Here is a 115,343-nt window from a genome sequence, read left to right on the forward strand (position 1 = left end):
CCGCCGAGGGCGATGGGCTTCTGTTCTCGGGCTCTTGCTAGCGGGGGGTGCGCTCGGCGTCGCCTGCACGCCGGACTCCGCCATCGATCGGCCGACGACCGCCTCCAGCAGCGGCACGGGCGGCGCGGGCGGTGATGCTGGCGCGGGGGGGGATGCGGGCGCCTCCTCCAGCATGAGCTCGTCGAGCAGCCCGTCTTCGGCCTCGTCCAGCGGGAGCGGCGGCGCAGGCGGCGTCGGTGGCGCCGGCGGCCAGGGTGGCGCAGGTGCCGCAGGCGGCGCCGGTGGTTCCGGCGGCGTGGGCGGAAACCCCGTGAGCAACTGCCCGCCCGACGCGGACTTCGACGGCATCTCCGACGACGTCGAGGGCAAGGATCAAGGCGTCGACACGGACGGCGACGGCACGCCCGACTACCTCGACACGGACAGCGACAACGACTCACTCCCCGACGCGTTCGAAGGCCAGACGGCCACGGTCGGCTGCGCGCACCCGCAAAACTCCGACGGCACCGGGCCGCCCGACTTCCGCGACACGGACAGCGACGACAACGGCCTGCCCGACGCGCTCGAGGTCTACCCCGACCAGACGCCCTACGACCCGCAGAAGCCCGGGCCCAACCCCGCGGACACCGACGGCGACGGCATCCCCGACTACGCCGATCCCGACAACGACGACGACTCGTTGCCGGACACCGTCGAGCTCACGATGGGCGTCGCCGTCAACACGGACGGCGACGCGCTCCCCGATCTGTGTGACGCCGACAGCGACAACGACACGCTCGGCGACGCGTTCGAAGGGTTCGCCGATCCCGACGGCGACGGCGTGCCGGCGTTCCGCGACGCCGACAGCGACAACGACGGGCTCTCCGATTTCTGCGAGGCCGGACCGCTGCACATGGTCGCGGATCCGCCGCCCGACGCCGACAACGACGGCAAGTACGACTTCCTCGATCTCGACGCCGACGCCGACGGCATCCTCGACAAAGACGAAGACGTCAATCTCAACTGCTTCCTCGACACGCTCGAGACCGATCGCACGAAGGCCGACACGGACGGCGACGGCACCTCCGATCTCATCGAACGCGAGCTCGGCTCGAACCCGCGAGATCCCTTCGTCACGCCCGGCACGCTCGGCAAGTTCTACTTCGTGTTGCCCTACCTCGGCGCGCCCTCGCCGGCCGAGAACATCGTTCCGCTTCGTACGAACTTGAACCAGGGCGACGTCGCCTTCCTCGTCGACACGACCGCGACGATGAGCGGCGAGATCCAGAACCTCAAGAGCAACCTCAGCGCGATCATCACCAAGCTGAAGGCGTCGATCCCCGATCTCGCCGTCGGCATCGCTGGCTTCGACGACTTCCCGACGGGCACGTACGGCACCCCGGGCGTCGACCAACCGTTCTACGTCGCGGGCAGCACGGGTTATGTGAGCACCGTCCTCGCGGACAACCTCGCCGCCGTCCTCTCGCTCAACGTGCACGACGGCGGCGACAACCCCGAGTCGCACATCGCCGCGATGCAACGCGCACTCACGGACGCCTTCCTGCTGTGGCCCGGCGGTCAGCTCACGCCGGCGGGCGCGCCCGCCGGCCGTTATGGAACGCTTCGCTTCCGCGACGGCGCGCTGCCGATCCTCGTGCCGATCACCGACGCTCCGTTCCACAACGGCCGGCGCGCCCTCAACGCGGCCAGCCTCCACGACGCCTACGACTTCAACGGCCAGGCCCCCTTCCCCACGCCCACGGTCGACACGCTCATCACCGCGATGAAGCAGCGCGGCGCGCGGCTCATCGGCATCTCCTCGTCGAACGGCGTCCGCGCGGGCGGTGATCCGTACGAGGATCTCGCGTACATCGCCGATCAGACGAGCTCGCTCGTCCCGCCCTCCGCGTTCGGCGGCATGCAGTGCGGCACGGGCCCGAACGGCGCGTTCCTCGTCCCCGACGGGCCCGCGACCTCGGACAACCCCGGCGGCACCTGCCGCCTCATCTTCGACATCAGCACCGACGGCACCGGGCTCAACGACGTCACGCTCGACAACGGCATCAAGGCTCTCCTCAAGTCGATCCGCTTCGACATCCGCTCCCTCGCCACCGCGAGCCTCGCCGATCCCATCGACGCGGTGGACACGTTCGTCGCGCAGATCTCGGTCAACGCGTCGGGCGGCGAGGACGCAGCCGAGCCGGGCGTCCCGTGCTTCTCGCTGAACGCCGTCCAGCAGCTCAAGGACATCTGGTCGGGCGCGAAGGGCCTCGTCAAGGCGCAGGACGGCGTGAACGAGACCGCCCTCGCGATCGTTCCTGGTCAGAAGATCTGCTTCAAGATCGTGCCCACCCCGAACACGACGATCCCGCAAAACCAGACCGCGCAGATCTTCAAGGCCACGCTCACGATCAAGGCACAGAACGGCATCGCGCCCTCGGAGCTGCTGCTCGGCGCGCCCAAGGAGATCCTCTTCCTCGTCCCGCCCGCGCCGCAGTGACGCTCACCAGGTGGGCTCCTTCTTGCCCTTGCGCTTCTTCTTGCGCTCCTTGTTGCTGATCCCGATCTTCCCCCACTCGTACGACACGCGCCGGCGGAACGCGCCGTTGTCGTCGCCCCCGTAGACGAAGAGCTCGCGCGGCGTCTCCGTCTCGCCCACCGTCGGCTGCCAGAGCTCCGTCGGCACGAAGGCCATCGAGACCGGCGCGTCGAAGCGCATGCGCGCCACGACGACCCCGCATCGCGCGTGCCCTGCGGCCTTCGCGCAGCCGCCGCCGAGCACGAGCTCCTCGTTGCCGAGGGGATGCCACGTCCAGATCCGTTCGACCTCGAACGGATGATCGGCCTTCCGCTTCTTCACCACCTCGCGGATCTCCTCCGGCACGAGCGGCGCGAGCGCGCGCGCGAGCTCGGCCTTCGTGTCCGCGGGGTGGAATGTGAGCGCCGCGCCTCGGCTCACGTTGAGCACCACCTCGAAGCTGTTGGGCTCCCCCGCGCAGCAGCGGAAGCCCACGTCGGCGCGGCGCAGATCGGACCGTACGCCGCGGCCGTTCGCGCATCGGCCCACGAGCTCGCCCTGCGGCGCGTTTCCTCCGCGCGTGGTCCCGAGGTTCGTCTTGCTCCCGTCGCGCCGCCACTGGCTCGACGTCCACTGCCACACGCCGCCGTGCAGATCGTGGACGCCGAACGCGCTCTTGCACCCCGCGTTCACGCCGTTCGGCACGAGGTTCCGCATCGAGCCCGTCATGCACGTCGCCGGCTTGTACGTATCGCCGTACGGGTACGCCGCGTTCTGCGGCCCCTTGCACGCGCGCTCCCACTCGAGCTCCGTGCAGAGCCGCTTCTGCTGACCCTCGCAGAGCTCGGCCGCCTCGGCCTGCGACACGTTCGTCGTGGGGATCGCGCCGGGCTCGTTCGGGTACGGGAACAGATCGATGTAGAAGCCGCTCATCACGACTTGCTCGCCCGCCATCTCCTCGTCGGGGACACGCGGCAGCTTCTCGGGCGGCGTGCCCGCGATGAGCGATCCGGGCGGGATCCAGGCCATGCCCGGCCGCGGCTCGGGCTCTCGATCCGCCGTCACCCACGGCGGATCGGCCTCTTCCCCTGCGTCGGTCGGCTCGGGCGCGAGCCGCTTGCCTTCACAGCCGATCGCGAACAGGGCCGCGGCGACGAGGGCCCTCTTCACGTCGGCTCGTGCTCGCGCTCCCGGAGCCCGAGCTCCTTCATCTTGAGCTGCAGGCCCTTGCGCGAGATCTTGAGCAGCCGCGCCGCGTGCGTCACGTTGCCCTGCGTCTGCTTGAGCGCGTGCACGATCAAGTCTCGTTCGAGCTTGCTCATCGCGGCCTTGACCTGCTCCTTCAGGCCGTCGGCGATCGACGCCGACTCGCCTTGTTGCGGATCGGGCGACGACGGCGACGGCGGCCGCGCGCCTTCCGCGGAGGCGGGCGCGCTCGCGGCTACGGAGGACGACGGCCCCGCGTTCGATCGCACCTCCTCCGAGAGATCTTCGAGCCGGATGCGAGCGCCGTCCGCGAACAGCACCGCGCGCTCGATCACGTTCTCGAGCTCGCGGATGTTCCCAGGCCAGCCGTAGGACGCGAGCCGCTCGAGCGCGTCCGGCTCGACGCCCTCGATGCTCTTGCGCAGCCGCGCGTTGAACTTCGCGATGAAGTACGACACGAGCGGCGGGATGTCGGTCCGGCGCTCGCGCAGCGCGGGCAGCGCGATGGACACCACGTTGAGCCGGTAGAACAGATCCTCGCGGAACGACCCCGCGCCGATCTCGCGCTTCAGATCGCGGTTCGTCGCAGCCACGAGCCGCACGTCGACGCGGATCGTCTTGATGCCGCCCACGCGCTCGAACTCGCTCTCCTGGAGCACGCGCAGGAGCTTCACCTGCATCTCGTTCGGGATCTCGCCGATCTCATCGAGGAAGAGCGTCCCGCCCGAGGCGAGCTCGAAGCGCCCTGGCTTCGACGCGACCGCGCCCGTGAACGCGCCTCGCTCGTAGCCGAAGAGCTCCGACTCCATCAGGTCCTTCGGGATCGCGGCGCAGTTCACCTTGATGAAGGGCCGATCGCGCCGGCCCGAATTCTCGTGCAGCGCCCGCGCCACGAGCTCCTTGCCCGTCCCGCTCTCGCCCGTGATGAGCACCGTCGTGGGCGTGTCCGAGACACGCTCGATGATCGCGTAGAGGTCGTGGATCGGCTGGCTCTCGCCGATGATGCCGAAGCGCGCGGAGCCCTCGCGCGGGGACGCGGACACGGCGACGTCGCGCGACGCGTCGGCGCTCGCGAGGTCGCGCGTCCGCAGCGCCTTGCGCACCACGAGGCGCACCTCGTGCTGATCGAAGGGCTTCGTGATGTAGTCGAAGGCGCCGGTCTTCAGGGCCTCGACGGCGTTGTCGACCGTCCCGTGCGCCGTCAACATGACCACGGGGCGCGTCGGATCGTCCCGCATGGCGGCGCGGAGCAGATCCATCCCGTCCACCTTGGGCATCCGGAGATCGGTGATCACGAGGTCGATGTGGTGCTCTTTGAGGAAAGCGAGGGCTTCCTCGCCGTCCTCGGCGGTGTGCACCTCGTAGCCGTCCCGGCCGAGCTGCGCGCTGAGCACGCGGCGCAGGTTGGCCTCGTCGTCCACGACCAGGATCTGCTTCTTTTCAGGTAGCACGCGGCGAGGTTACCAGAGCCCGGGGCCCGGGGGGACCAGCGGCAGGGCCCCGGGATCGGACGGGCCGGGACCCGGACGTTGGCTGGGGGTCGGGGGGGGCCAGGACGGGGAAAGAAGCGGGATCGCCGGCATCTTGCTCACCGTGTGCGCGCTTTTTTTCGCGGACGGCAGCACATGCCATTATGCTCGGTACGAAGGACGAATACCGCATGTGGGGAACGCGCGCGCAGGGGGTATCTCTGGTCGGGCTTGTCGTCGGGGTGACCCTGGCGACGGGCATGGCCATGGCCGATGGCTCGCAGAACCCGTTCGCCGGCAAGTGCAACCGAACGGCGACGGATGAGGATGTCGAAGGCGCCAAGGGCGCCCACAAGGCCGCACGGCAGTTTTACGAGCGTGGTGAGTACGCTCGGGCGATCCAGTACTGGCGCGATGTCTTCAACCTCGACTGCAACGCGGTCGGCACGCTGCTGAACATCGCCAACGCATACGAGAAGCTCGGCGATCGGCAGAACGCGATCTTCGCGCTGGAGGCGTACCTCGAACGCGCGCCGGACGCGCCGGACGCGTCGAAGATCCAGACGCGCGTGAAGAACCTGAAGGACCTGCAACAGAGCCAGGTGCCGACGGCCTCCGCATCGGCGACGGTCTCTGCGCCGCCCACGAGCTCGGCAATCCGCCCCGAGCTCCCGCCGCCTCCCCCCGTCAAACCCTTCGGCATCGCGCCGTGGATCACGGTCGGCGTCGGCGGCGCGGCGCTCATCGCGGGCGCGATCCTCTTGCCGATCGGCCTCGGCAACGTGTCGGGCGTGCAGAAGGGCAAGGACAACGTCGGGGACCCGTCGGGGTGCTTCCGGGTGAGCGACCCCGCGACCGCGACGAACCCGCTCGCGCCGGGCCAGGTCCTGACCTCGGGCGGCCAGTGGTTCTGTTACGACAAGGCTTCGTACGACCAGGCCGTCCTCGGACAGACGCAGACCCTCGTCGGCAAGATCGCGCTCGGCGTCGGCGGCGCGGCCGTCGCGGGCGGCCTCGTGTGGGAGCTGCTCTTCAACAAGCCCGTGCCGCAGGACGAGCAGAAGTCGGGCCGCGTGCACGTCACGCCGAGCGTTGGTCCCGGCATGAGCGGCGTCCTCGTCCACGGTTCGTTCTAACGAACCGCTTGGCCCTCAAACGGGCTCTCGATTCCCCCAAGGCATCTCGCGCTCCAGGATCGGCGGCGGCAACGTCGCCCCGATCCCGGCCGCGATCCGCTCGACGAGGTCGTGGAAGATGACCGCGCTCGCGCCGTAGAGCACGCACGCGTCGAGCCGGAAGTGCGGCATCAGGATCTCCGCGCCCCGCCAGTTCAGCATCACCCCGTACCGCGGCGCCTCCCCGCGCAGATACGCGCCCAGCGGCAGCTCGAGCACCTGCGCGATCTCGCCCGAGCACGCCACCGGCGCGAGCCCCTCGCCCACGGCCACGACGTACGGGTGGATCAAGTACCGACCGTTGTACGTCGGCGTCGGCGTGAGCTCGCCGAGATGCGTGATCCCCTCCCCGGCGAGCCCCACCTCCTCGTCCATCTCGCGCAGCGCGGTCGCGTAGAGATCCACGTCGCTCGGCTCTCGTTTGCCGCCGGGGAACGCCACCTGGCTCGCGTGCTCGCGTAGCTCCGCCGATCGCAGGATCGCGATCACCACCGGATCACGCGTGAAGCGGATCGGGATCGCGACGGCCGCGGGGCGCGCGTTCGTCTGGAGCATCGAGATCCACGGGCTCTCCTCCGCCGGCAGACCGGCGAGGGAGCGGCGAACGTCGTCGGGGGAGATCCGCATGCTTCGAGGAGCCTGCCTCAAAGGAGCAGACCACGCCCGCGGCGGTCAATCCTTCTTGGCCTCGTCGCCCGTCACGAGGCCCGGCAGCACCACGCCGCGCGCGCGGGCCACGTCCATCACCTGATCGAGGCCCGCCGACAGGAACGAGAACAAACTCCCGTCGGTCGTCGTCACGTTGACGCGATCGAACGAGGCGCGGAACGCGTTCGCGATCGAGGGCAGCGTCTCGGTCAGCATGATCTCCTGCAGCCGCGCCTCGCCGAGCTCCGGCACGCTGCGCTTCTTCGCCTCGATCTCGGCCTCGAGCTCGGCCGCCGCGCGGCGCGTTTCCAGCGCGATCCGCGCCTCGGCTTGCTCGGCCTCTGCGCGCTCGCGGGCGCGCGCGAGCTCCTCCTCGTGGGCCCTCCGCGCGAGGGCCTGCTTGTGCTCGAGCGCTTCCATCTCGCGCTTGCGCTCGGCCGTGATGCGCGCCTCCTCCTCGGCCATGATCGCGCGCCGCGCGTCCTCGGCCGCTCGCTTGCGCTCGAATGCGAGCCGGTTCTCCTCCACCGCGACCTCCTCCTTCGCGCGCAGCGCATCGAGCGCGAGCTTCTCGCGGTAGGGCGCCTGCAGCCTCGTAAACACCTCCTGCGAGAGCACCTTCACGTCCTGGATCTCGATCGTGTCGATCACCACGCCCCAGCCCGTGCTCGTTCCATCCTGCAAACTCCCCTCGCCTGCGAGCACCGGCGCGATCTCGGCCATCAGCGCGGCCGCGACGCGCTCCTTGCGGTGCGTGAGGCACTCTTCGAGGCGCAGGCCCGCGACGATGCGCCGCGTGGCGCCGACGAACATCTCGCGCAGGATGTCGGTGAGCCCGTGGTGATCCCGATCGATCATCCGGTAGGCGAGCAGCGGCTCGACGATGCGGTAGACCGCGAGGCCCGTCACCTCCACGCCGGCCTTCTCCAGCGTCACCTGATCGGCGCGGAACTGGAGCTTTTGGATCGTGGTCGGGATCAACGTGACGCTGTCCGACGGCCACTTGAAGACGCTCACGCCTTGGCCCGAGCGCTTCACCTTCCCGTCGCGGATCAGGATCAGAAACTCGTGCGGCTCTGCGGTGACACGGCCGAAGTTCGGGATCGTTCGCATGCCGGCGCGAGGGAGCAACCTCCGCGCCAGCGCTGAAATCACGCGCAGCCAGCACGTTTGCGAGGCAAAGGGCCCGCCTCCCGCCTCGCGGCGCGCTCCATTCCGACGCGCGCCGATCCGTTTCGAAGCTCAGGCCGGATCCACGACCGCGTACACCACGATCGGCTCGGCCTTGCCGCGCACCGCCACCGGCGGCATCGGCCGCGCCGTCACGATGTCCTTCACCCGCTCGTGGGCCGCCTCGCTGAGGAGGATGTCCGTCCCGAGCTCCTTCGTGAGCCCCTGGATCCGCGCCGCCACGTTCACGACGTCGCCGATCACCGTGTACTCCATCCGATCGGGGCTCCCCACGCTCCCGGCCACCATCTCGCCCGTGTGCAGGCCGATCCCGATCCGCAGCGCCGCGCGTCCCTCGGCCACCTCGCCCTCGTTGAAACGGGCGAGCGCCGCGCGCACCCCGAGCGCCGCGCGGGCCGCGCATTCGGCGTGATCGGGCGCTGGCACGGGCGCGCCGAACACCGCGAGCAAGCTGTCGCCGCCGAACTTGTTGATGAACCCGCCCTCGGCGCGGATCGGCGGGCTCACCGCGGCGAAGTACCGGTTGAGCAGGCTCACGACCTCCACGGGCGGCATCGCCTCCGAGAGCGACGTGAAGCCGCGGATGTCGGCGAAGATCACGGTCGCGCGCACGAGGCTCCCGCCCATCGACACGCCGTGCTTCATCACCTGCTCGGCGAGCTCGGGCGCCACGTACCGGCCGAACGCGTCGCGCAGCCGCTCGCGCTCCACGAGCCCGCGCGTCATCCGGTTGAAGCCGCGGTACGCCTCGGCGAACTCGTCCGTCGAGGCCACCACGAGCTCCGCGGACACCTCGCCTCGCTCGACGCGCCGCATGGCCTCGACGAGATCCTCGGCCGACGACGCGATGTCGCGCGAGAGCATCGTCGCGAGGAAAAACGCCAGGCTCGATCCGCCGATCACGAGCAGCAGCACCCACACTTCGAGCGGATCCTCGATCCACGCGAACTCGAACATCTGGGCCTTCACGAGCAGACGATCGAGCTTGAGCAGCACCGTGTACCCGAGCGCCGCGAGGGGCACGCACGCGACGAACGCGAACACGAAGAGGAGCTGCGAGCGCATCTTGAGCGGCAGCACCTTGGGCACCGCGTCGCGCGAAGCCTCGTCCACGTGCGCGCGGATGTGCGGGAGCACGGGCTTCACGGCCGACTTCACCGCGAGGTACTCGTAGATCGCGTGGCCCGAGGCGAAGACCCCGACCGTCGCGTAGACGAGGGCGAACTGCCACGGCGCGAGGCCGAGCCCGAGCCACGCGTTCGCGAGCGAGCAGGCCACCGTCAGGCTCACCGCGAGGATCGGCGCGTGCAGGAAGAGCACACGCGCCGCCGTGTACAGCGGCAGGTTCAAGGCGCGCGCGAGCGCCGGCGTCGCGAGCGCTTTCGCCGAAGGCCCTGGCAGCGCCGCGAAGAACGCGCGGATCGGCGCGACGTGCCGCCCGATCACCAGGATGTCGACGACCACCTGCGGCAGCGAGGCCAGCGGCGCGAGCAACCCGAGGACGAGCTGCTTCTGGTAGACGCTGAAGTCGAGGCCGAACAGGAAGAAGAGCGCGCCGATGCCCGTCGCGGCGAGGGCGGCGGTGAGGTAGATCAGGATCAACCGCCGATGCAGCAGCCGCCCCAGCTCGCCCCAGGCGCGCTCTCCGGCCGTCTTCTCGGGCGTCGCCGCCAGCGCCTCCGTCATCGCTCCTCCCTATTCCTCGACGGGATCCCTCGGGCGCTCCGCCAGCACCGGCGCCGCGAGCGCGGCGAGAGATGTCGCGAGCGCGGCCGCCAGGGGCAAGAAGGTTCGTAAGGCCGGCCCCCCATCGATGCGTACCACGCGCGGCCGCGGATCTGCGACCGGTGTGGTCGGCGAAAACGTCGCGAGGAGCCGCTCCCGCTCGAAGTCGAAGGAGAGCGCTCGGAGGACGACGCCTGGCTCGAACGACACGAGCGCCTCGAAGAGCGGCCCCGCCGCGGCGAAGGCCTGCGCGGCTCGCTCCCCGCGCAGATCGACCCCGGGCCCCGCGAAGGGGCACCCCGCGGCATCCGTCGTCGGCACCACGCGCACGTGGTGATCCGCGACGCGCAGCTTGAACGAACGGATCTGCAAGGGGCCCCCTCGTGCTCTTAGCGCCGCACCTCGTGCGGCTTGCGCCCCTTGTTGGTGCACTTGCCACGTTCGGCCCGGGCGCGCTTCATCGCGATGGGCATCGAGCCCTTCCCCGACGCGGGCGGCACCAGGCAATGCGGCTTCGACCCGATGAGATCCGCGCGCCCGGCCTTGATCAAGGCCTCGCGCGCCTCGTCGTGGTGGGCCTGGTCCCAGTAGAGCAAGAGCGCCTTCTGGAGCCGCTTTTCGTGCATCTCCTTGGCCGTATACACCGGCGCCTTCGTGAAGGGATCGATGCCCGTGTAATACATGCACGTCGCCATCGACATCGGCGTCGGAATGAAATCCTGCACCTGCCGCGGCCGCATTCCCTTTTTCTTGAGCCAGAGCGCGAGGTCCACCATGTCCTTGAGCGCCGATCCCGGGTGGCCCGAGATGAAGTACGGCACGAGGAACTGGTTTTTCCCCGCGTCCTCGCTCGCGCACTGGAACTGCTCGGCGAAGCGCTCGTAGCTCTCGATGCCCGGCTTCTTCATCTTGTCGAGCACGTCCTTCTTCGAGTGCTCGGGCGCGACCGAGAGCTGGCCGCCCACGTGCCATTTCGCGAGCTCCTCGATGAATTCGGGCGAGCGCTCGGCGAGGTCGTAGCGAATGCCCGAGGCGATGAAGACCTTCTTCACGCCCTCGCTCTCGCGCACGGCCCGCATCAGATCGAGCAGCGGCTCGTGATCCGTCTCCAGGTTCTCGCAGACCCCGGGGTGCACGCACGAGAGCCTGCGGCATTTGCTCTCGATCGCGGGGTCTTTGCATTTCATCATGTACATGTTGGCCGTGGGGCCGCCGAGGTCCGAGATGGAGCCGCGGAAATCATCCATTCGGCGAAGCGCGCGGATCTCCTTCAGGATGCTCTCGGCCGAGCGCGACTGGATGACCCGGCCCTCGTGCTCCGTGATCGAGCAAAACGTGCAGCCCCCGAAGCAGCCGCGCATCGTCACGATCGAATGCTTCACCGTCTCGAACGCCGGGATCGGCTCCGAATACGTGTAGTGGGCCGCGCGCGCGAAGGGCAGGTCGTAGAGCTCGTCCATGTCCTTCGTTTCGAGCGGGATGGCGGGCGGATTGAAATACACCGCCTCCTCGCCGTGCGCCTGCACGAGCGGCCGCCCGTTGCCCGGGTTCGTCTCGTACTGGAAGCGCCGGCTCATCTCGGCGAACGCCTCCTTGTCCCGGACGACCTCCTCGTAGCTCGGCAGGATCACGGCCTTGCCGTCGCTGACGAACCGGCTCGGCTCGATCTCCTCCCATTCGCCCTTGCGCAGCACGAGGGCCGTACCCCGCACGTCGCGGAGGTCGCGGATCGTCTGGCCCCGCCGCAGCCGCTCGGCGACCTCCCAGACCGGCCGCTCGCCCATCCCGAAAATGAGCAGATCCGCCTTGGCGTCGAGCAACACGCTGCGGCGCACCTGGTCCGACCAGTAGTCGTAGTGCGCGATCCGCCGCAGCGACGCCTCGATCCCGCCGAGCACGAGCGGCACGCCCGGGAAGGCGCGGCGGCAGAGGTTGCCGTACACGATCGTCGCGCGGTTCGGCCGGAGGCCCGTGCGTCCGCCCGGCGAGTACTGGTCCTCGCTCCGGATCTTCTTCTGCGCCGTGAGCTTGTTCAACATGCTGTCCATGTTGCCGGCCGTGATGCCCACGAAGAGCCGCGGCGGCCCCATACGCAGGAGGTCGTCCGTCGTGCGCCAGTCCGGCTGCGAGATGACCCCGACGCGGAAGCCGCGGGCTTCAAGGAAGCGGCCGATCAGGGCGGCGCCGAACGCGGGGTGATCAACGTAGGCGTCGCCGTTCACGAGGAGCACGTCGAGCTCGTCCCAGCCGCGCGCCTCCATCTCGGCGCGGGTCGTGGGCAGGAAACGGCGGAGATCACGCCCCGACGCGTGGGCGCTTTTGCGGATCTGGACGATGGTCACGGCGCTGTGACCCTAGCTTGCCGGGAGCCGCGCGTCAGCGACGGCGGCGACGTAGGCGCGTTTTTCCACGCCCGCCCCCCGCGCCCGGTCCCGCGGATGGGATCCCATGGCCCCTCCGAAGCGCGGTCAGCGTGAGGATCCGGGGCGCTGCTCGGCGGGTGGTTCTCGGAGAGAAGCCGCGAGCGCACTGGCCCAGACAGGGGAGAAGGGCACGTGGGTGGGAGGCGGAAAGACGAAGGAACCCGAGGGGCGATGAAAAGCCGGCGCTGTGGGCAGCCCGAGGTACGGGCTCCTCGCCGCGGCCATCCAACGCGCGAACAGCGTCGTCTGCATCTGCGCGAGAGGCGATCTCGTCGCGAGGAGGGCCGGGGTCGGCGTCATGCCCGCGAGGGCCGGTTGGGCCCACGGGACCATTTGCATGAACAGGTCCTTGTGAACAGAGTTCATGAAAAAGCCACCCATGGGATGGCGAGGAACTCCAAAAAACGCGCGGAGGTCCGTGGTCTTGTTCGTCCGCTCGGGCGTGCGATCCGTCGTGAAGACGCCTTCGCGGCGAAACATCTTGCTGCCGAGGGGACCATTGCCCTTGGTGTAGCGCGACACGTTCTGTTGAATGTTCCCGTAGTGGATCAGGAGCTCACTGGGCGAGAGCAGGGCCGCTCTGACATGCGTCCTGGACTCCTCGTTGATGAACCTCACGGCCCTGTCCGTGACCAGCCTGGTCATGACGCTCTCGGTGCTTCCGCCGATGTCCCCATGGACGCCGGGAAGAACCGCGGCCTGGACGTCCCTGACGCCGGGGTCAATGCGGACGCGCATATTCTCGAAGCCAGGACGCGCTTCGTCCTGGGCCTGCATGAGCATGACTCTGTTGACGAATGCCGGCACGGTGCTCTCCCGGCTTCGACCGGGACCCGGGACGGGATCGAGGAGCACCTGGGTGATGTGGAGATCGGTGACGGGAACGTCGACTCGCTTTCCCCCGATGCTGGACGTCACGCGACCGCCGTTCGCCTTCACGAAGTCGTTCCAATGGAGGACGCCCACGGCGCCGCGGCTGAACCCCACGACGACGACCTCGCGACCGCCGCGGGCAACGTGCTCGGCCACGGCGTCGTTCACGCTTCTGACGTTCTCCTTGAGACCGTACCCGAACGCGGTGCCGGCGACCAACCGGAAGATGCCTCGCATGGCCACGGCGCCGACCGCCTCAGGGCTCATCTCGTGCGGGTCCAGCGTCGGATCGATATGGCGCCCCGCGGCTTCCATGGATCCGGGGCCTCCCACATGCGCCACCCGCCAATCCCCCGCCCCGCCGACCACACTCGCGAGGCGGTTCGTCACCTCGGACTTGGACGATTCGTCCATGGACGTTCCATGACAGACGACCAGAAGCTTTTCGCCGGGCATTGTATACCTTTACAGGCGAAAAAACGCTGGGTCAACGGCTCTGGACGCCGGCAGGGCTCTCCGCGTGGTGCTGGCCCTCGGCCTGTCAGGGTTTCGCCGGCGCCTCTGTCGGCCCGTCTTGCTCGATCTCGCCCGTCTCCGGGTTCACGTCCTCGATGGGCTTGCGCTCGCGCAGGTACCGGCGGATGGCTTCGTTTTGCACGAGAATGGGCTCGAGCAGCGCGCCGCGCGCTGTCCGATCGGCCTCGCTGTCGGAGGGGTACTTGCCGAGGATCATCGCCACGGCTTGCAGCAAGAGGGACTGCCCTTTGGCGCGCGCGTCCTTCACCTTGGCGAACGTCAACGCGCCGCCCGGCCCCTCGATGGCCGCGCGATATTGCCCTTCGAGGTCCTTGAGCCGCCCCACCTGCCGCGTGAGGCCGAGCTCCGTCACGAGCGGCTTGTAATCGGGCTCGTCGACGCGCGACAGGATTCGCTGCACCTCCGCCAGCTCCTCCACGAAGGGGAGCGAGGTGATCGCGCCCGCGCCCTTCGGGAGCAGGACCGCGATCATCTTTTGCGCCGCGTCCGCGAGCGGATCGCCCGGCGCGGAGGCCCGGATCTGCGCGTCGGCGCCGTCGCGGAATGCGGTGATCGCGGCGTCCACGTAAATGTCGATCTGCCTCGCCTCCGGTGAATAGGTCGTGAGCTTGCGTCCCGCCCACTTCGCCTCCAGCGCGCGCGTCTCGGTGTCGTGCGCGATCGCGTGGGCCGCGTGCGCGGCGAGAGCCGCGTGCGACGCGGCCACAGCGGCCTTCCGCACCTGGAAGAGGGCGAAGAGGCGTCGGCCGGTCGAGAACGTATAGAAGCTGAAGAGGGACGCGAGGAGGGGATCCATGCGAGCGGTCCTTTCGGAGATTGAGCCTCAACCTGGGTGGTAGTGAAGCAGCTCGCATGCTGCACGAGGCGCGGCGAGAAAGGCAAGGGAGTTCCGTAGGCGGGACCCCGGCGCGAGCGCGGGAGGGGGTGGGGCTCGTGGATCGCGACGTCGACCCCGAGGAAGGAGGGCGCGGGGGTCCTCGTTTGGAACACGCGCGCGGACCGAAGGGGAGCGCGAGGTCTTCACGTCTTGCCCGGCCCGCGCGCGAGGAGGCCCGTGCCGTCCTGCCTTGCCGCTCGGGTCCCGAGGAAAGCGCCCTTCGCCCTCCTGAGCTCACATCGAAGCACGAGGGGAAGAGGGGCACGGGCGCGTCGATCGGGGTCCGGGGTGGAAGGTTCGAGCGTGGCGGGCGGCGGTCGTCGGGTTCGGATCGGCGCTTTCGAGGGGGGAGCGCTTCCTAGTTCGCGCGTAAGGACGAGGCGGTGAAGGGCGGGTCCGGTTGGGTCCGCGATCGAGAAAGAAGAGAGGAGGCCGAGGGGGTCCCGGGGCGGCATGCGGGAGGCATGCGAGGAGGGCGCGGGGGTCTCGGCGGGGGGTCGAATCGGGGTCCCGGAGCGGAAGCGTCCGTGGGGGCGTCGAGCGCGAGGCGGTTTCGGGAGAGCTGCAGGCGGGCGTAGGCGGTCTTCAAGCTGTTCGTGAACGGTGCCTTCGAGCCGAAGCGCGGATCACCCCTCGGCGCCCGCGCGCCCGCTATTTTTTCGCGCAAAGCTCGGCCCAGTTGGCCTGGTGAAGCGCGACCGGCCTCGGAACCGCGGTCCTCGTGGCGCGCGCCGGCGGAACGAGCACCTTGCCGGTCGGATCGAGGACGGCCACGTACACCTCGCTCACGCAATTGCCCGAGGGAGCGCATGGGCGCGGATCGTCATCGCGGGTATCGGTCCAGGTGGCGAGCAGCCGGCTCTTGTCCGCGGTCGCCCAGAGCCCGTGTGTCCCGCCGGCCGCTTGGCTCAGGAGGACCTGCGGCGCCTGCGCTCCAGGTTCCGACGCAAAGAGCAATCTTCGATCCTCGCTCCACACACGCGTGAGCCGGCTGTCCACCCACGCCGCGGCGCCGAAACGCGCCGTCTGCTGGTCCCAAGGACTCGCCGGCGCGTCGGAGAGCAAGCGGAAGTCGGCGGCCGAAAGCTCGATCGCGTGCAGACCCATGGTATCCCCCGCGATGGCATGATTCACGCCGTTATCGCCAACCACGATGCCCACCCGATCGCCACGCGTGCCGAGCGCGACGAGTGTCCCCATGTCCGCGGGCTTGACCGTGCCGGCGCTCCCCATGAGCGCACCATCGGCAGCAACGCGCTGGAGCCGAAGCTCGGGCCCCCCTTGGTGCCAGGCCAGCAAATAATCGCTGCCGACGGGCTCGAACAACACCTTTCCGCCCGCGAGACCGGCGCTCGATGAAATCGATACCGCGCTCCCCGTGGGCTCGCCCTTCAACCCGAGCGGCCTGAACCTCAAGACCTCGTCCCCGCCCACGCGGCCTTGCCAAACGATACCCGCGCGGGCTCCGGCGCGCGCCAGCGCGAGAAAAACGGGCCGCCCGGGCTCCGTCGAGATCGTCTTGATCGGCCCCGGCCTCGGCGCTCCCTGGCTCGTGTCCACGTACACCAGACGAACGTCGCGGTTCTCCTCGCCACGGGCCGTCGTGAAGGCCACGAGCAGCCCGCCCGGAACGTCCAGCGTCTCGACGAGCCCCAGCCAATCGTTATCGCTCCGCGCGAGCTCGACGGGCGCCCCGACCGGCTCGCCCCGAGGCCCGAGCGGCTGGACGAACACGGCCCCGATGGAGCGCGTCTCCCCAGGCCGCACGTGTGTCTCGGTCCGTCGATACACGAGGAGATAGCCGTCCTCGCGTGCGACGAGCCGAGAGGGCGAGTTCTCCGCATACACGTGCTGCTTGGCCCGCTCGGCCTGCGCGTTGCGGCAGGCCCAGAGCGCCTCCTTGCCGCCGCGAAGGGTGAGCTCGACAGGGTTCGAGACGAGCGCGAGCGGCGTGGCCCCGGGCAGGCCATCCGCCCGGTAGCGCACGCGGAGCGACACCACGCCGGGCCGGGCGTGCGCGAGGACGCGGAACGAAGGCGCCCAGGCGTGCGCGTCCTCGATCTGGAGCTTGCTCCGCGCGCCGAGGACACGTCGATCCTTCGGCTCGATCGGGCTCGTGAGGCCACACCGCGCGTTGGGGGTGAAGCCCAGCGCGTGCGGCAGCGGCTGGCCTTTGGCATCCTCGAAGACGAGCTCATAGGCGGGCTGCCGCATGCCGTCCCAGGAGCCGTCGAGGGGCGGGACGACGACAGCCGCGTCCCCCGAGGCGTTGCGGAACGCGAGGTGAAAGCGGAGCTCATCGCCGACGGCGAGGTCGGTATCGTCGACCGTCAGGACGAGCGAGACGCCCCGCTGCACCTCTTGCGCGGCGACATTTGCAGGGGAAGCGGAGGTGGAGGTGGGCTCGGCGAGCGCCTGGTCCGCGCCGCAAGCGCCGAGCACGAGCAGGGAGAGGAACACGAAGCACCGGTGAGCGACGGGGCTTTGGCCTTGCACGCGTGCATGATGCGAGCATCACGTGCGCCTTGGCAACGGCCGCGTACCGTCCGGAGGGCGATATCCGCCTTCGAGGCGCATGGTTATCTGCGGACGAGTTGTCCCGCGCGGTAGGTCGCCCACGCCCACGCGAGCACGAGCGTGGAGAACACGCCGACGCCATACGCGAGGACGAGCGGCCACACGCCGAGCGACTCACGAATCCCCGCGGCGACGCCGGCGGCGCTGGCGCGGCTGACGCGCTCGACGGAAAGATCCAGGCACTTCGCCGCGTCCTCGCCTTCACACGCGGGGAAAAACGCGCCGAGCTCGCCCCGCACGCCGCGCGCCATCGACGCGGCCATCTGCTCGGTCGTCGCGGAGAGGCTCGTCGCGAGCGGCCCCTGGCCCGTGCGGCCCAGATCGGCCGAGATCCCCTGCGAAAATGCGCGCGCCGCCTGGCCCGCGATCAACTCGACCGGCGTCGCGCGTCGTCCCTCGCGAAAGCCGCCCTCGCTCATAGGCTCGACGTCGTGCGGCATCCCCGACGCCGCGCTCGACGCGCCGAAGACGGCGCCTGCCCCGAGCGCCGCCGCGATCCGCTCGATGTCGCCGAGCCGCTGCGGCTGGCCGAGCTCCTCCGTCACGCTGCCAATGGCGCGCCGTTTCACGCCCTCTGCCAGCTCCTTGATGCGCTCGGGATCGCCGATCTTGCCGGCCAGCTTGCCCATCGCCCCCTCGGCTGCGCCCCGGCCCGCGCGCTGCGCGACGCCACACCCTGCTTGCCACGTAAAAAGGAGCATCAGAGCAGGTCTGCACAAGGAGGCGACGAGATGTGGAATCCTCTTCATAAAGCCTCTCCCGCTTTCTCCCGCGCTCGTCCCTATCGGAGAGGCGCCGCCGAGGCGGGGCCGCCGGGTCGCGGCGGGACGAACGCCCGGATGAGCGCGGCCTTCTTCGGCAATCTTTGCCCGAAGACGCCGGCCAGCATCTCCCCTAGACCGTAATAACAGAGGTATCCGGCAAGCACGAATTTGACCAGCGGCGCCGAGGGCGGCCACAAGAGCAGGAGGAGGCCGGCGATCATCAACCCGACGCCCACGATGGAGAGCCAACGCGAGTCGACCATTCCCTTGAACACGACCGACGCCGCGGCGCGCAGCGCCCCCGAAATGAACGCCCAGATGCCGATCAAGACGACGAAGATCTCAGCGGCATAACCGCGGCGGAGCACCACGAGCCCGAGCAGGATGCCGGCCGCGCCGCGCAGGCGGGAGAAGAGGCGCTTGAGGGGTACCTCGGACCGCGCGGCCCAAAGCGAGATGACGCCGTCGACGAGGGCATAAAGGCCAAAGGTCGTCACGAGCACGCGCCACCCCGCGCTCGCCCCATGACCGATGGAGACGCTCAAGGTGCCGATACCCAAGGCGAACGCCAGCGCGCCCTGCGCGAGGAGGATCCACCGCGCCCGCTCCGGCTTCTTCGGCCTGGGAAAGAGCGTCTTGACGGCGGACTTGGCCGATTGAAACGGATTCTGCACCGCGGAGGGCTCGGCGCGGCGCGGCTCGTCGGGCGCCACGACGGGCATCTCGTGCTCGATGGCGCGGCCGCTCTTCCACGCGAGATGACGAACGTGGCCGTCCGGCGAGATACGCAGGAAGTGGTTGAGCGGGCCCGTCCACGATCCGCTGTTGAAATACCAATCTCCGATCCGGCCCACTTTGTGGGTGTGCCCGAGCACCACCACGTCGTACCCGTCCTTCTGCCGCTCGGCGCGGACGCCGGCCACGTGCTCGCCGAGCCGGTCCGGGTTCTGCGCCGGCGTCAGGGCCGCGTCGGGGCGCAGATCCTCGCGCGTCGCGTGTTTCTTCATCGCTCCGAGGGCGCACCTCCAGATCGTCAACATCGAATCGCCGAACTGCTCGAGCACGTCCTCCGCGGCCTCGCCGCTCCGCAGCAGCGGAGAGCCGTTCTCGTCCTCGAAGACGCCGCCGAAGATGGCGAGCATGCGGCCGAAACCGGGCTGGTCCCCTGCATTGAAGGGATCGGTCTCGTGCCCGTGGCAGAAGCGGAATCGCTTGCCCCCGATCACCCGCTCGAACGGCGCGCGCATGTGGGCGAACAAGGGATGCGCGAGGAGGTCCGTCCCGGCGAAGTGGACGAGGTCGACGTCGTGATTGCCTGGCACGTAGAGGGTCTCCACGGCGGCCAGGTGGTCGAGCAGCTCCCGTCGCTTCACGAAGAGGAGGCTCATGTTCATCTGCCAGAGTTCAAAAAGATCGCCGAGGATGAAGAGCTCGCCTCCCTCGGCGCCGACGTGATCGAGGAACGCGCGCAGCTCTCCCGTCTTCTTGCCTGCCTCGAAGTTGTCGCGCGCGCCGCCGTCACCGAGATGAAGATCGCTGATGACGAAGATGTCTCTGGCTGTACGATCCATCGCCCTCCCCCACACGAGCGCCTAGGGCCGGCGAGCCCTGGGAGCAAGCAAACGAACGCATCTCGATCTGCGACGCGTGCCCCGGCCCCGGCAGCACGTGCGCGCGACAGGTGGGCGAAGGTGGGAACAATCTCGCCTCCCTGTGAGCCGTTTTCGCGCGTCGATCCACTTGCTGCTCGATGAGGCTCGTTTCGCTCTTCGTTCGTGTGGTTCTCGTGATGCTCGCCTGCGGCTGCGGAGGGGGCGGCGGCCCAGGCAACACTTCCTCCTCCGACGGGGCCGGGGGGAGCGGCGGATCAACGGGCTCCGGCCCCCAGAACCCGGAGCCGAGCCCGCCGACGCGGGGCGGGACCATGACGTTCACCAACGTCGGCGCGCCCGGGTGGTGGCCCCGCCGAATCGACCGCGAGGCCGGCGATCCCGCGTGCACCTACAAGGATGGGAACGACACCTGGGGAGGGCACTGCTGCATGAAAGAGCAGCACACGACGAGCGAGACGCTCGCGCCCTTCGACGAGGAGATGACCTTGATCATGAAGGCCCTCCGCCTCAAGCAGCTCGCGGTCTACCAGCCGGGCGAAGACCCGTCGTCGTGGTCTTTGGTCTCGTCGTGGGACGCGCAGAGCGGCCACGGCAAGAACCTCGTCGTCACCAACGGGCAGATGACGTCCGCCGACTTCACGGGCGACCTCACGAAGAAGGATTGCGTCAACTACTTCATGCAAGAGACGCCGTTCGCGTGTGGAGACGGGAAGGATTACTATTGCCCGAACGATCCGGGCATCAACCACCTCGGCTGGAAGGGCTCGAAGCTCATCGTCTTCCGCGCGTCGATGACGTTCGACGACGCGGGCGTCGAGAAGTGCGACGGCGGCGGGCAAGGCCACCCGGGCCCGTGGGTCGCGTTCGTCGCGTCCGAGCTGATTCGCGACGGCGGCCGCAAGTGGAACGGGCTCTGCAATTGCTACTCGAAGACGGGCACGGTCGGTGACGGCTGCGGCGAGATCAACGTGTTCGAGGTGGTGATGGACAACAACCCATACTCGAACCGCGAGTTCATGAGCACCGGCGTCCGTTCGTTCCAGGCCGGCCACGTCGGCGGCAATGTCTGCGGGGAGGGCTGCGATCGCGACGCCTTCGCCGACGACGTCGAGGTCGTCGACGCCTGCACGAAAAAGGCCTACACGACGGGACCCGAGATCGCGGTCGGCGGCGATTCGGACGGCTGCCCTGTGTGGCGCCGGCCCGTCGGCGATCGTTATTTCATGATCCTGCTCGACGAGAAGCAGCGACAAATCCAGGTCGCGGTGATGCACCCCGACAACGTGCCTGCCGCGGCCGCGGCGATGCTCCCGTCGCTGCCCGGCGGCCTCTCCCGAACGACCATCGACGCGCTCCTCTCGATGCGCCTGCCCGAGTGATCGAACCCATGCTTCACGACAAACGACTTCCATGGCTTTTGGCCGCGGTGATGGCGGCGCTCGTCTCGGTCTCTTGCGGCTCGAGCGAGCCGGCTCCAGGCCCCGGCGGCGGCGGGCCGCCGATCACCCATTCCACCGGCTGCAAGCGCGGCGTCGCTTACGGGTACCATTCGAAGGCGGACATGGCGGCGCTCTCGCCGGCGGTGTCGTGGTGGTACAACTGGGCGCACGTACCGGACGAGGGCGTGAAGCCCGACGTGTACAAGACGCTCGGCGTCGAATACGTTCCGATGGTGTGGGGCGGCGGCGGCCTCGATAGCAATCGCGCCGCGGAGATCGCGGCCGAGATCCCCGACGGGGTGAACTTCTTGCTCGGCTTCAACGAGCCGAACTTCGGCGAGCAGGCCAATATGTCGGCGGCCGAAGCCGCAGCGCTCTGGCCGCACGTGGAGGCGGTCGCCGACGCGCGTGGCCTCGCGCTGGTCTCACCCGCCGTGAACTTCTGCGGTGGATCGTGCCAGGAGACCGACCCCTTCAAGTACCTCGACGACTTCTTCGCCGCCTGCGAGGGGTGCCGCGTCGATTCCATCGGCATCCACATCTACACGGCCTGCCAGGGCGACGGGACGAACAAGGCCCGGTGGCTCATCAACCACATCGAAACGTACAAGACGCGGTTCGACAAGCCGCTCTGGCTGACCGAGTTCGCGTGCGACAACGCAGGCTCGCTCGCCGAGCAAAAAGCCTTCCTGGTCGACGCGCTCGATTATCTGGAGAACGAGCCGCGTATCGCGCGGTACGCGTGGTTCTCGGGTCGACCCGACAACGTGGCGAACGCGAGCCTGCTGGGGGACGACGGCGTGTTGACGGAGCTCGGCCAAGCGTACGTGGCCGCGCCCCAAACGTCCTGCGAGTGACGGGTCCGCTTGATTGGAATGGAGGTGCTCTCGATGAAAAGCGCAATCACGTTCGGAATTGGCATCGGCATGGGCCTCCTGTCCGGCGTCCTCGCCGGCTGCAGCGGGGGCGAGGGCGCGGACGGCGACACCGGAAAGCCCTGGGTCGACAACGGCCCTGACAACCGCCCCGAGGACGCCTGCCTCGCGGAAGGTGTCGACAACACCACGCCCTTCTCCAAGACGTACCGGGTCAAGCACATCGGGGACACGACCTTCCAGGGGACTCCGTACGAGATCGTCGCCTCGATGCCGTGGACCTACACGCTTCAGGCGGTCCAATGCGAAAAGACATTCCCGATGGTGGAGACCGAGACCCACTACATCGTGGAGAGCGACTTCGAGCTCCCGTACATCAAGGGAATCATGGACGACGTCGCCTGGACGCCCGGCGAAAGGAACAAGGGCTGGTCGATTGGATCCAACGACGATCCCGGCGAGCTCATCGAGAAGAATGGAGGGATGCGCCCCTTCATTTATCACGTGAACGGCGGCTACGAGTACGGATACTCCGTCTACAACAAGGACCCGCTCCCCGGCGACCCGATCAACTTCACGGGCTTCCGGCCGACGTGGGTCGTGCACCCCGACGGCGACGGCTACGAGATGTTTTTCCTCAACCCGGCGGCGCCCGACTCGCAGGGGTTCGAGTGGCCTCGCCACGGCGCGAACTGGCAGCTCAACTTCGGGCTCTACGTCGATCCCACGGGCCACGTCTACGTGCCGAAGCCGGAGAAGGCCAAGCTCGCCAGCCACGACGAGGGCTGGGACGATTACCACGGCTGCGTGACCATCAACAAAGCCAACGCGCCCATCCCGACGACACGGACCCAGTTCCCCGGCAACGAGTCGTATTACGCGTCCGAGACCTTCCTGCCCGGCTACGCCGCGCCCGGCGCTCCTGGGCACAAGTACTGGGGCCACAAGGGCCGGCCCATGGAGGAGGTCGCCATCTGGGAGGACGACGGCGCCCCCGGCCTCAACTCACCCGGCAACTACCACAAGCCTTATTCGGGCGGGTGTGACAAGGCCGGCTACAACTTCGCCCACGCCGAGGGCTTCACGTGGCCCGAGCTGCGCGCCGCGCGGACGCAGATGGGCGACATCCCGACGAAGGATCAGCTCTACAAGATCACGCTCTACAGGTACCTCGGCAAGGACGGGACGACCGAGCTGCTCGGCACGCTCTCGTACGAGCAGCAGGAGAACGGCGAGTGGATCCCCACCGGATCGGGGCCCGAGGTCCATTCGCTCAACGACAAGAACGGACGCTGGATCATCAATGGCCCCGTCTTCCAGGACCGCGGGGATCATGTCTTTGCGATCCTCGAGGATCTTTGAGCATGGGCTTCGCCATGAGGTTGTCTTCGCGTCGCCTCCTCGGGCTGGGTCTGCTCGTCGTCTCGGGCGTGATCACGGCCGGGGCGTGCAGCTCGAGCGAGGGCGGCGGCGGCTCCGGCCAGGCGGGAGACGGCCCGCCGCTCGGCGATCCGGACACGGGGACCTGGCTCGATCTCGGCAACACGCACGCGCCGCCGCACGAGCCGGCGGTCCCGACGAACACGGGCGTCGTCACGCGCGGCGGGACGTTGACGTTCACCAACATCGGGGCGGAGGGGTATTGGGGGCGTCGCATCGAAGCCGAGCCCGGGGACCCTCGCTGCGACGTGCAATCGGAGACCATCGACTTCGGGTGGGGCAGCGAGTTCTGCTGCCGGACCAAACACGAGGTCACGTCGAACCTCCTGACCCCGTTCAACGAGCAGCTCACGATGGTGCTCGACGGGCCGCTGCGCGTGAAGCAGTTCGCCGTGTATCAGCCGCTCGCCGATCGCAAAGGCCCGTGGGCGATCCGTTCGTTCTGGGATCGGCGGACGCCGGAGACGCCCTACAATTTCCAGTTCTCCGGACCGAACAACGCCTCGGTCTTCGGCGGTGACCTGGGCAATAGCTGCACCTTCTTCGCGATGCAGCAGAACAAGTTCCCGTGCGGGCCCGGCAGCGACCCGTACTGCCCGGGGTCGGGCCTCGACTACGACGGGTGGCCCGGCTCGAAGCTGGTCGTGCTCCTCGCGTCGATGCCTTATGCCGACGATCCTTCGGTGAAGCCGCTGAGCTGCATCGCGGCGGACCAGGACGAGCGAGAGCAGGATTCGCCGTGGATCGGGATTTCTCCCTCCGAGCTCAATCGTGACGGCTGGTCTGGGTACCACCCGTGCCATTGCTTCAACAACACGAACAACGGCCAGCTCGGAGACGGTTGTGGCCAGATCAACGTGTTCGAGGTCATCGCCGAGGCGTCCGGGCCTCAATGGGGCAACCGCGACGTCATCAGCACGGGCATCCGCTCGTACCAGGTGGGCTCCCTCGGCGGCGTGACGTGCGGCATTCAGTCGTGCGGGATCGAGCAGTTCCCCGCGGACGCCGATCTCCTGGACGTGAACAGCCTGACCGCGATGCAGGCAGGCGCGGTCATCGACGCGGATCACCCCGCGACGAAGGAAGGCCCGGCGTGGCGGCGCGCCCTGGATGATCGTTACTACCTGTTCTTGCTCGACGAGCTCTCGCGCACGGTGCAAGTGGCCGTGATCCATCCGGGCAAGATCCCCGAAGCCGCGCACGCCATCGTCCCCGCGCTCCCCAACACGGTCCCACGAGCCGTGATCGACGGGTTCGTGAGCCTCCGTCTGCCCCAGTAGCCCGAAGCCGCCGCCGCGCCGGGGCGCTGCCCCGGTCCCCGCGGGGGGCTGTCCGCCCCCTCGACCCCGGACCAGCGAGGCGCTGGACCCAGGGTTGAAAAACTGCGCTCCGCGCAGTTTTTCAAACAGGCCGACGAAGCACCCAGGTCGCCAGCCGAACCGGCAGCGCGGCTGTCTTGGTTGGCAGGGTCGTCGCCAGTCTTGACCGGGCCTGTTCGATGAACTGCGCATCGCGCAGTTCATCGAGCTTGGGTCCAGCGCCTCGCTGGTCCGGGTGCAGGGGCGGACAGCCCCTGCTGGGGCCTGGGGCAACGCCCCAGCTCCCGGTCGCCGAAGCGCGAAAAAAAAAAATCGCGTGTCGGGTGAGCCGTTTCGTGCGATCGACCCACTTTGCTCGTGGACCCTTCATGGCCGAGCCCGTCACGAGACTGGACCCGCGGCGGAGCGACGCGGCGCTCGTCACGGCTGCGCTCGAAGGTGACGAGCGGGCCAAAGAGGCGTTGTTTCGCCGGTACGTGGGGATGGTGAGCGGACTCTCGTTCCGGCTGCTCGGACGCGACGAGGAGCTCGAGGACATCGTGCAGGAGAGCTTCGCCCAGGCCTTCGCCGCGCTCCACAAGCTCGAGCGGCCCCAGGCGTTCGCGGCGTGGCTCTCGTCGATCGTGACCCGTGTCACGATCGCGACCATCCGGCGCCGGCGGCTGCTTTCGCGCCTCGGGCTCCTGCGCGGCGAGCCGGTGCACCTCGAGACGATCATCGCGTCGACGGCGCCCCCGGACGTCGTCGCCGAGCTCACGGCGGTCTACGGCCTCATCGCCAAGCTGCCCGTGAAAGAGCGCGTCGTGCTGATCCTGCGGCGGGTCGAGGAGCTCTCGCTGGAGGAGGTCGCCGCGCAGACCGGGTGGTCGCTCGCCACCGTCAAGCGCGCGCTCGTCCGCGCGGAGGGCTTGCTCGACGTTTCGCGTGCGCGCGGGGGGGAGGAGGAGGGATGAGATCGGTGTCGCGTCGCCGCACCGCGGACTTCGTGAGCCCGCCGCTGAGTGAGGCGCGCATCACGCGGATGTGGTCGGCCATCGCGAGCGCCGAGCGTGCGCGGCTCCGAGGATCGGAGAGCCCACGTTCGGAGGCGCGCTGGACGATGCGCTGGCGGGCCGCCTCGATCCTGGCCGCGGCGCTCGGGGTCGTGGCGCTCGTCCTCGGCGTGCGGCTCCGCTCGCCGTCGAGCCCTGCGATGGCGGGGCTCGTGATCGACACGGGGGCGGCGGTCCAGGAGGTGTCCCTGCCCGACGGGAGCATCTTGAGCCTGGCCGCGGCGACGCGCCTGCACGTGCTCTCCGCGACCGCCCACGAGGTCCGCCTGCGCCTCGAGCGCGGCAGCGTGATCTGCGACGTCGTGCACCGCGAGGAGCGCCGCTTCGTCGTCGCCGCGGGAGACGTCGAGGTGGAGGATCGAGGCACGCGCTTCGCGGTCGACGTGCGCCCGGAAGCGGCGCGAGAGGTGGTCGAGGTGCGCGTCGAGCGTGGCGCGGTCGAGGTGCGCGACGCGACGCAAACGGTCCTCGCGACGCTCAAGCCGGGGCAGGATTGGAAGAGCCGCGGCCCCGAGCCGCTCACGGTGGGGCCCCTCCTCGCCCCGCAGGGCAGCGGCGAGCCGGCGGCGCCGAGCGCGTCGGCCTCGGCGGCGAGCGCGCCGACGAGCGCGCCGGCGCCTTTGGTGTCCGCTCGATCGGCGCGCGCTCTCTCGCCCGAGGCGCTCTTCGACCGCGCGAGCGCGGCGCGGCTCGACGGGCGCCACGCGGACGCGGCCGCCGACTTCGAGCGGTTCTACCGGCGCTTCCCCGACGATCCGCGCGCCGGGCTCGCCGCCTACGAGCTCGGGCGCATCCGCCTCGGATCACTGCGCGATCCGCAGGGCGCGGCCGCGGCGTTCGAGGCCGTCCTCGAACGGCCGAGTGATCCCTTTCGCGAAGACGCGGAGGCGGCCCGCGTCGAGGCGCTGGCGAACCTCGACGACCGGGAGGCCTGCCTGCGCGCGCGCGACGCGTTCCTCGCGCGTTACCCGCGGAGCCTGCAGGCCGGGCGCGTGGCGAGGCTCTGCGGAGGCCCATGAGGACAGGGCTTCGCCTCCGCCTCACCGGCGCTTTGCTGCTCGCGCTCGGCGCGCGCGCGGCCCCCGCCGAGGCCGCGCCTCCGCCCCCGCAGGCTGGGAGCGGTCGCGCGGTGGTCGAGCTCGTGCTGGAGGTCGAGCCTCCGGATCGCATCATCGGGACGGCCCTGGAGCGGCATCTCCGCGCCGAGCTCGGCGCGCGCGACATCGACGTCGTCGTCGTCCCGAGCGCGACGCCCGCGGCCCCGTCCACGGGTCCGCGCCCCATCGCTCGGATCACCCTTCACGTCGAGCACCAGGCGAGTGGTGCTTTCCTCGCGACCATCCGGGTCGGCGATCTGATCATGGACAAGCGCGTCGAGCGCACCCTCGATCTCGGACGAATCCCCGCGAACGGCCGGGCGCTCGCCGTCGCGGCGTCGACCGACGAGCTGCTCCGCGCGAGCTGGATGGAGCTGACGATCGCCGACGCGCCGGCGCCGATCCTCGCGCCGCCTCCGCCCGTCCTGCGCGCGATCTTGGCCCCGGCTCCGCCTGCGCGCGCGCGGCCGCCGTTCCTCGAGATCGGCCTCGCCGGGACCGCGGTCGACTTCTTCGGCCACCGCGTGGGGTTCGGCGGCGCGGCGTGGGTCGGCGCCTGGTGTATGTCGCGCCTCCTCTTGGAGCTTCGTTTCGCGGCCGATTTCGGCCTCCCGCGCGCGTCCCTGCACGGCTCGGCGCGCGCGGACACCCTCGGCCCGGGCCTCGGGTTGGCCTTCGCGTTCCTGCCTCCCGAAGCGCCGCTCGGCGTGCGGCTCGAAGCGAACGCGGACGTGGTGCGCGTCCACCTCGTCGGCTCGGCCTCCGGCTCTGCGACGGCGAGCGACGGAGCGCGCTGGACCGGTCTCGCCGGCGGGACGGTCCGCGGCTGGGCGCGGACCGGCCCGATCGCCTGGACCCTCGGCGTCGGCGCGGTCGCCGCGTTGCACTCGGTCGCGGCAACCGACGACGGCGCCGTGGTGACCGCGATCCAGGGCGTCGGGGGCAAGATCGACGCGGGGATCTCCTTCGACCTTCGCTGACGAGCCGTTTCCGGCGCTCGATCCACTTCCTCCTCGATGCAAAGCCCTCTGCCTCTCCTCGCTCGTGTGTCCATCGGCCTCGCAGGGGCCCTCACCGCCTGCGGCTCGAGCAGCGTCGAGGTGCTGCACACGGGCACGGGGGGCTCCGGCGCGGACGCCTCGAGCGGGAGCGGCGCATCCGCGTCGTCGGGCACCGGCGGCGCTGCCCCGGCCGCGTGCAAGCGCGGGGTCGCGTACGGCTACCACTCCGTGGCCGACCTCACCGCGCTCTCGAAGGGGATCGGCTGGTGGTACAACTGGGCGACGAAACCGGACAACACCGACGTCGCCGATGCCCATGCCGGGCTCGGCGTGGAGTATGTGCCCATGGCGTGGGGGGAGGCCTCCCTCGTGGGGCTCTCCGCGGAGGTCCCGGCCGACGCGCGTCATCTCCTCGGCTTCAACGAGCCCAATTTCGGCTCGCAAGCGAACCTCACGCCGACGCAGGCGGCCGCGCTCTGGCCTCAGATCGAGGACTTCGCGGAGCAGCACGACCTCGTGATCGTGTCGCCCGCCGTCAACTTCTGCGGGGGCACTTGCAACGTGGCCGACCCGTTCGAGTGGCTCGACCAGTTCTTTGCCGCGTGCCAGGGCTGCACGGTCGATGCTATCGCCATGCACTGGTACGCGTGTGACGGCAGTGCGCTCACCTGGTACCTCCAGCAATTCGAGAGCAAGTACACGCAAAAGCTCTGGCTCACGGAGTTCTCGTGCCTCGACGGGAGCGACACCTCCGAGCCCGCGCAACAAGCCTACATGAAGGCCGCGCTCGCGATCCTCGAGGCCGATCCCAGGGTCGAACGTTATGCGTGGTTCACCGGGCGGAGCGACTTCACGCCCAGCATCGATCTGCTGGGCGCGGACGGTGAACTCACCCCGCTCGGCCAGACGTATGTGAACGCCCCCGCGAGCTGCAAGCCGTGATCGACCGCGCAGCCCCTCACGTCGTATTCGGCGCCGATGGAGGGCGCGGTCGAGTATGCCGGTATCTCGCGAGGCCGCCCGCCGCCTACAGGGGCGCCCCCTCCGGATACACCAGCTTCAGCCGCTTCTCCCGCAGCCGGGCTTCTTCGACGCAGACCTCTTCGATTTGCCGGACCACGTCCTCGGAAACCCCGAGCTTCGCAGCCATCCGGATCACCATGGCCCTCTCCGCGTCACTGTATTGTCCATCGGCGCTGCAGGCCTGGATCGCGTCGTAGACGAGGAAGCGCCGTGAAGCGTTCGTCGCCGGCGTGGTGGAGATGAACTTCTCGATGTCTTCGTCGGCCTTGTAGGACTTGAGCTCGTCCAGCACCGCGTCCGGCGCGCCGAAAGCAGCGAAGTACCCGATCACCCAGTCTCGCTCCAGGGGCGCAAGCTTGCCGTCTCCGTTGGCACAGATGAGGATCGCCTTCGAATAGCCTTCGAAATCATCAGTCGTTGGGATCGTACTGAAGCTGGTCTTCTGCTTGAACAACCAAAGAATTCCTCGGTCTCTGTTCGTCGTCATGCTCATCCCTCGGTGTCGTGATGGTCGCGTCTTCGCGCGGAACGCGCCTTCGCCTCCGCTTCGCCGTCGAACGCTAGCGCATCTTCGCGGCTTTGCGTTTGTATACGGAAGCGGGGAAGGATCATGCCGGACACTGTCCGATTCGAAGGATTGCATCGCCCTTCGCCCGCTGCCAAGGGGAGCACGGGCGTGCGCTCGACGCGCTCCTCTTTGCTCTCACGACGAAACGCCTGCGCTCCCCGCGCCGTCTGCTCTCGCGGTGGTCCGAGGCGAATGTCTCGGCACGCCTCTTCGGGGACCTCTCCCTCGTACATTGCTCTCCGCTTGCGGAGCCAAGGAACTGCCACGATGAAACATTATGCTCATGGGCCGCTGTGGCTCGCGCCGCTTGCCTTGTTCGCGACCGCCTGTGGCGTCGATTCGTCGGGGATGAGCGCGGGAGGAGACGGGGGCGGGCAGGCTGCGAGTCCGGCATCGGAGACGACAGCCGAGGCGCGGGCGGCGTTGACGGCGGGCGCGGGCAGCCTGGGTGATTGCAACGGGAACCCGGCGCGCTGCGCGGCGGTGAACGTTGCCGCGGGCTACTACCACACCGTGGCGCTGAAGTCGGACGGCTCGGTCTGGGCCTGGGGATACAACAACCGCGGGCAGCTCGGGGACAACAGCACCACCGAACAACTCATACCTGTGCCTGTGGACGGGCTGAGCGGCGTCACCGCGGTCGCGGCGGGCGACGAACACACGGTCGCGCTGAAGTCGGACGGCACGGTCTGGACCTGGGGGCGTAACTACGAAGGCCAGCTCGGCGACAACAGCACCACCAATCGACTCACGCCTGGACAGGTGAGCGGGCTTGTCGGTGTCGCCGCGGTGGCGACGGGCAACTACCACACGGTCGCGCTGAAGTCGGACGGCACGGTCTGGACCTGGGGGCGAAACGACTATGGCCAGCTCGGCGACAACACCACCACCGCTCGACTCACGCCCGTGCAAGTGAGCGGGCTCAGCGGCATCACCGCGGTGACGGCGGGCTACACACACTCTATCGCGCTGAAGTCGGACGGCACCGTCTGGGCCTGGGGATACAACGCCCGCGGGCAGCTCGGGGACAACACCACCACCAATCGACACAAGCCCGTGAAAACGACCGGTCTGAGCGGCATCACCGCGGTGGCGGCGGGGGCAATGCACACCGTGGCGCTGAAGTCAAACGGCAGCGTCTGGGCCTGGGGGCGCAACTTCGGTGGCCAGGTCGGGGACGGCACGGCCACCGATCGACACGTTCCGGTCCAAGCAAGTGGAATGGTAGACGTGGTCGCGGTGGCGGCGGGCCACGACCACACCTTGGCGCTGAAGCCGAACGGTAAGGTCCACGTCTGGGGGGACAACAGCAGAGGCCAGCTCGGAGACAGCTCGACCCTCGACATACATCAGCCCGCAGAGCTGGCAGGTATTGGTGGCATCACCGCGGTGGCGGGGGGCTCCGCACATACCGTGGTGCTGAAGTCGGACGGCACGGTGTGGACCTGGGGGTACAACCTCCATGGCCAGCTTGGCGACAATACGACCGTCAATCACAACACGCCTGTGCAAATAAGCGGATTCGGCCTCTTCTCGATGTGCGGCACCAGGGCGGCATGCGACGTGGGTACGGGCGCATGCCTCACCGCGCCGGCGCCGAACGGGACGGCCTGCAACGACAGCAATGCTTGCACGCAGATGGACGCCTGCCAGGCGGGCGTCTGCACCGGCGCGAACCCGGTGATGTGCGCCGCGTCCGACCCATGCCACAATGCGGGCACCTGCAACCCCGCGACGGGCGTGTGCTCCGGGAATCCGTCGAAGCCCAACGGCTCCTCGTGCGACGATGGCAATGCCTGCACGCAGACGGATACGTGCCAGTCGGGCACGTGCGTCGGCGCGATCCCGGTGACGTGCTCCGCGCCCGATCCATGCCACGATGCGGGCACGTGCGACCCCGCGACGGGCGTGTGCTCCACGCCGGCGAAGGCCAATGGGGCGGGATGCGACGATGGAGATGCCTGCACGCAATCGGACACGTGCCAGGGTGGGATCTGCACCGGAGCCGACGTGGTTGTCTGCCCGCCGGTGGGCGAGTGCGAAGTCGGGCTGTGCAACGCGGCCAATGGGGTGTGCGCGCCGAGCCCCAAGCCGGACAACACGCCTTGCGCAGGCGGGGTTTGCCTGGCCGGCGTGTGCCAGATCGAGGGACCGACGTCGAGTTCGAGCGCGACCGGCACCGGCGGCGGCGGCGGCACCGGCGGCAGCGCGACCGGCAGCGGCGGCAGCGGCGGCACCGGCGGCAGCGCGACCGGCACCGGCGGGATGATGGCGACGAGCACGACCACGGGAGCAGGCGGAGGCAACGGGGAAATCCCCTCCAGCGAGGATGGCTGTGGCGCATGCGTCGTTGGTGGCGGATCGGCGAAAGGCGCCCCTTGGGTCGGTCTTGGGCTCTTGCTCGCGCTGCGGCGGAGGCGGCAGAGCCCTCGGGGCGGCGCGCCATCGTGACCCCCCGTTTCGGGCATCGTGCTCGGAGGCGTGTCGAGGGACCTGGCCGGGGCGTGACAGCTCCGGTGCCGGGTGGCGCCGCTGGGAGGTACGCCGGTCAGGGGTGCCGGACCCCTTAGCGGGAGCGGACGCGGCGAGCGGAGGCGGCAGCGGGATAGGGTTCCGGTCGTTCTGACCCGGGGTCGCCAACCCCGTGAATCTCGGCTGAATTTCGACGGGTCGGGGACCCCCTGCAATGCCCGGTTCGCACGAGCGGGCCCGAGAGAGAGTGGAAGGGCGATCGCCGGTGAGGTCGAGCTACAATCGACCTACCATCGAGGAGGACTTCATGAGCACCAAGACGAGCGTGACCATGACCGCGCCGTGCGAGCACGTGGCGCAGGCGACCATCGACTCGGTCGCTCGTCCCGCCCCCGGCTGCGAGGACTGCATGAAGATCGGCGGCCGATGGGTGCACCTTCGCGAGTGCCTCACGTGCGGTCACATCGGATGTTGCGACTCGTCGCCGAACCGCCACGCGACGGCGCATTACCATCGGATGAAGCATCCCATCATCTCGTCGGCCGAGCCCGGCGAGACCTGGTGTTGGTGCTACGTGGACGGGCGCTTGCTGGAGTAACGGGTCGAGAAACGAAGGGAGCGCCGGAGGCGGGAGCGGACGCGGCGAGGGCCCTCCCGCGCCGGGATCTGCCCGCAGGTCAGGGGCCCGTGGAGCCCGATGCTTCGTGCGGAAGGGTGCGGGCGAGGCGAAAGCCGTGGGTCGAGACGATGAAGTCCCAACTGCTGCCGAGAGAGGATGCCGAACGAAGGAGCGTGGGCCAACCAATGGCCGACCCGCCTCGCGTCTGCCGATCGACGTAGATGACAATCTGCCCCCCGGGATCCGTGAGGGGCCCGGGCGGAGGCGCTTGCCCATGGGCCTCGTCATTGACCCACTCCCTGGCATTCCCTACCATGTCATAGAGGTGCCAGGCGTTGGGGCGCTTCTGCCCGACGGGATGCGTGAAGTCCCCCGAATTGGCGCAGTACCATGCTATCTCCGCGAGGGGCGGCCAGAGATCGCATCCGCTCGCTCCCGTGGGGATCCCGGTCGTGCTCGGCCCGAAGTAGAACGCCTCCCTGGTGCCGGCCCGCACGGCGTATTCGTACTCAGCGGCGGTCGGCAAGCGGTAGCCCGTGCAGTCGTAGATCGTCGGCGCCGTGAGCGACACCGACGCGCAGGTCATTCCGTGCCCGATCTCGCCGCTGCACCCGGAAAGCTCGTAACACGCCGGAAGAGGCGGCTCGTGTGCCTTCGAGAGGAGGTTGGCGAAAGCCAACGCTTCGAACCAGGTCACGCTGCCCACGGGACAGCGGGGGTCATCCGTGCAATCGCCGCCCGGCTGCGCAGGGAAGGCCATGCTCGGGTCGTGGAGTCCGCGCGCCGACCATTGCTCCTGCGTAACCTCGTGCTGCCCTACCCAGAAATCGTGGGTGAGCGTGACGGCGCGCTGGTTCTCGATCTTCGCCGGATGGCCGGTCTCCTCCAGAGGCGACCCCTTGATGAAGCAGCCGGCCGGGATACGACAGAAGCCGTCGCGACAATCCGCCTGCACGGCAGGATGCCGGCAGGTGATGCCATCGAAGGGCACCTCCCATCCAGGCAGCGGGCCCGGAAGCGGCTGCTCCTCACCCGCGTCCCCATCCGCCGGAGCCGGCCCGCCGAGGGTCGGCTCCGAGCGAGCGCAGCCGGCGTGGAGCGCCGCCCCAAAGAGGAGGGCGGCGACGCGCAAAGCCACGCTCCTCCTGGGGTCGTGGCCTCGCGGATTCCGTAGGTCGACTCCGTGCGGACGGAGAGATGCAGCGCGTCGGCTCCAGGTCATTCTTCGATCGCCCGGATCAAACGAATTCACCCCCCGCCATGACCGGTTGGTTCACTTGTGTCAAGTGGGCAGGCGGATCGACGCGGGTAAACCCGGTGGTATCTACATTCGTCCTCCAACCGGGTTGGACGCCGGGCTCGAGAGGCTCGACCTCCAAGGTCCTCGTCCACAGGTCCGGCGGCAGCGACTTGTCCACGCGCAGGTGTTGCTTCACCCTCCTCCAGACCGTGCCGCCTTGGACGCCGAGCGTGAAGAAGAGATACCGCTCCTTGACATCCCAGTCGCCGCTGAGGCCGATGCTGGGGACATCGTGTATCTCTATCGTGAGGATCCCGCCCTTCTTTCCAAGGTAGCGGCGGCTCGCCTCTGCCTGGTCGTCCGCCGTATGGACGTTCTCCGTCCTCGGATTCGCGTCCCCTCCTCGCCGGTGGAAAAGCTGCGCGCCCCCCCGAATGACGGAGCCCGGCATCCCAACGGCGGAGCGATACCCCTCGCGGTACCGCGCGAGCCATGGCGCGAAGTTGGGGCTGCCGGGGTTACGCGCGTACTGGTCGACGCTGACCTCCCACCACGTCCGCGACTCCTTGGTCGGCGCGGCGACAGGCGTGATCGCATCGACGCCGGCGGCATCCCCGGCCGGGCTGGGCCTCCCCCGAATGTCCATGCAAATGATATGCTCGTGCCATACGAGCCTCGGGGTCTCGTGGAACCTGCTCATCCGCGAGGCATCATACCGCATCCGAAATAACGCGTGGACGTTATGGCCGAGGACCTCGTCGCTGGTGCGGTTCGTAGCGAAGATGGTGATATTCTCGAGGCGCCATTTTCCCATAGACTCGATTCCTTCCTCATGAACCGAACGTCGGTTCTGCGCCAACGGACGTTCGAGACGGTATGTCGATGCGACGGCACCTCCGCTCGCCAAAGAAATCATGCGCCCCGTCCAGCTTAGCGCATCGAGCATCGCACCCCGCGCGGAGAGCACAGGTAGGTTCACTAGAACATCGATCGGTTTGACAACCGCTCGATGTTCTAGCTCTTTTGTCCCGAGGGGGACGCCTCGCGTCCCCCTCTCGCCCGGGCAAAGCCCGGTCGATTCACCCCCCGAGGCGAGCTCGCTTCGCGATCTCGCAGAGCGCCGAACGGGTCGGCGCTCTAGGAATTCGCAACACGACAAAACCTCCGCCCCGACGACCCACGCGAAGCGTGGCGAGGAGGGCGAGCACGGCCTGGCCCTGCAGAGGCCGAGCACGACGGTAAGCTCGCCATCCCCGAGCGAGATCCTCCACGTCCGCGTCCCCCCTTGCACGGGCGCTTGACTTTGGCCCGCTCCCGCTCCCGCCCCGCTCCCCCTGCGATGCGTGGAACAGATCGTCCCCGGCACACGCACGTCGGGCACGTTCGGGACTCACCTACCTCTTGCGGTCCCTTGGTGTTTCGTCCAAACATCGTTCGGCGGACGGACGCCAAAAAAGTTCGCCAGGTCCGAGCGACCGGGATACTTCCAGGTACAACATGAACCAAACGCGCTACATCACCGCTCTCTGCGCTGCCGTGCTGCCCCTCGCTCTGGCCCTCGTGGCCAATGGCTGCGGCAACAAGGAAGAAGAAGTTCCGCCCGCGCCCTCGGCCATCCCCGCGCCGACGCCGACGCCGGCCCCCACGCCGACGCCGCTCGTGGTCGAGGAGGATGCAGGCTCGGACGCCTCGGACGCAGGCGAGGACGCGGACGCCGGCAAGAAGGTCGTCGGTACGGGCGATTCGACGGGCATCCGCGCCTGTTGCTCCGCGCTCCGTCAGAACGCGAACTCCGCGCCGCTCGATCAGAAGGCCTCGTACCTGGCCGCGGCTGGCATGTGTGACGGCCTCGTCAACTCGCCGGAGGGCCGCCAGGCCCTCACCGCGGTCCGCAACATGCTGAAGGGCGCCGGCGCCCCCGCAGCTTGTAAGTGAGACGCCCCCGCGTCCCGAGCGCCGCGGCCCGCCGATCGGCGGATGCGAGCCCGCGCGCGCGTCGCGTGGCCCTCGCCGCAGCGCTCGGGTTCGTGGTCGCCTCGTTCCCTTTCCGTACAGCGAACGCGCTCGAACCCCCGCCGAGCCCAGGCCGCGCGAAGATCACCTCCGGCATCGCCTTGATGGTGAGCGGCGCGGTCGTCACCGGCCTCGGCGCGGGGCTCTACATCGCGAACGAAAACGCCGATCGCGCCGCGTGTGTCCCCTGCGCGAAGTCGTCCTGGGTCTTTCCGACTGTGCTCATGGGGATCGGCGGCGCCATGTTCGTCGCGGGTATCCCTGTGTTCGTCCTCGGACAGGTCGAACGTTCTCGCGAGCCCGCCGCCGTCGTCTCCCTCGGACCGTTGGGCGCGTCCGCTCGTTTCACGTTCTAGCGACCTGGGACCGACGTCCCTCGAAGAACGCTTCCCGCGGGGGTCGACGCGTGGCGACCCCTTCGCGTCACGACGACCAGCGGAGGTCGACACGTGGTGACCCCCTTCGCGTCACGCTGACCGGCAGCGGTCGACACGTGGCGACCCCTTCGCGTCACGACGACCAGCGGAGGTCGACACGTGGCGACCCCCTTCGCGTCACGCTGACCAGCAGCGGTCGACACGTGGCGACCCCTTCGCGTCACGACGACCGGCGGAGGTCGACACGTGGCGACCCCCTTCGCGTCACGACGACCGGCGAGGGTCGACGCGTGGCGACCCCTTCGGCCGCCCCTCACGACCGCTCAACCCCCGTGCGTCCACACGAGCGTCCCGCCTTCGAGGTTGACGGCGCCGTGCCACTCGGGGGGGACGACGGGGTCGGTCCAGTCGAAGAGCCACTTCGCGTCGGCTGGGGCGAGGTTCACGCAGCCGTGGCTGCGCGCCTTGCCGAACTCGTCGTGCCAGTACGCCCCGTGCAGCGCGTAGCCCTCGTGGAAGTACTGGATGTAGGGCACGTCGCGTAGATCGAACGAGTCCGAGCCTTCCTCGCCGTCCATCGTCCCGGAGACGTGCTTCGCGTGCACGTAAAACACCCCGCGCATGGTGGCGGTCGTCTTCTCGGGATCACTCATCCCGCCGCGCCCCGTGGACACGAGCGTCGCGAACACCGGCCGCGTCCCCTCGTACGCCACGAGGAGCTGCTTCTTGATCGACACGTCGATCCACTTCTTGCCCGCGCGCGCGTGCCCGACGGGATCCTCGCGCGGCGTCCCGATCAGCATCGTCTCGGCGGGCAACCAGAACCCCTCGGTCGTCTCCCACAACCCGCGCTCGCCGCCCTTCGTGTTGCCCGTCAGGATCCAGCCCGAGCGCCAGGGCGCGATCCCTTGCTCGCGCATCCGGCCGTCCGCCCCCTCGACGAGCTTCGTCGCGCCGTGGCTGACGACGATGCCCGGCAGGCCCGGTTTGTCCACGACCACGCCGTGGTGCGCGCTGATCTTCGCGGGCTTCGTGCGATCGAGCGGGATCAGGTCGAGCTCGGTCGTGAGGCCGAACTTGCGGCTCGTCCATTCGAAGGCCGTGATCAGCCCGAAGGCCGACTCTTCCTTCGCGCGGCCGGCGTGCACGGTGTAGCGGAGCGGCTCGACGGCGCCGTATGGCTTCGGCAGATCGCGGCCCTCGCCGAGGAACGCGGGCACGGTGTCGAGCGGGACGTTCGGCGTGATCGCGAGGCGGACGTGCTCGCGCACGGTGGGCCCTTCGACGCGGCGTTGGTCCTTGTCGGTCGGCAGACGGAAGTAGAGGTGGGGCGCGGGCGAGCGCGACATCACGTAGGCGTAAGGCAACGTGGCGGCGCGGTCGGGGCCTCGCAGGGCGGCCTGGATGACCTGGTGATCGATCGCGAGCGTCGCGCCTTTGCCGACGCACACGTAGCCGCGCGGCACGATGCGGTACCAGCCGCCCTCGCAGCGCCGGGTGCCGGCGGAGGCCTCGGCGCGGTCGACGACGGCGCCGGCGCGCAGGTAGCCGAGCTTCGTCGAGCGATCGTCGGGCGCGACGTAGATCCACGTCCGCATCGCGATGCTGCCGATCTTCGCGCCGTGGCCCGGCTCGGTGTCCTCCGCGGCGCGTTTGTCGGCGGCGGGGGTGCCTTCGGGCTTGCTGGGACGCTCGAGCGTCGCGCCGGGGGGGGTCCGATCGAGGACGCGCCCCGGCGGATCCTCGACGTTGCCGCAGCTCGGGAGAGCGAGCAGCAGGGCGAGGAGCGCAGGCCTTCGGGAGGGACGCGCGCGCGGGGACATCGGGGAGGTTCGCCGCTGCTTAGGACGAACGCGCGGCTCGGGCAACGTCTTGGCGAGGGGACTGCGTGGGAGGGTGGGTCAGGTTACGGGGTGGCAGACGGGCGGGCGGGGGCGCGGCTCAGCCGCAGGTGCCATTGGTGCACACCATGTTGAGACAATCCGTATTTTTGAGGCAGGTCTTTCCGGGAGCACATTTGGTGCAGCTCCCCCCGCAATCGACATCGCTCTCGGTCCCGTTCTTCACACCGTCATTGCAAGCCGGGGGCGCGCATATGCCGACGCTGCATACGCCCTGCGCGCAGTCGGCCCCTACGTTGCAGCCCTCGCCGAACCCGCACTTCACCGCGCAAACGCCACCGCAATCCATGTCCCCTTCCGTGCCGTTCTTCACGCCGTCGAAGCAATCCACGCAGACGCCGTTGTCGCACTCGCCCTCGCAGTCGACTGTCCCGTTGCAGCTCTGGCCCCGTGCGCACCGGTCGATGCATTCGCCGCCGCAATCGACGTCCGTCTCGGTGCCGTTCTTCATGGCGTCGCTGCAACTGAAGCACGTGTTGACCTTCACGTCGCACGTGTGCCACGGGGGCCCACCCCCGCAGTCGGCCGTTTGCGAACACCCGAGGCACACGCCGAGGCCGTCGCACTTGCCCATTCCCGTCGGGTTGTTCGGCGTCGCGCAGGACGAGTGCACCGGGAGCGGCGGGTTTACGGGGGACGTGTCGTTGCACTGATCGGCCGTGCAAGATTTGCCGTCGTTGAAGGGGTCCGTCGCATCCGCGATCGTCACGACCTTCCCGCCCTGGCAAACCTTGACCTTGCAGTTGCCGCTCGACTGCTCACTCTGGGGCAGCAGCAGCCCTTCGTTCAGCGGCGTCGCAACGCATTGCTTCTCCATGCACGACCAGTCGCGGCAAAAATCATCGCCGGGGCAATCCGTGTCGCTTCCGCACCCCGTGCAGACGCCCATGTCGTTGCACGTGCCATTCGTCCCGCACGGCGCCCCGTTCGCCGGCGTGTGGCTCTCCTTGCCGCCCGCGCAGACGTCGAGCGTGCACGGGTTCATGTCGTCCGGATCGGCGCCGGTGGTCACCGCGAACATGCAGACCTGGCCGATGCACGCATCCACCGTGCACCGGTTCTTGTCGTCGCATTGCGCCGCCCCCGTACACGGGATCTCGCAGGACCCGGACACGCATTCGCCCACGCCGTCGCCGATCTTGCACGTCGTCCCGTTCACTGCGACGTGTTGAGGCGCCCCGTCCGAGCAGATGTCCTGCGTGCAGGGATTCGCGTCGTCCGGCACCTCGATGTCGCTCGCCACGGAGACGAACGTCCCCCCCTGGCATTCCTTGCGGATGCAATCGTCGGGCGTGGTCGGGTCCGTCTGCCCCGCCTCGCACGCCGCCGGCCCACCCGTGTCGAGCTCCAGACATCCGCCCGCCCAGACGACCATCGTCGTCAGGATGATCCCCCCCGCTCGACGTCCCCATGCCATCACACACCTCGCCCGAAAAAAACCTCGCTCACGGCGCGCACACGTCGTTCTCGCAGTGGTTCGAGAAGCACTGCGCGTTGTCGGTGCACGTGAAGCCCGTGTCGCCGAGGCACACGCCCGCGCCGTCGCAGACCTCGGGGCCCGCCGCGTCGCACGTGCCGTCGGTCGTGCCCGCCGGGACCGGCATGCATTGGCCCTCCATCCCATCGAGCGCGCAGGAGAAACAATCGTCGGCGCAGACCACGTTGCAGCAGACGTCGTCCACGCAATGACCGCTCGCGCAGTCCGCGTTCGCCTCGCACGTGTCGCCGAGGTCGCCGATGCACATGCCCGCGCCGTCACACGTGCCCGGTGTCGTGCACTCCATGTCCGGATCGGTGCCGAGCGTGATCGGCCCGCAGACGCCGTCGGCGCCGCTGCCCTTTTTCCCCGCCGAGCACGCCTCGCAGATGCCCGTGCAGGCGTCGTCGCAGCAGACGCCGTCCACGCAATGGCCGCTCAGGCATTCCGCGTCCGCGCCGCAGAGCTTGCCCTGCAGGGTCTTGCACGCGCCCGCGCCGTCGCAGGTCTCGTCCGCGAAGTCGCAGGTGCCGTCGTCGATTTGCCCGCTCTCCACGAACGAGCAGACGCCCGGCGAGGCCGCGAGGTCGCACGCCAAACACGTGCCCGCGCACGCCGTGTCGCAGCAGACGCCGTCCACGCAGTTTCCGCTGAAGCACTCGGCGTCGGCGTCGCACGTGGCCGCGTTTTCTTTCTTGCACGCGCCCGCGCCGTCGCACGACTGGCTCATCCCCGTGCACGTCATCGGGTCGTCCTGCCCATTCGCGACGAACGAGCAGACGCCCGGCGAGGCCACGAGGTTGCATGCCAAGCACGTGCCCGTGCACGCCGTGTCGCAGCAGACGCCGTCCACGCAATGGCCACTCATGCACTCCGCGTCGCCGCCGCACGTGGCCGCGTTCTCTTTCTTGCACGCGCCCGCGCCGTCGCACGACTGGTTCATCCCCGCGCACGTGGCCGCGTCGTCTTGCCCCGCGGGGACGTTCGTGCAGGTGCCCGCCGAGCCCACGAGGTTGCACGTCTGGCACGTGCCAGCGCACGCGCTCGTGCAGCAGACGTTCTCGTCGGTGCAGAACCCGAGCACACACTCCCCGCCGTCCTGGCAGGGCTCGCCCGGATCCTTCTTGCACGCGCCCGCGCCGTCGCAGGAGTTCGTTCCGACGCATCCCGGCGCGTCGTTCGTCGAGATCGGCACGTTCGTGCAGGTGCCGACGCTGCCCGCGACATTGCAAGCCGTGCACGTCTCGTCACAGGCCGCATTGCAGCAGACGCCGTCGGCGCAAAACCCGCTCAGGCACTCCGCCGCCCCGGCGCACGTTTCGCCCGCGACCTTCTTGCAGATGCCCGCGCCGTCGCAGGATTGGTTCGCCCCGGCGCACGTCCCCATGTCGTCCTGCCCATTCGCGACGAACGAGCAGACGCCGGCCGCGCCCACGAGGTTGCAGGCCTTGCACGCGTCGGTGCAATCCGTGTCGCAGCAGACCCCGTCGACGCAAAACCCGCTCAAACAATCGCCGGAGGCCAGGCAAACGCCGCCGTCCTTCGATTTGCAGGCGCCGGCCGCGTCGCAGGACCGCGTGCCCGCGCAGGCGTTCGTGGGGTTCGTGTCCTCCGCGGAGACGAGCGGGGCGCACGCGCCGACGCTGCCCATGAGGTTGCAGGCGAAACACGCGGCGTCGCAGGCGCCATTGCAGCAGACGCCGTCCACGCAGAAGCCGCTGACGCAATCGACCGCGCCCGCGCACGTCTGGCCGCTGTCCTTCTTGCACGCGCCCGCGCCGTCGCAGGCGTTCGCGTTCGTGCAGGTCGGCGCGTCCTCGGTCGCGGCGGGCACGTTCGTGCACGTGCCGACGCTGCCCGCGACGTTGCACGCCTTGCACGTGTCGCTGCAGGCCGCGTCGCAGCAGACGCCGTCCACGCAATGGCCGCTCAAGCACTCGAGGGCCCCGCCGCACGTCTGCGCGGGCGCCTTCTTGCACACGCCGTCGCCGTTGCACACGGTGCCGCCGTTCTGATCACACGCGGCGTTGACGGGCCGGTTCGGGTTCGAGGGCACGCCGGCCGCGCTGCACACGTCGTCGGTGCACGTGTTGCCGTCGACGGGTTTGTCGGCCGTGTCGGGCGACGTGACGATGTGGCCCTGGCCGTCACATTCGACGACCTTGCAATCGAGGGCCGTCTGGCCGTCCGGCAGCGCCGTGCCCTCGGGCGTGTAGCTCACGCCGCACTGGTTGTTGATGCACGTGCGGACCTTGCAGAAATCGTCGGCGCCGTCGCATTGCGCGGCCTCGTTGCAGCCGACGCATGTCCCGCCGCCGTCGCAATAGAGCCCGGCGCCGCACGCCGTGTTGATCGCCTCGCTCGGGAACGACGGCGCGCCGTTCGTGCAGACGTTCTTCGTGCAGGCGTTGTCGTCGTTCGGCAGGTCGGCATCGTCGACGATCTCCTTCGTCGCGCCCGCGCCGTCACACACGACCTGCATGCAATCGCCGGCCGCCTGGCTGGAGAACGGGGTGCCGTCCGCCGCGAACGTCTGTCCGCAGACGTGGTTGTCGCACGTGCGCTGCTGGCAGACGTCGTCCGGCGGCAGGTGGCCGCAATCGGCGGGCTCGTTGCATTCGACGCAGCCCGACGCGCCGTCGCAGACCTCGGGTTTGCCCGGCTCGCAGGGCTCGCCCGCGCTCACGGGCGGGTTCGTCGCCGCGCCCATCGTGCACACGTCGAGCGTGCAGGTGTTCATGTCGACGGGGATGTCCGTGTCGTCGACGACGGCCGTGTCGTCGCCCGCGACGCAGATGTGCTGCAAGCAATCCCCGGGCACGGGGACGTAGCCCGGCGTGGGCAATCCGTCGAGATCCGTGAAGAGGCAGGTGCCCGCGCCCGCATTGCAAGCGTCCTCGGTGCAAGAATTGCCGTCGTCACACGGCTTTTGCGCGCTGCACTCGACCGAGCACGCCCCGCCCTGGCACGTCCCCTGCGCCGTGCCGAAGAGGCAGCTCGCCCCGTTCTGCGCCGGCGTGTGGACCGGAGCGCCCATCACGCACGCGTCGTTCGTACAGCTCTCGCCGTCGTTCTCGATGTCGGCGTCGTCGTTCGTCGTGACGACGGCGCCGGCCACGCAATCGACCCGCTGGCAATCCCCGGCGACTTGTCCCGGCATCGGCCCGTCGTCGACCGGCACGAGGACACACGTCCGATCGTTGCCGCACACGTCGACCGTGCAGGGGTTCTGGTCGTCGCAGTTCTCGTTGACGAGGCAGGCCTTCGTATCCTCGATCGGTAGAGACCCGTTGGTATCGAGCCCACACGAGGCGATCGGGGAGACGAGGGCGGCGGCGAGGAGCGTGGTGAGGAGAGAGGCGAGGATGCGGGGGCGATTGGGCATCGGTCGGGTGTTCTGTTCGTTCTGCAATCGGTCTTCGAGGGGAACGAGGCCGCCGTCATCCCCCGCAGGACGGCGGCCTCGGCGATGTCACGGCATACAGGTGTTGCCGCCCGGGCACTTGTTGCTCACGCAGTCGCTGTCGCTGCTGCAGTTCTGGCCGTCGTCGAGCTTGCACGCATTGGATCCGTCGTTCGATCCATCGCAGCTCTTGTTTCCGACGCATGCGTTCGTGGGGAAGGTGTCCTCGGCGTATTTCGCGACGGGCTCGCACTGCCCCAGATTTCCCTCCTGGTTGCAGGAGAAGCACGCCGTATCGCATTCGCTCTCGCAGCACACGTTGTCGACGCAGAGGCCATTCAGACAATCCGCCGCGCCGGCGCAGGTCGCGCCCAGGTCGCCCTTGCACTCGCCATTGCCGTCGCACGACTGGCCCATGCCGGTGCAAACGTTCGCCGGGAAATTATCGTCCTGTCCCTTGGGAATGTCCGTGCACGTGCCGACGCTCCCCGAGACGTCGCACGCCCGGCAGGTCCCCATGCAGGCGTCATTGCAGCAAACGCCATCCACGCAGTTCGTGGAGAGGCACTGCGACGCCATCATGCACGTCTTCCCGATGTCCGTCTTGCAGCCGCCGTTGCCGTCGCACGATTGATCACCCGAGCAGGGACCGTCATCCTGGCCCGACGGGACGTTCGTGCAGGTGCCGAGGTGCATCGCGACGTTGCACGCCTGGCAGGCCCCGCAGCTCGACGAGCCGCAGCAGACCCCATCGACGCAGTTGTTGCTGAGGCACTCACCCGCCCCACCGCAGCTCGTCCCGTTGGACTTCCTGCAGACGCCGGAGCCATTGCACACGCTGCCGTTGTCGCACGTCATGCTCGCGCTGACGTCGGGCTGACCGGAGGGGATGTTGACGCACTTGCCCTCGTTCGCCATGACGTTGCACGCCTGGCAGGTCGTGGTGCACGACGACTCGCAGCACCGGCCGTCGACGCAGAAGTTGCTGACGCACTCGCTCGTGCCGCCGCACCCCTGCCCGTCGTCCTTCTTGCAAGCAGAGTTGCCGTTGTTCGTGCCATCGCACGAGCTCGCGCCCGTGCACGAAGGCGCGTCCTCTTGCCCCTTCGGCACGGGGCTGCACGTGCCGAGGCTGCCCGCCAGGTTGCACGCGCGGCACGTCCCGTTGCAGTTCGTCGAGCAGCAGACCGCGTCGTTGCAGAACGTGCTCGCGCAATCGCTCCCGTTCGCGCAGCTCTTGCCGGGCGACTTCTTGCACTGCCCTCCGCTGTTGCAGACGTCGCCGCCGTTCTGGTTGCACGCCGTGCCCGAGGGCTGGTTCGGGTTCGACGGCGTGGTCCCGTTGCACGTGTCCTGCGTGCAGTCGATGCCGTCGACCTTGGGATCCGTGGGATCCGCGACGGTGACCGTGTTGCCCGCGCCGTCGCAGACGAGGCGCTTGCAGTCATCCTCGGTTTGTCCGTTCGGGAGCGCCGTGTTGTTCGCCGTGTAGTCGACGCCGCACACGTTGCTGATGCACGTGCGCTTCTTGCAGAAATCGTCCGTGCCCTCGCAATCGGCGGCCGTGTTGCAACCGACGCAGCCGCCGGTCGCATTGCAGACCTGGTTCATGCCACAGGCCGTGCCTTGCGAGACGGGCGTGGAACTCCCCACGCCGTTCGAGCAGGTATCCGTCGTGCAGGCTTTGCCGTCGTTCGGCTTGTCGGTGTCGTCGTTGACCTCCGTCGTGCCGCCGTTGCCGTTGCAGACGATCTTCTTGCAGTTGCCCGCGGTCTGGAGGGCCGGGCTCGCCAGCGTGTCCGTCCCCATGTACTTCGGGACGCACGTATTGCCGACGCAATCGGCCTTCGTGCACTCGTCCTCGGTGATGATGCCGATGCAATGTGTGGCCAGGGTGCACTGGACGCAGTTGCTCGCGCCGTCGCACACCTTCGTCTCCTCGGGCGTGCACAACGTCCCCGAGGCCGTGGGCGGGTTCGACGGGGCGCCGTTCGTGCAGACGTTCTCCGTGCAGGGATTCACGTCGACGGGCACGTCCGTGTCGTCGGTGACGTCCGTGTCCTTGCCCATGACGCAGAGCTTCTGCTTGCAATCCCCCGGGGGCTGCGTCGCGCCCGGGGTGGGCAGGCCGTCGATGTTCGTGAAGACGCACTTGCTCGTGGCGATGTTGCAGAAATCGTCCGTGCAGGCGTTGTCGTCGTTGCACGGGTTCTGCGCGTCGCACGAGATCTGGCAGACGCCCATCTCGCACGTGCCGCTCTGGTTGCCGCGCTGGCACGCCTCGCCTTCGGGCGCGTCCGTATTGCTCGGCGCGCCGGCCATGCAGGCGTCGATCGTGCAGGGCTCGTTGTCGTCCGGGATGTCCGCGTTGTCGGTGACGGTGACTGCCTTGCCAGCCACGCAATCGATCCGCTGGCAATCACCGACGGTCTGCGCCTGGAGCGTCCCGTCCTCGACCGGCGTGTAGACGCAGATCTTCTCGTCGCTGCACGTATCGACGGTGCACGCGTTCTGGTCGTTGCAATTTGCGGCAGCCTCGCAAGGCTCCTGGGTCTTCACAGGCTCCGAGCCGTTCGTGTCGAGCGCGCAGGAGGAAGCCTGCACGAGCGCGGAGGCCACGAACGCCGTGGCGAGGAGGGCGGACAAAAAACGGGGGCGTGTCATGATTCGGCCTTAGCGCAGAAGGGTCAGTTGCAGATGTTGTCGACGCAGTCGTTGATACAATCGTTGTTGCCGTTGCACTTCTTGCCCGCCGGGCAGTCGGGACAGGGGCCGCCGCAATCGACATCGGTCTCGCTGCCGTTCTGGACCTGATCGCTACAGGTCGCCGCAGCGCACTTGCCATTGGTACAAACGCCGTTGGCGCAATCCGACGCGACGTTGCACGAGGCGTCGGTCGTGCACTTCTGCGCGCAACTGCCGCCGCAATCCTTGTCCCCTTCCGTGCCGTTCTTCTTGTTATCGAAGCAATCCACGCAGACCTTGTTGTCGCACTCCCCCTCGCAGTCGGCCGTGACGAGGCACTTCTGGTCGCGCACGCACCGCTCGATGCATTCGCCGCCGCAGTCCACGTCCGTCTCGGTGCCGTTCTGCACGTCGTCGCTGCAACTGAAGCAGGTGTTGACGGTCACGTCGCACGTGTGCCACGGAGGCCCGCCCCCGCAGTCGGGCGTCTGCGAGCATCCGAGGCAAACGCCGACGCTGTCGCACTTGCCCATCCCCGTCGGGTTGTTCGGCGTCGCGCAGGACGAGAGCGCCGGGAGCGGCGGGTTCACGGGGGACATGTCGTTGCACTGATCGGTGGTGCAAGAATTGCCGTCGTCGAAGGGGTCCATCGCGTCCGCGATCGTCACGATCTTCCCGCTCTGGCAAACCTTGGCTTTGCAGTCGCCGTTCGACTGGTCGCTCGAGGGCAGTTGCATCCCTTCATTGAGAGGCGTCGCGACGCATTGCTTGTCCGTGCACGCCCAATCGCTGCAGTAATCATCGACGGGGCAATCCGTTTCGCTCCCGCAGCCGATGCAGACGCCCATGTCGTTGCACGTGCCGTTCGTCCCGCATGGCGCCCCGTTCGCCGGCGTGTGGCTCTCCTTGCCGCCCTCGCAGGCGTCGACCGTGCACGGGTTCATGTCGTCGGGATCGGCGTCACCGCTCACCGCGAACATGCAGACCTCGCCGACGCACGCGTCCACCGTGCACCGGTTCTTGTCGTCGCATTCCTCCGACTTCGTACACGGGATCTCGCATTGCCCGGACACACACGCGCCCGTGCCGTCGCCGAGCTTGCACACCGTGCCGTTCACCGCGGTGTGCTGGGGCGTGCCCGCCGCGCAGGTGTCCTGCGTGCAGGGATTCCCGTCGTCCGGCACCTCCATGTCGTCCGGTACCGAGACGAATTTCCCTCCCTGGCATTCCTTGTGAACGCAATCGACGGGCGTGGTAGCGTCGATCTGCCCCGTCGTGCACTCGTTCGAAGGGCTCGAACCTTGTTGATCGAGACACCCGGGCGCCGACGCGATCATCGCGGATGTGATCACGAAGATCGACGCCAAGCCGTACGAGCGCACCGTGCTCCTGCGGAGGGAAGTCGCGAAGTTGGTCATGGAGAACTCCAAGGCAAGGCGCCGAGCCAAGACGCCGCCGCCAGTTTCGCCGATCTCGCCTCGCATGGGCGCAAAAAATCGGCGGCGCCGAGCGTGATCTCAGGGGCGCCGCAAGACCGCCACGGCACGCGCCGACGTCGCCGCCACGAGCGCGAGACGCCCCCTGGGAGCCACCGAGACCACGTGGGATCCCTCCCCCGTTTGCAGCGTGGAAACGATGCGCAGCGGCTCGCCGCCGAGCACGACCGTGGTCGCGCCCTTGCCACGAGGCCCGCCGCCGAGCGCGACGAGGATCGTCCGGCCCTCGGGCGAAAGCGCGGCCGAGGAAGGGACGCCCCCGAGCGCGACCGTGGCGAGCACTTCGCGGCGCTCCAGGGATACGAGCGTCCCCTCCCCCGCCACGCCAATCACCACGGCGCGATCCTCGGGCCAAGGGAATGCCGCGATCGGCTGCGGCCCCGCAGGCGCGAGGCGCGGCTCGGCCCCCACGGAAAACCCCACGACCTTCGCCGTGGCCCGATCAAAGAGCAAGGCGCGCTCGGAGGAGGCCACCCGAGGCGCCGCCGAGGCGCGCGGCTCGAGGAGCGACGACCACGCCGCCCGGGCGCCGCCGAAGGGTTTTGCCGCAGGATCGAGGACGACCACGGATCCCGACTCGGTGGGCGTGCGCCCGTCGAGGAGCACGAGGAGCCGATCGCCGGCGGACGAAGGCAGGGGCGAAAATCCGCGGATCGGGGCCGGGAAGAGGATCTCGCCGTCCGGCGCGAGATCGGTCCCCGCGAGGCGGACGACGCGGCTCCCCTGGGTACTCGCGGCGACGAGGACGGGCGGATCCCCGATCGCCGTGATGTCGAGGGCGCCCTTCACGTCGACTTTCTTCAGGTAGGCCGATGGCGCCGCGCCCGAGAGCCACGGCGCCGTATGCACGAGGGGCAGGCCCGTGGAGACGCCGAGCACAGCGAGCCGGCCCGCGGGGAGCCGCCGGAGGGCCGTGCCCTTGCCCGGGAGGCGCGCGCGGGCCTTCTCCGCGCCGGAATCGAGGGCGTGCGCCCGGAGCGTGCCGTCCTCACAGAGGACGAAGAACATCGCCTCGTCGTCCGCAAAGGCGACGTCGACGGGCGGGGCGTCGAGGCGAATCGTGGAGGCCACGGCAAATGCGGCGGGCGCCTCGGGCGACGGAGGAGGCGTGTCCGCGGCCGGAGCGGCCGAGGCCAAAGCCGAGGACGCGGCGCTCGCAGAGGGCGCCGGGGGCGCCGCGGCCGAGCCGGGGAGCGCAGGTGGCGGCGCCGAGACGGGCGCGCGCGGGCCGCCGAGGCGGCCTTGCGAGGCGAGGACGGCCGCGCCGCCGGCGAGCATGCCGAAGCCGCCGAGCCCCGCCGCGAGGAGCACGAGCCCGAGCGCGCCGAGCTGCACGCGGCTGCCCGCGAGCTTGGGCGAGCTCACCCAAGCGCGGCACGCGGGGCACTTCGTCGCCCCCTGCCGGATCGAGAGCGATCCGCATTTGGGGCACTTCGTCTTGCTCATCGGAGCACCCACACGCGACGCGCGCGGGCCGAAAATGCCGTCGCGCTGCCGGCGTCTTTGCCGAATCGGACGCTCGTGACCTCGTCGGTGACGTCGACCCGAATGGGCTCGCCCGTCGTGAGATCCACGACGTACACGCCGGGAGAAGGTGCGCCCGTGGCGACGAGCGCCTGGTCGCCGGAGGGCGAGATTTCCAGCGCGGTCACGGGGCTGCCGAGCTCGAGGCGCGTGTCCTGCGCGAGCGTGGCCGGCGCATGCAACGAGAGCGCGCGGCCCACCCTGCAGCCGACGACGAGCGTACGGGGCGCGGCCCGAACCAATACGGGATCGGTGCACGTGTCGCGGGAAAGGTCGGGCGGCGCGAGGAGGCCCTTTCCTTCGAGCGGGATGCGCGTGATGCGGGAGGAGCCGAGCACGGCGAAGGCAAACCCCGACCGGACGGCGACGGCCGCGACGGGATCGACGAGCGAGAGGTGGCGGACGAGCTGCGCGCTCGGCGGCGTCCGAGGCGCGAAGACCTCGATCGCGTCGGGATAGGCGCGCGGGCGTGGATCGGCGACGGCCACGACGGCCCATGTGCCTTCAGCGTCGAGCGCAACGGCGCTCGGGATCGCGCCTCCGAAGCGAAAACGCGCCATCTCGACGTGGTGCTCGGTGCCGACGACGAGGACGCTGCGGTCCACGGCCGAAGGAAAAATCGCGAGGCCGGCCGAGGAGGCAGCGGCGCCCGGGAGGAGCTGCGTGCGCGGCTCGATCCAGCGCAGGACACGGAGCGTGTCGGGTTCGAGCGCGCCGACACGGGTCTGGCCGAGCGCATAAAGAGCGCCGCCGACGCGCTCAATCACGCGCGCGGATTGCGCCTCGCGCGAGCTCGTCATGACCACGCCGCTCTGCGGATCGACAACGTCGAGCGCGACACGACGCGCGACGGCCACGTGGCCTTGCGGCAGGAGAATCGCGGCCTCGGCGTCGGCCGCGACGTCGATCTTCGCCGCGACCTTGCCTTCGAGCCGCTTCGCCCGAGCCGGCTCGACCGGCGGGCTTGCCTGGGGATCGGCCGGTGCGCTCTCGGCGCTCGTCGTCACGGAGGCGCTCGACGCCGGCGCCGCCGATCCGGCCGGTGAAGGCGCGGCGCTCGCCGAAGGAATCTCGCCCCCCGCGCCGCGCCCTTCCCCACGCACCGAGAGCGCGCCCCCGAGGAGCGGCGCGACCACGAGCGCGAACCCGAAGATCACGAGGCCCACCACGCGCCCCAGCCCGAGCCGCGGCTGCGCGATGCCCACGAACTCGCCGCACATGAGGCAATGCGTGCTGCCGACCATCACGGGTTCGAGGCAATACGGGCAGGTGAACGTGGACAGCGGGCGCTTGCGGATCGCGGTCGCGCCTTCGAGCGCGGCCGGAAACACCGCCGTGCCGCGGATCCACCCGGGGACACTGACGAGCGAGACGCCCGAGGAAATCGGGATCCGGCCGGTCATGAGGCCCCGCACCACGAAGGCGCCCGTCACGGGCCCCATGACGCCGTCGGTGTCCTCGACGAACCAGAGGAGCTTGTCGCGGGCCTGGGGTTCGAGCTTGGCGAGGTCGCGCGGCAGCGCCTCGGCGACGGTGCCCTCGGGCCGATCGGGCGGGCTCGGCGAGGGAAAGAGGTCCGAGAGCGGATCCCACGCGGCGCCGGGGAGAAACCGCTTGCACCCTTCCATACGGAAGAGCGGCGCCTTCATCGCGCCCCCGCCGATCTCGCGGCGGACCGCCTCCAGCCGCACGGGTCCGCGGATGTTGCCCTGCTCGGAGACGTAGAATTCGACGTTCTGGGACACAAGCGCCCGAAAGGGGCGCATGCACTGTACTACGAAGCGTCCGCTCGCCGCATCTTCTCGGCGAAGACTAGGGGACGCGCTTCGACATCGCCGAGCGATACACGTGCACGTAGCGGCGCGCCGGGCGATCCCAGCCGAGGTCGAGGCGCATCACGCGGCGCCGGAGCGCCGGCCAGCGGGGCGAGGCCATGGCCGCGAGGGCCCGCTGCACCGCGCCGACGAGGTGCGTCGACGTGGGTTTGTCGTACAAGAACCCCGTCCCGGTCTCGAGCGCCGCGTCGCAATCGACGATCGTGTCGAGGAGGCCGCCGGTCCGATACGCGACCGGGAGCGCGCCATAACGCTGCGCGTAGAGCTGCACGAGGCCACAGGGCTCGTAACGCGAGGGGACGAGGACGATGTCCGCGGCCGCAAACAGACGGTGCACGAGCGGCTCGGCGGCGTCGCCGAGGAGACGCGCGCGCTCGGGGGCCTTGCCGATCGCGGCTTCGAGCTTCGTGACGATCGCGCGATCCCCCGCGCCCGCCACGACCACGGTCACGTCGCTCTTCAGGAGCTTGGGCAGCGCGGTGGCGAGCAGATCGCCGCCCTTCTGCGTGGAGATGCGGCCGACCGAGACGACGAGCGGGCGCTCGATGTCGATCGGGAGCCCGAGCTCGGCGAGGAGCGCGCTCTTGCAGCGCGCCTTGTTCGTCGTGTCCTCAGCGTCGTACCGCGCAGGCAGCGCGGGATCGGTCATCGGGTTGTACACGGCGTAATCGATGCCGTTCACGATGCCGACGATCTCGCTCTCCTTCGCGCGCGTCGCGAGCACGCCGTCGAGCCGCTCGCCGTGGTCGGGCGTGAGGATCTCGCGGGCATACGTCGGCGACACCGTGGTGATGGCGTCGGCAGCGAGCAGGCCCGCCTTGAGGAAGCTCACCTTGCCATAAAACTCGAGGAGCGAAGGCTGGAAGTGCTCGTCGCCGAGGCCGATGACCCGGAGCGCCTCGCGCGGGAAGAGGCCCTGGCGCGCGAGGTCGTGCAGCGTGAGCACCGAGGCCGGGCGCGCGTCACCCTCCCGATCCCGCAGGAGGTACGGGACGAGCGCCGCAGGCCAGTCGTGCGCGTGGACGACCTCGAACGGCGTGCCCGCGAGCGCGCGCTGGCGAACGAGCTCGACGACGGAGAGCGCGAACACGCCGTACCGCCGCGCGGCCGCGAGATCCCCCTCGTCCTCGTCGGCGAGGCGCGACGGGCCCTCGCTGAAGAGCCCCGGGACGTCGAAGAGCACGAGCTCCACGCCCGAGCCGAGCCGCCCGTCGAAGACCGTGACCTCGACGCGCTCGCCGCCCATGGTGAGGACGAGCGGGGTCAGGCGCCGCGCGATCATGACGCCGGAGGCTTCGATCCCAGGGTAACGCGGCAGCGCGAGGGTGACCTTGTGCCCGAGGAGCCGGAGCGCCTTCGAGAGCGACGCGACGACGTCGGCGAGGCCGGTGACCTTCACCATCGGCGCGATCTCGGAAGCGACGAAGAGGATGTCCATGCGCGGGCGGGTGTAGCACGACTCGTGTCCCGCGGGGGATGCCTCGCGTCCGTGGTTTCCGCTCGGGGCTTCGCCTGGACAAGCCAGTCTTCGCCCCGCACCCCGTCGTCCAGCGGAGCCTGGCCGATTCACCCCCTCGAGGTGAGCTCACTGCGCGAACTCGCGGCGCCGATCCGGTCCGTGCTCTAAGATGCCCCGCCATGACGCGCATCAGCGCGCACGAGCTCGGCGCCACGGAAGGCCCTTTCGGGCGAGGGATGAAGGTCGTACGCCCGGACGAGGTGCCCGAGGGGTCCGTCGTCTCCATCCTCCGCGTGCCCCCGGAGGCGAAGGGCATGCGGCTCGACCGGTTCGTGCAATCGCAGCTCAGGCGGACGAGCCGAACCCGCGCCCAGAAGATCATCGCGCTCGGCGCCTACGCCCCGGATGCGCGCCGCCTGCGCGGCAACGACCGCGTGCAGCCCGAGCAGCTCATCCTGCTCTGGCGCCCGCCGTGGGACGAGAAGGCGCCCGACGTCACGCTGCGCATCCTGCACGAGGACGCGCACCTGCTCGCGGTGGACAAACCCGCCGGCATCCCCGTGCATCCCACGGCGCGGTACCACCAGAGCACCGTGGTCAAGCTCCTCGAAAACGCCCGCGACGGCGAGCGGCTCATGCTCTCGCACCGCCTCGACCGGGAGACGAGCGGGGTCCTCTTGCTCGCGCGGACGAGCGAGGCGGACAGGCAGGTGAAATGGCAGTTCGCCCGCGGCGCGACGCGGCCCGGCGCGCAAGAACGCAGCGTGCACAAGGAATACCTGGCGATCACCTGGGGCGCGGACGAAGAGGATGCCTTTCGCGTGGAGGCACCGCTCGAGCTCGATCCGACGAGCCGCTACGGCGTGAAGATGCGCGTCGCCCGGCCCGGCGAGGGTCTTCCCTCGGCCACGCGTTGCGCGGTGCTCGGGAGGCGGAGAAACCCGGCGACGGGGCGGCTCTACGCGCTCGTGCGCTGCACGCTGGAGACCGGCCGGCAGCACCAGATCCGCGTGCACCTCGCGTCGCGTGGGACGCCGGTCGTCGGGGACAAACTGTACGGGCCGGACGACGAGCTCTTCGCCCGCGGCGCGGACGGCCTGCTCACGGACGAGGATCGCGAGACACTCGAGCTCGACCGGCACGCGCTGCACGCGGCGGTGCTGGAGCTCGATCACCCGGCGGACGAGGGGCGCCGGCTCCGCGTGGAGGCGCCGCTGCCGCCGGATCTCGCAGACTTCTGGGCGAGCCTGGAAGATGTCGCGGCTTCCGTTTCTGCACCAACGGATCAGTACATCGGGATCTGATCCCCCGACGAAGGCCGAGGCGCCGGTGGGAGCGCGCCGCCGCGACGGCGCCCCACGGCGCCGAGCGCGCCGCCGAACGTCGCCGCGAGGAGCGTGATCACGGCGCCGCCGAAGCTGAGCCACGCGGCGCGGATGAGCTCGCCGTGCTGGAAACGGAACGACGGGGGGAAGGGCTCGGTCCGCTGTGCGAACGTGATCGCGGATTCGAAGCCGGTCGGACGGCCGAGCTCCTCCGTGCCGAAGAACGGCGGCGCCCCGTTGCCGACGACGAACACGAGCAGCGCGAGCGAGACGGCCCAGGTGAGCACACCCGCGAGCGCGCCGTCCCCGCGGCGGATCGCGCCGCCAAGCTTGGCCGCCGCGTAGCTGCCCACGAAGAGCGCGACGAGCGAGGCGAAGCCCATCCACAAGGCCATGCCCGTAGCGAGGCGTTCGAGCGACGTGCGGCCGCTCGGATCGAGGACGGACACGCCGGTCGCGAACCCGAGCAGCCCGAGGAGCACGAGCGTGCCGAGCGAGAGGAAGAGGCCGGCGAGCACCGAGCTCCACCGGATGCGCGAGAGGTCTCGCTCCTCGAAGGCGTCGAGCATCTTCCGCACGCCGGACGGCGGCATTTGCTCGTCGATCGTGGGCGTCGCAGGGACTTCGCCGAGATCCTGGGGGGGTGGCTTGAGGGGCGCGTTCGACATCGCCCCGGCGCGGTGCAAGCGCCGAGCCGCGGACGGATCAGATCCCCTTCGGGACCTTCTCCAGATCAACTTGTTCGAGCGCGTGACGGATGAGCGCGCTGCGGCTCGCCTTGGTCAAGCCGCGCGCCTTCAAGGCCTCGACCATCTCGTCCAGGCGCTCGAGGTCGTCCGTGTACATCGAGATGCAGATGACCTTGTAATGCGTCGGGCGCTCCGCGGCGGGCTTCGGCGCCCGCGCGCTCGGCTTCCCCGCGGGCGTGTAAAACGCCCCGGAGAGGACCCCTTCGACCTCGTCGCGATCGAGGAGCGCGTGCGCGGCCTCGGAGAATTCGCCCTCGTGCTTCATCGTCCTCTCCTAAGCGGTCGCTGCGGCGGTTCGCGCGGGCTTCGTGTCCTTCGTGTCCTTCGCGCCCTTCGCCGCGCCCTCGCGGCTCTGGATGATGCGGTCCACGACGACGCCGTAGTCCTCCGCGGCAGGCGTGCCGGCGGCGTACTCGAAGATCGTTTGCCCCTGCGCCGGCGCTTCCTTCACCTTCATCGCGGCGCGCACCGGGGGGAGGCATCGATCGCCGAAGTGCTGCTTCAACGTGGTGACGGCCTCGCGGCAGATCTTCGCGCGTGAATCGAAGAGCGTGGGGAGCACGCCCCAGATCTGCACCGGGTGGTGCAGGAGCGCGTTCACGTTCTTCACGGTCTTGATGACCTGGCGCACGCCGACGAGCGAGAGGTAGTCGCAAGCGACGGGCACGAGCACGCTGTCGGCGAAGACGAGCGCATTCTGGTTCATCAAGGACAGGCTCGGCGAGCAGTCGAGCACGACGTAGTCGTAGCCCGCGGCGGCGGCGCTCAGGCGCTCGCAGAGCACGCGGTCGCGGTTCTGCCGGCCCGCGAGGTAGAGCTCCGCGGCGGCGAGCGTCTCGTTGGAGCCCAAAAGGTCCAGGTTCGGACGAACGACGCGCGTCGCGTCCGCGACCCGGAGGCCCATCACGAGGACGTGGTAGAGCGAGCGCTCGACGTTCGCGCCGAGCGAGACGGACACGTTGCCCTGCGCGTCCGTGTCGACGAGCAGGACCTTCTTGCCGCGCGACGCGAGGCCGGCCGCGACGCTCACGGCCGTCGTCGTCTTGCCTGTGCCGCCCTTGTGGTTGAACACGGCGAGGTACCGCGGCACGGACGCGTCCGCGGCCGGCTCCTTCGGCGCCTCGGGCGCGGCGGGCGTCGCCTGCGAGGCCTGCGCCCCCGGGGCCGTCCGCTTGTTCGCGACCTGCGGCACCACGGGCACGGCCACGGCCGGCGAGGTCGACGAGGAAGCACGCTTCGGAGACGTCGTGGCGCTCGACGGGCCCGACGCGCGCGTCGCCACGGCCCGCGGCACCGCCTGCGGAGGCGGCGAGGGCGCGACGGCCTGCGGCGTGACCTCGGCGGCGATCTCGCCGAGCCGCACGCCGCTCGCTTCGCGCTGGAGCTGGGTCCGGCAGGGCATCGAGCACGCGTAGGTGCGACGGCCCCCGAGGTACATCACCTGCGACGCGAGCTCGGGCTGGAACCGCTTCGCGCAGGCATCACACGTCGCGAGCTTGTCCCCCTGCCCTTCGCCGCCGAGCTGGCTCTTCTCCAGGCACTTCTGGGAGCAGTAGAACGAGAACCCGCCGCCCCGCTCCTCCATCTGGTAGCGGAACTGGACGTCGAAATCCGACCCGCAAACGCTGCACGACTCCCTGATCCCGGCCACCGCCACGCTCCTTGACGCTCGCCGCGGCGCCCCGCCGCGACGCTGTAAGCCACCAACAGCACAACTAGATCGGGGGGCCAAATTTTTGTGTGCGTTTTTTTTGCCGGGATCCGCGAGGCTGGATCCATCGGCGGTGCCCAAGGACACCACGAGAGGCCTAGGCCAGCGCGTTTGGCGAGGCGGGGGCGGCGCGGCGGCCAGGGCGGGAGACGGCGCGATCAGTGCCGGAAATGCCGGACGCCCGTGAAGATCATCGCAGCGCCGGCCTTGTCGGCGGCCGCGATCACGTCGGCGTCCTTCACGCTCCCGCCCGGCTGCACGAAGGCGGTGACGCCCGCTTCGAGGGCAAGCTCGACGCCGTCCGGGAACGGGAAAAACGCGTCGGAGGCGAGCACGGCGCCGCGGGCCTCGGCCTCGGCCTTGCGGCACGCGATGCGCACGCTCTCGACGCGCGACATCTGCCCCGCGCCCACGCCCACCGTGCGGCCGTCCTTGGCGAGGACGATGGCGTTCGACTTCACGTGCTTGCAGACCTTCCACGCGAGGTCGAGCGCCGCGAGCTCCTCCGGCGTCGGCGCGCGCCTCGTGACGACCCGCGCCTTCTCGACCTCGCCGCGCGCCGTCGCGTCGCGCCCCTGCACGACGAGGCCGCCGCCCACGCGCTTCCAGGTGAGCTCGTCGAGCTCGGCCGGCAGGAGCACGCGCGTGGCGAGCAAGCGCAGGTTCTTCTTCGCGCGGAGGACCGGGAGCGCGTCGTCCGCGAACGAAGGCGCCACGACGCACTCGAGGAACGTCTCGGCGAGCGCCTCGGCCGTCGCCCGATCGACGGGCCGATTCAGCGCGACGATCCCGCCGAAGGCGCTGAGGGCATCGGCGTCTCGCGCGAGCCGATACGCGCGCTCGATGGAATCGGCCACGGCCACGCCCGAGGGGTTCGCGTGTTTCACCACGACGGCCGCGGGCCGCTCGTGCTCACGTACGGCTTCGAGCGCGGCGTCGACGTCGACGAGGTTGTTGAACGAGAGCTCCTTGCCGCCGGCGCCGAGCGCGTCGGCGAGCGAGAGCGAGCCTTCGGGCGCCACGCGCTCGCGATAAAACGCGCCCGATTGATGCGGGTTTTCGCCGTACCGGAGGCCGTACGCGCGTTCGAACGTGAGCGTCAGGTACCGCGGATACGCCTCGCGCTTCGGCTGCGCCTTCTCCTCGGCCGGATCCGGATCCCCGAGCGACGACAGATACGCCGACACCGCGCCGTCGTACGCGGCCGTGTGCGCGAACGCCTTGGCCGCGAGCTTGCGGCGCGTCGCGGCCGACACCTCGCCGCTGCTCGCCTCGATCTCGGCGAGCACGGCCTCGTAATCGGCCGGATCACACACGACGGCGACGCGCCCGTGGTTCTTCGCGGCGCTGCGCACCATCGCGGGCCCGCCGATGTCGATCTGCTCGATGACCTCCGCGAGGAGCACGCCCGGCTTCGCGACGGTCTGCGTGAAGGGGTAGAGGTTCACGGCGACGAGGTCGATCGGGGCGCCGCCGAGGCGCTCGAGATCGGCTTGATCGATGTCGCCGCGCATGAGGATGCCGCCGTGCACGCGCGGATGGAGCGTCTTCACGCGCCCGCCCATCACCTCGGGCGAGCCCGTGAAGGACTCCACGCTGGTGACGGCGAGCCCCGCGTCTGCGAGCGCTTTGAGCGTGCCGCCGGTCGAGAGGATCTCCACGCCCCGCGCCGCGAGCGCGCGCGCGAACGGAAGGAGTCCCGCCTTGTCGTAGACCGAGATGAGGGCTCGTCGGATCATGGCGGCGAGCGACTAGCGCGCCGCGGCGATCCTTGCCAGCAGGGAGACGAGAGGAAACGAGGAGGGAGAGCGCTGGGCTTACGCGCCCGGCTGTTCGGCGGGCGAATCGGCAGGGAGGGACGGCAGGGACGGAGCCGCCGACCCGTTCGGCGTGACGAGCTCGCCGTCGCGGTACTCCAGGCGGGCGTGCGGCGGGCCGAACGTCGCCTCGGGGTCCTTCACGATGAGCGCCTCGCGCAAGACGTCGTCGACGTGCTCGACGAGCACGAGCCGGAGCGCGCGAAGCACGCGGCGCGGGACGTCGCGCAGATCCTTGCGGTTCTCCTTGGGCAGGACGACCGTCGAGATGCCGCTGCGGTGCGCCGCGAGCAGCTTCTCCTTGAGGCCGCCAATCGCGAGCACGCGGCCTCGCAGCGTGACCTCGCCCGTCATCGCGAGGTCCTGGCGAACGGGGACCTTCATGAGCGCGCTGCACACGGCCGTCACCATCGTCACGCCCGCGCTCGGCCCGTCCTTGCGCACGAAGTCGGGGAAGTGCACGTGCACATCCGCCTTCTGGTACGCGTCGCTCGACAGCCCGAGGCGTTCGAGGTGCGAGCGCACGTAGCTCATCGCGGCCTGCGCGCTCTCCTCCATGCCCTTCTCGATCAGGCCCGTCACCACGAGCTTGCCCTTGCCGGGCAGGACCACGGCCTCGGCGGGCAGGAGATCGCCGCCGACGCTGGTCACCGCGAGGCCGTTCACGAGGCCGACCTCGTCCTTCTCGGCGCGCCTGCCGAGCCGGAACTTCGGCACGCCGAGGAACTTCGGGATGCTCTTCGCGCTGATCTCGATGGGCTTTTCCTTCCCCTCGTTCACCACCTTGCGCGCGACCTTGCGGCAAACGCTGGCGATCTCGCGCTCGAGGGAGCGAACGCCGCTCTCCTTCGTGTAGTGGTGGATGATCGTCCGGACCGCGCCCTCGCTGAAGTCCATGCTCAGGTCCTCGAGGCCGCACTCCTTGCGCTGCCGCGGGATGAGGTACTTCAGCGAGATGTTGAGCTTCTCGAACTCGGTGTAGCCGGAGAGCTGGATGATCTCCATGCGGTCCTGCAGCGGCACCGGGATGCCGCCGAGGGTGTTCGCCGTCGTGATGAACATCACGTCGGAGAGGTCGTAATCGAGGTCGAGGTAGTGATCGTTGAACGCGTGGTTCTGCTCGGGATCGAGGACCTCGAGCAGCGCCGCCGCGGGGTCGCCGCGGAAGTCGGTCGACATCTTGTCGACCTCGTCGAGCAGGAAGACGGGGTTGTTCGTCCCCGCCTTCTTGAGGCTCTGGATGAGCTTGCCCGGCAGCGCGCCGATGTACGTGCGGCGGTGGCCGCGAATCTCGGCCTCGTCGCGAACGCCGCCGAGCGAGAGGCGGACGAACCTGCGCCCCGTGGCGCGCGCGATGCTCTTCGCGAGGCTCGTCTTGCCGACGCCGGGAGGCCCGACGAAGCAGAGCACCGGGCCCTTGAGCTTCTTCGTGAGCGCCTGGACCGCGAGGTACTCGAGGATGCGCTCCTTGATCTTGCGCAGGCCGTAATGGTCCTCGTCGAGGATCTTCTCGGCCTCGACGAGGTCGAAGCGCTCCTCGCTCTTCTCGTACCAAGGCAGGTCGAGGATCCAGTCGATGTAGTTGCGCACGACGGTCGCTTCCGCGCTCGTCGGGTGCATCATCTTGAGCTTCTTCAGCTCTTTCTTGACCTTCGCGGTGGCTTCTTTGCTCATCCGCTTGGTCTTCAAAGCTTCTTCGATCTCTTGGATCTCGTTCTTGAACTCGTCGCGCTCGCCGCCGCCCAACTCCTTCTGGATGGCCTGCATCTGCTCGTTCAGGTAGTACTCCTTCTGCGTCTTCTCCATCTGCTTCTTGACGCGGGAGCGGATCTTCTTCTCTACCTGAAGGATCTCGATCTCGGCCTGCATCAGCTCGATGAGGCGCTCGAGCCGCTGCTTCGGATCGTCCGTCTCGAGCAGGCTCTGGCGATCGGCGAGCTTGATGGTCGGCAGGTTCGCGACGATGGCGTCGGCGAGGCGCGAGGCGTCGTCGATGGCCTGCACGGCCATCAACACCTCGGGCTGGATCTTCTTGTTGAGCTTTACATAGACCTCGAAGGTGCTCTGCACGCTCCGCATGAGCGCCTCGACCTCGACGCTCGACGCGGCCTTCTCGGGGATCTCCTCGTACTCGACGAGGAAGAAGGCGTCCGACTGGACGAACTTCTTGATCTTCGCCCGGCGCTTGCCCTCGATGAGCACCTTCACCGTGCCGTCGGGCAGGCGGAGGAGCTGCATGATCACGCCGACGGAGCCGACGGCGAAGATGTCCTCGGCCGTCGGATCGTTCGTCTTGGCGTTGCGTTGCGCCGCGAGGAAGATCTCCTTGCCCCGGTTCATCGCCTCGTCGAGCGCGGCGATCGAACGCTCGCGGCCGACGAAGAGCTGGGAGACCATATAAGGAAAGACGATGATGTCCCTGAGCGGCAGGAGGGGTGCGACCCCGCGCTCCGGGGCGGACTTGCCGCGATCGCTGTCGTTCTTGAAGAACATCCGACGTCTTTCTCGCCCCGGCGCGCGGGCCGGGGCAAACGGGCCTACGGGTGATCGCTCGCTCGTGACGATGAGCGAGGCGACGCGAGGAAGAGGATTGGAGTTGGGGGGAGGACGCGCCTCCCCCGGCGCTAAGCGAGCTCCGCTTCTTTCTGGTAAACGATCAGCGGGGCTTCGTGCTTGAGGATGACGTCCTCGCTGACGACGACCTCTTTCACGCCCGCGCGCGAGGGGACGTCGTACATGATGTCGAGCATCGCCGCCTCGAGGATGGCCCGCAGGCCACGCGCGCCGCTGTTGCGGTCGAGCGCCTGCCGCGCGACGGCGGTGAGCGCGCCCTTCGTGAACTTGAGCTTCACGCCGTCCATCTCGAGCAGCTTCTGGTACTGCTTCACGAGGCTGTTCTTCGGCTTCGTGAGGATGTCGATCAGCGCATCCTCGTTCAGCTCGTGCAGCGTCGCGATGATGGGCAAACGGCCGATGAACTCCGGGATCAGGCCGAACTTGAGGAGATCCTCGGGCTGGACCTGCGAGAGCAGGTCGCCCAGCTTGAACTCCTTCTTCGACCTGATCTCGGCGCCGAACCCGAGCGTGTTCTGCCCGACGCGGCGCTGGATGATCTGATCAAGCCCGACGAACGCACCGCCGCAGATGAACAGGATGTTTGTCGTGTCCACCTGCAGGAAATCCTGCTGCGGGTGCTTGCGGCCGCCCTTCGGAGGCACGTTCGCGATCGTGCCCTCGATGATCTTCAGGAGCGCCTGCTGCACGCCCTCGCCCGAGACGTCACGCGTGATGCTCGGGTTGTCGCTCTTGCGGCTGATCTTGTCGATCTCGTCGATGTAGACGATGCCGCGCTGCGCGCGCTCGACATCGTGATCGGCGTTCTGCAAGAGCTGGACGATGATGTTCTCGACGTCCTCACCGACGTAGCCCGCCTCGGTCAGCGTCGTGGCGTCGGCGATCGCGAAGGGCACGTTGATGATCTTCGCGAGCGTCTGCGCGAGCAGCGTTTTGCCGGAGCCGGTCGGACCGAGCAAAAGGATGTTCGACTTCTGCAGCTCGACGTCGTCCGCGTGCACCCGGCTGTCGATGCGCTTGTAGTGATTGTGCACCGCGACCGAGAGGACCTTCTTCGCTCGGTGCTGCCCGACCACGTACTCGTCGAGGATGGCCTTGATATCGGCCGGCTTGGGGATCGGGGCGGAGCCGGCGTACGGCTCGTCCTTCTCGACCTCCTCGGCGATGATGTCGTTGCAGAGCCCGATGCACTCGTCGCAAATGTACACCGTCGGCCCAGCGATGAGCTTCTTCACTTCCTTCTGCGATTTGCCGCAAAAGGAGCAGCTCAGATTGCCGTTCGAGTGATCGTCCCGCCTTCGCTCCACTTCGCCTCTCGCCTCTCTCGCCTCGCCGCGGCCCTCGCGCCGAAACGGCTGAGGGCCCTTTTCATTCGAGCGTTCCCGGTGTCCGCAGAGGCGATCACCGAGGCGCTCGACGACGAAAACGATGCTGAAAATCCGCGTTTTTCCAGCGTATCGCCGTGAGCGGATTCTAGTCCCCTACCCTGTGACCCGCAAGTTAACGCTCGTGCTTCGCGCGCTCGGTCGCCGCCCGTCCCTACGGCTCCAGGCGGCGCGAGGCGTGCATTTCATGCACCTCGGGGCGCATTCATCTGACCGCAAGTCCCACCCACGACACGGCAAGACGCGTACGGACGGATTGGTTTCGTCCAAGGCGCGTCCCCTTTCACGCGGCTCCTCATAGCCCGGGCCGCGTGCTCCCCGCCCCCGCCTGCCCTCCGCGGGCGGGCGTCGCGATCCTGCTTCACAAAGCCTGGGGCGTGCCCTTGATGCGCTTCGGCAAGACCTCGTCGATCAGGCCGTACTCCTTGGCCTGCGGCGCGCTCAGATAGAAGTCGCGCTCGATGTCCTTGGCGAGCTCCTCGCGATTCTTGCTCGTCGCGTCGGCGAGGATGTCGATCAAGGTCTCTTTCATCTTCTTGATCTCACGCGCCTGAATCTCGATGTCCGTCGCCTGGCCGCGCGCGCCGCCGAGGGGCTGATGGATCATCATGCGCGCGTGCGGCAGCGCGTACCTGCGGCCCTTGTGGCCCGCCGCGAGCAGCACCGCGCCCATCGACGCAGCCTGGCCAATGCACATCGTCGAGACCGGGCAACGGACGTACTGCATCGTGTCGTACATCGCGAGGCCGCTCGTCACGATGCCGCCAGGGCTGTTGATGTAGACCTGGATGTCCTTGTCCGGATCCTCGCTCTCGAGGAAGAGGAACTGCGCGATGACGGCGTTCGCCACGAAGTCGTCGATCTCGGTCCCGATGAAGACGATCCGGTCCTTCAGCAGACGGCTGAAGATGTTCCACTCGCGCTCGCCGCGATGGGTCACCTCGGTGACCGTCGGCAGGACGTAGCCCTGCTCCCGGAGCGTGGTGAGGCCCGACGCCCGGTCGCGTTCCACCGCATCGTGGTCCCGCTCGAGAAACTCCATCGCCTGCTTACGTGTCTCGACTCGTCGGATCATCCAGGGCTCCGCTGTGGTTCGGCAAAAGGGTGCCGGGAGGCCCTAGTCGTGAGCCAGAAGCCTGCCGTTCGCAAGCCCGAACCGTGGGGTCGGTGTGAAGAAATGCGACGGCCGAGCGTGAGCCGTTTTCGCGCTTCCGCGCGGGAATTTCGTTCGCGCTGGGAGAAGGAAGGAAGCCTGGAGAGGCGTCGAACGACGTGAAGACGAAAACGGGCGTGCTGGGAACACCAGCACGCCCGTTCGTGAAACCGCAGATCGAGTGCGAAGCTCTCAGGCTTCCGTGATCTTCGAGGCGGCCTCGATGAGATCGAGGATCTTGTCCTCCAGGATCATGCCGATCAGCATCTCCTGCTTCTTCGGATCGCGGTACTCGGCCTTGACCTTGGCGACGTTCTTGCCGGTCTGCTCGGCGAGCTCCTCGTAGCCCTTGTCGATGTCCTGCGGCGTGACCTGGACCGTCTTCGCCTTCGCGATCTCGGCCATGAGCAAGCCCGCGCGGACCTTCGTCTCGGCGTCGGCGTGCACGCGCGCGCGAAGCTCGGGCGTCATCTCGAGGCGCTGGCCCTGGCGGCGCGCCGCCGTGACGAGCTCGCGCTCCGTGAGCTGCGCCTGCTGCTCGACGAGCGAGGGCGGCACCGGGATCGGGTTCGCCTTGCAGAGCTCGAAGACGAGCTTCTCCGCGACGGAGTCGGTCGCCTTCTGCTTGAGCTCCTTCTCGATCTTCGCCGAGAGCGCCGTGCGCATGGCCTCGAGGTTCTCGTGGCCCACGTCCTTCGCAAACTCGTCGTCGACCTCGGGGAAGTTCCGCTCGCGGACCTCCTTCAGCAAGACGTGGAACGTGCCCGTCTTGCCGCGGAGCGACTCGTTCGTGTGACGCTCCGAGAAGCTCACCGTCGCGTCCTTGGACTCGCCGACGTTCATGCCGGTGAGCACGTCCTCGATCTCCTTGAAGACCTGACCGCTGCCGATCTCGGTCTCGATCTCCTGCTCTTTCCCCTCACGGACCTTGCCGTCGACGTCGAGGGTGAAGGCGATGCGCACGAGGTCGCCAGCCTTCGCAGGACGCTCGGGCTCGGGCGCGGAGAGCGTCGCGTGCTCGCGGCGGAGGCGCGCGACCTCGGCGTCGATCGCGTCGGCCGTGACCTCGGTCTTCGGCCGGCTGACCTCGAAGCCCTCCCACTTCACCTCGGCGATGTCGGGGCGGACCTCGAAGCGCGCCTTGTAGGAGAACGACTCCTCCGGGCGAAGCTCGACGGGGGCAATGTCAGGCTGCGAGAGCGGCTGCACCTGCTGCGACGCGAGGGCACGGTTCAGCGTGGTGTCGACCAGCCGGCGGGCGACGTCCGCGTGGATGCTGCCCGCGTAAAGATGGGCGAGCACATGGCGCGGCGCCTTGCCTTGGCGGAAGCCCCTCACGCGGGCGGAGCGCTGGAGGTTGGCGTAGGCCTTGTCCACCTCGGTGCGAACCTGCTCGGCAGGAATCTCAACCTTGAGCTCGACGAGGACCGGGGAGAGCTTTTCGACGGTGACTTGCATGGGCGTTCGTTGGAAGGAACGGCGCCATGCCATGCACGGCGGGAGGGGTCAAGCGAGGGCGGGTTTGAAGACAAAAAAAGAGCCCCGACGGAGAGGCGCCGTCGGGGCTCTGGTGGACGTTCGGGACTTCGGATCACCTTCGGTGTCCTGCGCCCCGAACCCCCGCGGGTCCAAGCAACCCAGGAGGTCTGGCGAGACGTAGGGCTCGGCCCCCCGATGCGTCCGATGCCGGAGGGCATCGGGTGGACGCTCGGGGCTTCGGATCACCTTGGGTGTCCTCATGCCCCGCGCTCCCTCGGGCGCATCGGGGGACGGAGGCCCGCCCGCGGCGGGCCCCCTGCCTCAGAAGTCGCGCATCGAAGCGAAGGGATCGTCGTCCTGGTCGAGTTCGATCTCCTCCTCGAAGGAGGTGTCCTCGACGATGTCCTCGAGGCTCAGGTTGACGCGGGTACCCGCGCGGATGATCTCACGCTCGAACTCGGCGAAGTTCTGGAAGCTCTTCGGCAGCGGCATGGCTCTCTCCTCGGCAGCGCGCAGGTTCGGCAGCCCGCGCGCGAAATCAGCGCTCAGGTCGATCGGCGGTCGTGGTTCGGGAAAAGCGGCAGGACGCGGGCAGACGCGGGCAGGCTCGGCGCGGCCCAAAAGGCACGCGCGAGCACGCGGTCGCACGCGGTCGACTCGTGGTGGGTGGCGAGAGCGCTCGCGAGCCGAAGCCCGTGCGCCCCAGCGCCCCTTCGGCCCCCGGAACGGCGCGACGTCGTGGACGTCGATGACGTTGTCCTACATGCACCCACAGCGAGCGACATGTGCGCCACTGTAGATACTGGTGAGTCAAGGGCCAAAAAAACGTGATCGACGTGCCCTCGACGGGGGGGCGAGGGTCGTGTAATCAGCCGCTATCCACGGGATCGTCCCCCGGGACGGACGACCCTCCACCGCGCCTTCAGGCGCGGCGTTCCCGGCACATTTCATGGCCCCTTCGCCCCTCATCTATGCCGTCGCCAACCAGAAGGGCGGCGTCGGCAAAACGACGACCTCGGTGAACCTGGCCGCGAGCCTCGCCGCAGCCGAGAAGCGGACGCTGCTCGTGGACTGCGATCCGCAGGGCAACGCTTCGAGCGGGGTCGGCGTGCGCCGGCCCAACATCGAGCGCTCGCTCTACGACGTGCTCATCGGCCGCTCGACGCTGCGCGAGTCGGTGATCTCGACGTCGGTGCCGCGGCTCGACGTGGTGCCGGCGACGCAGGACCTCGTGGCTGCAGAGATCGAGCTGGTCGACGCGCCCGACCGCGCGACGAAGCTCCGTGACGCGCTGCGGCCCCACGTCGCGGGCTACGAGTACGTGATCCTCGACTGCCCGCCGAGCCTGGGGCTGCTCACGCTGAACGCGCTCGTGGCCGCGGACCGGGTGCTCGTGCCGCTGCAGTGCGAGTACTACGCGCTGGAGGGGCTCACGTACCTGATGGCGACCATCGACCGCGTGAAAGCGGCCTTCAACCCGGACCTCGGCGTCGAGGGGATCGTGCTCACGATGTACGATGGGCGGACCTCGCTGACGCACCAGGTCGCTGACGAGGTGAAGGGTCACTTCAAGGTCTTCGACTCGATCATCCCGCGCAACGTGAAGCTCTCCGAGGCGCCGTCGCACGGGAAACCGGTGCTGCTCTACGACGCCTCGTCGAAAGGCGCGCAGGGCTACCTGAGCCTGGCGCGCGAGATCCTCGACGTGAACCGGCCGAAAGGCAAAGCCGCGAGGCCGAGGCCATGAGCACGGATCCGAAAAACGCGCCGCGCCGCGCCCTCGGACGCGGGCTCGACGCGCTCCTGCCCGCCGCCGCGCCCCCGTCGCCGTCCGGCGCGTCGTACGGCGACAAGAGCGTGTTCACGTGCCCGATCGAGCGCATCGGCCCGCAGCCCGGTCAGCCGCGGCAGCACTTCGACGACGAGGCGCTCGAAGAGCTCGCCGCGTCGATCCGGGAGCACGGGATCCTGGAGCCGATCGTCGTGCGCCGCGCGCAGGCGGGCGCCGACAAGTACGAGATCATCGCGGGCGAGCGGAGGTGGCGCGCGGCGCAACGCGCGGGCCTGAAGGACGTGCTCGTCGTCGTGAAGGACGTCTCGCCGAAGGAGGCGTTCGAACTCGCGCTCGTCGAGAACGTGCAGCGCGAGGACCTGAACCCGATCGAACTTGCTGAGGCCTTCGACAGGCTGCTCCGGGAGCACGGCTACACGCAGGAATCGCTCGCGGAGCGCGTGGGCAAGAACCGCACGACGGTGACGAACAGCCTGCGGCTCTTGAAGCTGCCCGCGCGCGTGCGCTCGATGGTGATCGGCGGCGACCTCACCGAGGGCCACGCGCGCGCGCTGCTCGGCGCGCCCGACGACAAGGCGATGGAAGAGATCGCCGACAAGGCGGTGCGGGGTCGGTTGCCGGTGCGGAAGGTCGAAGAACTCGTGCGCACCTCGCGCGGCCCGAAGGAGGGCGGCGGAGGCAAAGGCACGAAGGCCGACGCGCCCGCGCCGAAGTCGCCGGGGGTGAAGGACCTGGAAGCGCGGCTCATGCGCAAGCTCGGCGCGAAGGTCGAGGTGCGCGACAAGGACGGGAGCGGCGAGATCGCGATCGCGTACGGATCGCTCGACGAACTCGAGCGCATTCTTTCCCTGCTCGGCGCCTGAACGAGACGTGTGAGGGCGGGCGCTTGCGGTGCCCGCCGGCTCGCCGCACGATGCCCAGGTGCCGAACGTCGTGCCCGCGCTCGCGATGTTCTTCGGGCTGATGGTGCTCGCTGGCTTCGTGCCACAACCGCTGACGCCCGCGACGCTCCTGGCCGCGAAGACAGCGCCGCCGTGGGCCCTTGCGCTCGTCGCGGCCGTAGCGGCGGCGAGCGCGGCGTTCGTGGATCATCGGCTCGTGCGCACGACCTTCCAGATCAAGGCGCTCGCGGAGATCCGGAAGAAGCCGCTTTTCCAGCGCGCAGAAGGCTGGGTGAAGGTCGCGCCGTTCCTGACGACGGCGGCATTCGCGGCGCTGCCGCTGCCGTTCATCATCGTGCGTGTCTTGATGCCGCTCACGGGGTACCCGGCGTGGCGATACGCCGTGGCCGTGGGGCTCGGGCGGGCGCCGCGCATCTACGTGATCGCGGTCGTGGGCAAGGAGCTCGACATCCCGACCGAGCTCCTCGTCGGGGCCCTCGCGCTCGGCGCACTCGTCTCGATCGCCGCGTACGTGCAGCAGAGGCGCGCGCCGAAGGCGTGATCAGCGCTTGTTGATCGCCTTGATCTCGCGGAGTTTGTCCTTCGCGGCCTTGCCGATCGGCGCGTCCTTTCCGAGCTCCACGGCCTTGCCCATGGAGAACTCGGCGCTCTGCGGCTTCTGGAGCGCGAGCTGTGCGAGGCCCATGTAGTAGTACCCCGCGGCGTAGTCGGGCTTCACCTTCACGGACTCCTGGTAGTCCGCGAGCGCGCCGGCCTCGTCGCCGAGCTCGTGCTTGCAGGTGCCGCGGCGGACGAACCACTCGGGGTCGGTCGCCTTGAGCTTGATCGCTCGGTCGAACGCGGCCACGCAGTCGCCGAACGCCTTGCCGTAGCCGAGCATGCGACCGACCGTGACGAGCATCGCGGGGTCGTCCTTCGTGCCTTCGAGGACCTTCTTCAGGTGCGGCACGGCCTTCTCGTGTTGCTTCGCCTCGGCGAGCATCGCGGCGTACTCGAAGCGCACCTCGACGGTGTCGCCCTTCGCGATCGCCGTGTCGTAGGCCTTCGACGCGCCCTCGACGTCGCCCTTCAGGCCGAGCGCGTAGCCGAGGTTGCGCAACATGCCGACATCACCGGGCACCTTTTCGAGCGCCGCGCGGAGGTGCTTGATGGCGTCGTCGGTGCGCGGCGGGCTCGTCGAGAGGTAGATCGCCGCGAGGTTCTGCGCGGCCGCGGCGAGCCCCGGCTTGAGCTTCAGCGCGGCGAGGTAGGACGCCTCGGCGCCGGCGAGGTCGTTCTCCTTTTCGAGCACGAGGCCCATGTACGCGTGCGCCTCGGCGTTGTCCGGCGACGCCTTGAGCGCGCGTTCGAGGTGGACTTTGCCGGCCGCGTACTGCTCCTTGTCGATGTAGGCCACGGCGCGCTGGAAGTCGGTCTGCGCGGCGCCCTCGTTGATGCCTTCGTTCCCGCCGAGCGGCGGATCGGCGACGAGATCGGGATCCTTCGGCGGCGGCGTGCTGCCGCCGCACGCCATGAGGAGGAGCGCCGTGGCGCAAGGGAGGAGGAAGGCTCTCATCGCTCTGTGCGAGGAGGAGGAGGAGAAGACCATGGCCCGCTGTTTCCTTCTTGCTCGAGCGATTCGAGCACCGACTCGATTCCTTGCCGCACCTCGGCGGCACGCTTGCCCGGCGCCACTTTACCGCCGTCCGCCTCGCTGACGTAGAACACGTCGGCCGCGCGCATGCCCTCGGTGTTGATCTTGGCGACGACGATGCTGAGGCCGAGGCGGTAAAGCGCGTCGGAGATGGCGTGCAAGAGGCCCGGGCGATCCCGGGTCATCACCTCGAGGACCGTGTGCCGCGGCGAGGCGCGATCGTCGATGGAGACCTGCGTGCGCACGCGCGGCGTCGCCCGCCGTGGCAGCGCGCTCTTGCCGCGCTTGCTCGCAAGCTCCGCCGTGGTCGTGCGGCCTTCGAGCACGGCGTCGAGGTCCCGCACGAGCACCGGCAACGCGCGCGCGACGCCCTCGACCCCCTCGGCACGATCGCGCACCCAGAAGAGGTCGACGGCCTCGACCGCGCCGCCCGGCAGATGCCGCGAGTGGATCTGCGCGGCGTGCACTTCGAGGCGCGAGGCCGCGAGCGCCGCCGTGATCGACGCGAGCAGGCCCGGTCGATCCGCGGCGACGACGCAGATCTCGGCGGCCTGCGGGTGCCGGGAAGGGACAAGCGCGACGCTGACCGTCCGGCCCTCGTGCTTGCGAGCGAGCTCCGCGTGCGAGGCGATCGCCGCGGGCGCGTTCGAGAGCAGGTACCGCTCGGGCATCGACGCGAGGTACGTCGGGACGAACGCCTGCCGCGCGGCCCGCTCCTCGTCCGAGGACGCGGGAAGCGCGAGCGCGGCGTCGAGCACGGCCGACTGCGCGCGGGCGGAGCGCTCGTCCTCGCCGGGGTTGCCGGCGAGCGCGCGATCGGCGGCGAGGTAGAGCTCGTCGAGCATGCGCGCCTTCCACGAGGTCATCGACGTCGGGCTCGTCGTGGAGAGGTCGGCGACGGTGAGCAGGTAGAGCTCGGAGAGCGAGTCCCGGTCGGGGATCACGCGCAAGAACTCCTCGATCGTCGCGGGATCGTCGAGGTCCCTGCGGGTCGCCACGTGGTACATGACGAGGTGCTGGCGCACGAGGTGGCACGCGGCCGCGACGTCCTCGGCCGGCAAGCCGAGGCGCTTCAGGATGCCGTCGGCCATGACGGCGCCGCGCTCGCTGTGATCCTTGCCGCCGATCGCCTTGCCCACGTCGTGCAGGAGCGTCGCGAAGAAGAGCATCGTCTTGCGCGTCGCCTCGGCGGCGAGGCGGCACGCGAGCGGGTGCTCGGCCGTGAGCTCTCCGCGCACGAGCGCCGCGAGCCTGTCGACGGCGGCCACCGAGTGAACGTCGACCGTGTACACGTGGTAGACGTCGTGATGCACGCGCCCAACGACGGGCAGAAACTCGGGGATCATCGCGAGCAAGAGCCCGAGGTCATGCATCTCCGCGAGCGGAGAGCCGCGCTTCAAGCGGGTCTCCTCCGTGGTCGAGACGAGCGCGCAGAAGAGGCGCGCGGCCTCGGGGCTCTCGCGCAGGCTCTCGGTCCAGGAAGGATCCGCGGCGGCGCGCGCGATGGCGTCGCGGGCCCACGGCAGGAGCGGCGCGCGGCGCTCGACGGCCGCCGCGAGCATGCGCAACGCGAGCGCGGGCTCCTTCGTAACGAGCTCGAGCTCGCTCATCGTCACGCAGCCGTCGAACATGCGCACGCCGCCGCCGAGGTCCTCCTCGCGCGGCTTCTTCTTGCCGAGCAGCGGCGCGGCGCGCGCGAGCATGGTCTCCCGCGCGCTCGAGATGATGCGCGCGCTGCGGTAGTACGCGCTCATCATCTTCTCGACGGCCTCGCCGCCCTCGCCGTAGCCGAGCAGCGACGCGATCGACTCCTGCTCGTCGAACGTGAGCCTGTCGCTGCGCCGCCCCGCGTGCGCGTGGAGCAGGTTCCGGATGCGGAAGAGCAGCTCGCGCGCAGCAGCGATCTCCGCCGACTCGCGCGGCAAGAGCGCTCCTACGCGCACGAGATCGTCGAGCTCGTGCACGCCGAAGCGCGCCTTTCCCGCCCAGCACGCGATGTCGAGATCCCGCAGGCCCCCCGCCCCGTTCTTCACATCGGGTTCGAGCAGATACACCGACCCGCCGAACCGCGCGTGCCGCTCGCGCACCTCGTCCTCGAGCTGCGCGAGGAACCGAGGCAGCTCCGTGTGCGCGAAGAGCCCGGCGTCGCACCGCGTCTTCAGCTCATCCGAGAGCGCGCGGCTCCCCGTGATGTGCCGGTAATCGAGCAAGCTCGTCGCCGTGGGCAGGTCCGTGCGAGCCGCCTCCACGAGCGCCTCGACCTTGCCGACCTGATGGCCGATCGTCACGCCCATGTCCCAGAGCGGGTAGAGCAGCGCCTCCGCCACGGACGCGGCGGCGCCGAGGTCGCGCGCGAGGAGCCGCACGTCGAGGTCGCTGCCGAGCGCGAGCGCGCCGCGCCCGTATCCACCGACGCCGCCGAGCGCGACCTCTTCGAACGCGCCCGCGACTTCCTTCGGCGCAGGCTCGCCGCCGGGCAAACGCAGGCGCCCCTCGCGCGCCTCGGTCCGCAGGATCTCGAAGAGCTGCGTGAGCAGCTCGTCACAGACGCGCGCGTGCTTGCGCCCGAGCACGAGCCCACACGCGTCGAGCGGCGCGGCGTGGTTGCCCGATGGCACGAGCGCTTCGAGCTCGGCGCGGCGCGCGGACCATTCGCGGCGAAGATCCACGAGCACGCCCGTCGGATCCTTCACCTCGGCGGTCATGGTCGTCGCTTCGGGGGGCGCAGCGCGGTGACGGTCTGCGCGAGCCGGAACGGTTCGAGGCCCATGCTGCGCAGGCGCAGGACCTCACTCGCGGCCGAGAACAGAAGGCCCCCGTCTTCGAGCTCGTTCGCGAGCCGCGTGGCGACCTGCTCGCCGGCCTGCGTCGTCAGGTAGAGCAGCACGTTCTTGAACAGGATGATGTGGAACGGCCCCTGCGGCACGCGCTTGACGAGGTCGCACTCCTCGAACTCGACCGCGTTGCGGACGAGGAGCCCGACGCGCAGGCGGCCGTTCTGTTCGTCGCAGAAGCGCTCGACCCACGCGGGCGGGATGTCGCGCGCCGCCTCGCGCCCGTACGTCGCTTCGCGCGCGACCGCGATCGCCTCGGCCGAACGATCCACGCCGAGCACGCGGAAGCGCCGACGCGCCGCCGTGAGCAACATGCCCATCGTGTACGCCTCTTCGCCCGTGCTGCAGCCGGCCGAGAGCACCGCGAGCTCCACGTCCGCGGGGAAGAGCTTTTCGAGCTGGCGCTCGATCACCTCCCACTGCGCGCCGTCGCGGTAGAAGCGCGTCTCGCCCACGCGGAGCGAGGTGACGATCTGCTCGACCGCGGTCTTGTCCTTGAGCAGCTCCCGCGCGACCGCGTTCATCGACAGGCCGCTCCTGTACGACTGATGTTCGAGGTAACGACGCACGCGATCGCGCACCCAGCCGGGTGTCGCGCCGCTCGAGCCGAAGCCGAAGAGCTCTTCGGCGAGCTTCAGCGCGACGTCGACGGCGCGATCGCCCGAGTCAGGTCCAGACACGGATGAGCCCTTCGCGCGCGCCATGACGTTCGTGTTCGCTCTCGAGAAGCTCGCACGACGCATGCACGCTCTGTCGCGCGCCGTCCTCGGGGCGCGCGCAGGGCATGTCGTCGGTCGACTGGCTTCCCGCTTCCATCGCGCCGCCAATTTATCACCAAGGCTCGGCCATCCAGGCCAAACATTCATCTTTCCGCCCCCCGCCGCCGTGAACCGGAGTCCACGCCCCCGCTCGACCGGCGAGATACACCTCGACCCCCGCGACGCGCGCCCGCCCGAGGCCCCTCGCTTCAATCCCGGAAAGCGCGTATGGCTTGGAACTTGCTCCCTTTCGCCCTCGCCATGCGCAAGACGATGCTCTGCTCGACCGCGGCGCTCGCCTGGTTCCTCACCGCCGGGACGGCCTCGGCCCAGGCGCCGCCCCCGACGCTCGAACCGCTTCCGCCCGGAGCGCCCCTCCCGCCCCACATCGTCCAGCACCCCGACGGCCGCACGACCGTCACCCGCACCCCCGAGGAAGGCGTCGACGTTCACGCGCAGACGAGCGCCGGCACAGTCCACGCCTACGAATGCGGCCGCGTCGACGTCGATCCGCGCGCCCCTGCATCCGCGTCCGCGCACGGCGCGTGCCCCCTCCCCCACGCGCTACCGTACCCCTACCCCTCGGCGCCTCCGCCCGCCTACGCCTACCCGCCCCCGCCTCCACCGATCGCGCCGCGCAAGCCCAAACCTCGGTACGCCCCGGATCCGGCCCGCCGCGGCGCGCTCATCGCGTCGAGCATCATCTTCGGCCTCGGCACGGTCACGACCGGCGCCGCGTACCTCATCTCCCTCGGCGCGAGCGCGGCCTGCGGCGCCACGGAGGCCTGCAGCGTCGAGCCTTCGAAGTCCGCGCTGTACGCGATGGGCGCGATCCTGACGATCACGCCGAGCGTCCCGCGCTTCGTCGTAGGCGACTGGGGCAAGGGGCTGCTCTACACCGCGCTTCGGGGCGGCTCGTTCGCAGCGGGCACGATGATCGATTGGGACGACCCGACCCGCCTCGTCCCCCTCACGTTCGCGTTCCTCGTGCCGCTCACGCTCGGCATCGTGGACCTGGCGACGACACCCCACCGCGAGCAGCTCGAAGCCAAGAAACAACAAGCCGCGAGCAGCTTCGAGCTTCGCGGCCTCGGCCCGACCGTCGCGTACGATCTCCGCGGCAACACGATCCCGGCCCTCGGCGCGATCGGCACGTTCTGACGCTGCCGCCCGCCGTTCTGCTCAGGACCGCTTCTTCTCCCTCGACAACCCCTTCCACCGCCGGTGCAACCACAACCATTGCGCCGGGTACGTCTCGACAAACGATGCGAGCGCGTCCGTGATCCGCGCCGCGACATGCACCACGTCGGTCCGCGTGGCGAGCGCCTCGGGCTCGATCAGGTCGAAGGCGTCGAGCTCGTGCAAGCCATCGTCGCGGCGGCGACCGAAAGCGACGACGATCGGCGCACGCGCGCGTGACGCCATCAGCACCGGCGCGAGATCACACCACGCAGGCGCTCCGAGGAACGGGAGTTGCGCGACGCCGGCAGCACGCTCGGGCGCTTGATCGATCATCATCGCGACGACGTCGCCACCGGCGAGCGCTCCCCGCACGCGGGCCGTGGCACCGCGGGCGTCGACGAGAAGGACACCTCGTTCGGCGCGCAGGTGTTGCCAGGTGCGATCGAGCGCGCGCCAGGACAAACGCTTCGTGAGGACGTGCAAGGCCGGCGCGCGCCCCGACGGACCCACGTGCTCCCGAAGCCACGCCGCCGCCGCACACGCCGAGAGATCCCAGTTGCCCGTGTGCGCCGTCGCGACCACGACACCACGCCCACGCGCGAGCGCGCGCGCGAAAAACTCCGCGGCGCGCGGCGATACCACGAGCTTCGATGCGAGCGGCGCCTTCGGCCTCCCTGCGGTCCAGAGGAGCTCGAGCAGGCCTGCGCCGAGCGAGCCGTACATCGCCGCCGCCACGCGCCTCGGCGCCGGCACGCCTGCGCGCGCCATCGCGGACTCGACATGACGTCGCCGCACACGCAATAACCCGCCCACGAACGCGCCCAGCGCCGCGCCGAACGAGCGCAGCGCGTGGTACGGCAGGAGCCCCACGAGGCGCGCCACGAGCCACATCCACAGCGGTCCTCGTGGACGCTGCGGGACGGCCTCGGGCGCGCCTCCTGCGCGAGCGCCGAGCGTCTCGGCCGCTCGGCCTCGTGCGTTCAACCCAAGAAGCCCGCTTTGCGGCCCGCGGCGAGCTTCGTGCCGCCGTCGACGCTCACCGCGAAGAGGTCCTCGCGCGCCACGAAAAACGACTCGCCCTTGATCGAGCGCGCCCGGATGACGCCATGGGCGATCCGCAGCGACTCCACCTTCGCGATGTTCAGCGAGACGCCGTCGTGCGCGACGTACAGCGTCAGGAGCTGACCTTCTGGCAGGCGGAGCCAACCCTCGGGGTCGGTCGTGACGGAAGCGGTGTCGAGCACGGTACGGAGCATGTCCTCGGTCATGCGGCACATTTCCCGCCGTAAGCCCCACGCGTCAAGCGCGAGGGCCCCTCGGACGAGACCGCGTGGTAGCCTCCACGCGCGATGTCCGCCGGAGGCACGAGCCAAGCACCCCGGATCCCGCCGGAGGATCACGTCTTCGTCGACAACGTGAAGAAATCGTTCGGGACGACGCAGGTCCTGAAGGGCGTGACGATGCACCTCCGCCGCAAGGAGACGGCGGTGATCATCGGCGGCTCGGGCGCGGGCAAGACGACGCTGCTGCGGCTCCTCATCGGCCTGGAAAAACCCACGAGTGGGCACATCTGGGTCGACGGCGAGGACATCGGCCCGCTCGGCGAGCGTCAGATGAACCGCGTGCGGCAGAAGTTCGGCATGGTGTTCCAGTACGCCGCGCTGCTCGACTCGCTGAACATCTTCGACAACGTCGCGTTCCCCTTGCGGGAGCACCGCAAGCAGATGTCGGAGAAGGACATCCGCGACAAGGTCGTGGGCATGCTGAACCTGCTCGGGCTCGAGAACAAAGAGCAGCGCATGCCGAGCGAACTCTCGGGCGGACAGAGGAAACGCGTGGGCCTCGCGCGCGCGCTCATGCTGGAGCCGAAGATCCTGATCTACGACGAGCCCACGAGCGGCCTCGATCCGCAGACGAGCCGCATGGTCGACGATCTCATCGAGGAGACGCGCGACCGGTTCGGCGTGACGAGTGTGGTGATCTCCCATGACATGGCGAGCACGTTCCGCATCGCGCACCAGGCGTTCCTCGTGATCCAGGGTCAGGTCGTCGCCTCGGGCACGCCCGACGAACTCGCGTACGGCGAGAGCGAGATCGCGCGTGAGTTCATCGCCGCCTCCGGCATCGCACCCGAGCGCATCTCGCGCGTCGAGAGCCTGAAGCAAGCTGCGGAGGGAGGAGCCGCCGTGCGGTACCACCCGTCGAGCTAAGGAACTTCGTTCGCTGCTTCTTCGAGCGTGACGAACCGCGCGCCACGCTTCGCGAGCACGTCGAGGGCCGCGGAGAGCGCGTCGAGCCTTCGTGCGAACGGGATCCGGAGCTCGCGCTGGTGCGGGACGAGGTGCGCGAGGCCGTCGTCTGCGTCGAGGAAATCGATGCCGTGAAGCTCGAGGTTCACGAGCGGCTCGCCCGCGCAGGGAGCGGCGAGCAGGCGCGCGACACGAGGCCCAGCGAGGGCGATCGAAGTGCCGATGAAGGGCAGGCGCAGCCCGGGCGTGACCTGGATCGGGAGCTCGACGAGGGCGCGGTTTCCCGGGCGGAACAAGGGTTTGCCCGGGCGATACGGGCGTATCGGCGCGGCGAGCACGCGCGGGGTGTCGAGCACCGAGGCGCTCGTGCGGCCGACGAGGCGCATCGCGCCCATCACGAGCGCCTTCGCGCCGTAGTACGCGGGGCACGGGAACACCGACGAATCGAAGCGCAAACCGAGCGCCTCGAGCGCGTCGAGCACGTCGTCGGTCACGGTGTACCCGGGCGCGCGGAAACCCACGGGGCGACGGCCCGTGGCGCGCTCGATCGCGTCCTGCCCGGCTGCGATGTCGCGCTGGATCTCCTCGGGCGAGCCGCGCGTGAGATCGTACCGGTGCGAGAACGAGTGGTTCTCGACGACGTGCCCACGCGCCGCGAGCGCCGCGAGCTTGGCCGCGCTCGCGGGCCTAGCGAGATCCGCGCCGATGGCGAAGAGGGTCAGGGGGAGATCGTGCGCCCGCGCGAAGTCCGCCATGCGGGCGAGGGCGATGTCGTAGACGGCGTGACGGGCCACGGCCTCGTCCGCGAGCGGAGCGAGGCCGTGGATGTGGTGGTAGTGCGAGATCCCGTCGAGATCGACGGAGACGGCGCCGAGGAGCGCCCTCTCAGCCACCGGCCATCTTCGCAACTTCCGATGCGAAGTCGGGGCCCTGCGGCTTCTCGATGCCCTCGCCGCGCTCGAAGCGGACGAAGCGCACGATCTTCACGGTGCCGCCCGCGGCCTTCTCGGCGGCCTGGCGGAGCTTGTCGATCGTCTGGCCAGGGACCACGACCGACTCCTGCTCGGTCAGCGTGACCTCGCTGAACCACTTGTTGAACTTGCCCTCGATGATCTTGGGCCACGCGCTCTCGGGCTTCGGCTTCGGGTCCTCGCGGAGCTGCCCCTCGAAGATCTCCTTCTGCTTGGCCTTCGCGTCGTCGCCGATGTCCTCGCGGACGAGCGCGACCGGGTTCATCGCCGCGATCTGCATCGCCGTCTCGTCGGCGAACTTCACGACCTCGGCGTGCTGCGCAATCGCGTCGCTCTCGGTCTCGAGCGCGAGCACGACGCCGATCTTGCCGCCGAGGTGCACGTACGCGTGCGAAAGGCCCGACTTGCCGGCGGGGACCTCAGCGCGATCCCAGCGGCGAATGTCGATCTTCTCGCCGATGCGCGCCGTGAGGTCGACGATCACGTCGCTCACCTTCTTGCCGTTGAGCTCGCTGCTCTTGAGGTCGGCGCCGAGGGGCGCGGCCGCGGCGAGCGCGAGCACGTCGCCGACGAAGTTTTTGAACTCGTCGCTGCGCGCGGAGAAGTCCGTCTGGATGTTGACCTCGACGAGCGTGGCGGCGCGCTTGTCCTGCGAGACGGAGGCGCGGACTTCGCCCTCGCTGGCGACGGCGCCGGCCCGCTTGGCGCTCTTCGCGAGGCCCTTCTTCAGGATGATCTCGACGGCCTTTTCCATGTCGCCCTCGGCCTCGACGAGGGCGTTCTTGCAGTCGCTCATGCCCGCCTGCGTACGCTCGCGGAGCTCCTTGATCGCCTGCGGATTGATGCCGGCCATGGCTCGTATTCCTCCGGAAAATGTATCGTTCGTGTTGGGGAAATCTTCAGAGGTTCGGGCGCCGGCTCGGCTCGTCCGAGCGGAGCCCCGAACGTGGACAGGATGCTCTCAGGGGTCCCCGGGGGCCGATGGTGGCAGGAAGGGCGCCACCCCGAGCGAGGGGTGAAACCTCGAGCTCGAAAGGGAGCGCCCTCCCGTCACGCTCGCCCGGCCGGGCGCGTGATCACTGCTGGGGCTGATCGCCGCCGCCGCCGCGACCGCCACGGCCGCCGCGACCGCCGCGGCCGCCCTGGTACACGTTGATCTCGTCGCGACGGCCGCCGCCCTGCTGCGGGCCGCCCTGCTGCGGACGCTCGCGATCCTGCTCGCGCTCCACGTCCTTGCGGCGCTGCGAGCCCTCGAGCGCGGCGTCGGCGATGCGGGCCGTGATCAGCCGGATCGACCGGATCGCGTCGTCGTTGCCCGGGATCACGTAGTCGATGAGGTCCGGGTCGCAGTTCGTGTCCGTGATCGCGATGACCTGGACGCCGAGCTTGCGCGCCTCGTTCACCGCGATCGACTCCTGGTGCGGATCGATCACGAAAATCGCCGCCGGCACCCCGCCCATGCCCTTCAGGCCGCCGAGGTACTTCTCCAGGCGATCGCGCTCTTTCTCCATCCGCGCGACCTCCTTCTTGACGAACTGCTCGTACGTCCCGTCCTCCTTCATGCGCTCGAGCGTGCGGAGGCGGTCGAGGCCCTGCTTGATCGTGCGGAAGTTCGTCAGCGTGCCGCCGAGCCAGCGGTTCGTGACGAAGTACATCCCGGAGCGGCGGGCCTCTTCCTGGACGATGTCCTGGGCCTGGCGCTTCGTCCCGACGAACAGGATGCTGCCGCCGCGGCCGACCGCGTCGACGACGAAGTCGTACGCGCGCTTGAAGAGGCGCACCGTCTGGTCGAGATCGACGATGTGAATGCCGTTGCGCGCGCCGTAAATGAACGGGCGCATCTTCGGGTTCCAGCGCTTCGTCTGGTGGCCGAAGTGCACGCCCGCGTCGAGCAGCGAGCGGAGGGGCAGCGGGAACTCGCCGGGGCCGGGGGGCACGAACGTGCCGGCGGACTCGGCAGTGGACATCGAAACGTCAGTCATGGCACGGATTCCTTACTCGGGTTCGGTTGGACCTCCGCTCCCCATCCTGCGGACAACCCCCCGGGATCAACGGATCCTTGGGAGCACCGGCCGCAGGTCCCACCTCATGGGGCGTGTGCCGGGGGAGCGTGTGGAGTCCGTTTGCCGTTGCAAATGCGGGGGCAAACGGGGGCGCGCATCCTGCCCCGCGAGTTGGGGCTTGTCAACGGAAGGAACGGGCCTTTCGTTCGGTTCCTCGCGGTGAACCTCCTCACGCGCTATCCCTACGGGAGAACCTGCGACGGCGGACGGACCATCGGCATCCCAGGGGCACGCCATGAAACAGGATGACGCCGAGCGACCCAGCCTCGACCGGATTCCCACAGGGATCACGGGTCTCGACACCGTCCTCGGCGGAGGCTTCCTGGCCGGCAGCGTCCACCTCGTCGTGGGCCCGCCCGGCAGCGGCAAGACGATCCTCGCCAACCAGATCACCTTCCGCCGCGCCGCGACGGGCCAGACGGCCGTGTACGTCACGCTGCTCGCGGAGGCGCACGCCCGCATGCTCGCGCATCTCGCGGCGTTCGAGTTCTTCGACCCGACCTTCGTGCCGCACCGGATCGTCTACATGAGCGGGTACGGCGTGCTCGAACAGAGCGGCCTCGACGGCCTGCTCGAGCTGCTCGGCCGTACGATCCGGGAGCACGGCGCGGTGTTCCTCGTGCTCGACGGGCTCGGCACGGCGGAGGAGTTCGCCCCGACGACGAGCGTGTTCAAGCGGTTCTTGTTGACGCTCTCGACCTCGGCGAGCTTGACCGGCTGCACGATGCTCCTGCTCGCCACGCAGCGCGCCTCGGACATGCCACGGCCCGAACAAGCGACGGTGGACGGGCTCATCACGCTGGACAAGCGCCGCATCGGCGCGCGCTCGGAGCGCGAGCTCGTGGTCGAGAAGATGCGGGCCACGAAGTACGCGCTCGGCGCGCACGCGATCGACATCGACGAGAAGGGCATCCACGTCTACCCGCGGCTCGAAGCCTGGCCCTTCCAGCCGCCCTCCTCGGCGCCCCCGCGCGGGCGGATCGGCTTCGGCGTGCCGGGGCTCGACACGATGCTCGGCGGAGGCGTCCTCGCCGGTTCGTCCACGGTGCTCGTCGGAGCGCCCGGGACGGGCAAGACGCTGCTCGGGATGAGCTTTCTCCTCGAAGGCATCCGTCGCGGCGAGCGCGGGATTTACCTGGGTTTCGGCGAGGCGCCCGCGCGGATCGTCCAGGCGGCGAGAGGCGTCGGGCTCGACGCCCAGGGCGCGCTCGATCGCTCCGAGCTGACGATGCTATGGTACCCTCCCACCGAGGGTACGGCGGACGCGGTTGCGTGGCGCCTGCTCGAGGAGGCCAGCGAGGAGGGGCAGAAGCGCGTGTTCATCGACGAGCTCCGCGGCTTCCGCAATATGGTGACGGACGTCGAGCGACTCGATCGCTTCCATGCAGCGTTGTGGGCCGCGCTCGCGAGGCGCGGGGCGACCACGCTGCTCGCGGAGACGATCTCCACGTGGGAGCGCGCGCCGAGCACGATCTCGCTGCCGCAGGCCGCGTTCGTGGACAATGTCATCGTCCTCGAGGAGGAAGAAAAAGGGCGGCGGCTGCGCAGGTACGTCGCGACCCGCAAGGTCGCGGGCGGGAAGCACGATCCCTCCTCGCGGAGGCTCCGGATTTCGAGCCAGGGCATCGAGGTGGAGCGGCCGAACGCGCGAGGGCGCCTCCGGGGGAGCGCGTGAAGACGATCCTCGTCGTGGACGACGAACTCGACATCGTCGACGTGCTGAGCGATCTCCTCACCGCGGAAGGCTACCGCGTGATCACGGCGTCGAACGGGCGCGAGGGGCTCACGCGTATCGCCGAATCGCGGCCCGACCTCGTGCTGCTCGATCGGATGATGCCCGTCGTCGACGGGGCCGAGATGCTGCGGCTCATGCGCGAAGACGCGTCGCTCGGCGGCATCCCGGTCGTGATGATGAGCGCGGCGGAGGGGCGGAGGCTCTCGCAGGAGCTCGGATGCGCGGCGTTCCTCAAGAAGCCGTTCGACCTCGGGACGCTGCTCGACACGGTCGCGCGCCTCGCTGGTAGGGGCGATCGCGAAGAGGTCGCGCGGAGCTAGGCGACGCCAAAAAGCCTGGGGCGTTCGGCCTTGTCACGAGCGGCGCTCCCGCGGGAAGATGGCTCCCCGAGCGCGCGCCGAGGAACGTCCATGAGCAACCAAGATCGTGAAGAAGAAGCACCGCTTTCCGAAGGCCCCGTATCGGGCCCAGCATCGGACCGCCGCACCGCGTTGCGACACATGGCCGTCTTCCCCGCGCACGTCGACACGGGCAACGGGACCAAGCGCACCGCCGTGATCCGGGATCTGAGCGTCTCGGGCGCCCTCCTGCTCACCCGCGCGCGCGTGAAAATCGGCGACGAGGTCACGCTCTCGCTGTACCTCACGGGCGATCCAAACCAGGCCCGCGAGGTGAAGGGCCGCGTCGTGCGGGACGAGCGGCGCAGCGTCGAGGTCTCGGACATCTGGCCGTACGCCGTCGCCATCCACTTCAACGAGCCCTTCGAGGACATCGAGCCGGCCGTAAAGGCGCTCGCCGAGAAGCAAGCGAGCCTCGGCCTCGTCGGTGGCAAGGATCCCTGAGAGGGCGCTCCGCAGCGTATCGCCGGGGTTTCACCCCGGACCCGACCAGGGGCTCTTCGCCCCTGGACCCGAACCAGGGCAAGCCCTGGACCTCGCGTGCATCGACCGCAATGCGGTCGATGCGCAGCCGAACCTCGCCCGTACCTACCCGCATCGCGTACACTCGTGATGTGCGCGATTTCCAAGCCAGCCCGAGAAAATTCGTCCTCCGTGGCTTCCTGCTCCTCGCGCTGACCGCCTCCGCGTGTATCGCCGGCGCGCCCGAGGGCATCCGTCGTCAGACCGACGGCGACGAAGAAGACCCGCTCATCAATTTCGACGGCGGCGTGCCGCCCATCGACGCCGCGCCCGACATCCCGAACGCGGATCCCTACGCCGTCATCGGCGCCGATCCCACGCACGGCCCCTTCACCGGCGGCCAGCGCGTGCTCCTTCGCGGCAACGGCTTCGCAGCGGCGACGCGCGTCTGGTTCGGCGAGGTCGAGGCCGACACGTCCACGATGCTGCCGATCGATCCGACCCGGTTGCAGATCGTCGCGCCCAAGGGCTCCGCCGGCCCGGTCACGCTCACCGTGCAGAAGGGCGACGACGAATCCACGCGCCGCTCGCTCCCCGGCGGATACGCCTACGACGCGCTCTACGCGGCGCCCTCGAGCGGGCCCGTTGCCGGCGGCACGGTCGTCGAAATCGCCGGCGACGGCACGAGCTGGGGGCCCGGCACGGTCGTCAAGATCGGCGGCAAACCCTGCACCACGCAGACCGTCAGCGGACCGACCTCGATCACGTGCACCGTCCCCAAAGGCACGCCCGGCGCGAAGCCCGTCGCGGTCGACGTGGGCGACGGCCAGCCGATCGTCGTGCTCGACGCATACACCTACGAGGACAGCACGAACGGCTTCAAGGGCGGCCTCTCCGGGGCTCTGCTCGCGGGCAAGCTCAAGGTGCTCGTCTACAACAACTTCACGGGGGATCCGATCCCCGGCGCGCACGTGATCGTGGGCAGCGCTCTCCCGTCCGCGCTCGTGAAACAGGTCGATTCGACGGGCGTCACGCTCTTCGACGATCCCTCGCTCTCGGGCCCGCGCACCGTGACCATCGCGGCCAAGTGCCACAGCCCCATCTCGTTCGTCGACGTCCCCGTCGACACCGTCACCGTCTACCTGGATCCCGTCCTCAGCCCTGCTTGTGTGGCCGACGGCGATCCTCCGCCGGTCGGGGGCAAACCCGGCGCGGGCGGCGGCATCCGCGGCGAGCTCGTCTGGACCGGCAACGTCGAGTTCAAGAAATCCCCCTGGATCAACGTACCCGCGCCCGCGCCGGGCGAACGCCAGGCCGCGTACGTCTTCCACGCGACGCAGGATCCGACCGCGTCCTTCCAGCTCCCACACCCCTCGACGGCCATCCTCCCCGATACACCCGGCGAGCTCGGCTACCAGTTCCAGCTCGGCAGCGGCGCCGGCAACCGCGCCCTGTACGCGCTTGCCGGTGTCGAGACCACGAACACCGTCCCGACGAAGTTCACGGCGTACGCGATGGGCATGGTGCAAGGCGTGAGCGTGCAGCCGGGCGTGTTCACCGAGCAGGTCTACATCGTGATGGATCGGTCGCTCGATCAAGCCCTCACGATGAACGTCACGCCGCCCGCGCCAGGGCCGAAGGGTCCGGATCGCGTGCGCGCCACGGTCTCCGTGATGCTCGGCAACGACGGCTACGCGATCCTGCCTGCGGGCGTGAAGACGCCGCTCTTGCCGCTCGCTGGGCCCATCCCCTTCGTCGGCCTGCCTGCGCTCGACGGCTCGTTGTTTGGCGCGACGTACCACTCCACTGCGCGCGCGGTCACGGGCGCGCAGGCCTCGGCGCCGATGTCCGTCGTCGGCCGGCTGCTCTCGACGAGCACCGCCGAGGGCCTCCTCGTGGATGGGTTCGTCGGCGTGCCGACGCTGAACACGCCGGCGAGCGGCGCGGCCTGGGATGGCCGTCACCTCGCGACCACGTTCGGCGCCGGCGGCTCTGCGATCGACCTCTCGGTCTACGACATCGCGAGCGGTGGCGGCCTCATCCGCTGGACCGTCGTCGTGCCCAAGGGCTCGCACGCCGTCGAGGTCCCCGATCTCTCGGGCTTCCCCTTCCCCTCGGGCGGCCTGCCGGGCGGGCCCGTCACGATCGGCGTCTATGGCGCGCGCGTCGAGAAGTTCTCCTACGGCGCGCTCCGCTACCGCGACATCCGGCCGAGCGGCATGAGCGCCTATGCCCTCGACTACTTCAACGTGTTCCTGTGATCGCGACGAGGAGACGCGCATGAACGAGCGATCCAGGCGCTCGAAGAAGCTCGGCCGCGGCGCCCTCGTCGTCTTCGCCACGGCGCTCGTCGCGAGCTGCTTCGACAAATCGACCCGCTGGGAAGAGGTCGAGCCCAAGCCCCCGCCGCCGCCCGCGTGCGTCGTGGGCCTCGAACGATGCACGACCGCGCTCGAGCGCTGCACCGACGACGGCGCGGGCCCTGCGTGGACCCTCGTCGAGGACTGCGCGGCCGAGGGCCTCGTCTGCGCGCCGACCTTGCTCCGCTGCACGGCGTGCCTCCCGAATGCAGGGAGCTGCAAGGGACAAGAGGCCTACCGCTGCAACGCGGATGGCACCGCCGCGACGCTCGTCGACACGTGTGATCCGTCGAAGGGCATCGCGTGCCGCCTCGGAAACTGCGTGGATCTCTGCGGCCGCGCGACCATCGAGAAGAGCAACGTCGGCTGCGAGTACTGGGCGGTCGACCTCGACAACGCGATGATCGACGCGACCAGCAACGCGGCCGCGCAGCAGTTCGCGGTCGTCATCTCGAACCCGCACCCGGACGTCGCCGTCTCCGTGCGGATCGCGCAGGACGACGGCCTGCCGGGCTCCGAAGCTGCGCCCTACGACATCGCGACCGCGGTCATCGCGCCCTTGAACCTCCAGGTCTTCAAGCTCGGCCCGCGCGAGGTCGACGGCAGCCCCGAGGGCGAATACGACACGGGCACGCACACGGCGCTCACGCGGCACGCCTACCGCGTCCGCTCGGATTTCCCCGTCGTCGCGTATCAGTTCAACCCGCTCGAAAACGTCAACGTCTTCTCGAACGACGCGTCGCTCTTGAAGCCCACCGAGGCGCTCTCGTTCGGCGTCGAGGACAGCCTCATCACGTCGTACGTCGTCGTCGGCTGGCCGCAGACGATCGCCGCGACCGACGATCCGGACACGAACTTCAACCCGAACGACCCGACCCACCTCCGCTCGTTCCTCACGGTCGTCGGCACGCAGCCGAACACCACGGTCCGTGTGCATACGAAGACCAAGGTCGTCGGCGGCGGCCCTGTGCCCGAGACGCCGGCGAACGGCACGATCGAAGCGCGCCTCGACGCCTTCGACGTGCTGAACCTGGAGACGGGCGATTTCAACGCCGACTTCACGGGCAGCACCATCGAGTCGACCGGGCCCATTGCGGTCTTCACGGGCGGCGAGGCCTCGGACGCGCCCCATTTCCCGACCCTGGCCTACCGCCGCTGCTGCGCCGATCACCTCGAAGATCAGCTCGATCCGGTCCGCACGGCTGGAAAGTCGTTCGCCATCCCGCACACGCCGAGCCGCACGCGCATGGTCAAACAAGCCGGCGCGCTCATCGACGAGGTCCCCGAGCCCGATTACGTGCGCTTCGTCGCCGCCTCGAAGGCCGGCGCGAAGATCACGACGAGCCTGCCGCCTCCGTACGACGTGATCGACCTCAAGTGGCTCGGCGATTCGGCCGAGGTCACGACCTACCGCCATTTCACGGCCGAGAGCACGGAGCCCATCATCGTGGCGCAGATCATGGGCAGCCAGGACGCCGCGGGCGTGCGACGTGGCCTGCCCGGCGGCGATCCGAGCCTGCTCATCGTCCCCCCGCTCGAGCAGGCCCGACCCGATTACGTCTTCCTCACGCCCGACAAATACGCATTCGATTACGTCTCGATCGTCGTGCCCGCGGGCCAGGGTGTCCTGCTCGACGAGATCCTCATGGGCCCTGATAGCTGCGAGGTCGAGGCGGCCGACGGCCTCACGATCGAGGAGCGCGGCGGCGAGCCGCCTGCGTACCTCGTCTACAACTGCCAGCTCAGCTTCCCCCTCATCGAGGCGCTCGCGAACTTCGTGATCACCCTGCCGGGCAAGCAAAACGACGGCGTCCACCGGGTCGTCGCCGGCGTCCCGGTCCTCGTGACCGTGGGTGGGTTCGATTCGTACGTGAGTTATTCGTACGCGGCGGGCACCGATCTCCGGGCGATCGCGCTGCCGGAGTGATCACGAAGAGGGGCTCGCCTTGACGGACGAGCCCCTCGCGCAACGTCAGGGCAGCACCTCCGTTAGAGGTTCTTGAGCTGCGCCACCACCTGCTTTGCGGACGCGACCGGATCCTTGTCTTTGTACGTCGTGTCGGCGAGGCCGGCGAAGACGCTCGTGATGTCGTGGTCGACCTTGCCCGCCTGGGCCCAGACCTCGACCTTCGGGTTCGTCATGTACACCGAGAACGCGCGGTGCTCGCTGCCCGGCCGCTCGCCGATGATGTGCACGATGGCTCGCCTGCTCTGCGTATCGGCGAGTTTTCCGTAAAGGACCTCGCCCGCGTGATACCCCGCGCGCACGCGCCCCGCCGTGCACACGATGTGCTCGGGCGCGACCTTGTAGCCCGCCTTTTCGAGCTCCGCGCGCAGCGCCGGCAGGAACTTGTCGACGTGGCCCGGATCCGAGATCGAGAAGGCGTTCAGGCCCTCGGAAATCATGATCTGCACGTCGTATTTGCCCGCGTGCGTGTCGCGCAGCGTCTCGAGCTCGCGAACCGCCTCGTCCTTGAGCTGCTCGCCCGTCGGCGGGTGCAGGATGTAATCGTCGCGATCCTTCGCGCCCGTCCAGATCTTCACCGCGCTCGGGATCGTCGCGACAAACGCCGGATCGAGCTCGGCGAGGATGCTCTTCTTGCCGTCGGCCACGAGGTCGCGGATGTACTTGTCGAGCGTGGGGTTCAGATCCCACGGGTTCGCCCCGTGGCCCTCGGCGATGAACACGCCGCGCGCCTTCACGGCGTCGAGCGCGTCGAGCGTCTCCTGCGCATTCATGATCTCGTCCACGGAGCGCATGTCGGCCGGGTCCTTCGCCTTCACGTACTTCGCGTAGACGTACTTCACGTTGCCGAAGTACTGCGTGGGCTTGCCCATGGCGTCGATCACGCCGAGCTCCTGGAAAAATGCCCACATCTTGTCGTCGACCTTGAAGCCGTGCTTCTCGCGGATCCGGACGTGGTCCTGAAACGCGGTCGTCAGGTACGAGAGCATCGGATCGTTCTTCGTGGGCAAACCCATGAGGTAGGCGGGGTTCGCCGGCATGATCTCGTCGATGCACCAGTCGAGATCGTCGAGATCCACCGACATGTGCAGCGTCGAGCAGATGTCCAAGCCGATGGGCAGGCCGTGGAGCTTGCCCATCACGATGTCCTCCAGACAGCAGCGGACGAGCTGCTGCTTCGTGCGGAAGACCTCGGGGCCGATGAAGCCCGCCACGTCGTTCAGGTGCACCCAGGGCGCCTCGGGTTGGCCCGCGGCCTTTTGCGCCTCGGCCACCTTCTTCTTCAGCGCGCGCGCAAAGCCGTACTTGCGCGCCTCGTGCACGACCATGTCGAAGCCCGCGCCGTGGCCGTTCGTCGCGTCCGCGCCCTGGCCCGTCTCGAAGTAGAGCCCGTACTTGCCCGAGCGCGTGGCCGCGTGGTTCAGCATCTTCTCCACGGTCACGTCGAACGTCGCGTTCGCGTCGACCGTGCTGCCGAGGCTCTGGAACCAGAGCGCCGTCGAGAGCGGGAACTGCTTCTCCACCTCGGCCTGCACGTCGATGTGCGCGAGACAGCAATGCGGCAGCGTGTCTTCGAGCTTGAACGTGACGAGCACGTCCTTCAGCACCTCCTCGATGGCGTGCACGCTCGCGACCTCGCTCGACACGGGGTTGTTGCCGAGCACGACGTCGCCGACCGCGAAGGCGAAGCCGTTCATGACCTGCCAGAGGATGTCGTTCGTGTCGTCGGTGGGCGAGTTCGGCTGGATACGCGCGCCCATGTACCCCTTGGCGCCGATGTTCGAGCCCGGCAGCGGGTTGAACACCGTCTGGCCGACCTTGATGAGCTCGTCGTTGCTCATGAGCTTCACGATCATGCCGATGATGTCGCTCGGCAGGCCCACCATGACGGCCTTGATCTCGTCCTCGGTCTTTTCGAGCAAGAACGATTTGAGCTCCGACATCTTCCACGCGCGCACGCCGTCGAGCGCGGTCGCGTCGGTCGCCTTGAGGACGAGGTCATACACCGCGTCTTCGAGCATCGGGCGGTCCACGAGGTCGCCGATCTTCGTGTTCGCAAGGAGCTTGCGCGCGTTCTCGCGCGACGGCTCGTCGGCGGCTGCGATCCCGAGGGCCTCGTCGCCTTCCTTGAAATCGTTCGCGGCGCCGATCACGGCCTTGTAGAACTCGTGGTCGTACTTCTCCTTGACGCGGATCACGTAGGCGATCACGTCCTCGCCTTCCTTGATTTCGGGGATGGATACGCCCGAAGGCGCCGTGGGCGCCCCAGGCGCCGGCGCGATGGGATCGGAGCCACACCCCGCCGCGAACGTCGCGGCGACGCCGCCAAGGAGCCCCATCATGAAGGTGCGACGGCGAAGCGCGAGGCGCGTCGCTGGGGGAAGCGCCGTCGCCGCCACCCGAATCTGCCGAGGTCTACGAGGACGAGTGAGCTCGTTTGTCAGCTTCTTCATGCGATCGTGCTCCCAAGCAACCATCCAAAGAGTGCGTCGCCCGCATAACGGCGAACCGCATCGAGCGGCCCACCACCCGCGGAAGGCACCTTTCGAATAAAGGCACCCCGAATCAATTGTAGGCCGAGCGTCCTCGCTCTGGCAACGCCCCTCGTCATGGATCGGGTATGGTGGTCACCCAATGAGGCACGACATGGCTTACAAGCGGTGGATCGGGAATTTCGTAGGGCTCTTCGCGCTTTTGGGCGGATGCCAGGTCGTTGGCAGCATCGAGCCGGAGCTCGTCCTCGCGTCCGGAGACGAAATTTGCGGCGACGGCGTGGACGACGACGGCGACGGCCTCGCCGATTGCGACGACCCCGATTGTGGCACGACCCTTTGCGTCCCGAACGCTCCGCCCGGCTGGGAAGGCCCGTTCTGGGTCCAGCGCGCGTTCTGGGACGGCGTGTCCGGCCCCTCGTGCCCCGCGGGCATCCCGGGCACCGCCCATTATATGTCCCCCGCGCCCGCGGCCTGCACGCCCTGCGCGTGCAGCGACGTCCAGGGCGGCGCTTGCAACCCGCCGAAATTCCGGTGCTGGCCCTCCAAGAACTGCTCGGGAGATGCCGTCAACACGACGCTCGCCGACGTCGGGCAATGCGATGCGCCCTTCAGCCCGTTCGCCCTTGGCGCCGCGAGCTGCCGCATCATCGGCGCGGGCGCCCTGCAATCGGACGGCGCGTGCACGCCGAGCGGCGGAGAGCTCACGGAGCCGCAGCTCTTTCAGCAGATCGTCTCGGCCTGCGCGCTCGGCGCGGGGCTCGGCTGCGCGGAGGGCTCCACCTGCGCGCCGCCGCTCGAAGCCGGCGCGCGGCTCTGCGTGCGGAGCAGCGGCGCCGGCGTATGCCCGAGCGGCTGGGATGGAGAGACGCTGACGGCCTTTGCGGGCGGGCAGGACGCGCGGACCTGCGGCGCTTGCACGTGCACGCTCGAGGGCGCCGGATGCGAGGACGGCGCTTATCGTGTGTTCGATTCGAACAACTGCAAGGTGCCCGCATCGGGGGCCGACACGGCTCCCCCGATCGACATCACGGGCGACACCTGCGTCGACGTCTCCGCGCTCGCCGATTCCGGCACCTTTTCGATCGAGGCCCTCGAAGCCAGCGTCTACACGGGCGCCTGCACCTCCGCGGGCGGCGCGCCGAGCGGCGCAGTGCTGGTCGAGGACGCGTTCAAATATTGTTGCCGCTAGTCATTCCACACGAAATCGAGGATCCTGCCGGATTTCGCGGATCCGCTCGCGCGCCGCGGGTTCGTCCGGGCCGATGTCGGCCGAATCGCCGCCCGCGCCGATCGAGATACGCCGCCCGCCTTCGAGGTCGAGATCACAGAGCCCCTCGCCCCACAGGATCGCGGCCTCGATCGGGCGCCGCTCGGCGCGGGGTCCGGCCGGGCCGAGCACGACATCGAAGAGCTGGCCGAGGTCGTGCCGGGCGCCGCCCTGGCAAAAACGCGGGGCGCTCCTCGGCACGTGCTGGCCGAGCTCGCCGAGCAGGAAAGGCAAACCGAGGCTCCGCGCGATCGTGAGGTCTTTCTCGAGCTTCCACGTCGCGCGGGCAAACGAGGGGTCGTTCCCCGAAGGCGCGACGGCCGTGTACACGTGCGCCGTCCAGACGAGCCGCGCCCGAAGCGAAGCGGGCAGCGCCTCGATCCACGCGCGCTGGGAGGACACGTAGGCCGCCTCGTGCCCGCGCAGGTCGCCGAGCAGGATCGGGTGCGGCAAACGCTCGCCGAGCAGGCGCAGCGCGGGCTGCACGAATTCGCTCACCCACACGCCCGCCTCGGGGCCGTCCCACGTGCCGCGGGCGACGTTCCGGAAGGTGTCGAGCTCGTTGACGAGCTCGAAGGCCAGGATCGCGCGATCTTCCGCGATGGCGGGCCTCGCCGCGAACGCCTCGATACGATCGGCGAGGGACCCGGCGCCTGCTTGTTTCCAGCCGCCTTCGAGATAAAAACGCTTCGCGAAGAAGGGGCTCTTGGGGTCCTGGTCGTCGAGCGAGCGCGTGCTGTCCGGAGCGCCGTAGCCGGCCTGGTGGTTCTGCAGCGTGACGATGAAACGCAACGGCTGCTCGCGGCGCGCGTTTTCGTCGAGCAGGAGCGCGAGCATATCGGCGGCGTGCTTGATCTCGGTCGACGAGCCGGTTTGCTTCAGCGAACCCCACAGGCGCACGACGGGCGCGCCGCTCCGGGCGACTGCGTCGAGCGCGATGCAGGCGACGCGGCGGCGATCGAGCTCGGTCGGCCCTCCCTCGTAGAGGAGTTTGTCGAGAAGATCGAAGAGGTGTGCCCCGACGAACCGCAGCCGAACGGGCCGGCCGGCAAAGTCCTGTTCGAGGTGGCCGAGCGCTCCAGGTTTGGCAGGGACGACCCGCGCGAACCCGTCCGGGCGCGGCCAGATCCCTGGCGTGTCACGCGTATCGGAGCAGGCCGGATGCGGACGCGAAACCGGAGGTGAAGGCAGGTTCGCGTGCAGATTCGAAGGCGAAGGTGGCGCCGGCGTCGGATGCGTGAGCGGCGCGGGGAGAACCGCGTCGGGGCGAGACGGCGCGTCACATGCGGCGACAATGAAAAAGAATGCCAGGAAAAGACGCATGCGGGACCGAGGAGGCCTCGTACGCTCGACGAGGCTCCTATCCCCCGAAATCACGAAAACAAAGTGGGGAGGAACTGCTGCATTTGCTTGGCCTGCGCCTCGGCGCGGGCACGGCAGGCTTCGAGGCGGGCGCGCAGCGGGCCGTCGGCGTCCCGCGCGCCCCGGCGAAAGACCTCGGCCGCGCGCTCGTGCGTGAGCTTCAGCAAAGGCGCGAGGCTCTTCTGATCGACGCGCATCGGGGTGTCGAGGAGCACGATGCACGCTTCGGCCGCATCCCGCAGATCCGATGCGTCGAGGGCATCCGCGACCGGGAGCAACTCGACGAGCGACTGCCTGAGTGTGTCTCGCCCACCTATGGGAATCGCGCTGGACATGAGGATGCGATCCAGGATAGCGGAGGAATTCGTTTCGGCCATCCGGGGCGTTATTTGTCGCGTCGCAGCATGCACGTCGGCCATCCGCCACCCTTCGAAGCGCCAAGATCGTGCCGCAGCAGATGCAACCGGGACGTGCGATTTCGACGAGACCGGCACTCCGAGGGTCCCTGGGCCCGGGTGTCCCGACAAACGTAAAACGAGCGAGAGGCGCGATCGGCGCGCCCCTCGCTCGCGAGAGCAGCAGCGTCCCCCCCGAGCCGCTGCCTGCTCTCCTGCCCGATCCTACCCCGCGCCCGCCAAAAATCCCCACGTCCGGAGAGCAATCCCCTGTGGGGATGTCGGTTTTCGGGCAGACGCAAATCCCTAGAGCGCCGAACGGTTCGGCGCTCTGCGAGATCGCGAAGCGAGCTCGCCTCGGGGGGTGAATCGACCGGGCTTTGCCCGGGCGAGAGGGGGATGCGAGGCGTCCCCCTCGGGACAAAAGAGCTAGAACATCGAGCGGTCGTCAAACCGATCGATGTTCTAGCTGGAATGGGCCGAGGCGCCCTGGGGCAGATCGAGCTCCGGCACGGTCGGGCGTTCGCTGATGGGCGTGACGCGATCCCCCGGCAACGGCTCAGGGCGAGGCGCAGCGAGCCGGGTCGGCCGCCGCGCCGCAGGGACGAGCACAGCGGCGAGGAGCACGGAGGCCCCGCCGCAGAGCACGGCGGCGCTGTAGCCGAGGCGGAGCGCGAGCAAGGCGCCACCAAAGAGCGCGCATGCGGCGAAGGATCCGGCGACGGCCATCGAGAGGGGCAACGCGCGATCGGCAAGCGAAGACGCGATCCGCGCGCCGAGCGCGAGGAGCGCGCCGAGGCCCAGGCCGATCACGCCGAGGATCACGGCCGCGACGCCGAGCCGCGCCGGCAGCGTGAGCCCGAGGGCCAACCCGAGCGCCGCATCGAGCCCCATCGCGAGGGGCGCGAGGACAAACACGAGGGCGAGCGACCAGCGCTGCGCGGCGCCACGCGCGGCCACGTCCCAAGGCCGATGCCCACGCCCGAAGCCCAGGCCGAGCGCGAGCAAAAAGACGAGCGGCAGCACGAGCGCCACGAGATCGGCCCGGCCCACGACCACGCCGAGCCGCGGAAGGAGCGCCCCGCCGATGAGCGAGACCCCCGCCGCGGAGAAGCCGAGCGCGAGCGCCGCGCGCAGGATCGATCCACGCGAAGCGCCGTCGAGCGTCCGCCGCGCCGCGACGAGCGGCCCGAGCAGCGCGACGAACGCCGCGAGCGCGGTCACCCCGAGGCCGGCGGCGATCGTCAAGAACCCCCGCTGGTTCTCCTTCAGCCCGCGCACGTCGAGCAGCGTCTTCTTCAGCTCGCCCGGCGCGACCGTGGAGAACCAGAAGGGACGATCGTCCGTCGGCGGCCGGAGATCCGTGCCTTGCCGCGCCGAGAGCTCGGCCGGATCGGCGCCCTCGACGAGCAAACGACGGAGGTTTCCTCTGGGCGCCTCCGCCATGAGCAGCTCGGCGAACTTGTGCCGCCGGCAGTGCGACCGGAGGTTCGTGAGTTCCTCGGCGCCGAGCGGCGTGCGCTTGAGGAGCAGCGTGGTGATCCTGTCCTTCGTGCAGCCGAAGAGGTGCGTCGCAGGCGCCTGGGCCCCCGCTTCACGCAGCGCGCGTGTCGCGAGCGCGACGAGCCGATCCGCCTCCACCTCGGGCCGCGAGAGCGTCACGGTGCCCTCGGGAACGACCGCGAGCAGCAGATCCCGCACGGCCTGCGTCGTGAAGAGCGGGCTCGGCGTGGCTGCGACGGCGCCGACCGGCGAAGGCGCGAAGGCGTCGAAGTACCCGACGACGATGCTGCGATAAGGCACGGGCGGGCGCCGGACGTACCCGCGCGGCCCCTCGACCGTGAGCCGGATCTCGGGTTTGTCGTAGAGCTCCCCGCTCCACGCGCGCGACTCGCCACGCATGATTTCGTGCACGAGGGCGGGGTCCGGCTCGACCGCGTAAATCTCTTTCTGGTTCTGCCGGAGCGCGGACCGCAGCTCACGTCCGCCGGCCGATCCCACGACGAGCACGGGCCCCTTGTCCTTGTGCAGGACGTAGCCGAGCTCGTCCGGCGAGGCCGGGGGCATCTGCTTCCCGTCGTAGATCTGCGTGCCCATCGTGCCGTCCGCGCGCAACCACACGGCGCCCGCCGCGGGTTTGTCCACGGTGAGCAGGGCGCGGTTCGTCCAGCGCTGGAAGGAGACACGCTCGATCTGGATCCACCGAATGGCCGCGAGCTTGAGGTACGGCGCGCCGATCTCGCCCGCGAGCAGCACCGAGCAGCCGAGCACGAACGTCGTGACGATCCCGAGGTGGACCCGCGGCCGCTCCGCTTCGCCGGACGAACCCTCGCCTTCGGCCACGGGGACCTCACGCCGCGCAGCGACCGCAAAAAGCGCCGCCGCGAGGCTCGCCGCGATGGCCGAGCCGAGCCCCACCCGCGCAGGCCCGAAGCGCAGGACGAACGCCGCCGCGACGACGCCACACGCCGCGACGAGGAGCCCGCTCTTGCCGACGTCGGCCACGCGCCGCCGCGCCACGCCGAGGGCGCCCGCAAGCGTCACGCCCGCGAGCACGAAGGGCAGGAGCGAAGTGCCGAGGAAGATCGCGAGCTGGCCGAGCGCCGCGCGATCGAACGTGTCGACCGAACGAGCGCGCACCCCAACCACGACCGAGATGGCCATCGCGCCCGCGGAGAGCGCGGCGAAATGCGCGACCGGCGCCACGCTGCGTGGCGGCTTGCCGATGCCCCGCACGACCCCGCCGAACCACGCGCCGACGCCGAGCCCGAGCGGCAGGAGCGCGGTCCACACGAGCTCGAAGTGAGGCCCGAGCAAGGCGGAGAACATCCGCACGAGCGCGATCGAGAGCACCACGAACGCGGCGAGGTAAAGCGCGATTCCCCCGGCGAGGGCCCTCGACTGGCTGACCGACATTGCGAGGGACATCGTCTAGCACGGGTCGAAGCACGTTGACCCGCCGAATCTCTCGCGGCCGGTTGCTCGCTAGGCTCAGCGTTCCTTGCCGAGCGGAGCGAGCGGCCACGGGCGCAAGAGGGGAACGGCCGCCATCGGACCGCTCTGCCGCAGCGCGCGCGCGCACTCGTCGACGAGCAGGCGTCGCGGCCCGAACGCCGTCCCGTTCGCGGCATCGGCGTCCATGAGCCGCGTCGGCGTGTCGCGACCGAAGTCGTCGGGATGGCCGGGATCGTCGAGCAGCACGTGCCCGAGCTCGTGCGCGAGGGCGAAGCTCGCGCGGTCGGCCCGGAGCGCGGCGCGATCCGTGATGAGCACGTTGCGCACCGCGCCGCCGTCGGCGCCGATGAAGCTCTCGCCGATGCGGCCGCTGCCCGCGAAGCTCGGCACCACGATCACCTCGATGGTCGAAGGATCCCCGTCGTCGAGGGCCTTGATGAGCGCGCGCTCCTCGACCGTGCCCGCGATCGCGTCGATGTCGTTGAAATGTTGCAGCCCGTCTTCGAGCTCGACGCGCCCGATGCACGCCGTGAGCAGCGCGTCCGTGCTGACCGGCCCCGATGCAGGCGGCTCGACGAGCGCCGGCTCGCCGCTCTTGCGCCGCACGAGCACGTCGGAGCTACCGCGCGCGCCTGCCGCGATCGTCGCGTTGTCCGAGACGCGCGCCACGAAGCCCGCCGAGGCGATCGCCGTCGCGAGCACGCGCGCCGCGCCCGCGGGCGCCGTGCCCTTCTCCATCGTCACCGCGATCTCGCGCCCGTCCACGCGCACGCGCACCTTGCCTCCGCCCGCCGCCGGCAAGCCGTGATCACAGCCGAGCGCCACGAGGTGCGGGCGTGGCGGATCCACGATCGTGATCTCCGTCTCCGCGGGCGGCCCGAAGCTCACGCCACACGCGCCCCAGAGCGTGCTCGCCTGCGCCACGTCCGCGCGCGCCAGCACCATCGCGCCCGCGTCGTCCCCGCCCACAGGTGGCGGACCGCCCGGCCGCGGGCGCACCAGAAAGACGCGCAGCACGCCGCGATATCGCACGAGCGGCCCGAGCGGCGACGCGCGCGGCCCCGCGACGCGCAGGCCCCCAAGCTTGCGCACATCGCTGATCAGCGCGAGCTCCACCGCGCCGCCGAGCTCCGCGCGCACGGATCGATCCCGCACCGTCGGGTGGTTCCGATCGATCTCGTCCGGCACCACGCGGATCGGCGCGGTCGAGGCGCACGCGAGCGACGCGTCCACACCGTCGGGACATGCCACCGCGCCGAGCATCAAGGGCTCCAGCCGATCGACGATCGCGCCCGACGGCGCGCGGCCCGTCACGCGCACGACCGGCGGCAGATCCTCCCGCGTGGCCACGACGACGAACCGCACCGCGTCGGGGTTCGTGCTCTTCGCATACGGATCCGCGGGCAGCCGCTCGGGCGGCGTGCGCTCGAGCGAGGCGTGCGAGCGCGCCGGATCCACGCGCTGCCCCTGCCCGTCGATCGGAAGCACGTCGATCGCCGCGATCGTACGCGTTCGTCCGAACGCCTTCACCTCACCACGCCCCGCGCGTACGGCCTGCAACGCGACACGCTTCGCGCCTGCGGGGATCACGCTCCCCGCGAACGGCCGCCCGTCCACGAGCAGGCGCGCCACGTCGCCGCGGACCTCGATCGTTCGATCCTTGCCCTTCGGCAACGCGAGTTCGAAGAGATCCGTGGACGGCGCGACGACGTCCTGCTCCGCGTCGGGACGACCATCGACGTCGTCGTCGTCGCGATCGACGCCGAGCACGATCCGATCGTCGGCCTGCGCGGCGGGCAGGCCCTCCGGGCTCCCCTGCCCCGCGGCGGCGAGGACGACCCCGAGGGCGAGCGCGCGCCCGAAGGGCCGTCCGCGCTCGCCTCGGGCGAGGATCACCGCCCCTCGATCGCCTGCGTGACGATGTGGAACTCGACGCGACGGTTGCGTGCCTGCCCCTCGGGCGTCGCGTTGCTCCCGACCGGCTTGCGCGCGCCGAAACCCTTCGATTCGAGCCGGCTCGCCGCGATGCCGCCCTTGTCGATCAGGTACATGCGTACGGCCGCCGCGCGGTTCGCCGAGAGCTTGTCGTTGTACTCGGGCTTGCCGATGTCGTCGGTGTGCCCTTCGACGCTGACGAGCTTGATCTCGGGGTTTGCCTTGAGCAGACGCACGACCTCGTCGAGGATCGGGTAGCTCTTCGGCAGGATCACGTTGCTGTCGAACTCGAACTCGACCTGCTTCGTGATCTGAATCTCGCTCGATCCGCTGATGCGGCGGACGAACTGCGGGCAACCTTCCTTCTCGGGATCGTCGCCGCGCATGCCCGGCTCCTTCGGGCACTTGTCCTCGGCGTCGGGCACCGTGTCCTGATCGGCATCGTCCTCGGGGCAGCCATCGCGATCGTCGATGCCGTCCTTGTCCTCGGGGTTGGCCGGACACTTGTCGACGTTGTCGGGGATGCCGTCCTTGTCGAGATCGGACATCGTCGGACAGCCGTCGTCGGGGTTCGGCGGCGCCTTGTCTTCCTTGTCGACGGGGCACATGTCGACGAGGTCCGGGAAGCCGTCCTTGTCCGTGTCGACGTCGTCGCGGAACTGGTAACGCGCCGCGCCTGCGCCGACCTCGGTGTCCTTGAGCTGGAAGGCGCCGCCGACGACCGCGACGATGCGCAGATCGGGCGCGTAGCCGCCCGTGAGGCGCGAGCCGACCGAGAGGCCCGCCCACGAGAGCTTCCTCGCGTCGAGCGCCATGCGACCCGAGAGCGACCACTCGAGCGGCGCGGAGTCGAGCTCGCCGAGCGTCTCGGGCAGCATGCCCACGGAGCCGAAGATCTCGGCCCCGATGCGCAGGCGATCCTGCATGAGCGGCACGTAGCCGCCGACGCCGTAGGTCAGCTCGCGGCCGACCGTGAGCTCGTGCAGCTTCGCGGTGGGCCGGATGGAGAAACCCGCGTTCAGCGTCAAGAAAAATTTCTTCGCGTCGTACTCGGTGGCAAGGCCAACGCTGCCCCACGTTTCCTTGTCACCGCCGAAGGAGAACTCGTCGCCGGTCGGCAGGAACACCGCCGCGCGCAGGCCGAGCTTGAAGGACTTGTCCTCCGTCCGGAACACGATGAAGCGGCCGTCGAGCCGCATGTCCATCGGCGCGAAGACTTGCATGTTGACGTTCTGGTTGAGCCCAGCCGCCGCGTTCCCCGTGGGGTTGCCGCTCTGGTAGAGCGCGAGCGGGAGCGTCACCTGCACGGCGCCGCGCTCGAGGATCTCAGCGCCGGCCGTGATGTACGCCGTGAGCTGGTTCGCGACGGGCGGACCTTTCAGCGTCCCGGCCTTCTCGAGGTTGTCGACGTGGTTGTCGACGCGCAGCGGGTTCAGCGAGAAGCCGAGCCCGAACTGGCCGTAGAGGCGCGTCTGCCCGATGTCGGGACGCCACACCGCGAGGCCGTCCCCGGGCGCACCGCCGATCTGCAGCCGGTCGAGGTAAAACGTCTTGTCCTGCGCGTTCGCCGCAAGCGGCACGAGCAAGGTCGCAAGGAGGGTGGCGCCGGGCAGAAGGGTCTTTTGCGCCCGCTTTGCCCATGCGGGTCCCATAGGTCGTCGAACCATCACGCGATGTCCTCTGTATCATTGTCCCGGCCAGACCGGGTGGCCGTCGCGCGCCCCTCCTTCACTTCGCGCGCGGCCACCCGAGTGTCGTGGACGGTCACTTCGGCGTCGGCGGAACGACGATCTCGTTGATGGGCAGGAATCCGGCGCCCGCCGGATAGGCGTACGAAACGCGGAGGGTCTGCTGCGTCGTGCCCCAGCCCCACACGGTGGCGCCAAAGGGCTGCGTGCTCGACATCTCCTGCGGCCCGTTCGTGCAGCCGTCGACGCCCTGGAAGTCGCCCTTCACGAGGTCCACGCGCGTGAACTCGTAGTCGCCGACGGGCTGCCAGCCGTCGAGCTCGCCCTTGCACTTGAGCGTGACGGGGGCAAAGTCGCCGGTCGTCTTCGACTTGACGCGCACCACGACGAGGCTCGTCTCCGGGTACGTCGGGTCCGTGAAGAGGACATAACGCTTCAGGAACTGCTGCGGCGGCACCACGTTGACCCAGTCCGGATCGCCGACGTTCGCGAACGGCGCGCCGCCCGTCATGTAGGCGCCGAAATAGAACGGGTGCTGCGCGTCCTGGCTGCGCACGACGAAGGGCCCCGGATCCTCGAACTCGAGCACCTGCCCCTGGCCGATCATCGCGGGCGCGCCCGCGGGCTTCGTGGGCGTCCAGGTGAGGACCGTCCCGTCGACCGCGCCGACGAGCCGCCACCGCGACGACTCCTCCGCCGCCGAACGGCTCTTGTACCGCACGGCCACGTATTCGCTGCCGAGCGCGCGCACCGGCGCGAGCTGCTGCTGGCCCGAATCACAGTCGTCCTGCATCGACGGCACGTTCATGCACTTCGACGCGCCGAACACGGCGACCGGCTTGTCCGAGCCGATGGGGCTGCCCGTGAGCTCCTCGGGCTGCGTGATCTGCAGGAACTGGCCCGCGCTCAGCATGTACTCGACGGGCTTGTTCACCTCGGACGCGGGGATGCCGCCGCCGCCGACGACCGCCACGTTCGGCAGGAGCGTGACCTTCGTGTTGTCCTGGTGCGCGAGGATCGCGAGGGAAGGCCAAGCGTCGGGGAAAACCTCGCTCGCCTTGTACGCGTTGATGGCGAGATAGTTGGTGTCCCAAGCGCTCGTCGGGAGCAGCAGCGTGGCCGAACTGACGTACGCCTGACCGCCGCCGTACGGCGAGATCTGGTAGGCCACGACGGGGTAGTCCGTGGTGATGTGGAAGGCGTCGCCCTTGCCCGTGTCGATCACGCCGGTGTCGAGGTTCAGCGCCGCGGGCTTCGGGCAGTCGACGACGCTCGCGCCCGCCGACTTGCGCGACAGGAACAGGATCGCCACCTGCCCCACGTCGATGCCCGTCGCCGCGTTGTAGGCGTCGTACTGGATCGTGCCGTTCGCGCCGATGCTCGGGATGTACGCGAACGTCGCCGGATCGAGCGACGAGCCCTTCCGCGAGACCTGGAGGTGCACCGGCTTCGACCAGGTATTCGCCACGAATGCGGCGAAACACGCGCCGTCGGCCTGCGGCCGGAGCGCCGTCTTGAGCGCCCAGTAATCGCAGCCGTACGAGCTCTTCGACTCCTCCGCGGCCTGGCAGGGGTCGTTGATGCACTTCGCATTGGCGCAGCCCTGGTCCGGCGTGCATTGCACCTTGACCTCGCCATAACAATCGACGACCGCCGTGAGGTCGTTCGAGCACGTGTCATCGCAGCCGACACCGCTGTCGGTATCGATGATGACGCCGCCGGAGCCGCCGTCGCCCCCCGTGCCACCCGGCCCTCCCGGCCCCGTGCCGGCGCCCGACGCCTCCGGGTCCTGGTACGAGTCGGTGCACGCGGCATACGCCGTGGCAGCGAGGAGCGCCGAGATCGCGAGCGAGAAGCTCGAAGCCCAGCTGGACTTTTTCACGCAAACCTCCCTTTCCGGCAATCGGTCACGAGGGTACCACGATCAGCAGGCTTCGGTACGGGGACAAACCCCGACTTCTTCCGCGTCTTCCCGGACGAATGCCCTCGCGGAGCGAGAGCCACGCGGAACACGCGCAGCGAGGCCGGATCGATTACGTCCATTCGAATGCGCCCGTTCCTTTCCGTATCACAACCCACGCTTTGGGTTGCTCGCCCGCTCGACGAACGGACGGTCTCGACCAGCCTTCGTCGGCGGCACCGACGATCCGCGTCGGTGGTGTGTCCTCAATAACCTTTGGATGGTAAGAAACAGGCCGATCCTAGCCGACGCCGAAAAGGCACGTCAAGGTCCGCCTCGCTGCGATCTTGCCACCCACGCACGAAGGCGTGGACCTGGCGCCCAGGGCGCGCGGACCGACCGGCGACGTTATGACGGTTCAATCGGCCATCGGCTCGAAATCGGCCTTCGTCGCTCCGCATTCGGGGCAATACCAGTCGTCTTGGATGTCCTCGAACGCCGTGCCCGGCGCGACGCCGTTGTCCGGATCGCCGATCGCCGGATCGTAGACGTGGGCGCACACGAGGCAGCGGTATTTTTTATTCTTCATCGGCATCGTCCCTCGGGAACGGGGGCCCTTATATCCTCGACCCGTCGCGAAGGGTAGCCTCGTGAAAGCCGAGGCTTTGCCACGAGCAGAGCGAGAGGCGCGCGCCTCGGCCTGCACCTCGCCGACAGGCGGCTCGGCGTGTTCCGACGCCGAACGACCTTCAGCCCGGAAACACCTCGCGCAGCGACGCGTCGAGCGCCGCGCACACCTCGTCGACCTGCGCGTCGGTCATGCGCGGGTAGAGCGGGAGCGTGAGCTCGCGCGGGGCGAGCACGTCCGTGCGGGCGAGGTTGTCCCGACGCACGCGCTCGCTGGTGCCGTGGAACGAGAAGGCGTGGATCGGCAGGTAATGCACGCTCGTCTGGATCCCGCGCGCCTTCATCGCGGCCATCACGGCCTCGCGCGGCGCGCCCTCGGGCAGCAGCACGGGCATGATGTGGTAGGCGCTTTCCCCCACCCCGCGCGCCTCGAAGTCGCGGAACGGGACGTGCACGCGGTCGAGCGCGCCGAGGCGATCGCGGTACCGCGTGACGACGGCGCGACGCATGCGGTTGCCCTCCGCGAGGCGGCCGAGCTGCACGAGCCCGATCGCGCTGCGGATCTCGTCGATGCGGTAGTTCTGCCCCGCGAGGACCACGTCGTAGGAAAACGCGTGCCCCTTGTGGCGCTCGAGCGTGAGCGTCGTCATCCCGTGCGATCGCAGGAGCTTGCAGCGCTGGCGAAGCTCCTCGGTCCGCGCGGCGACCGCGCCTCCCTCCCCGGTCGAGAGGTTCTTGTTCGAGAAGAAGCTGTAGCAGCCGACGTCGCCGATCGTCCCGAGGGCGCGGCCCTTCCAGGTCGCCAGCGGCGCGTGCGCCGCGTCCTCGATCACCGCGACGCCGTGCCGCTCGGCGATCGCGAGGATCGCGTCCATGTCGCACGGGTAGCCGGCGTAATGCACGACCGTGATCGCCTTCGTACGCTTCGTGATCTTCCGCTCGACGTCCGCGGGATCGATCGTGAGATCGTCCGGCCCGACGATGTCCGCGAGCACGACGTCCGCGCCCGTCGTCAGCGCGGCGTTCGCCGTCGCCACGAACGTGAGGCTCGGGCAGATCACCTCGTCGCCGGGCCCGGCGCCCACGGCGAGGTAGGCGAGGTGCAGCGCCGCCGTGCAGTTCGTCATGGCGAGCACGCCCGTCGTGCCGAACGCCTCGCCGAGCGCGCGCTCGAAGGCCTGCGTGCGCTCGCCCATCGTGAGCCAGCCGGAGGCCACGACGTCGGCCGCGGCTTGGGCCTCTTCAGGGCCGAAATGAAGGTCGCAGAGGGGAATCTTCCACATGCTCGGATCCGATCAGATCGCGTACTCGTCCGGCCGATAGTCGGCGATGCGCTCGAGGACGTAGACCCACGTCTTCTGGAGCCCTTCTTCGAGGGTCACGCGTGGCTCGTATCCGACGAGCTCCTTGGCCTTGCGTCCATCGGCGAGCAGGAGCTCGACCTCGCTCGCGTCGGGCCGCACGCGCGCGTCGTCCGTCTCCAGGCGCGCCGGTTTGCCCGAGATCACGAAGATGAGCTCGGCGAGCTCGCCCATGGAGATCGTGCGGCCGCTGCCCACGTTGATCACCTGCCCGAGGGCCCGATCACTCGCGCCGACCGCGAGGAACCCCGCCACGGTGTCCTCGACGAAGTTGAGGTCGCGCTTCGGCCGCGTGCTGCCCACGCGCACGACGTCGCGGCCGGCCGCGAGCTGCTTCATCACGCTCGGGATGAACGCGCGCGACGACTGGCGCGGGCCGTACGTGTTGAAGGGGCGGATCGTGGCGACGGGCGTGCCGAACGAGAGGAAATAACTCTCGGCGAGCTTGTCCGCGGCGATCTTCGTCGCCGAGTAGGGCGACTGCCCCGTGAGCGGGTGGGCCTCGTCGATCGGCGCATACCGCGCCGATCCGTACGTCTCGCTCGTCGACGTGTGCACCATGCGGGCGCCGTGCTCGCGCACCGCTTCGAGCACGTTCAACGTGCCCGACACGTTCGTCGCGACGTACTGATGCGGAGCCACGTACGAGTAGGGGATCCCGATCAGCGCGGCGAGGTGGAAGACCACGTCCGCGCCCCGCACGAGCTTGCGCACGCAGGCGGCGTCCTCGACGTTGCCGAGGACGACCTCCACCTGCCCGAGCACGCTCGCGGGGACGCGATCCAGGTGGCCGCGCTGCGAGCTCGACGTGTAGCGGACGAGCGCGCGCACGTTCGCGCCCTCGCGCACGAGGGCCTCCACGAGGTGGCTGCCGATGAAGCCCCCCGCGCCGGTCACGACCACGCGCTTGCCTGCGTAAAACGAGCCCGCTTCCATCACGAGATCCTCGTCGTCACTTGACGATGATGTCGCCGGCCGGCGCGCCCGCGCCCTCGGTCATGCCCTTTTCGCGGTGCACGCAGAGGCCCTGCTTGCAGTAGCTCTCGGGCGTCGGCGAGGCGCACTTGAGCTCGGGCTCCTCGCATTGGCCCTTCTTGTAGTTCTCGGCCATCGGCTTGATCGTGTCGAGCGTCTGCCCGTTCACGGGCTTCGCACAGCCGGGCCACGCGCTCTGCTTGCAGTCGGCGTCGACGTTGCAGTGCTGCGCCTTGTTGAGGAGGTCGAACGCCTCCCCCCGGATCTTGTCGCACTCCTTCGGCTCCATCTTGCTGGAACACCCGAGCGACGAGAAAAGGGACAAGCAAACCAGGGCTCCCAGGGTCACGACGCGCTTCATCGCCTCCGTCCTTTCCGTTTCGAGCCTTGCTACCACGGCTCGACGCGCACGTCTCAGTCGGCCACGGAGGCCGCGCCCGCGCGCGCGCTCGGGAGACCGAAAAAATTACGCCGCGCGACGCCCCCTCGGCCGCTCGCCTGAGCCTCCATCGTGACGTAGCCCGGAAGGAGCATGGAACGGCTGCGCGTCCTCACCCTCAACATCTGGAACAAAAAGGGCCCCTGGGAGCGACGGCTCGAGCTCATCCGCGAAGGGATCCGCCGCCTTTCGCCGGACATCATCGGGCTGCAAGAGGTCATCCTCTACAACGATCGCACGCAGGCCGACGAGATCCGCGAGGGCCTCGGCTACGACGCCGCCTTCGGCATGGCCCACGATCTCGGCGACGGCATACACTTCGGCAACGCCGTGCTCTCGCGCTTCCCGATCGAGAAGCGCGCGGTGCTGCCGCTGCCCACGGCCGGCGACGAGGAGCGGCGGGCGCTCCTCCACGCGCGCATCCGCACGCCCGCGGGGTCCCTCCCGTTTTTCGTCACGCACCTCAACTGGAAGTTCCACGACGGCGTGGCGCGCGAAGCCCAGGTCGTCTCCATCGCCGAGCACGTGATGCACGAAGCCCCGGTCGGCGCGGATCTACCCGCGGTGCTCGTCGGCGACTTCAACGCCGTGTCGCACTCCGCGGAGATGCGATTTCTGCTCGGGCTCCAGTCGCTCGGGGGCAAGAGCGTGCACTTCACCGATTGCTTCGAGCACCTCGGCGCGCCCCCGGGCTACACGTTCGATTCGGAGAACAACCCGTACGCCGCGCTGACGCACGAGTTCCCGCGCCGCATCGATTACATCCTCGTGCGCGGGCCCGAGCTCGGCACGGGCCGCGGCAAGCCGCTCTCGGCACAGGTCGTGATGACCGAGAACCAGGACGACGTCGCGCCCTCCGATCACTACGGCGTGTTCGCGGAGATCAACGTCCGCGAGCTCGGCCCGCGCCTGCACTAGCGCATGAAGGGGACGCCCCGCCGCGCGGGGCTCCGATCACTTGCCCTGGAACGAAGGCTCGCGCTTCTCCATCCAGGCGAGCACGCCCTCCATGCAGTCGGCCGACTGCAGGAGCTTCACCTGCCCGGCCTTCTCGCGATCGAGCGCCTCGTCGATCGTGCTGCCGAGGCTCTTCCGGACGGCGCTCTTGATCTCGGCGTACGCGAGCGGCGGGCCCTTCGCGAGGCGCGCGGCGAGCTTCATCGTCTCGCCGCGGAGCTCGGCCGACGGGAGGACGTGGTTCGCGAGGCCGAGCGAGACGGCGTGATCGGCCGTGATGCGATCGCCCGTCAGCATGATCTCCATCGCGCGCCCGAGGCCGACGAGGCGCGGGAGCCAGAACGAACCGCCGCCGTCCGGCATGAGCCCGATCTTCACGAAGCGCTCCTCCAAGTAGGCATCTTGGCCGAGCATCCGGAGATCACACGCGAGCGCGAGATCACAGCCGAAGCCGACGGCCGGGCCCTCGACCATCGCGACGAACGGCTTCGGCGCGTTCACGATCGCGCGAATGATCCCGTGGTAGCGATCCATGATCGCGTCGAGCCCCCCCGCGGCCTGCAGGCTGCCCATCGCGTTCTTGAGATCGGCGCCCGCGCAGAACGCGCCGCCCGCGCCCGTCAGCACCACCGCGCGCACCGACGCGTCTGCGCCGAGCCGCGGCAACGTCTCGAGGAGCGCGCCGAGGAGCTCCGTGTCGAGCGCGTTCTTCGCCCGGGGCCTGTTCATTGTGACGACGGCGACGGGGCCTTCGTGCTCGACCAAGAGGACCTGTTCGGACATGCGCTTTACCTACCCGATTTCTTGGACTCCTCCCAGTAGACGTCGAGCTCCTGCAACGTGAGGTGATCCTCCCCGCCCGGCTCGGGCCATCCGCCGTGGCGCTCGCGGACGCGGGCTTCGACGTGATCGAAGCGGCGCGTGAACTTGTCGATCGTGCGGCGCAGCGCGCTCTCGGCGTCCACGTTCACGTGCCGCGCGAGGTTCACCAGCGCGAAGAGCGCGTCGCCGAGCTCCGCCTCGATCTCCCCGGCGTCGCCGGTCGCGATCGCCTCGTCGAGCTCGCGGATCTCCTCGGCCACCTTGGCCCGTGATCCCGCGACGTCCGGCCAATCGAAGCCCACGCGCGCGACCTTCTCCCCGATGCGCTGCGCCCGCACGAGCGCCGGCAAGCTGCGCGGCACACCTGAAAGGATCCCCTGCTTGGGCTTATCCGCGCGCTCCTTCGCCTTGATGAGCTCCCAGTTGCGCAAGACCTCGTCCGCGTCCTCGACCGTCGTGTCCGCGAAGACGTGCGGGTGCCGCCGCACGAGCTTCTCGCAGATCGCAGCGACCACGTCGTCCGGACCAAACGCCCCCTCCGCGCGCCCGAGCTCCGCCTGGAAGACGACCTGCAGGAGCAGATCCCCGAGCTCGCCGCGGAGCTCGCCGCGATCGCCCGCGTCGATCGCGTCGATCACCTCGCACGCCTCTTCGAGCACGTACTTGCGCAGCGTCTCGAACGATTGCTTTCTGTCCCACGGGCAGCCGTCCGGCGCGAGCAGGCGTTGCATGAGCTCGACGAGGCGAGGGAAGGTCTGACCACGCTGCTCGACGAGCGGGGGGACGACGACGGGATCAAAAGGCCTGGCCATGACGAACCCGTAGCACGCGGGGCCCGCGCCGGCCGTCCCCCTTCCCTCGCCCGCGAAGGCCCGAGGCCGGTTACCATGCCGCGCGTGAGCGCCTCGAAACGACCTTCGTCCGCGCCGGCACGCCCGTGGCGCTGGGCTGTCCTCCTCGGCCTCGTCGCCCAGGCCGCGTTTCTCTTCTACCGAACGAGCCAGGAGGAGGAGCGCGCCTGGGACCCGTCGAGAATGACAAACCCGGCCTCCCCTTCACCGGGGATCCAGGATCGGGGCATGCTCGGCACGCGCGCGCCGGTGCAGCCCGGGGATCTCGTGGTCTCGCAAGGCAAGGGCCTCATCGCGGGCCTCGCGACCGACGGGAAACGTGTCTACTTCAGCGAATCGCTGCTCGGGCAGCGGATCCTCTCGGTCCCCGTGGCGGGCGGCGCGGAGACCCAGCTCGGATCGGGGCGTATGCCGCTCGACGTCGCGCTCGCGAAGGACGTGCTCGTCGTCATGGACGGGGGCGCTCTCTCGGTCGACGGGCAAGGTACGATCACGGCTTTCCCGCTCGACGGATCGGGCGAGCCGCGCGTGCTCGCCTCGAGGATCGTGAACCCGGCCGCGATGGCGATCTCTGCGACCCACGTGTACTGGCTCGACGGGGGCAACGTGGATCGCGACTACGTCGACGGCTTCGTGGCGAGCGCGCCGCTCGCGGGTGGAGCGCACAAGGTGCTCGCGGCGGGCGAGCGCCAGCCGCGCGGGCTCGCCGTGGACGCGACGCACGTGTACTGGGCGCGGCGCGACGTGTACCAGCAGGGCGAGGTCGTGCGGATGCCGATCGCGGGGGGCCCGATCGAGGTCGTTTCCCCCGGCCAGGATTGGGTCAAACGCATCACGATCGTCGGCACGGACGTGTACTGGATCTCCGCGAAGGATCTCGAAGGGACACGCGGCACCGTGCGAAAGGCGCCCGTCAAAGGCGGCCCTGCGCTCGACGTGGCGCTCGCCGACACCAGCATGTGCGGGATGGCGATCGACGGCGACGCGGTCTACTGGACGGATCCGGGCAACGTCGACGGAGCGGGCGCGCGCACGGGCGGGCGTATCCTGAAGCAGCGCCTCACGGGCGGCGGCGATCCGATCGTCCTCGCGAGCGGGCAGGATCGGCCGTGTTACATCGCGGTCGACGCGACGCACGTCTACTTCAGTACGCGGAGCCTGGAGCGGGTGAAACGGGCCCCGAAGGACATTGCCTCGGTGCCCTGAGCCGCCCCTCCCCCGCGCGGGTTGAGCATGGGTCTCATCGGAAGCCGCCGCGCCGGGGCGCTGCCCCGGGCCCCGCGGGGGCTCTTCGCCCCTCGACCCGAACCAGGGCCAGCCCTGGACCCTTTGGGGAAGAACTGCGCGATGCGCAGTTCTTCCCACAGGCCGTTGGGACCACGTTGCCGGCTGAACCGTCAGCGCTGCCGTCTTGGCTTTCGGGGTCGCTCGTGGTCTTGACTCGGCCCGTTCGATGAACTGCGCGATGCGCAGTTCATCGACCCTCGGTCCAGCGCGGGCGCTGGTCCGGGTCCCGGGGCGGATAGCCCCGGGTGGGGCCTGGGGCAACGCCCCAGCGAAGCGCTTCCCAGATGAAACCCATGGTCAGCCCGCGCGGGAGAGGGGCCGGGGGGTGAGGGCTCTACAGCGTCTTGGCCAGCTCGGCGGCGTGCCCGACGGCCGCATCGAGCGCATCTTTCGCGACCTTCGGGCCCATGAGGCCCATCGGCTCGGCGATGATCTCGTGGAACGGGCCGAGGCCCATGAGCCCGAGGATCGTCTTCAGGTAGGGGACCTGAAAGTCCCAGGACGCGAACGGCGATCCCGGCGGATAGGCGCCGTCGCGCGAGACGAGCAGGACGACGGGGCGCCCGCCGAGCAGGCCCTTGAACTCGCCCTTCTGGACCTCGAACGTCAGGCGCGCCTGCACGACCGCGTCGATCCAGCGCTTGAGCTGCCACGGGATCGAGAGGTTCCACATGGGCGTGGAGAGCACGATCAGGTTCGCCTGGTGGAGCTGATCGGTCCACCGGCTGAGCGCGTTCCAGCGCGTGGCCATTTCCTCGTCGAGGTTGCCCTCGCCGTACAGCATCTCGAACTTGGTCTGGACGTCCCACTCGTCCCAGGCCGGCAGCTTCTCCGCGTCCTTCACGAGGTCGACCTCGACGCGGTGCGCGTCGGGGTTCTTCTCCAGGTATGCGCTGAAAAACGCATCACGAAGCTTGCGCGTCCGCGAGCGCTCGGCCCGCGGAAGCGCGAACAAGTCCAGCACGATCCCCATGACGTTTTTCTCTTCCCCTTGTTCGCGAGATTCGCGAGGCGGGCCCGACGGTCAGGCGACGGCCGCCCACTCGACGTCGAACTCGAGCTGCGATCCTTGCGCGCCGGACGTGCTCCGGAGCCCTCGCGCGAGGTTGCGTACGCCCGCGAGCAGCGGCTCGTTCGACGTGGAGAGCCACGCGCCGCCGATCGCGACCTGCCCGTCGATGTGCACGCGGAAGCTCACCTTCTCGCGCGCCGCCGAGATCTCGAACGTGCCGGCGCCGCGCGTGAGCGCGAAGCGGGCCAGGTCCGAGACGGCCGACTGCAGGAGCATGCCTCGGTTCCACTCCATCCCGAGGTAGACGCAGAGGTACCGGACGTAGTTGCGCAGCGTGATGACCGAAATATCGTCCTTCACGACGACCGTCTTCATCGGCTTCGGCACCGCGCCCATCTCGCGGAGCAGCTTGCGCTCGAGCTCGGTGGCCTCTTCCACGCTGAGCTCGCGGAGGTTGCGCACGAGGAAGCTGATCAGGCTCGCCTTGCCTTCGGAATCCAGCGCGTCGACGTCCTTGTCGGCACGCGCTCCCAGTACCTCCACAGCGGCGTCGAGAGACGAAGCATCGACGTACTTCGTCGCCACTCGCCGCGCTGCCTGGGAAAAGCTGACACCCATGGTGTACTCCCTAGGTCCGTTCTATTTCGGGATTCAACGAGGCTACGACAGATCCCCTCCCCGGTAAAGCAAACGGGCTCCTCTATCCGTCCCGGCCGTTTCGACGACGGTCCCGTTCCGTAAGGCGACCCTGTCCTCGCGGCAACTCTTGTTCGCTCCCTTGCCGCTCCGTCTCGCGCGCACTAACCACGACGCCATCGTGAAGCCCGCCGCCCCCCTCCATCCCATCGCGCGCCTCCCCGAAGAATGGCGCGACGCGCTCGCCCAGCGCGGCGAGCGGGCCTTCGCGGCCAAGCAGATCTTCAACTGGATTCACCGCCACGGCGTCGTCGACCCCGCCGCGATGACCAACGTGTCCGCGCGCCTGCGCGCCGCACTCGCCGAGGAAGGGCTCGGATCGATCGCCGAGATCGTGCACGTCCACCGCTCGGCCGACGGCACGCGCAAGCTCGTCGTGCGCTTGAAGGACGGCGCCACGATCGAGACCGTCCTCTTGCCCGCCGTGAGTGGTCCGGGGGCGCGTCCGGAGCCCGAGATCGACGCCGACGCGGCCGCCGCATACGACGACGAGGACGAAGAGGACGACCCGACCACGGAGGAGGCCTTCCGCGGGAAAACCCGCGTGACCCAGTGCATCTCCACGCAGGTCGGCTGCGCGATGGGGTGCGTGTTCTGCGCGAGCGGCGTGGCCGGGTGGAAACGGCACCTCGGGCCGGAGGAGATCGTCGCGCAGATCCTGCTCGGGCGCGCGCTGCTCGACGAGGGCGAGGCGCTGCGGAATGTCGTGTTCATGGGCATGGGCGAGCCGCTGCACAATTACGACGGCACGGCCCGCGCGTTGCGGCTGCTCACGCACCCCGACGGGATCGCGCTCTCCACGCGCCGCGTGACCGTCTCGACCTCGGGCCTCGTCCCGGAGATCGCGCGGCTCGGGCGTGATTTCAACGGGCAGATCGCGCTCGCGATCTCGCTGCACGCGGCCGACGACGAGAGCCGCTCGGCGCTGATGCCCATCAACAAGAAGTACCCGCTCGCGGAGCTGCTCGCGGCGCTCAAGGCCTACCCGATGCAGCGGCGAAGGCGCATCACGATCGAGTACACGCTCGTCTCCGGGAAAAACGACGACGTGGCCGAGGCGCAGAAGCTCGCGCGGCTGCTCCGGGGCATGCCGGTGAAGATCAATTTGATCCCGATGAACCCGATCGAGGCATCGACGCTCGGGCCCCCCGACATGGCGCGTGTCTTCGCGTTCCAGAAGGCCCTCGTGGGCTCGGGTTACTCGTGCTTCATCCGACGCCGGCGCGGGGACGATGTCTCGGCTGCATGCGGGCAACTCGTGTTGCTCGGGGCGAAGCCGAAGGTCAAGGCATTCAGGAACTCGGCGTCGTAGGCGTCGTAGATCGAGCGACCGCGCTTGACGTCCCACGGTCCCACGCGCACATCGCTGGGACCGTGTTCGAAAAGATCCTCATCGCCAACCGCGGCGAGATTGCCTGCCGCGTCGCCCGCACCTGCAAACGCCTCGGAATTGCTGTCGTCGCCGTCTATTCGGACGCCGACGCGAACGCCCCGCACGTCCGCATGGCCGACGAGGCCGTGCGGATCGGACCGCCGCCCGTCAAGGACAGCTACCTCTCGATGGACGCGGTCATCGCCGCGGCCAAGCAGACCGGCGCGCGCGCGATCCACCCCGGCTACGGCCTGCTCAGCGAGAAAGAGGCCTTCTGCCGCGCCGTGAACGACGCTGGCATCGTCTTCATCGGCCCGCGCCCCGAGGCCCTCGACGCGTTCGGCGACAAGATCAAGGCGCGCGAGGTGGCCAAACGCGTGGGCGTCTCGCCGCCGCCGGGCACGGACGGGCCCATCAGCGCGGACAACGTCGAGTTCGCCACGCGCGAGGCCGAGCGCATCGGCCTGCCGATCCTGGTCAAGGCCGCGGGCGGCGGCGGCGGCATCGGGATGCAGATCGTCGAGGACCTCGGAAAACTCCCGCGTGCCCTCACGGCTTGCTCGGATCGTGGCAAGAGCGCGTTCGGCGACGCGCGTGTCTACCTCGAGCGGTACATGCGCGCGCCCAAGCACATCGAGGTGCAGATCCTGGCCGACACGCACGGGAACGTGGTCGCGCTCGGCGAGCGCGAGTGCAGCGTGCAGCGCCGGCACCAGAAGATCGTGGAGGAGAGCCCCTCGCCGGCCCCGTTTTTCCAGGGCGAGGCGGGCGAGGCCAAACGGAAGGATCTCTTCGAGCAGGCCAAGCGGATCGTGCGCAGCGTGGGGTACGTCGGCGCCGGCACGGTCGAGTTCGTCGCATCGGGCGACGGCGAAATTTTCTTCCTGGAGGTCAACGCGCGGCTCCAGGTCGAGCACTGCGTGACCGAGATGGTCTGGGGGATCGACCTCGTGGAGCAGCAGATCCGCGTCGCCGCCGGGGAGCGCCTCGCGCCCGAGGTGCTCGCGGCCGAGGCGCGAGGGCATTCGATCGAGGCGCGCGTGTACGCCGAGGATCCTGCGAAAAAGTTCGCCCCGCAGCCCGGGCGCATCGCCAAGCTCGTGTGGGCGCCGGCGGGCGGGGATTTGCGGATCGAGACCGGGGTCGAGGAGGGCTCGGAGGTCACGCCCTTCTACGATCCGATGATCGCCAAGATCGTCGCGTCCGGCCCGAGCCGCGCCGCGGCGATCGCCCGGCTCGACGAGGCGCTCGCCCTGACCACGCTCGAGCTCGTGGGGCCCGCGGGGCCGGCGGCGACGAACCTGCCCTTCCTCCGCCAGGTGCTCGCGTCGGAGGCGTTCGTGGGCGGCCGGTACGACACGCTCTTCGCGGAGGCGCTCGCGAAAGAGAAGCGGTGATACAACTGTCGGCACGATGACCGACCTCCTCCTGCGCGCCCAACGCTGGCTCGAAGCCGACCCCGATCCTGACACCCGCGCCGAGCTCGCCCGCCTGACGGAGCTCGCCTCTTCCGCCGAAGATCCGGCGCAGAAGGCGAGCGCGCTGCGGGAGCTCGGCGAGCGCTTTGCGGGCCCGCTCGAGTTCGGCACGGCGGGGCTTCGAGGCGTCATCGGCGCGGGCGAGACGCGCATGAACCGCGCGGTCGTGCTCCGGACGTCGGCCGGGCTCGCGCGGTATCTCCTCGCGGCGGACGAGGCTGCGGCGCGCGCGCGGGGGGTCGTGATCGGGTACGACGGCCGGCGGATGAGCCGCGAGTTCGCCGAGGACACCGCGTGCACCCTCGCTGCGGCCGGCGTCCCGGCGATCCTCTCGCCGATCCCCTGCCCCACGCCCGTCACGGCGTATGCGGCGACTGAACTCGGGGCCGTGGCGGGCGTCATGATCACGGCCAGCCATAACCCGCCCGAGTACAACGGCTACAAGGTCTACTGGGGCAACGGCGCGCAGATCATCCCGCCGCACGACAAGGGCATCGCGGCCGCGATCGATGCCTCCCCGGCGGCGAAGGACGTGCCGCGGATGGACCTCGACGAGGCCCGCGCGAAGGGGCTCGTTCGTTCGTTCCCGAACGACCTCGACGATCGGTATCTCGCCGCGATCGCTGCGCTCTCGGTGCGGGGCGACGGGGATCGTTCGCTCTCGATCGTGTACACGCCGCTGCATGGCGTGGGGAACCGGCTCGTGCGGGCGGCGCTCGCGGCGGCGGGGTATTCCCGGGTCACGACCGTGCCCGAGCAGGCGGAGCCGGACGGCGCGTTCCCGACGGTCGCGTTCCCGAACCCCGAGGAGAAGGGCGCGATGGATCTCTCCTTCGCGCTCGCGGCGCGTGAGGGTGCGACGCTCATCCTGGCGAACGATCCCGACGTCGATCGCCTCGCCGTCGCCGTGCGCCGCCCCGAGGGCGGGTACACGCAGCTCACGGGCAACCAGGTCGGCACGTTGCTCGGCCATTACCTGCTCACGCGCACGCCGGCTTGTTTGTCGGACGATGCCCCTGTCGAGGATGCTCCGAAGAAGCTCGTGATCGCGTCGATCGTCTCGTCGCCCATGCTCGGCGCGATCGCGCGCGCGCATGGGGTCCGGTACGAGGAGACGTTGACCGGCTTCAAGTGGATCGCGAATCGCGCGATGGATCTCGAACGTGCGGAGGGCGCGGCGTTCGTCTTCGGGTACGAGGAGGCGCTCGGGTACACGGTGGGCACGCTCGTGCGTGACAAGGATGGCATCGGCGCGGCGCTCCTCTTTGCTGAGCTTGCGAGCGTGATCCAGGCCGGTGGCAAGAGCGTGCTCGACGAGCTCGAAGCCCTCTCGCGCCGGTATGGCCTCTACGCGAGCGGGCAGCGCTCGGTGACTTTGCCTGGCACCGAGGGCATAACGCAGATTCAGGCTGCGATGGATCGGCTGCGTGCGTCGAAGCCCTCGCGCGTGGGTGCGCTCGCTGTGCTTGCGCTCTCGGATTTCCAGGCGCAGGTCCGCACGCTCCCGGATGGGCGGACCGAGCCGCTCACGCTCCCGAAGAGCAACATGATCGCGCTGGATCTCGAGGGGGGGAGCCGCATCATCGCGCGGCCGAGCGGGACCGAGCCCAAGATCAAGTTCTACTTCGACATCCGTGAGCCCATCACGCCGGGCGAGGCGCTCTCTGCGGCCGAAGGGCGCGCGAAGACGCGCATGAGCGAGCTCGAAACGGCGCTCTCCGCGATCGTCGGCATCTGAGCGGTGTTGGCGCATCGATCACCTCGTGGTCGATGCGCACGAGCCCTCGCGTGGTCCGGGACAAGACCCGGCGCGGCGGCCCGCATGCAGATCCATGCTCGGGCAAGCGGCGGAGCGAGCGGGCGAGATCCGGACGCCGGCCGGACATGTGCCCTCTGCCGCCTTCGGTGCGTGTTCGGCAGCGCAACCGATGCTTCCGCTGGGTGACCGTCCGAGGGACGTTGCCTGCCCCCTGACGTCGACTTGGATCCTTTCGGGTCGTCCTCCGTGACAAGGCCCGTCGAGGGCTGACGCGCGATGCCTGGCGGCTCGACAAGGCCCCTCGGCCGCCTCCGGCCCTTGTCTCGCGGCTCGACCTTCCACGGGGAACACGCCTCGCCATGTGTCTGGCGGCGAGACGCTTGCCCTTCTGCGCGGACGAACCTTGTCCGACTTCGTGACCGATGCCCTGTGGCGGAGCCGTGACTTGTCACGACGCAGAACAGACGAGCACGAGGACCGATGTCGCCTGCCGACAACGCGCAGAAGCAACGGCTCGGTGAGAACCTATCGAAGCCGAGCGCCTCGCGGACCTCGCCGTCTCCCCCTGGGCCTCGGTCCGCGCTGCGCTCTTCGTTGGCGGCCTCGTCACCCGCCTTGTCCACGCCGCGGCCTTCGCTGGCAGACTCCTCACCCACCTTGTCCGCGCCCGTTCGATGAACTGCGCATCGCGCAGTTCATCGACCCTGGGTCCAGCCCCTGGCTGGTCCGGGTCCAGGGGTGGACAACCCCTGGTCGGGGCCCGGGGTGAAACCCCGGCGCTCCCCTCCCCCCCACCTCATCGCTTCGGCGTCGGCCCGAAGAAGCTCACACCACGCAGGTTCTCGTCGATGCGGAGCGGGTGCTGCATCGGTGGGAAGACGCGTTGCTCGCAGTCGTGGTGCTCGCAGAGCCTGCAGGTGACGCCGACGGGGACGAGGGCTTCGTGGCTCTCCACGTCGACGCCGTCGGAGTAGACGAGTTCTTTGGCGAACCTTGCTTCGCAACCGATGCTCACGGAGAGCATTGAGTGGGGGGCGTGGTAGCCGCCTCGATCGTTGCGTACGGTCCTTGCGATGCAGAAGTACCTTGTCCCGTCGGTCATGCGGGAGAGCTGCACCCGGATCATGCCTGGGGTCAGGAAGGCTGTGTGGACGGCCCAGCGGGGGCAGGCTCCGTTGAAGCGGGCGAAGCGGATGCCTGAGCCGCTGAAGCGTTTGGAGATGTTGCCGGCGATGTCGATGCGTAGGAAGTGGAAGGGCACGCCTTCTGCGCTTGGGCGGCGCAGGGTGGTCAACCGGTGGCAGACTTGCTCGAAGCTCGTGCCGAAGCGGTGGGCCAAAAGCTCGATGTCGTATCGCTCGGCGCGCGCGGCCTCGTAGAACGGCACGTAGGGCATGAGCAGCGCGGCGGCGAAGTAGTTTGCGAGGGCGACGCGGGCGAGGGCGCGGGATTCGGGGTTGGAGAGACCGCTCTCGCTTTCGAGCAGCTTGTCGATGGTGTCGCTTGCCGCGAGTAGACCGATCTGGTGTGCGAGCTGGAAGCGCCGGCTGCGCGGCGGCAGGAGCTCGGACAGGCTGAGGCGCCTTGCTTCGCGATCGTAGCGGCGCATGGCTTTGCGTTCGTCGGCCACGTGCAGCAGGCGGACTTCGACGCCGTGCTCTTGATCGAGGTGGCGTACGAGGGAACGGTAGACGTCGTCGGATTCGAGCCGGCTGCGGGCGCGGACTTCGTCGGCGGCGTCTTCGAGGGTGGGGAAGTGGTTCATGTGCCGCTGGATCAGGTCGTTGACCTCTTCCGTGGGCAATCGCGTGGGCTCCATGCCGGCCACGCCCTCGCCGCCTTCGAGTCGCTCGGAGAGGGTTTCGGCGGATTCTCGGGTATCGCGATAGGCGCGATAGAGGGAGATCACGGCTTTTGCGAGGGCGGGTGAGCTTCCTGCGAGCTCCTTCAGATCGCTCGTCGTCACGTTGTGGTTGTCGAAGAGGGGATCGCCGAAGGCTTCGCGCAGGTCGGAGACGATCGAGGCGTCTCCGCTTGTCCCGAACGTGGACAGGTCGAGTTCGAAGAGCTGCGCCAGCTTGATGAGCATGGGCGCTGTGAGGGGGCGCCGGTTGTTCTCGATCAGGTTGAGGTAGCTCGGGGAGATCCCCAGCCGGTCGGCGAGTTGGCCTTGCGTCATGTTTTCGCGTCGACGCAGTGCCCTCACCTTTCCGCCCAGCATCGTATTTTCGGCCATAGCGCAAAGCGGCGGAGCTCTTGCGGTTTGCTCGGTGACCGCCAAGGGGAGTTTACAATCTTTACAAGCGTGACCGCAAGTCAAAC

Annotated in this window: 87 protein-coding genes; 31 read left to right on the plus strand and 56 right to left on the minus strand. The window is 69.2% G+C overall.

Annotated features, from left to right (window positions below):
- The first annotated feature begins 34 nt into the window (after positions 1-34).
- On the plus strand, positions 35-2,479 hold the full coding sequence (locus tag E8A74_RS05380) for a hypothetical protein (RefSeq protein ID WP_136927839.1): 2,445 nt from the start codon (positions 35-37) through the stop codon (positions 2,477-2,479).
- Positions 2,480-2,482: 3 nt separating this feature from the next.
- On the opposite strand, the gene E8A74_RS05385 is transcribed toward E8A74_RS05380, so the two are convergent.
- Positions 2,483-3,667 carry a formylglycine-generating enzyme family protein gene (locus E8A74_RS05385; protein ID WP_136927840.1) on the minus strand — a complete coding sequence of 395 codons (1,185 nt, stop codon included), beginning with the start codon at positions 3,665-3,667 and terminating at the stop codon, positions 2,483-2,485.
- Positions 3,664-5,154 (minus strand): sigma-54-dependent transcriptional regulator, encoded by a 1,491-nt coding sequence (locus E8A74_RS05390; RefSeq protein WP_136927841.1) that lies wholly within the window; start codon positions 5,152-5,154, stop codon positions 3,664-3,666. The genes E8A74_RS05385 and E8A74_RS05390 overlap by 4 nt, the downstream gene beginning before the upstream one ends.
- A gap of 182 nt (positions 5,155-5,336) precedes the next feature.
- On the opposite strand from E8A74_RS05390, the gene E8A74_RS05395 reads away from it, so the two are divergent.
- Positions 5,337-6,308: a tetratricopeptide repeat protein gene (locus tag E8A74_RS05395; protein WP_136927842.1), complete on the plus strand. Its 972-nt coding sequence runs from the start codon at positions 5,337-5,339 to the stop codon at positions 6,306-6,308.
- Between the two features lie 15 nt (positions 6,309-6,323).
- Here the strand turns inward: E8A74_RS05395 and E8A74_RS05400 are convergent, their stop codons facing one another.
- The 10 genes from E8A74_RS05400 to E8A74_RS05445 all read right to left on the minus strand — a co-directional run bounded on the left by E8A74_RS05400 (position 6,324) and on the right by E8A74_RS05445 (position 19,533).
- Positions 6,324-6,974: an NUDIX hydrolase gene (locus E8A74_RS05400; RefSeq protein WP_136927843.1), complete on the minus strand. Its 651-nt coding sequence runs from the start codon at positions 6,972-6,974 to the stop codon at positions 6,324-6,326.
- Positions 6,975-7,019: 45 nt separating this feature from the next.
- Complete coding sequence (locus tag E8A74_RS05405; RefSeq protein ID WP_232379386.1) at positions 7,020-8,108, minus strand: SPFH domain-containing protein; 1,089 nt, start codon at positions 8,106-8,108, stop codon at positions 7,020-7,022.
- A gap of 129 nt (positions 8,109-8,237) precedes the next feature.
- Positions 8,238-9,872, minus strand: a complete 1,635-nt coding sequence (locus E8A74_RS05410; RefSeq protein ID WP_136927844.1) for an adenylate/guanylate cyclase domain-containing protein — start codon at positions 9,870-9,872, stop codon at positions 8,238-8,240.
- A gap of 9 nt (positions 9,873-9,881) precedes the next feature.
- Entirely contained in the window at positions 9,882-10,283 is a 402-nt protein-coding gene (locus E8A74_RS05415) for a hypothetical protein (RefSeq protein ID WP_136927845.1), read from the minus strand.
- Positions 10,284-10,300: 17 nt separating this feature from the next.
- On the minus strand, positions 10,301-12,253 hold the full coding sequence (locus tag E8A74_RS05420; RefSeq protein ID WP_136927846.1) for a YgiQ family radical SAM protein: 1,953 nt from the start codon (positions 12,251-12,253) through the stop codon (positions 10,301-10,303).
- 126 nt (positions 12,254-12,379) lie between these two features.
- Positions 12,380-13,621, minus strand: a complete 1,242-nt coding sequence (locus E8A74_RS05425; protein WP_170228874.1) for a DUF2235 domain-containing protein — start codon at positions 13,619-13,621, stop codon at positions 12,380-12,382.
- 127 nt (positions 13,622-13,748) lie between these two features.
- The gene (locus E8A74_RS05430; protein WP_136927848.1) at positions 13,749-14,540 is read right to left on the minus strand and encodes a hypothetical protein; all 792 of its coding nucleotides are present in this window, start codon (positions 14,538-14,540) and stop codon (positions 13,749-13,751) included.
- Between the two features lie 732 nt (positions 14,541-15,272).
- Positions 15,273-17,081, minus strand: coding sequence for a hypothetical protein (locus tag E8A74_RS05435; protein ID WP_136927849.1), 1,809 nt, complete (start codon positions 17,079-17,081; stop codon positions 15,273-15,275).
- 119 nt (positions 17,082-17,200) lie between these two features.
- Complete coding sequence (locus E8A74_RS05440; protein ID WP_136927850.1) at positions 17,201-17,899, minus strand: hypothetical protein; 699 nt, start codon at positions 17,897-17,899, stop codon at positions 17,201-17,203.
- An 80-nt stretch (positions 17,900-17,979) separates the two neighbouring features.
- Positions 17,980-19,533, minus strand: coding sequence for a DUF308 domain-containing protein (locus E8A74_RS05445; protein WP_136927851.1), 1,554 nt, complete (start codon positions 19,531-19,533; stop codon positions 17,980-17,982).
- A 179-nt stretch (positions 19,534-19,712) separates the two neighbouring features.
- Between E8A74_RS05445 and E8A74_RS05450 the strand changes: the two genes are divergently transcribed.
- The 8 genes from E8A74_RS05450 (at position 19,713) to E8A74_RS05485 (ending at position 28,740) form a co-directional block, all read left to right on the plus strand.
- Positions 19,713-20,954 carry a DUF2403 domain-containing lipoprotein gene (locus E8A74_RS05450; RefSeq protein WP_136927852.1) on the plus strand — a complete coding sequence of 414 codons (1,242 nt, stop codon included), beginning with the start codon at positions 19,713-19,715 and terminating at the stop codon, positions 20,952-20,954.
- 8 nt (positions 20,955-20,962) lie between these two features.
- Positions 20,963-21,871: a glycoside hydrolase family protein gene (locus E8A74_RS05455; protein ID WP_136927853.1), complete on the plus strand. Its 909-nt coding sequence runs from the start codon at positions 20,963-20,965 to the stop codon at positions 21,869-21,871.
- Positions 21,872-21,904: 33 nt separating this feature from the next.
- The gene (locus E8A74_RS05460) at positions 21,905-23,251 is read left to right on the plus strand and encodes a hypothetical protein (protein WP_136927854.1); all 1,347 of its coding nucleotides are present in this window, start codon (positions 21,905-21,907) and stop codon (positions 23,249-23,251) included.
- A gap of 14 nt (positions 23,252-23,265) precedes the next feature.
- Positions 23,266-24,609 (plus strand): DUF2403 domain-containing lipoprotein, encoded by a 1,344-nt coding sequence (locus E8A74_RS05465; protein WP_338089471.1) that lies wholly within the window; start codon positions 23,266-23,268, stop codon positions 24,607-24,609.
- A 407-nt stretch (positions 24,610-25,016) separates the two neighbouring features.
- Positions 25,017-25,601: an RNA polymerase sigma factor gene (locus tag E8A74_RS05470; RefSeq protein ID WP_170228876.1), complete on the plus strand. Its 585-nt coding sequence runs from the start codon at positions 25,017-25,019 to the stop codon at positions 25,599-25,601.
- The gene (locus E8A74_RS05475) at positions 25,598-26,719 is read left to right on the plus strand and encodes a FecR domain-containing protein (protein ID WP_136927856.1); all 1,122 of its coding nucleotides are present in this window, start codon (positions 25,598-25,600) and stop codon (positions 26,717-26,719) included. Before E8A74_RS05470 ends, E8A74_RS05475 begins: the two co-directional genes overlap by 4 nt.
- A complete protein-coding gene (locus tag E8A74_RS05480; RefSeq protein WP_136927857.1) occupies positions 26,716-27,777 on the plus strand; it encodes a hypothetical protein in 1,062 nt (353 codons plus the stop codon). The genes E8A74_RS05475 and E8A74_RS05480 overlap by 4 nt, the downstream gene beginning before the upstream one ends.
- A 66-nt stretch (positions 27,778-27,843) precedes the next feature.
- The gene (locus E8A74_RS05485) at positions 27,844-28,740 is read left to right on the plus strand and encodes a glycoside hydrolase family protein (RefSeq protein WP_170228877.1); all 897 of its coding nucleotides are present in this window, start codon (positions 27,844-27,846) and stop codon (positions 28,738-28,740) included.
- A gap of 85 nt (positions 28,741-28,825) precedes the next feature.
- On the opposite strand, the gene E8A74_RS05490 is transcribed toward E8A74_RS05485, so the two are convergent.
- On the minus strand, positions 28,826-29,275 hold the full coding sequence (locus E8A74_RS05490) for a tellurite resistance TerB family protein (protein ID WP_211365294.1): 450 nt from the start codon (positions 29,273-29,275) through the stop codon (positions 28,826-28,828).
- A 381-nt stretch (positions 29,276-29,656) separates the two neighbouring features.
- Between E8A74_RS05490 and E8A74_RS51935 the strand changes: the two genes are divergently transcribed.
- Both E8A74_RS51935 and E8A74_RS05505 read left to right on the plus strand, forming a co-directional pair.
- Positions 29,657-31,840, plus strand: a complete 2,184-nt coding sequence (locus tag E8A74_RS51935; protein WP_170228878.1) for an RCC1 domain-containing protein — start codon at positions 29,657-29,659, stop codon at positions 31,838-31,840.
- A gap of 352 nt (positions 31,841-32,192) precedes the next feature.
- Complete coding sequence (locus E8A74_RS05505) at positions 32,193-32,459, plus strand: UBP-type zinc finger domain-containing protein (protein WP_136928007.1); 267 nt, start codon at positions 32,193-32,195, stop codon at positions 32,457-32,459.
- A 79-nt stretch (positions 32,460-32,538) separates the two neighbouring features.
- Here E8A74_RS05505 and E8A74_RS05510 read toward each other — a convergent pair whose 3' ends face one another.
- Together E8A74_RS05510 and E8A74_RS05515 are read right to left on the minus strand one after the other, a co-directional pair.
- Positions 32,539-33,618: a formylglycine-generating enzyme family protein gene (locus E8A74_RS05510; RefSeq protein ID WP_170228879.1), complete on the minus strand. Its 1,080-nt coding sequence runs from the start codon at positions 33,616-33,618 to the stop codon at positions 32,539-32,541.
- Positions 33,619-33,718: 100 nt separating this feature from the next.
- Positions 33,719-34,636 (minus strand): hypothetical protein, encoded by a 918-nt coding sequence (locus tag E8A74_RS05515; protein WP_170228880.1) that lies wholly within the window; start codon positions 34,634-34,636, stop codon positions 33,719-33,721.
- 581 nt (positions 34,637-35,217) lie between these two features.
- Between E8A74_RS05515 and E8A74_RS05520 the strand changes: the two genes are divergently transcribed.
- Positions 35,218-35,655 (plus strand): acyltransferase, encoded by a 438-nt coding sequence (locus E8A74_RS05520; protein WP_232379388.1) that lies wholly within the window; start codon positions 35,218-35,220, stop codon positions 35,653-35,655.
- Positions 35,652-36,089 (plus strand): hypothetical protein, encoded by a 438-nt coding sequence (locus tag E8A74_RS05525; protein ID WP_136927862.1) that lies wholly within the window; start codon positions 35,652-35,654, stop codon positions 36,087-36,089. The genes E8A74_RS05520 and E8A74_RS05525 overlap by 4 nt, the downstream gene beginning before the upstream one ends.
- A gap of 344 nt (positions 36,090-36,433) precedes the next feature.
- Here E8A74_RS05525 and E8A74_RS05530 read toward each other — a convergent pair whose 3' ends face one another.
- The 8 genes from E8A74_RS05530 to E8A74_RS05570 form a co-directional block, all read right to left on the minus strand.
- Positions 36,434-37,933, minus strand: a complete 1,500-nt coding sequence (locus E8A74_RS05530; protein ID WP_136927863.1) for a L,D-transpeptidase — start codon at positions 37,931-37,933, stop codon at positions 36,434-36,436.
- A 118-nt stretch (positions 37,934-38,051) separates the two neighbouring features.
- On the minus strand, positions 38,052-39,386 hold the full coding sequence (locus E8A74_RS05535) for a hypothetical protein (RefSeq protein WP_136927864.1): 1,335 nt from the start codon (positions 39,384-39,386) through the stop codon (positions 38,052-38,054).
- A gap of 70 nt (positions 39,387-39,456) precedes the next feature.
- Positions 39,457-42,873: a hypothetical protein gene (locus tag E8A74_RS05540; protein WP_136927865.1), complete on the minus strand. Its 3,417-nt coding sequence runs from the start codon at positions 42,871-42,873 to the stop codon at positions 39,457-39,459.
- An 87-nt stretch (positions 42,874-42,960) separates the two neighbouring features.
- On the minus strand, positions 42,961-45,555 hold the full coding sequence (locus E8A74_RS05545; protein ID WP_136927866.1) for a hypothetical protein: 2,595 nt from the start codon (positions 45,553-45,555) through the stop codon (positions 42,961-42,963).
- 23 nt (positions 45,556-45,578) lie between these two features.
- Positions 45,579-46,994, minus strand: coding sequence for a hypothetical protein (locus E8A74_RS05550; RefSeq protein WP_136927867.1), 1,416 nt, complete (start codon positions 46,992-46,994; stop codon positions 45,579-45,581).
- A gap of 99 nt (positions 46,995-47,093) precedes the next feature.
- Positions 47,094-48,518, minus strand: coding sequence for a YncE family protein (locus E8A74_RS05555; protein WP_170228881.1), 1,425 nt, complete (start codon positions 48,516-48,518; stop codon positions 47,094-47,096).
- Positions 48,515-50,362, minus strand: a complete 1,848-nt coding sequence (locus E8A74_RS05565) for a WD40 repeat domain-containing protein (RefSeq protein ID WP_136927870.1) — start codon at positions 50,360-50,362, stop codon at positions 48,515-48,517. The genes E8A74_RS05555 and E8A74_RS05565 overlap by 4 nt, the downstream gene beginning before the upstream one ends.
- Before the next feature lie 46 nt (positions 50,363-50,408).
- A complete protein-coding gene (locus E8A74_RS05570; protein WP_136927871.1) occupies positions 50,409-51,869 on the minus strand; it encodes a glycogen synthase in 1,461 nt (486 codons plus the stop codon).
- A 200-nt stretch (positions 51,870-52,069) separates the two neighbouring features.
- Here E8A74_RS05570 and E8A74_RS05575 point away from each other — a divergent pair, with 200 nt between their 5' ends.
- Entirely contained in the window at positions 52,070-53,194 is a 1,125-nt protein-coding gene (locus E8A74_RS05575; protein ID WP_136927872.1) for an RluA family pseudouridine synthase, read from the plus strand.
- Here E8A74_RS05575 and E8A74_RS05580 read toward each other — a convergent pair.
- From E8A74_RS05580 to E8A74_RS54575, 9 genes are all read right to left on the minus strand, one after another.
- Positions 53,176-53,883, minus strand: a complete 708-nt coding sequence (locus E8A74_RS05580) for a hypothetical protein (RefSeq protein ID WP_136927873.1) — start codon at positions 53,881-53,883, stop codon at positions 53,176-53,178. The genes E8A74_RS05575 and E8A74_RS05580 overlap by 19 nt on opposite strands.
- Positions 53,884-53,920: 37 nt before the next feature.
- Positions 53,921-54,229 carry a ribbon-helix-helix domain-containing protein gene (locus tag E8A74_RS05585; protein ID WP_136927874.1) on the minus strand — a complete coding sequence of 103 codons (309 nt, stop codon included), beginning with the start codon at positions 54,227-54,229 and terminating at the stop codon, positions 53,921-53,923.
- A 9-nt stretch (positions 54,230-54,238) separates the two neighbouring features.
- Positions 54,239-55,615, minus strand: a complete 1,377-nt coding sequence (locus tag E8A74_RS54570) for a ParA family protein (protein ID WP_232379389.1) — start codon at positions 55,613-55,615, stop codon at positions 54,239-54,241.
- A 218-nt stretch (positions 55,616-55,833) separates the two neighbouring features.
- Complete coding sequence (gene purH / locus E8A74_RS05595; protein ID WP_136927875.1) at positions 55,834-57,414, minus strand: bifunctional phosphoribosylaminoimidazolecarboxamide formyltransferase/IMP cyclohydrolase; 1,581 nt, start codon at positions 57,412-57,414, stop codon at positions 55,834-55,836.
- A gap of 78 nt (positions 57,415-57,492) precedes the next feature.
- On the minus strand, positions 57,493-59,985 hold the full coding sequence (gene lon, locus E8A74_RS05600; protein WP_136927876.1) for an endopeptidase La: 2,493 nt from the start codon (positions 59,983-59,985) through the stop codon (positions 57,493-57,495).
- A gap of 131 nt (positions 59,986-60,116) precedes the next feature.
- Positions 60,117-61,373, minus strand: a complete 1,257-nt coding sequence (gene clpX, locus E8A74_RS05605) for an ATP-dependent Clp protease ATP-binding subunit ClpX (RefSeq protein ID WP_136927877.1) — start codon at positions 61,371-61,373, stop codon at positions 60,117-60,119.
- 439 nt (positions 61,374-61,812) lie between these two features.
- Positions 61,813-62,526, minus strand: a complete 714-nt coding sequence (locus tag E8A74_RS05610; protein WP_136927878.1) for an ATP-dependent Clp protease proteolytic subunit — start codon at positions 62,524-62,526, stop codon at positions 61,813-61,815.
- A gap of 270 nt (positions 62,527-62,796) precedes the next feature.
- Positions 62,797-64,062: a trigger factor gene (tig, locus tag E8A74_RS05615; RefSeq protein WP_136927879.1), complete on the minus strand. Its 1,266-nt coding sequence runs from the start codon at positions 64,060-64,062 to the stop codon at positions 62,797-62,799.
- A gap of 342 nt (positions 64,063-64,404) precedes the next feature.
- Complete coding sequence (locus E8A74_RS54575) at positions 64,405-64,704, minus strand: hypothetical protein (protein WP_232379390.1); 300 nt, start codon at positions 64,702-64,704, stop codon at positions 64,405-64,407.
- Positions 64,705-65,032: 328 nt separating this feature from the next.
- Here E8A74_RS54575 and E8A74_RS05625 point away from each other — a divergent pair, with 328 nt between their 5' ends.
- From E8A74_RS05625 to E8A74_RS05635, 3 genes are read left to right on the plus strand one after another with little or no spacing between them, the layout of a single operon-like run.
- Entirely contained in the window at positions 65,033-65,830 is a 798-nt protein-coding gene (locus E8A74_RS05625; RefSeq protein WP_136927880.1) for a ParA family protein, read from the plus strand.
- A complete protein-coding gene (locus tag E8A74_RS05630) occupies positions 65,827-66,738 on the plus strand; it encodes a ParB/RepB/Spo0J family partition protein (protein ID WP_136927881.1) in 912 nt (303 codons plus the stop codon). Before E8A74_RS05625 ends, E8A74_RS05630 begins: the two co-directional genes overlap by 4 nt.
- 58 nt (positions 66,739-66,796) lie before the next feature.
- Positions 66,797-67,318: a VTT domain-containing protein gene (locus E8A74_RS05635; protein WP_136927882.1), complete on the plus strand. Its 522-nt coding sequence runs from the start codon at positions 66,797-66,799 to the stop codon at positions 67,316-67,318.
- On the opposite strand, the gene E8A74_RS05640 is transcribed toward E8A74_RS05635, so the two are convergent.
- The 3 genes from E8A74_RS05640 to E8A74_RS05650 are packed head-to-tail and all read right to left on the minus strand — an operon-like array spanning position 67,319 to position 71,924.
- The gene (locus E8A74_RS05640; protein WP_170228882.1) at positions 67,319-68,332 is read right to left on the minus strand and encodes a tetratricopeptide repeat protein; all 1,014 of its coding nucleotides are present in this window, start codon (positions 68,330-68,332) and stop codon (positions 67,319-67,321) included.
- Entirely contained in the window at positions 68,329-71,115 is a 2,787-nt protein-coding gene (gene glnD, locus E8A74_RS05645; RefSeq protein WP_136927884.1) for a [protein-PII] uridylyltransferase, read from the minus strand. Before glnD ends, E8A74_RS05640 begins: the two co-directional genes overlap by 4 nt.
- The gene (locus E8A74_RS05650; protein WP_232379391.1) at positions 71,112-71,924 is read right to left on the minus strand and encodes a CheR family methyltransferase; all 813 of its coding nucleotides are present in this window, start codon (positions 71,922-71,924) and stop codon (positions 71,112-71,114) included. Before E8A74_RS05650 ends, glnD begins: the two co-directional genes overlap by 4 nt.
- A 318-nt stretch (positions 71,925-72,242) precedes the next feature.
- On the opposite strand from E8A74_RS05650, the gene E8A74_RS05655 reads away from it, so the two are divergent.
- The gene (locus E8A74_RS05655; RefSeq protein ID WP_136927886.1) at positions 72,243-73,163 is read left to right on the plus strand and encodes a hypothetical protein; all 921 of its coding nucleotides are present in this window, start codon (positions 72,243-72,245) and stop codon (positions 73,161-73,163) included.
- Between the two features lie 21 nt (positions 73,164-73,184).
- On the opposite strand, the gene E8A74_RS05660 is transcribed toward E8A74_RS05655, so the two are convergent.
- Both E8A74_RS05660 and E8A74_RS05665 read right to left on the minus strand, forming a co-directional pair.
- Positions 73,185-74,075: a lysophospholipid acyltransferase family protein gene (locus tag E8A74_RS05660; RefSeq protein ID WP_136927887.1), complete on the minus strand. Its 891-nt coding sequence runs from the start codon at positions 74,073-74,075 to the stop codon at positions 73,185-73,187.
- Positions 74,076-74,164: 89 nt separating this feature from the next.
- Entirely contained in the window at positions 74,165-74,452 is a 288-nt protein-coding gene (locus E8A74_RS05665; protein ID WP_136927888.1) for a hypothetical protein, read from the minus strand.
- An 81-nt stretch (positions 74,453-74,533) separates the two neighbouring features.
- Here E8A74_RS05665 and E8A74_RS05670 point away from each other — a divergent pair, with 81 nt between their 5' ends.
- Positions 74,534-75,394 carry an ABC transporter ATP-binding protein gene (locus tag E8A74_RS05670; RefSeq protein ID WP_136927889.1) on the plus strand — a complete coding sequence of 287 codons (861 nt, stop codon included), beginning with the start codon at positions 74,534-74,536 and terminating at the stop codon, positions 75,392-75,394.
- On the opposite strand, the gene E8A74_RS05675 is transcribed toward E8A74_RS05670, so the two are convergent.
- From E8A74_RS05675 to rpsB, 3 genes are all read right to left on the minus strand, one after another.
- Positions 75,391-76,326 (minus strand): polysaccharide deacetylase family protein, encoded by a 936-nt coding sequence (locus E8A74_RS05675; RefSeq protein WP_136927890.1) that lies wholly within the window; start codon positions 76,324-76,326, stop codon positions 75,391-75,393. The two genes, E8A74_RS05670 and E8A74_RS05675, sit on opposite strands and share 4 nt — an antisense overlap.
- Positions 76,319-77,257 (minus strand): translation elongation factor Ts, encoded by a 939-nt coding sequence (gene tsf / locus E8A74_RS05680; RefSeq protein ID WP_136927891.1) that lies wholly within the window; start codon positions 77,255-77,257, stop codon positions 76,319-76,321. The genes E8A74_RS05675 and tsf overlap by 8 nt, the downstream gene beginning before the upstream one ends.
- A 223-nt stretch (positions 77,258-77,480) precedes the next feature.
- Positions 77,481-78,386, minus strand: a complete 906-nt coding sequence (gene rpsB, locus E8A74_RS05685) for a 30S ribosomal protein S2 (protein WP_136927892.1) — start codon at positions 78,384-78,386, stop codon at positions 77,481-77,483.
- Between the two features lie 316 nt (positions 78,387-78,702).
- Between rpsB and E8A74_RS05690 the strand changes: the two genes are divergently transcribed.
- The 5 genes from E8A74_RS05690 (at position 78,703) to E8A74_RS05710 (ending at position 85,349) form a co-directional block, all read left to right on the plus strand.
- A complete protein-coding gene (locus E8A74_RS05690) occupies positions 78,703-80,142 on the plus strand; it encodes a DUF7125 family protein (RefSeq protein WP_136927893.1) in 1,440 nt (479 codons plus the stop codon).
- On the plus strand, positions 80,139-80,522 hold the full coding sequence (locus E8A74_RS05695) for a response regulator (RefSeq protein ID WP_136927894.1): 384 nt from the start codon (positions 80,139-80,141) through the stop codon (positions 80,520-80,522). Before E8A74_RS05690 ends, E8A74_RS05695 begins: the two co-directional genes overlap by 4 nt.
- 90 nt (positions 80,523-80,612) lie before the next feature.
- On the plus strand, positions 80,613-81,044 hold the full coding sequence (locus tag E8A74_RS05700; RefSeq protein WP_136927895.1) for a PilZ domain-containing protein: 432 nt from the start codon (positions 80,613-80,615) through the stop codon (positions 81,042-81,044).
- A 170-nt stretch (positions 81,045-81,214) separates the two neighbouring features.
- Positions 81,215-83,323: an IPT/TIG domain-containing protein gene (locus E8A74_RS05705; protein ID WP_232379392.1), complete on the plus strand. Its 2,109-nt coding sequence runs from the start codon at positions 81,215-81,217 to the stop codon at positions 83,321-83,323.
- A gap of 19 nt (positions 83,324-83,342) precedes the next feature.
- Entirely contained in the window at positions 83,343-85,349 is a 2,007-nt protein-coding gene (locus E8A74_RS05710; protein WP_136927897.1) for an IgGFc-binding protein, read from the plus strand.
- 62 nt (positions 85,350-85,411) lie between these two features.
- Here E8A74_RS05710 and eutB read toward each other — a convergent pair whose 3' ends face one another.
- Positions 85,412-87,730 carry an ethanolamine ammonia-lyase subunit EutB gene (gene eutB / locus E8A74_RS05715; RefSeq protein WP_136927898.1) on the minus strand — a complete coding sequence of 773 codons (2,319 nt, stop codon included), beginning with the start codon at positions 87,728-87,730 and terminating at the stop codon, positions 85,412-85,414.
- Positions 87,731-88,034: 304 nt separating this feature from the next.
- Here eutB and E8A74_RS05720 point away from each other — a divergent pair, with 304 nt between their 5' ends.
- Positions 88,035-89,072 (plus strand): hypothetical protein, encoded by a 1,038-nt coding sequence (locus E8A74_RS05720; RefSeq protein WP_136927899.1) that lies wholly within the window; start codon positions 88,035-88,037, stop codon positions 89,070-89,072.
- Here the strand turns inward: E8A74_RS05720 and E8A74_RS05725 are convergent, their stop codons facing one another.
- The 10 genes from E8A74_RS05725 to E8A74_RS05770 form a co-directional block, all read right to left on the minus strand.
- Entirely contained in the window at positions 89,073-90,473 is a 1,401-nt protein-coding gene (locus tag E8A74_RS05725; RefSeq protein WP_136927900.1) for a glycoside hydrolase family 5 protein, read from the minus strand.
- A gap of 50 nt (positions 90,474-90,523) precedes the next feature.
- Positions 90,524-90,847: a hypothetical protein gene (locus tag E8A74_RS05730; RefSeq protein ID WP_136927901.1), complete on the minus strand. Its 324-nt coding sequence runs from the start codon at positions 90,845-90,847 to the stop codon at positions 90,524-90,526.
- A 525-nt stretch (positions 90,848-91,372) separates the two neighbouring features.
- On the minus strand, positions 91,373-93,835 hold the full coding sequence (locus E8A74_RS05735; protein ID WP_136927902.1) for a polyamine aminopropyltransferase: 2,463 nt from the start codon (positions 93,833-93,835) through the stop codon (positions 91,373-91,375).
- A gap of 63 nt (positions 93,836-93,898) precedes the next feature.
- Entirely contained in the window at positions 93,899-95,758 is a 1,860-nt protein-coding gene (locus tag E8A74_RS05740; protein ID WP_136927903.1) for a hypothetical protein, read from the minus strand.
- Entirely contained in the window at positions 95,755-97,464 is a 1,710-nt protein-coding gene (locus E8A74_RS05745; RefSeq protein WP_136927904.1) for an OmpA family protein, read from the minus strand. The genes E8A74_RS05740 and E8A74_RS05745 overlap by 4 nt, the downstream gene beginning before the upstream one ends.
- 97 nt (positions 97,465-97,561) lie before the next feature.
- Positions 97,562-99,367: an IgGFc-binding protein gene (locus tag E8A74_RS05750; RefSeq protein ID WP_136927905.1), complete on the minus strand. Its 1,806-nt coding sequence runs from the start codon at positions 99,365-99,367 to the stop codon at positions 97,562-97,564.
- Between the two features lie 436 nt (positions 99,368-99,803).
- Complete coding sequence (gene rd / locus E8A74_RS05755) at positions 99,804-99,974, minus strand: rubredoxin (RefSeq protein ID WP_136927906.1); 171 nt, start codon at positions 99,972-99,974, stop codon at positions 99,804-99,806.
- A gap of 160 nt (positions 99,975-100,134) precedes the next feature.
- On the minus strand, positions 100,135-101,295 hold the full coding sequence (locus tag E8A74_RS05760) for a DegT/DnrJ/EryC1/StrS family aminotransferase (protein ID WP_136927907.1): 1,161 nt from the start codon (positions 101,293-101,295) through the stop codon (positions 100,135-100,137).
- A gap of 12 nt (positions 101,296-101,307) precedes the next feature.
- Positions 101,308-102,309, minus strand: a complete 1,002-nt coding sequence (locus E8A74_RS05765) for an SDR family NAD(P)-dependent oxidoreductase (protein WP_136927908.1) — start codon at positions 102,307-102,309, stop codon at positions 101,308-101,310.
- Positions 102,310-102,325: 16 nt separating this feature from the next.
- Entirely contained in the window at positions 102,326-102,709 is a 384-nt protein-coding gene (locus E8A74_RS05770) for a hypothetical protein (RefSeq protein WP_136927909.1), read from the minus strand.
- A 171-nt stretch (positions 102,710-102,880) separates the two neighbouring features.
- Between E8A74_RS05770 and E8A74_RS05775 the strand changes: the two genes are divergently transcribed.
- Positions 102,881-103,705, plus strand: coding sequence for an endonuclease/exonuclease/phosphatase family protein (locus tag E8A74_RS05775; protein ID WP_136927910.1), 825 nt, complete (start codon positions 102,881-102,883; stop codon positions 103,703-103,705).
- A gap of 36 nt (positions 103,706-103,741) precedes the next feature.
- Here the strand turns inward: E8A74_RS05775 and E8A74_RS05780 are convergent, their stop codons facing one another.
- Positions 103,742-104,527 carry an enoyl-CoA hydratase gene (locus E8A74_RS05780; RefSeq protein WP_136927911.1) on the minus strand — a complete coding sequence of 262 codons (786 nt, stop codon included), beginning with the start codon at positions 104,525-104,527 and terminating at the stop codon, positions 103,742-103,744.
- A 5-nt stretch (positions 104,528-104,532) separates the two neighbouring features.
- Positions 104,533-105,378 (minus strand): nucleoside triphosphate pyrophosphohydrolase, encoded by an 846-nt coding sequence (gene mazG, locus E8A74_RS05785; protein WP_136927912.1) that lies wholly within the window; start codon positions 105,376-105,378, stop codon positions 104,533-104,535.
- Positions 105,379-105,462: 84 nt separating this feature from the next.
- Here mazG and E8A74_RS05790 point away from each other — a divergent pair, with 84 nt between their 5' ends.
- On the plus strand, positions 105,463-106,623 hold the full coding sequence (locus E8A74_RS05790; RefSeq protein WP_136927913.1) for a hypothetical protein: 1,161 nt from the start codon (positions 105,463-105,465) through the stop codon (positions 106,621-106,623).
- A 415-nt stretch (positions 106,624-107,038) separates the two neighbouring features.
- On the opposite strand, the gene E8A74_RS05795 is transcribed toward E8A74_RS05790, so the two are convergent.
- Both E8A74_RS05795 and E8A74_RS05800 read right to left on the minus strand, forming a co-directional pair.
- Positions 107,039-107,677, minus strand: a complete 639-nt coding sequence (locus E8A74_RS05795) for an FMN-dependent NADH-azoreductase (protein ID WP_136927914.1) — start codon at positions 107,675-107,677, stop codon at positions 107,039-107,041.
- A 51-nt stretch (positions 107,678-107,728) separates the two neighbouring features.
- A complete protein-coding gene (locus E8A74_RS05800) occupies positions 107,729-108,334 on the minus strand; it encodes a hypothetical protein (RefSeq protein ID WP_136927915.1) in 606 nt (201 codons plus the stop codon).
- Positions 108,335-108,533: 199 nt separating this feature from the next.
- Here E8A74_RS05800 and rlmN point away from each other — a divergent pair, with 199 nt between their 5' ends.
- The 3 genes from rlmN (at position 108,534) to E8A74_RS05815 (ending at position 113,000) form a co-directional block, all read left to right on the plus strand.
- Positions 108,534-109,724: a dual-specificity RNA methyltransferase RlmN gene (rlmN, locus tag E8A74_RS05805; protein WP_136927916.1), complete on the plus strand. Its 1,191-nt coding sequence runs from the start codon at positions 108,534-108,536 to the stop codon at positions 109,722-109,724.
- A 62-nt stretch (positions 109,725-109,786) separates the two neighbouring features.
- Positions 109,787-111,181 (plus strand): acetyl-CoA carboxylase biotin carboxylase subunit, encoded by a 1,395-nt coding sequence (locus E8A74_RS05810; RefSeq protein WP_136927917.1) that lies wholly within the window; start codon positions 109,787-109,789, stop codon positions 111,179-111,181.
- A 16-nt stretch (positions 111,182-111,197) separates the two neighbouring features.
- Positions 111,198-113,000, plus strand: a complete 1,803-nt coding sequence (locus E8A74_RS05815) for a phospho-sugar mutase (protein WP_136927918.1) — start codon at positions 111,198-111,200, stop codon at positions 112,998-113,000.
- Positions 113,001-113,817: 817 nt separating this feature from the next.
- Here E8A74_RS05815 and E8A74_RS05820 read toward each other — a convergent pair.
- Positions 113,818-115,257 carry a helix-turn-helix domain-containing protein gene (locus tag E8A74_RS05820; RefSeq protein ID WP_136927919.1) on the minus strand — a complete coding sequence of 480 codons (1,440 nt, stop codon included), beginning with the start codon at positions 115,255-115,257 and terminating at the stop codon, positions 113,818-113,820.
- Positions 115,258-115,343 lie beyond the last annotated feature (86 nt).

The organism is Polyangium fumosum (assembly GCF_005144585.1).
Lineage (GTDB): Bacteria > Myxococcota_A > Polyangia > Polyangiales > Polyangiaceae > Polyangium > Polyangium fumosum.

Coding starts and splice junctions, on each gene's coding strand:
- tig (WP_136927879.1), bottom strand. CDS start 64,062: ATGCAAGTCACCGTCGAAAAGCTCTCCCCGGTCCTCGTCGAGCTCAAG.
- E8A74_RS05470 (WP_170228876.1), top strand. CDS start 25,017: ATGGCCGAGCCCGTCACGAGACTGGACCCGCGGCGGAGCGACGCGGCG.
- E8A74_RS05555 (WP_170228881.1), bottom strand. CDS start 48,518: ATGAGCAAGACGAAGTGCCCCAAATGCGGATCGCTCTCGATCCGGCAG.
- lon (WP_136927876.1), bottom strand. CDS start 59,985: ATGTTCTTCAAGAACGACAGCGATCGCGGCAAGTCCGCCCCGGAGCGC.
- E8A74_RS05425 (WP_170228874.1), bottom strand. CDS start 13,621: ATGGACGAATCGTCCAAGTCCGAGGTGACGAACCGCCTCGCGAGTGTG.
- glnD (WP_136927884.1), bottom strand. CDS start 71,115: ATGACCGCCGAGGTGAAGGATCCGACGGGCGTGCTCGTGGATCTTCGC.
- E8A74_RS05455 (WP_136927853.1), top strand. CDS start 20,963: ATGCTTCACGACAAACGACTTCCATGGCTTTTGGCCGCGGTGATGGCG.
- E8A74_RS05545 (WP_136927866.1), bottom strand. CDS start 45,555: ATGACACGCCCCCGTTTTTTGTCCGCCCTCCTCGCCACGGCGTTCGTG.
- E8A74_RS05800 (WP_136927915.1), bottom strand. CDS start 108,334: ATGGGTGTCAGCTTTTCCCAGGCAGCGCGGCGAGTGGCGACGAAGTAC.
- eutB (WP_136927898.1), bottom strand. CDS start 87,730: ATGATGGGGCTCCTTGGCGGCGTCGCCGCGACGTTCGCGGCGGGGTGT.
- E8A74_RS05410 (WP_136927844.1), bottom strand. CDS start 9,872: ATGACGGAGGCGCTGGCGGCGACGCCCGAGAAGACGGCCGGAGAGCGC.
- E8A74_RS05735 (WP_136927902.1), bottom strand. CDS start 93,835: ATGTCCCTCGCAATGTCGGTCAGCCAGTCGAGGGCCCTCGCCGGGGGA.
- E8A74_RS05570 (WP_136927871.1), bottom strand. CDS start 51,869: ATGGACATCCTCTTCGTCGCTTCCGAGATCGCGCCGATGGTGAAGGTC.
- E8A74_RS05775 (WP_136927910.1), top strand. CDS start 102,881: ATGGAACGGCTGCGCGTCCTCACCCTCAACATCTGGAACAAAAAGGGC.
- E8A74_RS51935 (WP_170228878.1), top strand. CDS start 29,657: ATGAAACATTATGCTCATGGGCCGCTGTGGCTCGCGCCGCTTGCCTTG.
- E8A74_RS05640 (WP_170228882.1), bottom strand. CDS start 68,332: ATGAGAGCCTTCCTCCTCCCTTGCGCCACGGCGCTCCTCCTCATGGCG.
- tsf (WP_136927891.1), bottom strand. CDS start 77,257: ATGGCCGGCATCAATCCGCAGGCGATCAAGGAGCTCCGCGAGCGTACG.
- E8A74_RS05520 (WP_232379388.1), top strand. CDS start 35,218: ATGAACCAAACGCGCTACATCACCGCTCTCTGCGCTGCCGTGCTGCCC.
- E8A74_RS05660 (WP_136927887.1), bottom strand. CDS start 74,075: ATGTGGCTCGTGGCGCGCCTCGTGGGGCTCCTGCCGTACCACGCGCTG.
- E8A74_RS05535 (WP_136927864.1), bottom strand. CDS start 39,386: ATGGTCGTCTGGGCGGGCGGATGTCTGGAGCTCGACACGGGTGGGCCG.
- E8A74_RS05725 (WP_136927900.1), bottom strand. CDS start 90,473: ATGCGTCTTTTCCTGGCATTCTTTTTCATTGTCGCCGCATGTGACGCG.
- E8A74_RS05585 (WP_136927874.1), bottom strand. CDS start 54,229: ATGAAGCACGAGGGCGAATTCTCCGAGGCCGCGCACGCGCTCCTCGAT.
- E8A74_RS05670 (WP_136927889.1), top strand. CDS start 74,534: ATGTCCGCCGGAGGCACGAGCCAAGCACCCCGGATCCCGCCGGAGGAT.
- purH (WP_136927875.1), bottom strand. CDS start 57,414: ATGATCCGACGAGCCCTCATCTCGGTCTACGACAAGGCGGGACTCCTT.
- E8A74_RS05395 (WP_136927842.1), top strand. CDS start 5,337: ATGCTCGGTACGAAGGACGAATACCGCATGTGGGGAACGCGCGCGCAG.
- rd (WP_136927906.1), bottom strand. CDS start 99,974: ATGAAGAATAAAAAATACCGCTGCCTCGTGTGCGCCCACGTCTACGAT.
- E8A74_RS05690 (WP_136927893.1), top strand. CDS start 78,703: ATGAAACAGGATGACGCCGAGCGACCCAGCCTCGACCGGATTCCCACA.
- E8A74_RS05665 (WP_136927888.1), bottom strand. CDS start 74,452: ATGACCGAGGACATGCTCCGTACCGTGCTCGACACCGCTTCCGTCACG.
- E8A74_RS05400 (WP_136927843.1), bottom strand. CDS start 6,974: ATGCGGATCTCCCCCGACGACGTTCGCCGCTCCCTCGCCGGTCTGCCG.
- E8A74_RS05515 (WP_170228880.1), bottom strand. CDS start 34,636: ATGATTTCTTTGGCGAGCGGAGGTGCCGTCGCATCGACATACCGTCTC.
- E8A74_RS05795 (WP_136927914.1), bottom strand. CDS start 107,677: ATGGGGATCGTGCTGGACTTGTTCGCGCTTCCGCGGGCCGAGCGCTCG.
- E8A74_RS05430 (WP_136927848.1), bottom strand. CDS start 14,540: ATGGATCCCCTCCTCGCGTCCCTCTTCAGCTTCTATACGTTCTCGACC.
- E8A74_RS05770 (WP_136927909.1), bottom strand. CDS start 102,709: ATGAAGCGCGTCGTGACCCTGGGAGCCCTGGTTTGCTTGTCCCTTTTC.
- E8A74_RS05445 (WP_136927851.1), bottom strand. CDS start 19,533: ATGGATCGTACAGCCAGAGACATCTTCGTCATCAGCGATCTTCATCTC.
- mazG (WP_136927912.1), bottom strand. CDS start 105,378: ATGGCCAGGCCTTTTGATCCCGTCGTCGTCCCCCCGCTCGTCGAGCAG.
- E8A74_RS05540 (WP_136927865.1), bottom strand. CDS start 42,873: ATGCCCAATCGCCCCCGCATCCTCGCCTCTCTCCTCACCACGCTCCTC.
- E8A74_RS05760 (WP_136927907.1), bottom strand. CDS start 101,295: ATGTGGAAGATTCCCCTCTGCGACCTTCATTTCGGCCCTGAAGAGGCC.
- E8A74_RS05505 (WP_136928007.1), top strand. CDS start 32,193: ATGACCGCGCCGTGCGAGCACGTGGCGCAGGCGACCATCGACTCGGTC.
- E8A74_RS05465 (WP_338089471.1), top strand. CDS start 23,266: ATGAGGTTGTCTTCGCGTCGCCTCCTCGGGCTGGGTCTGCTCGTCGTC.
- E8A74_RS05530 (WP_136927863.1), bottom strand. CDS start 37,933: ATGTCCCCGCGCGCGCGTCCCTCCCGAAGGCCTGCGCTCCTCGCCCTG.
- E8A74_RS05405 (WP_232379386.1), bottom strand. CDS start 8,108: ATGCGAACGATCCCGAACTTCGGCCGTGTCACCGCAGAGCCGCACGAG.
- E8A74_RS05730 (WP_136927901.1), bottom strand. CDS start 90,847: ATGTCCAGCGCGATTCCCATAGGTGGGCGAGACACACTCAGGCAGTCG.
- E8A74_RS05565 (WP_136927870.1), bottom strand. CDS start 50,362: ATGCGCCCCTTTCGGGCGCTTGTGTCCCAGAACGTCGAATTCTACGTC.
- E8A74_RS05780 (WP_136927911.1), bottom strand. CDS start 104,527: ATGTCCGAACAGGTCCTCTTGGTCGAGCACGAAGGCCCCGTCGCCGTC.
- E8A74_RS05610 (WP_136927878.1), bottom strand. CDS start 62,526: ATGATCCGACGAGTCGAGACACGTAAGCAGGCGATGGAGTTTCTCGAG.
- E8A74_RS05700 (WP_136927895.1), top strand. CDS start 80,613: ATGAGCAACCAAGATCGTGAAGAAGAAGCACCGCTTTCCGAAGGCCCC.
- E8A74_RS05815 (WP_136927918.1), top strand. CDS start 111,198: ATGACCGACCTCCTCCTGCGCGCCCAACGCTGGCTCGAAGCCGACCCC.
- E8A74_RS05440 (WP_136927850.1), bottom strand. CDS start 17,899: ATGCTCCTTTTTACGTGGCAAGCAGGGTGTGGCGTCGCGCAGCGCGCG.
- E8A74_RS05630 (WP_136927881.1), top strand. CDS start 65,827: ATGAGCACGGATCCGAAAAACGCGCCGCGCCGCGCCCTCGGACGCGGG.
- rpsB (WP_136927892.1), bottom strand. CDS start 78,386: ATGACTGACGTTTCGATGTCCACTGCCGAGTCCGCCGGCACGTTCGTG.
- E8A74_RS05580 (WP_136927873.1), bottom strand. CDS start 53,883: ATGTCGAACGCGCCCCTCAAGCCACCCCCCCAGGATCTCGGCGAAGTC.
- E8A74_RS05710 (WP_136927897.1), top strand. CDS start 83,343: ATGAACGAGCGATCCAGGCGCTCGAAGAAGCTCGGCCGCGGCGCCCTC.
- E8A74_RS05575 (WP_136927872.1), top strand. CDS start 52,070: ATGACGCGCATCAGCGCGCACGAGCTCGGCGCCACGGAAGGCCCTTTC.
- E8A74_RS05550 (WP_136927867.1), bottom strand. CDS start 46,994: ATGACCAACTTCGCGACTTCCCTCCGCAGGAGCACGGTGCGCTCGTAC.
- E8A74_RS05745 (WP_136927904.1), bottom strand. CDS start 97,464: ATGGTTCGACGACCTATGGGACCCGCATGGGCAAAGCGGGCGCAAAAG.
- E8A74_RS05765 (WP_136927908.1), bottom strand. CDS start 102,309: ATGGAAGCGGGCTCGTTTTACGCAGGCAAGCGCGTGGTCGTGACCGGC.
- E8A74_RS05475 (WP_136927856.1), top strand. CDS start 25,598: ATGAGATCGGTGTCGCGTCGCCGCACCGCGGACTTCGTGAGCCCGCCG.
- E8A74_RS05480 (WP_136927857.1), top strand. CDS start 26,716: ATGAGGACAGGGCTTCGCCTCCGCCTCACCGGCGCTTTGCTGCTCGCG.
- E8A74_RS05450 (WP_136927852.1), top strand. CDS start 19,713: ATGAGGCTCGTTTCGCTCTTCGTTCGTGTGGTTCTCGTGATGCTCGCC.
- E8A74_RS05820 (WP_136927919.1), bottom strand. CDS start 115,257: ATGGCCGAAAATACGATGCTGGGCGGAAAGGTGAGGGCACTGCGTCGA.
- E8A74_RS05625 (WP_136927880.1), top strand. CDS start 65,033: ATGGCCCCTTCGCCCCTCATCTATGCCGTCGCCAACCAGAAGGGCGGC.
- E8A74_RS05460 (WP_136927854.1), top strand. CDS start 21,905: ATGAAAAGCGCAATCACGTTCGGAATTGGCATCGGCATGGGCCTCCTG.
- E8A74_RS05720 (WP_136927899.1), top strand. CDS start 88,035: ATGGCTTACAAGCGGTGGATCGGGAATTTCGTAGGGCTCTTCGCGCTT.